The following is a 115,343-nucleotide window of genomic DNA, read 5'->3' as shown; positions in this document are numbered from 1 at the left end:
CTGAAGACTGAAACGAAGGCGGAACCGAAGGCTGAACCGAAGGCGGAACTGGAGGCGGCGCCGGCGCACGGGCCGGCGCTCGCCCCGGCCGAGGAGGAGACTCGATGATCGAGGTCCTGGTCGTGGACGACGACACCCGCGTCGCCCGGGTCAACGCGGCCTACGTCGAGAAGGTGCCCGGCTTCCATGTGGCCGGCGCGGCGCACAACGCGGCCGAGGCCCTGCACCGGCTGGAGACCCTGCCCCGCCTCGACCTCGTCCTCATGGACCACTACCTGCCCGACGACACGGGGCTCGCGGTGGTCCAGGAGATGCGGCGGCGCGGCCACCAGACCGACGTGATCATGGTGACGGCGGCCCGGGACGTGTCGACCGTCCAGGCGGCCATGCGCCAGGGCGCCCTGCAGTACCTGGTCAAGCCGTTCGCGTTCGCGGGACTGCGCGCCAAGCTGGAGGCCTACGCGCAACTTCGGCGCACCCTGGACGGCGGCGGCGAGGCCGAACAGGCCGAGGTGGACCGCATCTTCGGCGCCCTGTCCGCGCCGTCCGAACCGGGGCTGCCCAAAGGGCACTCCCCCACCACCGCCGAGCTGGTGCGCCAGTCCCTGATGAGCGCCGAAGGCCCGCTGTCGGCCCAGGAGATCGCCGAGCGGACGGGGGTGAGCCGGCAGACCGCCCAGCGCTATCTGAAGCTGCTGGAACGCACCGGACGGGCCCGGCTGACCCTCAAGTACGGCGACGCGGGCCGCCCCGAACACCGTTACGTGTGGGCGACCCGCGGCTGAGACGTGCTGCTTGGCCGCTACTTGGCCGCCTCGACGAACTCCGTGGTGTACGTCTTGCTGAGGTCGACATCGGCGTTCTGGATGTTCGTGTTGAACGCCTTGAGCACCTTCTCCACGGTCTCCGGCCCGTTCTCGGGCATCACGCCGTCGTCGGTGAACATCGGCAGCGTGCTCTCGATGGACTGCGTGTAGAGGGCCTTGTCGCCCTGGGCGTAGTCGGCGGGCATCTTGGCCGCGATCTCGGCGGCGCTGTGCGTGGACATCCACTTGAGCGTCTTGACGAATGCATTGACCAGCTTCTGGACGGTGTCCTTGTGGCCGTTGACCCAGTCCGTCTGCATGTACAGGCTCGACGACGGGTACGGGCCGCCGAGCGCCTTCTGGGAGCCCTCGGGCGTCCGCATGTCCACCAGGACCTTGCCCGCCTTCTTGTCCAGGATCGTCGCGACGGTCGGGTCGGTCGTCATGCCGCCGTCGATGGAGCCCTGCTGGAGCGCCGCGATGAAGGTCGCGCCCGCGCCGACGGCGACCGGTGAGAAGTCGCTGACCTTCACCCCGTTCTTCACGGCGAGGTACTTGGTGAGGAAGTCGGTCGACGACCCGAGGCTGGTGATGCCGAGCTTCTTGCCCTTGAAGTCCTTGGGCGAGGTGATGTCACCCGCCGCCTTGGTGGAGACGACCTCCACCTCGCCGGGAGCGCGCGAGAACTGCACGACGGACTCCACCGCCTTGCCCTTGGTCTGCAGGTCCAGCGTGTGGTCGTAGAAGCCGACCGTCCCCTGGACCTGCCCCGCGACGAGCGCCGTCTCGGCCTGCACACCGGCCGGCTCGGTCAGCAGTTCCACGTTCAGGCCCTCGGCGTCGAAGTAGCCGAGCCGCTGGGTGAGCATCGCGGGCAGGTAGATGACCTTGTCCAGGCCACCGACCATGATCTTGACCTTCGTGCCCTTGCCGGAGCCGGTGGAGGCCGTGCTCGCGGCGTCGTTGGCACAGGCGGTGAGGGAGGAGACGGCGAGCAGGCCGGCGGCGGCCAGGGTGCTGTATCTGACGGACTTGCGCATGCGGTTCACGTCCTTGTGAGAAGGCGGTGCGGTGAGAGCTGTGCGATGAGGGAAGAGGAGGTGGGCAGGCTCAGCTGTCGGAACCCGACGGCTTCCACCGGAAGATGCGGCTCTCGACGAAGGTGAGGAGCCCTTCGGCGGCGAGCGCGACGACGGCGAGGATGGTCATCGAGGCGTACACACCGGCCGCGTTGAAGGTGCCCTGCGACTGCGCGACGAGCAGGCCGATGCCCTTGGTGGCACCGATGTACTCGCCGACGATGGCGCCGATGAGTGCGAAGCCGAAGCTGACGTGGAGGCTGGTGAAGATCCACGAGGTGGCCGACGGGATGACGACCTGGAGGGTCACCCTGCGGTCGCTCGCGCCGAGGATCCGGGCGTTGGCGACCAGGTTGCGGTCGACCTCGCGGGCGCCCTGGAAGGCGTTGAAGAACACCGGGAAGAACACCAGCACGACGGCCGAGGCGACCTTGGAGGAGGCGCCGAGCCCGAACCAGATCACGAAGATCGGGGCGAGCACGATCCTGGGGATCGAGTTGAGCACCTTGATGTAGGGGCCGAGGACGTCGGCGAGGAAGGCGACCCGCCCGAGGGCGATGCCGAAGACCACACCGGCGATGACACCGATGAGCCAGCCGAGCAGGGCCTCGTAGAGCGTGTACCAGATCTGCTCGCCCAGGGGACCGAGGGCGGTGCCGTGGGTCACCCAGGTCCAGATCTGGTCCCAGATCTTCGACGGCATCGAGAAGTTGAACGGATCGATGACCTTGGTCCTGGACAGGACCTCCCACAGGCCGAGGACGGCCACCAGGAGCAGCACGCGCACGGCGAACACGACCGCCTTGCGTCTGCGGGCGGCCTGGGCCCGCGACTGCGCGCGGTCCGTGGTCTTGGCCGTCTCGACGACCGGTGTGCTGAGGGTGTCAGGCGACATGAGCGGCACCCCTCTCGCGGGTGATGCGGACCTCTTCGCCGAGGGACTCCCAGATCTCGCGGTAGATCTCGATGAACCGCGGCTCCAGACGCACCGACTCGACCTTGCGGGGACGGGGCAGGTCGATCTCGAAGACCTGCTTCACGGTCGCGGGCCCGGCGGTCATGACGACGACCTTGTCGGCCAGCGCGATGGACTCCTCCAGGTCGTGGGTGACGAAGACGACCGAGGCGCCCGTGCCCTCCCACAGTTCGAGGAGTTCGTCCGACATCAGGGCCCGGGTCTGCACGTCGAGCGCGGAGAACGGCTCGTCCATGAGCAGGATCTGGGGGTCGTTGACGAAGGTCGCGGCGAGCGCCACGCGCTTGCGCTGGCCGCCGGAGAGCTGGTGCGGATAGCGGTCCTCGAACGCGGCGAGCCCGACCTTGGCCAGCCAGGCGCGGGCCTTCTCCCTGGCCTCCGCCTTGGGCACGCCCCGGAAGCGGGGCCCGGCCATCACGTTGGACAGCACCGTCCGCCAGGGGAAGGTGGCGTCCTGCTGGAAGACGAAGCCGACCTTGTCGCCGACGCCGGCGACCGGCTCACCGGCCACCAGCACCTCGCCCTCACTGGGCTCCTCCAGGCCGCTGACCAGGGTCAGCGTGGTGGACTTGCCGCAACCCGTCGGCCCCACGACGGCCACGAACTCACCGCGCCCGACGGTGAGGTCGAGGTCGCGGACGGCCGTGTGCAGACCCCCCGACGGGGTCTTGAAAATCTTGCTCGCGCCCCGCAGCTCGATGGCGGGGCTGGTGTCTGCGCTCATGGGCCGGGACGGTAGGTGTGACCCGGACCACGGCAGCAGTCTTCTGGGCGCAAGCCGTTCTTTTGCTCGCAAGCATCTGTTGTGCTCTTTTTGCTCGCGCTACAACTGCGCAGACGAAACACGGGCTTAACGCTCGCCGGCCTTGAAGGAGAGGCCTGATGATTGACGTCCTGGTGGTCGACGACGACTTCCGCGTCGCTGAGATAAACGCCAAGTACGTGGGGAAGGTTCCCGGCTTCCGGGTGGCCGCCCGCGCGCACAGCGCCGCCCAGGCGCTGGCCGCCGTGGGCCGCGGCACCATCGACCTGGTCCTGCTGGACCACTACCTGCCGGACCGGACCGGCCTCGAACTCGTCCACCAGATGCGGGAGCAGGGCTACGGCACCGACGTGATCATGATCACGGCGGCCAGCGATGTGACGACCGTCCAGAAGGCGATGCGCCTGGGTGCCCTGCACTACCTGGTCAAGCCGTTCACCTTCGCCGCGCTGCGCTCCCGCCTGGACTCCTACGCGGCCCTGCGCCGTACCGTCGACCGGGTCGGCGGCCGGGGCCTGACGGGCCAGGAGCAGGTCGACCGGATCTTCGGCGCCCTGCGTACCTCACCGGCGCCGTCCGCGCCCGGCCTGCCCAGCGGCCACTCCGAGCCGACCACGGACCTCATCTGCGGCGTCCTGCACCGCGCCGACCATCCGCTCTCCGCCCACGAGGTCGCCGCAGAGACCGGCCTCAGCCGCTCCACCGCCCAGCGCTACCTCCGCCACCTGGAACAGGCCGGCCGCCTCCGGCTCTCCCTGAAGTACGGCGACACGGGCCGCCCGGAACACCGCTACGCCTGGGTGGCGCCGTAGCCGTCCCGGAGCGCTCTAGACGGCCCCCGCCCCCGTCAGCGACCGCACCTCGGTCTCGGCGTGCCTGGCCTCGTCCGGGGCCTCGTCCGAGGTGACCGTGCCGAGCCAGCCGGCCAGGAAGCCGAGCGGGACGGAGACGATCCCCGGGTTCTGCAACGGGAAGTACTGGAAGTCCACCCCCGGGAACAGCGCGCCCGGGCTCCCGGACACCACCGGCGACAGCACGACCAGCACCAGCGCGGGGACGAGCCCGCCGTATACGGCCCAGACCGCGCCGCGGGTCGTGAAGTTCCGCCAGAACAGCGAGTACAGCAGCACCGGCAGGTTCGCCGAGGCCGCCACCGCGAACGCGAGCCCCACGAGGAAGGCGACGTTCATGTCACGGGCCAGCAGGCCGAGGGCGATCGCCACGACACCGATGCCGACCGCCGCCACGCGCGCCACGGCGACCTCGCTGCGGTGCTTGGCGTGCGGCCTTCGCAGGGTGGCGTAGAGGTCGTGGGCGACGGACGCCGAGGAGGCGAGGGTGATCCCGGCGACCACGGCGAGGATCGTCGCGAAGGCGACGGCGGCGACGACCGCGAACAGGACCGTGCCACCGGTGGAGCCCGCGCCACCGCCCAGGTCGAGTGCCAGCAGCGGCACCGCCGTGTTCCCCGCCTCGTTCGACGCACGCACCGCGTCCGGCCCGACCACGGCCGCCGCCCCGAAGCCGAGCACGAACGTCATCAGGTAGAAGCTCCCGATCAGCCCGATCGACCACACCACCGAACGCCGTGCGGCCCGCGCGGTCGGCACCGTGTAGAAGCGGGACAGGATGTGCGGCAGACCCGCCGTGCCCAGTACCAGTGCCAGCCCCAGGCTGATGAAGTCCAGCCGCGCGCTCCAGCTCCCGCCGTACTTGAGTCCCGGCGCAAGGAACGACCTCCCGTGCCCGCTGCGCTCGGCGGCCGTGAGCAGCAGCCGGTCGATGTCGCCGTGGAAGCGCAGCAGCACCAGCACGGTCAGCGCCACCGTCCCGCTCAGCAGCAGGACCGCCTTCACGATCTGGATCCAGGTGGTCGCCCGCATCCCGCCCAGCGACACGTAGACCACCATCAGCGCGCCGACCCCGATGACCGTCCACGCCTGCGCCGCCTCGCTGGTCCGCCCGAGGAGCAGCGCGACCAGGCTGCCCGCTCCCACCATTTGCGCCACCAAATAGAGAACGGACACGGTGACCGACGACGCGCCCACCGCGATCCGCACCGGCCGCTCGCTCATCCGCGCCGCGATCACGTCGGCCAGCGTGAACCGTCCGCAGTTGCGCACCAGTTCGGCCACCAGGAACAGCACGACCAGCCATGCCACCAGGAAGCCGACCGCGTACAGCAGCCCGTCGTAGCCGAACAGCGCGATGAGTCCGGTCACACCGAGGAAGGAGGCCGCGGACATGTAGTCGCCCGCGATGGCAAAACCATTCTCCATCGGGGAGAAGAGCCGCCCGCCGGCATAGAACTCCTCCGCCGAACCATGTCGCTTCCGGCTCACCCAGGTCGTGATCCCGAGCGTCACGGCGACGAACGCGCTGAACAGCACCAACGCCAGGGTCTGGTGATGGACCGTCATGACGCACCACCCCGGGCACCCCGGGTCAGCTCCTGGGTGTCCCAGCGCAGCTCCAGCGCGGCACGGTCCCTGCGCAACCGCGCGTGCCGGGCGTAGGCCCAGGTGAGCGCGAACGTGGTGAGGAACTGTCCGAGCCCCGCGACCATCCCCACGTTGACCGCTCCGGCGACGGGCCGCGCCATCAGCCCGGGCGCCGTCGTCGCGGTCACCACGTACCCCACGTACCAGATGAGGAAGGCGGCGACCCCCGGCACCACGAATCTCCGGTAGCGGCTGCGTACCTCCTGAAAGGCCGCGCTGCGCTGCACCTCCAGATAGATGTCACGGGCGCGAACAGCCGCCCCGTCCACCTCCGTTCGCGCGCCGGGCACGGCGGGCGCCGGCTCACCGGTGCCTTCCAGCTCGCCCCAGCCCGAGGCCAGCGCGTCGTACCAGGGGTCCTCGTACCTGACTTCCCGGGAGGCCGCGCCGTACTCGCCCTGGTCCTCGTGCCGCCCGGCCGAACTCTCGGAGCCGTCCCCGCCGTCGCGGTGACGCCCGTTGCTTGACTGCATGCCCAAGGATGGACAGATCGGGAAGATCCCCGACTCTTCTTCCCCCGCCTCTTCACCCCATCAGGTGACTCAATCCGCTGGTGGCCGCACCAATCCCTTTCCGTAGGCGTAACGCACCGCCTGAGCCCGGTCCTTGAGACCCGTCTTGGCGAACAGGTTGTTGATGTGCGTCTTCACGGTGGCGGTGGACACATGCAGCTTCCGGGCGATCTCCTGGTTGCTGAACCCCTCCGCGATCAGCACCAGGACCTCGGTCTCCCGCGCGGTCAGCCCGTCGGGCGCCTCGGCGGCCACGGGCGCCGGTTCGGGCTGTGAGAGCCGCTCCAGCAGCCTCCGCTGGATGCTCGGCGACAGTCCCGCGTCTCCCGACAGCACGCTCTCCACGGCTCGCACGATCTCGTCGCCGCCCGCGTCCTTGGTCAGGTAGCCACGGGCGCCGGCCCGCAGCGCCGGGAACAGCGACTCGTCGTCGGCGAACGTCGTCAGCACCACCACCTGGGTCCCCGGGTACCGAGACCGGATCCGCCGGGTCGCCTCCACGCCGTCGCAGCGCGGCATCCTCAGGTCCATCAGCACCACGTCCGGGGAGAGCTCGGCGACCAGCCGGACCGCCTCCTCCCCGTCGCCCGCCGCTCCGACGACCTCCACGCCCGGCAGCAGGCCGAGGAGCATCACGATCCCCTCCCTGACCACCGTCTGGTCGTCCGCGACCACGACCCGTGCGGGCTTCTTCTCCCCCTCCGTCTCCGTCATACGGGCACCCTCAACCTCACCTCGAACCCCTCGTCGTCAGGCCCTGCATCCAGCGACCCGCCCAGCAGCTCGGCCCGCTCCCGCATACCCAGCAGACCGTACCCGCCGCCCGCGCCGCTGAGTTCGCCGGAACGGCCACCCGAGTCCCGTACGTCCAGCGCCACTTCGTGCTCGCCGTAGTCCAGCCGCACATGGACCTTGGCGCCATGGGCGTGCTTGCGGACATTCGTCAACGCCTCCTGGGCGACACGCCGTACGGTCTGCGACGCCTCCGCGGGCAGAGGTCTGCGTTCACCCGTCACGGTGACCTCGGCACCGTCGGTCGAGCCGACGAGCTCGGACAGGAAGTCCTCCAGCGGGGTGAACTCCCCGCGCAGCGCGGACAGGGCCTGCCGGGTCTCGGCGAGTCCGTCGCGGGCCATTCCCCGGGCGGCCACCACCCGTTCGAGGATCTGCTCCCGGTCGGCTCCGCGCTCGATCAGCAGCCGTGCCGCCTCCAGGTGCACCATCTGGGCGGAGAGGCTGTGGGCCAGCACGTCGTGGATCTCCCGTGCGATCCTGGCGCGCTCCGCCAGCGCCGCCGACTCGGCCTCGGCCGCTCTCGCCGCTCGCTCCTGGGCGAGCAGCCGCTGGGCACCTCCCCGGGCCTCGGCGTCGAGTCGCAGGACGTAGCCGGCGAGAGCCATTCCCACGACGGTGGCCGCGGTGGTCAGCCATACGTCGTTGTTGAACGCGGAGTACGAGGCCAGGGCCACGGACGTGACGGGCAGAGCGATCGCGATCGGCAGCCGCTCCAGGGCGGAGATGCCGCAGCCGCACCAGATCACGAGGGCCGGTCCCTGGAAGCCGGTGGTCTCCGCCAGGACCGCGATCCCCAGGAGGACGACCATGAGCGCCAGGGAGGGCACGAGCCGGTGGGCATAGGTGGTCCGGAAGAACCCCCAGGAGACCACGGCGGTCACGACAACCCCCGCCACCGCCGCGGCCATGCCCCAGCCGTGGACGTGCGACTGGTTGAAGGCACTCCACAGCAGCAGGGCGAGGACGAGCAGTCTCACACCCCAGGCGAGGGCGCGCCGGGGCCGCGTGACCCCTGCGCGGCTCAGCGCTTCTCGTGAGGGCCAGCGTGTCCAGGCGTTCTCCGTCACACGCCTTCCTTCCTGGTGACCTGGGCCATGTCGTCACGGTACGCCCGGGTGGATCCGCTCACCGGCGCAGCGGAGGGGAGCGACTGGGCGCGCCAGACGAGGATGCCGGCGCGGACCAGCAGGGTGACCGCAAGGCCGAGCATGAGGGCCGCGCTGTCCTGATGGACGCCGACGGCGGCGCCGAGGGCGTAGAGGCCGACACGCACGGCTATACCGCCGAACCAGACGAATGCGCTGGCCCTGGTGCTCTTGGTCCACACGACGCCGTCGGCTTCCGTCCACACCCGGGTGGTCCAGGCCCAGGCGGCGCCCATCACCAGTCCCACCAGCAATTCCGTGCCGAGCAGCGCGGCGGAAGCGGTGCGGTGGTGGGCGTCGAGTATGCCGGGTTCGCGCAGCGCGACGACCGCAAGGATCACGGGCACCAGCCACCAGCGCCTGCCTGTGTCGACCGGGCGGGCGCGGAACTGGCGCACGATCACCACGACGACGACGGCCACGATCAGCAACGCGTTGACGAGCCCGGACATCAGAGCCTCCGTGAGCGGGAAGGGGCGGTGCCGGGAGCGGGAGCTGCCGACGCCTTCGACGCTACGGAAATGCGCAGGTCAGCAGATCGGAGCGGGGGTGGATCACGGGTGGATTCCGGCGAGCGGAATCTCTCCACCCCCAGGTGGAGAACCACGTGGGGACGTGGGAGGTGGGGAGGTGGGGAGGTGCATCGTCGGACGACGGGCCTCGGGAGCGCTGAGGCCCCTCGCACGAACCGGCGGCCTCCGGACGAACCGACGGGCTGGAGACAGCCCGACGGGCCGCGGTCAGCCTGACCACGCGAATCCCGCAGAACGGCCGAGCGGGCAGAACGGCCGAGCGGAGTGAAATCGCCCAGGAAAGCGGCAGGCGCCTCACCGCACAGCCTGCGGGCACTTCCTGAAAGGGGCAGGTCGGCACCCTCAGGACAACAGGCTGGCGCTCCGCAGCACACCCGACGGGCACCTCGCGAAGCGGTCGGCCGACACCCCGTGGCAGCCGACGGGCGCCCCGCAGCACTCAGCCCGGCAGGACGCCTCAATACCGGCGGGGCGCCTCAAGAGGCGGCCTGCCGATCCTCCACCGGGCGGATAGGCAGGCACCCCGCGGAAACGACCGGCCGGCCCCCGACCGGGGCAGCCGACGGTGTCGTCGTCGCAGGGGCCGACCGGGCGGCGCACACCTCACCACCGCCCACCGCCCACCGCCCGGCCCGTCGCGCCCCGGGCCTCCGGCCTCTCCTTCGGCCGAGGCCCAGCGCAGCGGCTACGCGTCGATCCGCGACCGGTCCAGCGTCGCCGCCGAGCCGGAGATGAACTCCTTGCGGGGAGCCACGTCATTGCCCATCAGAAGGTCGAAGACCTGTTCGGCCGCCTCCAGGTCGGAAAGGTTGATGCGGCGCAGCGTGCGATGGCGCGGGTCCATCGTCGTCTCGGCCAGCTGGTCGGCGTCCATCTCGCCGAGACCCTTGTAGCGCTGGATGGAGTCCTTGTACCGGACACCCTTGCTCTGGAACTCCATGAGCTTGTCGCGCAGCTCGCGGTCCGAGTACGTGTACACGTACTTGTCCTGGCCCTTCTTGGGCTGGACGATCTCGATGCGGTGCAGCGGCGGCACCGCGGCGAAGACCCGGCCGGCCTCGACCATGGGCCGCATATAACGCTGGAACAGCGTCAGCAGCAGGCAGCGGATGTGCGAGCCGTCGACGTCGGCGTCGGTCATCATGATGATCTTGCCGTAGCGGGCCGCGTCGATGTCGAAGGTGCGGCCCGAGCCCGCCCCTATGACCTGGATGATCGCCCCGCACTCGGCGTTCTTCAGCATGTCCGTCACCGAGGACCGCTGGACGTTGAGGATCTTGCCGCGGATCGGCAGCAGCGCCTGGAACTCGGAGTTCCGGGCGAGCTTCGCCGTACCGAGCGCGGAGTCGCCCTCCACGATGAACAGCTCGCTGCGCTCGACGTCGTCGCTGCGGCAGTCGGCGAGCTTGGCGGGCAGGGACGAGGACTCCAGGGCCGTCTTGCGGCGCTGCGCGTCCTTGTGCTGGCGGGCCGCGATGCGGGTCCGCGCGGCGGCGACCACCTTCTCCATGACCACGCGGGCCTGGGCGGCGGCGTCGCGCTTGGTGGAGGTGAGGAACGCCTTCAGTTCCTTGGAGATCACGCCGTTCACGATCCGGCGGGCCGCCGAGGTACCGAGGACCTCCTTGGTCTGGCCCTCGAACTGCGGCTCGGCGAGCCGGACGGTGACGACCGCGGTGAGGCCCTCCAGGGCGTCGTCCTTGACGATGTCGTCCTCGGCGACGCGCAGCAGCTTCTTGGCGCGCAGCGCCTCGTTGAGGGTCTCCCGGATGGCCTGCTCGAAGCCGGCCACGTGGGTGCCGCCCTTGGGCGTGGCGATGATGTTGACGAACGACCTGAGGTTCTGGTCGTAACCGGTGCCCCAGCGCAGCGCCACGTCGACGCCGAGTTCGCGGGTGACCTCGGTGGGGGTCATCTGGCCGTGCTCGTCCAGGACCGGGACGGTCTCCTTGAAGGTGCCCTGCCCGGAGAAACGGAGGACGTCGCAGACCGGCTTGTCGGTGGCCAGGTACTCGCAGAACTCGCTGATACCGCCGTCGAAGCGGAACGACTCCTCACCCTTGCTGCCACCCTCGCCGAGGCCGTACTCGTCCCGCACGACGATGGTCAGGCCGGGCACCAGGAACGCGGTCTGGCGGGCGCGCTGGTGCAGCGTGTCCAGGGAGAGCTTGGCGTCCTTGAGGAAGATCTGCCGGTCGGCCCAGTAGCGCACGCGCGTGCCGCTGCGGGTCTTGGGCACCCTCTTGGTCTTGCGCAGCCCGCTTCCGGCCTCGAACTTGCCGTCCGGGCCGGCGCCGGTGAAGGCTCCCGGCACGCCACGGCGGAAGCTGATGGCGTGCACGCTGCCGCCGCGGTCGACCTCGACGTCGAGTCGCGCGGAGAGCGCGTTGACCACGGAGGCACCGACGCCGTGCAGACCGCCGGAGGCCGCGTAGGAGCCGCCTCCGAACTTTCCGCCGGCGTGCAGCTTGGTCATGACGACCTCGACGCCGGACAGGCCGGTCTTGGGCTCGACGTCCACGGGGATGCCGCGGCCGTTGTCCCGGACCTCGACGGAGCCGTCGTCGTGGAGGATGACGTCGATGTGGTCGCAGTAGCCACCGAGGGCCTCGTCCACCGCGTTGTCGATGATCTCCCACAGACAGTGCATGAGACCGCGGCTGTCGGTCGAGCCGATGTACATGCCGGGGCGCTTGCGCACGGCTTCGAGGCCCTCAAGGACGAGCAGGTGCCGCGCGGTGTAGTTGGAGCCGTCCCGGTCTGCTCCTGCCAGCAGCGCTGTGGACGGCACGGACGTATCGGCGGTCACGCGGTTCGCTCCTCGCTGAATTTCAATGGGGCCCCTTTGGGGTAAGGGGTCGGCTTCGGTCGCCGCTCAGAGGGTACCGAGGCCTGGTAGAGCCGTTGTAACGCCACCCTCGTCATGAACTCACACTAGTCCAGGGTCGTATGGGTGTTCGATCCCTCGATGGAGTGAAGTACATATCACGTTCCCTTCGAGGCATGAACCATTTAGGCTCCGGGCACGTCCTCACAAACAACCGGCAACCCGGCCGGGAGGATGAAACCGATGAACCGCGCGAACCCGTAAGCACTTAAGACCACGCAATACGGCACATTCGCCGCCAACCGGCAGCAGACGGCCACCTCGAAAGATTTTTTTCGAGGAGAAGCCCCGAGCGGGAACGTTTTCGGGCTGGTTGGATGTTGACCCTGGTACGACAGCTCGTCGAGCTAGAGAAGAGGCGACGTGACTACTGTTCTGACCCCCGCGAGCCACCTGACGGCCGCCGATCGCTGCGACCGCTGCGGCGCCCAGGCATACCTGCGCGTCGTGCTGCTCAGCGGCGGAGAACTGCTCTTCTGCGCCCACCACGGTCGCAAGTTCGAGCCGGAACTCAAGAAGATCGCCGCTGAGATACAGGACGAGACGGAACGGCTGACCTCCGTTCCGGCCATCGCTTCCGAAGATGAGCGCTGACCTCTCGCATCCACGACGAGCCAGCTCCGGCACAGGCCGGTGAAGGGCGGCCGCTCCTCAGGGAGCGGCCGCCCTCGTCGTATCCGCACAGAGGCCCTCAGGAGCGCTTGTGAGGCCCGCTCGATCCACCGAGGGCACCGCGGGTACCCATCGCCCGTACGACCTCCGAGACGCGCGTATAGACGCCGGGACTCCCCGGTCGCCCGCAGCCGCTCCCCCAGGACACGAGTCCGATCAGCTTCCCGCCCGCGACCAGCGGCCCGCCGCTGTCGCCCTGGCAGGCGTCCGGGCCGCCCCTGGTCTCTCCCGCGCACACCATCGAGTCCGCCCGGTAGGTGCCGTCGGCGCCGCCGGGATAGGCCCGCTCGCACGTCTCGTCGGGCAGCACATGGAGCCGCGCCGCGTACAGCCGGCGCGAGTAGTCGCCACCGCCCGTGATGTCGCCCCACCCCGAGACCAGGGCACTGGTGCCGGGCTTGTAGGCGGTATCGCCCCTGGGGGCCATCGCGATGACCGCGCGGCGGGGCAGGGGCTCGGCAAGGGTGAGAACGGCGAAGTCACCGGTGTTCGTGTCGGGGTCGTAGCCGGGATTGACCCGGGCGGCGGTCACGGGGATCTCCTGGCCCTGCGTCCCGAGCAGATCCGTGCGGCCCGCGATGACCTTGAGGTCGCGGACCCGGTCGGACGGCCCGCCGACGACGTCGTCGGCCAGGCAGTGGGCGGCGGTCAGCACCGTGGTCCGGCCGATCGCCACCCCGCCGCAGAACTGACCGGCCCGCGTACCCCCGAACCGGTCACGGCTGGACAGCGCGACCGTCCACGGGGCCTGGGAGACGTCGACAGGGAAGCCACCGACCACCACGCTGTCGGCGACGGCGGGAGACGTGGCGGCCAGCGGTATGGCCGTGCTGACGGCCGCCAGGATCAGCGGCCGGATCAGGGCCGAGGCAACAGAACGGCGCATGCACGCTCCTCACTCTGGGTGGGACTTGGACACCCAGAGTCATCCAGCGCACCGCGACCCGCAGCACGAAGGCCCGGCCTCCGCGGTGGGAGGCCGGGCCTTCGACGCCGTACGACCGCGACCTAGTCAAGGTAGTCGCGCAGCACCTGGGAACGCGACGGGTGGCGCAGCTTCGACATCGTCTTGGACTCGATCTGGCGGATCCGCTCACGCGTGACGCCGTAGACCTTGCCGATCTCGTCGAGGGTCTTCGGCTGGCCGTCGGTGAGACCGAACCGCATGGAGACGACGCCGGCCTCGCGCTCGGACAGGGTGTCCAGCACCGAGTGCAGCTGCTCCTGGAGGAGGGTGAAGCTGACGGCGTCGGCGGGGACGACGGCCTCGGAGTCCTCGATGAGGTCGCCGAACTCGCTGTCGCCGTCCTCGCCCAGCGGGGTGTGCAGGGAGATGGGCTCACGGCCGTACTTCTGGACCTCGATGACCTTCTCCGGGGTCATGTCGAGTTCCTTGGCCAGCTCCTCCGGGGTGGGCTCGCGGCCCAGGTCCTGGAGCATCTGTCGCTGCACGCGCGCGAGCTTGTTGATGACCTCGACCATGTGCACCGGGATACGGATGGTGCGGGCCTGGTCGGCCATGGCGCGGGTGATCGCCTGGCGGATCCACCAGGTGGCGTACGTGGAGAACTTGTAGCCCTTGGTGTAGTCGAACTTCTCGACCGCGCGGATCAGACCGAGGTTGCCCTCCTGGATGAGGTCCAGGAAGAGCATGCCGCGGCCGGTGTAGCGCTTGGCCAGGGAGACCACCAGACGGAGGTTGGCCTCCAGGAGGTGGTTCTTGGCGCGGCGGCCGTCCTCGGCGATGATCTCCAGTTCGCGCTTGAGCTTCGGGGCCAGCTTGTCGGCGTTGGCCAGCTTGTCCTCGGCGAACAGACCGGCCTCGATGCGCTTGGCGAGCTCGACCTCCTGCTCGGCGTTGAGCAGGGGGACCTTGCCGATCTGCTTGAGGTAGTCCTTGACCGGGTCGGCGGTGGCACCGGCCGCGGCGACCTGCTGCGCCGGCGCGTCGTCCTCGTCCTCGTCGGACAGCACGAAGCCCGCGCTCTCGGTGCCCTCGGGCTCCTCGGCGCCCGCCTTGACCTCCTCAAGGACCTCGTCCTCGAGAATCTCGGCGTCGTCCTTCTTGGCGGCGGTCTTCTTGGCCACCGTCTTCTTGGCGGCGGCGGTCGCGGTCTTCTTCGCGGCCGCCTTCTTCGCGGTGGGGGCGGCCTTCTTGGCAACGGCCTTCTTCACGGACGCCGCCTCCTCGGCCGGGTCGTCGGCGACGGCGGCGGACGCCACTGTGGGGGCGGCCGTGGCGGTGGCCTTCCTCGTGGTCACCGCCTTCGCCGCGACCGTCTTGGTGGCGGTGCGCTTGGCCGGACTCTTCGCTGCGACGCTCTTACGGGTGCGCTTGGGCTCCGCGGCACTGACCATCAGCGTCACACCCTCTTCCTCAAGGATCTGGTTGAGGCTGCGCAGTACGTTCTTCCACTGAGTGGCCGGAATCTGGTCAGCTTCGAAGGCCCGACGCACATCGTCGCCGGCGATCTGCCCCTCAGCCTTTCCCCGCTCAATGAGAGCCATGACAGAGACGGACTCGGCGATCTCCGGCGGGAGCGTACGGGATGTGCTGGCCGACACGAACAACCTCTCGGAACGTTGGAAAACGGCTTCCGGCCCCGTCCGGGACGGACTGGAGCCGACCGCCGGCTTGGGGATGGGCCGACGGCGCGGGCGGGGGCCGGGAAGATGCACAGCGCCATTAATGGCGTCCGTATTCCCTCCGCGGCTGTCACCTCTTAGGTCATCGCGTTGTCCGCAAGAGCGTTACGCCCAATCTACGTGGCCCGAGTCACACCCCGTAAGCGCTCAAAAACGGTCAGACATGGGCAGAGGTTGTCGTTGATGATCTCTCCGGACCGTTTGGATCACTGCGGAGCCTGCCGCAACCTGTCGCGCGACCGGCCACCGGGCACCGCGCCGGCCCCCGCCGCACCGCCGGGCCCGGCCGGAGCCCGAGGGATCCGGCGGGGTCCGGCGGCGGCCGGCGGAAGGGGGTTCCCGGACCGACGGCACCCCGAGAACGCGGCACTGACCGAGCGCACCGCTCTCGGCGCGGGTCAGTGCTCGCGCGGGGCGGGCACCACGCGCTCCACCTCGGGGTGGACGGTCAGCAGCTGGCGCATCGCCGACTCGGCCGCGGTGCCGTCCCCGGTGCCGAGCGCGTCGACGATCCGCGCGTGCTGGGCCAGCGACGTCTCGTTCGGCCGCTCGCAGCCGGTGACCGGGCCGCCGGACACCTGGAGGGCCGCCGACACGATGCCGGAGAGGTGCTCCAGCATGCGGTTGCCCGCGATCTGGATGAGCAGCGAGTGGAACTCGGCGTCCGCGCGCGAGAACGTCAGCGCGTCGCCCTGCGCCATGGCGTGGCTCATGATCTCGACCATGTCGCACAGCCGCTGCTGGACGTCCTCGCGCCCGTGCCCGGCGGCGAGGCGGGCGGCGAGCGGCTCGATCGTCCAGCGCAGCTCGCTGAGCTCACGGCGCTGGTCGTCGCGCTGCGGCCCGAAGGCCCGCCACTCGATGATGTCCGGGTCGAGGAGGTTCCAGTCGCTGACGGGACGTACCCGCGTGCCGACGTTCGGGCGGGCACTGACCAGGCCCTTGGCCTCCAGGACCCGGAGGGACTCCCGGACTACGGTTCGGGAGACCTCGAAACGCTGGCCGATCTCCTCGGGGACCAGGGGGCGGTCCGCTCCCAGGTCGCCGGAGACGATCATCTGACCCAGTTGTTGGACGAGTTGACCGTGCAGTCCGCGGCCGCGGCTGCCCGCGGCGCGCCGGCCCACACGGCCCAGCTCCGGATCCGCACCCTCCCAGGCGGGCGTGCCGACCCGATCGACGGCGGGGACCTCCGCATACGGGTAGCGGTCGAGTTCGCCCGGGCCGACCAGACCAGAGTCTGCGGAGCGGGCGGCGGTCATCATGGTGTGCGCAAGGGTACTCACGGATCCTTTGTCGGCGCTGCCTCCAACTCCCTTGAGGTCTTTGGTGAAAAGCACACGAAAGGGTGATCGCTCACCCCGTCGCAATTGACGCCTTATCGGAAAGAAATGGCCGTTCTGCGGGGAGTTGTGCGCACTGCGGGATCGCAAGCGCCCGGTCCGCGGTCATCGGGCCCTGGTCCGCAGGGTGCTGAACAGATACGCGCAGACCAGCGCCACCAGCGACAACGCCAGTGCACCGCCCACAGGTTGGGCGAGCACCCGGGCCGCACCGACCAGATAGCGCTCTCCCCCGAAGGGCCATTTCAGCAGGAACGTCTCCCGCATCCGCATCGGGAATCCGGCGGCCACCCGTACCCCCGTCCCCTGCACCGCCCTGTGCACGACGGGCACGACGAGCACGGGTACGGCGAGCACCGCGGCGAGACCGGCCGTGGTGGACCGGAAGACACCGGCCGCCAGTACGCCCGCCCAGGCACAGCCGACGATCAGTGCGAACCAACTCGCGGTCAGTGAGATCCAGTCGGCGGGAACCTGTGCGAGTTCCCGGCCGTAGACGAGGTAGAGCACTTCGGCGTCACAGCCCACCGTGAGGAACGAGAGCATTACCGCGGTCGCCCCGGAGACCAGCAGTTTCGCGGTGAGCAGCCCCAGCCGGCGCGGCACGGTGCCGCGGTCCGACGCCAGCGCGGGATGACGGAACTCGTCTCCGAAGGCCAGCGCCCCGAGCAGTCCCGCGCCGAGCGCCGCCGGGGGCAGCGGCAGCTCCCCCGGCCAGGCCGCGAACAGCCGGGCCTGCGGGGTGTGTCCCACCCTGGCCAGCAGTACGGCGGTGAGGGCGGACACCAGCAGCACGACACCGCAGGTGAGGAAGCCGGTGCCGATCCCGGCAGCCCGGCGGAGTTCGTAGCGCAGGGGCCGGAGGGGGCCGGGAACCGAGCGGACGGAGATGGGGGGCGGAAGCGGGGAGAGGGGGTCCGGCTCGTCGGCGGCTCCGTCGCGGCGCACGGGGCCGGCCGACGCCGGGGCGGACTCACCTCCGACCGCCGACGCCTTCCAAAGTTCCGGCTGCGACTGTGGCTGCGGCTCCGGCTGCCGGGCGGGGGGTTGGACGGCGGGGGGTTCGATGGCGGGGGGTTCGATGGCGGGGGGTTCGATGGCGGGGGGTTCGGCGGCTTCCGAGCGGGTGGAGGGTCGGCTTGCGGGAGCGTCGAAGGATGCGGCGCGGATCGGCGGCTCATCGCTGACGGCCTCGACGGATACGGCGCCCGTCGAGGGCTGGGCCGCAGGAGCGTCGGCGGGTACCGCGCAGGTCGCCGGCCGGGCCGTGGCGGCTTCGGCGCGGCCGGGCGGCTGGGATGCCGGGACCTCCGCGGACACCGGGCGGCTCGGCGGCTGAGCGGAAGCGGCGGCCGGTGGCTGGGCGGGCACGGCGGGCGCTGTCCTGGTCGCCGCGGCGTGACCGGAGGGCGCGGTGGAGCCGAGGAAGGCCGACGGCTTGGCGAGCGAGGCGGCGGTCGACGGCTCGGCCGTTGCCGGAGCGGGCAACTCGCCGGGGGGAAGCATGCGGGTGGAGAGCTCCGAGTCCGGGGGCGCGGGCCGAGAGGTGGCGGCGGGGTGGTCGGCGCGGCCGTCGACGGTGGTGTGGGGCTGGGGTTCGGCCGCGTCGCCGGGTTCCGTGGCGGCCGTCGGGCGGCTCCGGCTCTGCTCCTGGTCGGTGGTGCGCGCCTGCTGCGCGAGGCCTGGGGCGGCCGCCTGCTGCGGGCCGCCCAGCTCCGTCCTCGGCTGCGGTGCGACCACCGGCGCGTCCGCGTCCCTGCGTCCTTCCTGGTGCGGTGCGTCCTGGCCGCCGGCGGCAGGAGCCTCCTCGGCCCGCTGCGGATACGCCGGCGGGGCACCGTCCGCCGCGGCCTGCTCCCCCGCGCTGTCGGCGCATTGCCGCTCGCACGCCGGCCACCCCTCGTCGGCCGCAGTCGGCTCACCGCGGTCCGGTTCCTGCCGCACCGGCTCCGGCGCCGCTCCCGCCTCCTGCCCCTCCCCCGTCGGCGGCTCCGCGTCGGCGCCCGGTCCCATGTCGCCGGTCTCGTCGGCGAGTTGGTGGACCAGGATGCCGTGGCGGAAGGCGGTCTCGCCGACCTCGGCGGTCGTACTGCCGTACACGGAGAGGCGGTTGCCGCCTTCCCGTACGACCTCCACCGAGCGGTGGGCGGAGCGGGCCTCCTTGCCGAGGGCGGCGGCGAGCCGGGCGGCGTGGGGGCTGCGGACGGCCACGCGCGGGCGGAGCCGGGTGCGGGCGAACACGTCGGCCTCCTGGTCTGCGACGAGCCTGCCTGCCTTCAGGGTGACGACCTGGTCGGCGGCGCGGGCGGCCTCCTTCGGGTCGGCGGTGGTGAACAGAACCGTGCCGCCCTGCGCCGCGTGCGCCTTGAGCATGCGGTGCAGCCAGTGGGCTTCGCGGGTGGGCAGGCCGTCCGCGGGTTCGTCCAGGACGAGGGTGTGCGGGTCGGCGAGGAGCGCACAGGCCAGGCCGAGTCGGCGGTCCACTCCGTGCGACAGCGTGCCGAGGCGCTCCTCGCGCAGGCTGACGAGCCCGACCGCTTCGAGCACTTCGTCGGCGCGCCGGGCCGGCACCCCGGTCGCCGCGCACAGCATGCGCAGATGACCGCGGACGGAACGGGACGGATGACCGGGGACATCGCCGAGAACGACACCGACCTCGCGCGAGGGGTGGGCGATGCGGTGCAGGGGGCGGCCCCTGAAGTAGGTGAGGCCGCGGCCCTGTTGGAGTTCGAGCATCAGTCTGAGCGTCGTGGTCTTGCCCGCGCCCGCCTCGCCCAGGAGTGCGGTGACGCGGCCCGCGCCCGCTTCGAAGGTCACGTCGTCGACGGCGGGCGGGTGCGCCTTGCGGGGATTGCTGGTCAGTCCGAAGGCCTGGATCACCTTAGGGAAGATAGCGCGGAATGACCGTTTTTCCGGGTATAGAAGGTTTTAACCCTGCCCGAGTCCGCGCTGTCGGACGGTCACACCTCGGGCCGGAGCATCGGCGGGTTGAGCAGCGTGGCCCCGCCGGCCCGGAAAAGCTGGGCCGGGCGACCACCCTGGCGGGTGGTCGTACCGCCGGTGGGAACGAGGAAGCCGGGGGTTCCGGTCACCTTGCGGTGGAAGTTGCGCGGGTCGAGCGCCACCCCCCACACCGCCTCGTAGACCCGGCGCAGCTCGCCGACCGTGAACTCGGGCGGGCAGAAGGCGGTGGCCAGGGACGAGTACTCGATCTTGGACCGGGCCCGCTCCACCCCGTCGGACAGAATCTGGGCATGGTCGAAGGCAAGCGGTGCGACAGGTTCGCCGTCGCGGCCGTAGCCGCCCTGCGCGAGCAGTTCCTCCACCGGCGCCCAGCGCGCGTTGCTGGCGTCACCACCCGCGCGCGGCGCGGGCAGGTCGGGGGCGAGGGCGAGGTGGGCGACGCTGACCACACGCATCCGGGGGTCGCGCTTGGGGTCCCCGTAGGTCGCCAGCTGCTCCAGATGGGCTCCGCCCTCCTGGGCGGGGGCGTCGGGGTCGTGGGCCCGCAACCCCGTCTCCTCCGCGAGTTCTCGCGCCGCCGCCTGCGAAAGGTCCTCGTCGGCCCGCACGAAGCCGCCCGGCAGCGCCCAGCGCCCCTGGAACGGCGACTCGCCTCTGCGTACCGCCAACGCACACAGGGCGTGTCGGCGCACGGTCAGCACGACCAGGTCCACGGTGACGGCGAACGGCGGAAAGGCTGACGGGTCGTAGGGCATGCGGTGATCATAGTCGTCTGCCTGACGATAAACACTCCCTTCGGTACTCACTCCGACGGCTGATCCACTTCGCTCCGGTGCGCACCCCCGGGTTCCTTCCGGCACGCGTTCTCGACTCGGTCGTCCTTTCGCCGCGGCCGCACCGCCGCCAGGGTCCGCCCTTCTTCCGGCAGAGGCTCACGCCCGCAGCTGTAGACCGTCGGCGGCCTCTTCGACCATGGCCAGGCCGAGCCGGCTGACCCGCACCGCGAAAGGCGCACCGGCCACCCGCAGCCCGGTCAGGCCGAGTTCGCCCAGGGGCGCGCTGTGGAGCGGGCGGACGGTGACGGTACCTGCCGGGGCATCGGGGCGGATGCCGGCGAGCGTGGTGAGGAGCAGGACCCCGGCAGCGGCGGCCGTGGCCGCCGGACGGCAGGCAGCGGGGTGCGGAAGGGGAGCGCTCCCCTCGCAGCGCTGCTCTCCGGCGAACATCTCCGGCAACCGGTGACCGAAGTGCTCGGCCGCCGCCAGCAGGCCGCGCAGCAGCCCGCCCGCCTCCTTCTCGTAGCCTGCGGCGGCCAGCCAGGCGACGGCGAGTGCCGTCTCGTGGACCCGGACGGCGCCGGACCGGTGTCCGAACGGGCTGTGTCCCGCCTCCTTGGCTCCCAGACCGCGCAGCCCCCACCCCGAGTCCATGGCCGGTCCGCCGAGCAGCCGGGCGAGCTGCTCGGTCTGCACCTTGTCGAGCAGGCCGACGGCCAGTTCGCCCGCACCGAGCAGACCGGTGTCGAGAAGGTGGACGGCGCTGGAGCCGAGGTGGGTCAGGGGGCGGCCGTCCGGGGTCAGGGCCGCCGCGGGACGGCCGCCGCCCCGGTCATCGACCCAGAAGTCCGCCCGGAACGCGTTCCTCAGCTCCGCAGCCCACTGCCGCAGCCCGGCAGCTCCGGGCCGGCCGCAGGCGTCGAGGAGGTCGGCGCCGAGCAGGGCGGCCCGGTGGGCATGGGCCTGGGTCTCGCCCCGTGCGGGACCGCCGGGCTGCGGGTCACAGAGGTAGGTCCGGTCGCCCACCGTGGTGCGCAGCCAGGCCAGGCAGCGCTCGGCGGCGGGCAGCAGCTCCCGCGTCTCCTGTTCCGGGAGCCCCCAGCGGCGGGCCTCCGACAGCAGGACGGGGAAGAGCAGCGTGGCCTCCGTCCCCGTGCAGCCCGGTGGCAGGTGTGCTCCGGTCTCGCGCCGCGGGCCGGGGATCATGCCGCTCCGCGGTCCCGGACCCCGGAGTTGGGTGCGGGCCAGGGTGCGCAGTGTGCCAGCGGCGAGACGGGTGCCGAGGGGCAGGGTCATCCGGGCGGCGGCGAGTGCCTCGGCCGGGGCCAGACCGCACCGCCACGGCGCCCCGGCGGCGAGATAGGAGTCGGAGGGATGCGCGGGGTCGCGGAGCAGCAACGCCTGGAGGTCGTCGATGCTCGCCCTCAGCAGGGCCGTGGCCCTCGGATCGTCGCCCGTGGCTCTGGCCGGTGCCAGCGGGCTGGTCGCGGCGCGCCCCACGGCGCGCAGGGGGCTCGCGCCGTCCGGGCGGACCCTCAGCTCCACGCTCGCCGTGCCGCCCGGCGGCAGCTCGAACTCCCAGCGCAGCAGTCCCGCCGAGGCCAGCGCGTCGGATGGCGGCGGGTCCGCCGTGACCGAGGCGTTGCCGGTGGGGGTGGTCCAGCGGAGGCCGGAGTCGTGGACGCTGGCCGGTAGTTCGGGCCCCGGGGTGCCGGAGGCGATGGCGCTCAGGTCGGCCAGATCTGTGCCGAGGGCCGCCTCCAGAGGCAGGCGCAGGAGGTGGGGCGCGCAGTTGCGCACCGTGATGCGCTCCGTGCCGTCGGCGTGCCGGATCCGCTCCACGACGACGTCCGGATCCGGTCCCGCCGCCGGGGAGGCCCGGAGCGTGCCGACGAAGCGGGCGGAGTCCGCTCCCGTCATCCGGGCCTGCACGGCGAGCGGTTCGCGGCCCGCGACACGGACCTGGCAGCGCGCGAGCAGCCGCCGGCCCGCGCGGTAGAACCCTTCCAGCCCCTGGCCGGTCAACTGACCGTGCTCCGCGGAGATGGCGAGGCCGGGCAGGGCGACGCAGATGAGGGCGGTGTGCGTGGGCGGCAGCCCGTCGACGTGCCCCGGGCCCGGGGGAACGGGTCGGGCGGGGGTGGGCCGGGGTGCGCGGCCGCGCTGCTGCCCGTGGCCCTGGCCGCCTTGCGTCGGCGACGGCCAGGGCGGGCCGTCCCGTAGGCGGCGGTTGTCGGTGGCGGTGGGGGGCGGAGTCGGCTGATGCATGGGGAGGCTTCTTCTGTGCGCTGCGCGCCTGTGATGTGCGCCTGTGATGTGCCGGGCACCGGACGGAGGGCTCCGGGGGGACGGATGGCGGCACGGCCCGTGCAGGCGTTCCGCCACTCAGGTGAACGGAGACGGACTCCTCCTGGTCACGCCCCCGCGTGCCGAAGCCGATCCGAAGCCGAGACGGTGCTGCGTCGTTCGGACCGGTCGGCCTGCGCATGTGACCGCGAAACCCCTGGTCCGGCAAGCCGATGCGGCGCCCGCCCGAGCGCCGGCGATCACGGCGTCGCCTCCCTCCGACGAGGTTCCGGGCCCGGCGGACCGCATCAGCGGCCCAGGTCCGGCCGGCTGCCGCCCGTGACCCTCCCCCGGTCATTCGTCCCCCTCGTTGCGGCCGGTCCCGGATCGCCTGCCCTCCTGCCCGGCTCGGCCGCCTGTCTCACTCGGCTCCGCCTTCTCGGCCGCACGCGTGCGCGTGCGGCCCGGCGTAGCGGCGCCGGGGCGGGTGCGCCCGGAGCGCACCTGCTCGGGCCGGGTTCCGGCCGTCCGCGGCCGTCGGTCGGCTGCGGTGTCTGCCGTGCGTGGCGGGCGGCCACGGCGGGTGCCCGAGTGGGCGACCGCCGAGTCGTCGGCATCGTGGTGAGACGGACCGGCGTCGCCGACTGCGTCGGTCCCGTCCACCGGCCGACGGCCAACGCGGTCCGTCAGCTCCATGCGTCCAGCACGTTCCCTGTTCGCCTCGCTCACCTCATTTGCATCACTTTCTCGCTCTTCTTCGCTTTTGGAACTCTCTGCGCTTTCCACGTTTTCCACCCGCAGGCAGCGGCGGATCGACTCCGGGTCCAGGCCCTCGTTGCAGGCCTGGTGGAGCAACTTGGCGAAGAGGTACTCGGGGTCGGCACCCAAGGCCATCGCGAAGGCCTCCCGTGCCTCCAGGTCGTCACCGGTCGACCAGGCGACCCAGCCCGCCAGCGTGAGGGGAGCGGCGGCGTGTTCGCCGTAGGGGCCGACGCAGCGGCGGGCAAGGGCTCGCCACAGCCGCAGGGCAGGTCCCGCCTCGTCGCCCTCCATCCAGGCGGCCGCGCGGTCGCGGGTCGTGCGGTCCTGCAGTCCGAGAATCAGCGAGGCGGCCTCGTCGTGGGAGAGCAGGGTGTCGTCACGGGCATCCGCCCCGTGGCTGCCGGACACCGGGGCGGCAGCGGCATACCGGTCGATGACCCGCCCGGCGAGGGTGAGGGTCTTCTCGGCCACGTCCGCACGGAAGGCGTCGTCGAGGATGCGGGGCACCAATGCCATGCCCGCGCTGTCCAGGGCGATCTCCTGCTCCAGCAGGGCGCCGGTCTCCCAGGGAAGCAGCCTGGCCCGCAGCTCGCGCAGGCTGCCGCGCACCTGGATCCCGGCGTAGGCGGCAGCGGCCGCGAGCACGGAGGTACCGGGCAGGCCCATGGGGGCGCCTTCGGGCGGACAGCAGTCCTCGGTCGGGCAACAGTACGACCAGAAGCGGCCGTCCGAGACGCACAGCGCCTCGATCACCGGCACGTCGAGCCGACCGCACTCGACCCGGAGCAGCTGGGTCAGCGGCGCGAGCCGGAGCATCACGTCCCGGCCCGACTCGCCGGGCGCCGGTTCCTGGCAGACATAGGCGACCATCTGCTCGGCCCGGGCTCCCCGGCGCTCGCCGCCGGCCACCAGGCCCTGCGCCAGCTGGCGTGCGGCCGACTCCCAGTCGTCCTTGTTGGCGGGGATGCCGAGCCGGGCCCGACCGCCGAAGCGGCCACGGCCGGCGCGGTCATGAAGGGCCACCAGCACCATGCTGTCCTCGGGGCGGTACCCCAGCAGATAGGGCAGCGCGTCGGCCAGCTCGGCCGGGGTACGCAGGGTGACCTGGGTGTCGTGGGCGGACGGCCCGAGAGGGAGTGCATCTCGGGCGATGTCGCCGTTTTCGGAGGGTCCGGTGGTTTCGCTGTGATTCGTCATGCGCAGACGATCTCGCGGATCTCGTGATTCCGGTTGAGCCTGTGGATAAGTCAAACCTGTGGATAAGTCGAATCAGGGGCACGACAATGCCGTCTCCGCTGTCCACAGGCCCGCCCGGCTGTCGGTCCCGTCCTGTTGTATGGGACGCATGGAACACACGAGCAACGCGGAACTGCGGGCCCGGGCGGACGCCGTCCTCGCCCGTCTCGTCGGGGACGACACGGGCGCCGCCCGGCTGCGCGAGGACCAGTGGCGGGCGATCGAGGCACTGGTCGCGGACCGGCGCCGGGCCCTGGTGGTCCAGCGCACGGGCTGGGGCAAGTCCGCGGTGTACTTCGTGGCGACCTCGCTGCTCCGCGCCTCGGGCGCCGGCCCGACGGTGATCGTCTCCCCGCTGCTCGCGCTGATGCGCAACCAGGTGGAGGCCGCGGCCCGGGCCGGCATCCACGCCCGCACCATCAACTCCTCCAACACAGAGGAGTGGGAGTCGATCCAGGCGGAGATCGCGGCCGGCGAGGTCGACGTCCTCCTCGTGTCCCCGGAGCGCCTCAACAACCCGGAATTCCGCGACCAGGTCCTGCCCAAGCTCGCCGCGGCGACCGGGCTGCTCGTGGTGGACGAGGCCCACTGCATCTCCGACTGGGGCCACGACTTCCGGCCCGACTACCGGCGGCTGCGCACCATGCTGGCCGACCTGCCGCCTGGCGTGCCGGTGCTGGCGACCACCGCCACGGCCAACGCCCGGGTGACCGCCGACGTGGCCGAGCAGCTCGGCACCGGGGGTGCCTCGGACGCTCTGGTGCTGCGCGGCCCGCTGGACCGGGAGAGCCTCAGTCTGAACGTGCTGCGGCTGCCGGACGCCGCGCACCGGATGGCCTGGCTCGCGGACCACCTGGACGACCTGCCGGGTTCCGGCATCGTCTACACGCTCACCGTGGCCGCCGCCGAGGAGGTCACCACCTTCCTTCGGCAGCGCGGGCACACGGTGGCCTCGTACACGGGGAAGACGGAGAACGCCGACCGTATGCAGGCCGAGGACGACCTGCTCGGCAACCGGGTCAAGGCGCTGATCGCCACCTCCGCGCTCGGCATGGGATTCGACAAGCCCGACCTCGGGTTCGTGGTGCACCTCGGCTCGCCCTCCTCCCCCATCGCCTACTACCAGCAGGTGGGCCGTGCGGGCCGCGGTGTCGAGCACGCCGAGGTGCTGCTGCTGCCGGGCCGGGAGGACGAGGCGATCTGGGACTACTTCGCCTCGCTCGCCTTCCCGTCGGAGGACCTGGTGCGCCGCACCCTGGACGTTCTCTCCCGGGCCGGCGGCCCCGTGTCGCTGCCCGCGCTGGAGCCGCTGGTGGAACTGCGCCGCTCCCGGCTGGAGTCCATGCTGAAGGTCCTCGACGTGGACGGCGCGGTCAGACGGGTCAAGGGCGGCTGGGTCGCGACCGGGCAGCCGTGGGCGTACGACGCCGACCGGTATGCCTGGGTGGCCAGGCAGCGCGAGGCCGAACAGCAGGCGATGCGCGAGTACGCGGCCACGCCGGACTGCCGGATGGAGTTTCTGCAGCGCCAGCTGGACGACGAGGGCGCAAAGCCCTGCGGCCGCTGCGACAACTGCGCGCGGCCCCGTTTCACGGCCGACACCACTTCGGCCGCGCTCGACGCCGCGCGGGTCGACCTGGACCGCGCGGGCGTCGAGGTGGAGCCCCGCCGGATGTGGCCGACCGGGCTGCCGGCGATCGGCATCGACCTCAAGGGGCGTATTCCGGCCGGTGAACAGGCATCGGCGGGACGGGCCTTGGGGCGGTTGTCGGACATCGGCTGGGGCAATCGGCTGCGACCGCTGCTCGCTCCCCAGACCCCGGACGCGCCTGTGCCGGACGATGTCGCCCGTGCCGTCGTGGAAGTGCTGGCCGACTGGGCGAAGGGGCCCGGCGGGTGGGCCCCGAGCGCGGCCGACGCACAGCCGCGCCCGGTGGGTGTCGTCACCGTCGCCTCGCGTTCCAGGCCCCGGCTGGTCCACTCCCTGGGCACGCGTATCGCGGAGGTCGGCAGGCTGCCCCTGCTGGGTTCCGTCGAGTACGCCGGCGAGGCAGCCCGGGTCTCGCGCAGCAACAGTGCCCAGCGCCTGAAGGCCCTCGACGGTGCGCTGACCGTGCCGCCCGGCCTCGCCGCCGCCCTCACCGAGGTCCAGGGGCCGGTCCTGCTGGTCGACGATTTCACCGAGACCGGCTGGACCCTGGCGGTGGCGGCGCGCATGCTCCGCAGGTCCGGGGCGCGGGGGGTGTTGCCGCTGGTCCTCGCCGTTCAGGGCTGACCGGCCCGCCGCTGTTCGAATTCGGTGCCGGGCGCGACGCACGAACGTGCCGCGCTCGAACGTCCCAGGGGTCGCCGGACACCTCATCGGGTAGGGATATAAGCCACGCACCGCCAGATAACAGTCGGTGGCCCCATTTGCTCGTTGCCGCATCCAAGTTCGACAGCAAGAATTGAGGTCCGCTCCCCGCACGGCTCGTCCGTGATCCGGTTGGGCTTTGCTGCGGTGCGCGCGGCCCCGAATCCGATCTCGCCCGCAGTGTGGGCGCGTAGCCGAAGGGAGGAACGTGACCTTCGGATTCGCTCCGTCCTCGGCGGCATCGTTGTCGACGTCCGCGTCTACGACGTCCGCCAGTCGCCTGCTTGAGCCCGCGGAGTGGGCCGACGCCGGAATACCGCTGCTGCGCAACCCCCGCGAGGTCGTCAGTGGTCTGCACACCCGGCATCGCCCCCGTCCGGGCACCGCGGTCGTAGCCGTTCTCGATCCGGAGGAGCGGCTGTGTGCCAGCGCCTCCTTCGGCAGACGCTCGGCCCCGGCCGATGGCTGGATGTTCCGCAACGCACTGCTGGCACAGTTGCGCCGGGTCATCCCGCACGACCTGCGCCGCCGCACCCCGGTGCGGACCGCCGTACTGCTCTACTGCCGCGAGGGGGACGCGCGTTGGACGGAGGAGGACGGTGCCTGGATGTGGGGGCTGCGAGACGCCTGCACTCTGCACGGACTGCGCTGCGGGGCGTACATCACGCTGACGCACGACGGCTGGCAGGTGCTCGGTGAGGGCCGAGGCGGACGGCGTCCCAACGCCGACTCGCCTCCCGAACCCTTCGCCCTGTCCGAGGCCCCGCCCCTGTCGCCGCGTACCGGCGGCGCCGTCTCGGAGGTACTGCGCCGCGCGGCGGCCCGCTGAACCCCGGCTCCCGCACGGAGCACCGACCGGGCACGCCCTGTCGGGCACGGCGTCTCATGACGCCCTGCGGCGGGGTGCTCGGCGGGTCACGCCGCGCTCCACGCCGGAGCGGACGTCCCGCCGTCCCGTCGTCTTGTCACCCGGGGGATCGGGCCCGGCGCCCGTGCCCCGGATCCGCCGTCCGCCGAACGGCCGCCGCCGCGACGGGCAGCGGCCGGCGCCCGTCGTCCGGACATGCCGAAGACAGCACCGTGCGAGTCACCGCCGCGGCTCCTTCGGTACCTCCGGAGTCCCAGAGGTGCCGGAGGCAGCTCAGACGCCTGCGCCCAGCACCGAGTTGATGTGCTGCGGGTCGCCGCAGACGATCAGCAGGGCACCGGCCCGGGAGAGGGCCAGCGGCAGGGCGGTGGCGGCGACGGTGTCGGCTCCGCCGTTGACGGCGACGACGACCACGGATCGGGTCACGGCACGGGAGGCGACGGCGGCGTCCGCGTAGAAGACGTCGTCGCCCGCGTCGTGCTGGGCCCAGTAGGCGGCTTCGCCGAAGGACAGCTCGTGGTCGGCCCACGGATGCTGCGCGCCGGTGGTGATCACCAGCACGTCACCGGGGGCACGACCCGATTCGAGGAGCAGGTCCACTGCTTCCTCGGCCGCGTCGAGAGCGCTCTCGACCGAGGCCGGGATCAGCTGGATCTGCGGGGCCGCCGCTGCCGCGGCGGGGACGGCCGGGCCGGACTGGCCTGGCTTGGCCACGTCACGCGGCGTGCGCTGCACCGGCGGCGTGGGCCGCAGAGGGCCGGGACGACCGGGACGCGACGGAGCCGCGGGGCGGGGGCCGGGTACGGGACGAGGGGTCGGCGCGGTACGGCCACTGGCCGGAGTGGCGCGGGGACCCTGGGCACTCTCGTGAATCTGAGGCTCCTCGGGAATGAGAGGCATGAGCTGATATTTATCAAACGTTGGTGCAGGTCACGTGAACCGGGTGGCACAACTGTGCGACCGGAACGTCAGAAATCGAAGCCGAGCTGACCCTCGATCTCCGGAACGCTTCCCTCCGCCCAGCTGCGGACCTTCTTGAGGTGCCGCCACTGGGGCAGCGCATCAAGATACGCCCACGACAACCGGTGGTACGGGGTGGGGCCCCGCTCCTCCAGTGCGGCCTTGTGCACGGGCGACGGGTACCCGGCATTGTCCGCAAATCCGAAGTCTGCATGGTCGATACCCAGTTCGGCCATCATTTTGTCGCGCTGAACTTTGGCGATCACCGAGGCAGCGGCCACAGCCACACACGATCGGTCACCCTTGATGACCGTGCGCACCCGCCACGGAGTTCCGAGGTAGTCGTGCTTCCCGTCGAGGATGACCGCGTCGGGACGCACCGGCAAGGTCTCCAGGGCACGGACCGCCGCAAGTCGCAGTGCGGCGGTCATCCCGAGGTCGTCGATCTCCTCCGGTGAGGCATGCCCCAGGGCGTAGGCCGTCACCCACTCCCGCAGCACCTCGGCAAGTTCCGTACGCCGCCTGACGGTCAGCAGCTTGGAGTCGGTGAGGCCCTCGGGCGGTCGGCGAAGACCGGTGACCGCGGCACAGACGGTGACGGGCCCGGCCCAGGCGCCGCGCCCCACCTCGTCGACACCGGCAATGACCTTGGCTCCGGTCGTGGCGCGAAGGGAGCGCTCGACGGTGTGAGTAGGCGGTTCGTACGGCATGGCGCCCCTAGGGTACGCCGCCCTGATCCCCGAGCGACACCCCGGCCTCCCGGGCCGCGCCGGGGGCCGTCGGAGCCGCGGCTCACGCCCCGCGCGAGAGCAGCAGCGGGAGCATGAACCGGTCGATCATCTCCTCGACCTCCTGGTCGTTCCATTCGCTTCCAGAAATCTTGTTGCGGTACATCATCATCGCCGGAATGGCGTCCAGGACATATCCGTTGGCCGCATCGGCGCGCACCTCTCCCCGCTCAATGCCGCGGTCGATGACGGCACCGATCAGCTGGATCGTCGGCCCCACCACTCCGTCGAAGATCACGCCGTGGAACCGCTCGACCTGCAGGGGATCGCATTCGTGAATCACGGACCGCAGCGCGAAGCCGGGGCGCGAGAACATCGCGTCCCGGGCCTGCCGACACAGGGCCAACAGGTCTTCACGCACACTTCCGAGGTCGGGAGCCTCCTCCAGACGCGGCAGGCCGGCCTGCAGCGCGTCGGCGACCAGTTCCTCCTTGGAGGGCCAGCGGCGGTAGACCGCCGCCTTCCCGGTCTGGGCGCCGGCGGCGACGCCCTCCATGGTGAGGCCGTTCCAGCCGACCGTGCTGAGTTGCTCCAGGGCGGCGTCCAGGATCGCGCGTTCGAGGACCGCACCGCGCCGACGAGGGGAGGCCGCCTGGGAGGCAGCGGCAGTCCAGCGCGAGGTAACCATCTGATGTTTCTCCAGCGAGCGAGGGGAAGCGGGAATTCCGGAGCGGTGACGCGGCGCGCGGCAGCAAGGGGGGACGCGGCACACCACGCGCAATTAAGTGAACGCTTGCGTTCTCTACCGAGAACTCACTACCGTTGACGCGACAGTGAACGCTGGCGTTCACTAACACCTTCGTGGGGGATCCATAGTGACAACCTCTCAGCTGATACCGGACCAGAAACCAGGCGCGGCCCGCCGGCAGGGGCGCCCCGGCATCGCGCTCACCGTGATTGCCGCCTGCCAGCTCATGGTGGTACTTGACGCGACGATTGTGAACATCGCGCTCCCGCACATTCAAGAGGCGCTCAAGTTCAGCACCACGGACCTCACGTGGGTGGTCAGCGCCTACACACTCACTTTCGGCGGCCTGCTGCTCCTCGGTGCGCGGGCCGGTGACATCCTGGGCCGCCGCCGGGTGTTCATGACCGGCATCCTGCTGTTCACCTTCGCCTCGCTCCTCGGCGGTCTCGCCCAGGAACCCTGGCAGCTGCTCGCCGCCCGCGCCCTCCAGGGTGTCGGAGGCGCGATCGCGTCGCCGACCTCGCTGGCGCTGATCACCACCACCTTCCCCGAAGGTCCGGAGCGGAACCGGGCGTTCGGAGTGTTCGCCGCCGTCTCCGCGGGAGGCGGGGCCATCGGCCTGCTGGCCGGCGGCATGCTCACCGACTGGCTCGACTGGCGTTGGGTGCTCTTCGTCAACGTACCGATCGGACTGCTGATCGCCGCCCTCACCCCGCAGTACATCAACGAGTCCGAACGGCACCCCGGGCGATTCGACATCGCGGGAGCGCTGACCTCCACCCTGGGCATGGCCGCCCTGGTCTACGGCTTCATCCGGGCTTCGGAGGAGGGCTGGCGCGACGCCCTGACACTCGGGTCGTTCGCCGCCGCGGTGGTCCTGCTGTTCGCCTTCGTCTTCATCGAAACCCGGGCGAAGGAGCCCATCACCCCGCTGCGGATGTTCGCCGACCGCAACCGCTCCGGCACCTACGTGATCATGCTCAGCCTGGCGGCCGCGATGTTCGGGATGTTCTTCTACATCGTGCTGTTCGTGCAGAACGTGCTGGGCTACAGCCCGATCAGGGCCGGTCTGGCCTTCCTGCCCGTGACGGCGGCCATCGCCGTCGGCGCCGGGCTCTCGCAGCGGTTCCTGCCCGTCCTGGGCCCGAAGCCGTTCATGATGACCGGCTCGGCGCTCGTGGTCGTCGGACTCACCTGGCAGACCTTCATCAAGCCCGACAGCTCCTATCTCGGCGGAATCCTCGGGCCCATGCTGATCTTCGGCTTCGGCATGGGGCTGAACTTCGTGACGGCGACCGTCACCGCGGTCTCCGGCGTCGCCCAGCACGAAGCCGGGGCGGCATCCGGACTGCTCAACGCCATGCAGCAGGTCGGCGGTTCGCTGGGTCTGTCCATCCTGACCACGGTGTTCGGTTCGGCCAGCAAGGACGAGGCGAAGAAGCAGCTGCCGAAGTTCCTCGCCGACGGTTCGCCGGAGCAGAAAGCCGCGTTCGCCAAGACCCACCAGCTGCCGCCGCCCTGGGGGCACGAGGTGCTCGCGCACGGCATCTCGACCGCGTTCATCCCCGCCGCCGCCATGGCCGGGCTCGGGCTGCTCACCGCCTGGCTGGTGATCAAGGTCCGCAAGAGCGACCTCGAAGCGCTCGCCGGTACGGCCGGCCCCGGGATGGGCTGACCCCACCGGGTCCGTGCAGAGCCGCGGATGACCGGACCTCCGCCAGGGGACAGACGGCAGAGGCCGAGGCCCGGCCATCCGCACCACAGCCACAGGCATCACGGCCACAAGCACGACAGCCACGAGCACGACAGCCACAAGTGCCACGGCCACGAGCCCCTCGGCCACTGGCACCACGACCACCGACAACAAGGCCATTGACGCCACGGCCGCGAACACTGCCGCCGCAACCACCACGGCCACCGGCGCCGAGGCCGTCAGCGCCGCCGACACCCTCGCGAGAGCCCACCCGATCCCCATCGCCCACGCACCCCCCAACGATTCCGCTGCCTGCTCCGTGCTCCGTCCGCACTTGGACGGAGCACGTCGCGGTTGCCGGGAAAACGCCCGCCGGTCACGCAGAGTTCCCATCAGGCACGGAGAGTTTCGAAGCGTCCCGGTGGATCGCGTCTTCAGCGCGGGTGCAGCACCGTGTTTCCAGGCCACAGACCCGCGCGATGCGGACGAAGCGGGGACCCGGACAGAGCCGGGGCACACCCGGCCGGGACCGGGGCGCGTCGGCCGACGTCACCCGCCGACTGCGGACCCCGTCCCCGTCGGCGCCCAGTCCGGCAGCGCCTCTGTCCGCTCCGCCCAGGCGGCCGGCGGCGCTCCCGCCCTGCCGCCCGCGAGCACGCCGCCCACGATGGCGCAGGTGGTGTCCACGTCGCCGCCCGCCTGGGCGGTCGTCCAGAACGCCGTCTCGTAGTCACCGAGGGCGCGTGCGGCCGACCAGAGCGCGAAGGGGACGGTGTCATGAGCGGTCGTACGGCGCCCGCAGCCCAGGACGGCAGCGACGGTGCCCGCGTCGGCGTAGTCGAGCATGTCGCGGGCGCGCCGCAGGCCCTGGCCGACGGCGCTCCTGGGGACGAGGGCGACGACCCCGTCCAGGAGCGCCTCGGGACCCGGCGGGCCGCCGGGCGCGGCTGCCAGCGCTGCGGCGGCCGCCACGGCCATGGCACCGGCCACGGCCTCCCGGTGCTGGTGCGTGGGGTAGGCGGAGATCTCGGCCTGGTGCGTGGCCTGCTCCGGATCGTCCGCGTACCAGGCGCCCAGGGGTGCGATCCGCATCGCCGCGCCGTTGCCCCATGATCCCCGCCCGTCGAAGAGCCCGGCGGCCAGCTCGCGCCAGTCGCCGCCTTCCCGGACGAGGCGCAGCAGGCGGTTGACGGCGGGTCCGTAGCCCCGGTCGAAGTCGTGGTGCGCGGCGAAGGAGTGGGCCAGCGCGTCCTGGTCGACGCGGTGGTGGGCGGCCAGGACGGCGACGACGGAACAGGCCATCTCGGTGTCGTCGGTCCACTGCCAGGGGGCCGGAGGCAGCTCCCGTCGCTTCAGCAGCGGGTAGTTCACCGGCACGAAGAACTGCGAGCCCAGCGCGTCGCCGACCGCGAGTCCGCGCAGGCTGGCCAGGGCGCGCTCCAGGCGCCCCGGGGTCGAGGTGTCGAAGGAGGAGGTCATCGCGGCCAGCCTAGCCGCTCATCCAGTGCGGCTCCGGGTCCCGCCAGCGGTCGAAGGGCTGGTTGAGCGTGTACTTGCCGTCGTCCCCGAGAACGAGCATCCGCATCTCGGCGTTCCCGGGGTTGGAGAGCGACTCGAACTCCGCGACCGTCCAGTGGAACCAGCGCATGCAGAACAGCCGCATCGCCAGGCCGTGGGTCACCAGGAGCACGTTGGGCGGGTGGTCCGGCGCCTCGAAGCTGCGGAACAGGCTCTCCAGGAAGCCGCCGACGCGGTCGTACACGTCGGCCCCGGACTCACCCTGCGGGAAGCGGAAGAAGAAGTGTCCGTAGGCGTCCCGGTACGTCTTCTGCAGTCGCACGTCGTCACGGTCCTGCCAGTTTCCCCAGTCCTGCTCACGCAGCCGGGGCTCCTCGCGCACGCGTATGAGATCCGGGTCGAGGTGGAAGGCGCGGAGGGTCTCGTGCGTACGGCGGTATGGGGAGACGTACACGCTGACGCGCTCCTGGCCGAAGATCTCCCGGACCCGTTTTCCGGTCTCTTCGGCCTGCCGCCAGCCCCGGTCCGTCAGGGCCAGTGCGTGGTCGGGTTCCCGCTCATACACGGAGTCGTCGACATTGCCGGTTGACTCGCCGTGCCGGACAAGGACGATGCGCCGTGGTCGTGCCATGCCAAAACCCTAGATCGAGTGACGAAAAATCGAGCACTCGGATGGGCTCCATACAGCGCAGGTCACATAAATCGAAGGTTGGATATTCAAACGATCCAGCTCGGTTCGAGCTCCACGATGTCACCCGTGAGGGCCGCGATGTCGGCCTCCGTCTGGGCGCGCAGCGCCAGCCGCTCCACCCGTTCGGTGCGGTACTTGCCGTGCTCGGCGGCCGCCCGCCACATGGAAAGGATCATGAACTCGTTCTCCGGCGCCTCCGCGAACATGCCGCGGATCATGCCGGGCGAGCCGGCCATCGCCGGGTTCCAGACCTTCTCCTGCATCAGCGTGAAGTGTTCGACGCGCTCCTCGTGCACCCGGCAGAGGGCCACCCGGACCAGGTCGCTGTCCGTGAACCGCGGTTCGAAGCCGGTCTTCACGTCGAACCGGTACTCGAACAGCTTGACCTGCTGGTCCTTGTACGTGCCGGACTGGGACGCGGCCAGGCGGTCATGCGAACGCGCCATGAAGGAGTCGTAGAAGGCACGGCTCTCCCAGAAGGCGAATATGTGCGCCACTCCAGGTCGCTGCCGACTCCAGCCCCCGCCCTGTCCCCGAAATCCCGGCTCCCCCGGAAGCCCCGCCCATTTCCGCTGCCCCCGCTCGAAGCCCCGGCGGTCAACCACGGTGCAGCGAATCCACTTGACCAGCACCGCGCCATCGTAAGGCCATGGGGCGTGGCATCGGTCACGCTCCGGCGGAGATCACCCGCGCATACGCCCCCGCGTGCGTGGCACGATGGACAAAGAGCCTTGGCAAACCATCAGTTGGGGCAGTGGCCTCTAGGGGGAAGGGGACGCGTGGTGAGCGGTTTCAGCAAGGCGATCCGCAAGGTCGAGGTCGCGGTGAAGTGGGATCCCAGCCCTTCCGGGCAGCCGCCCACCGATCTCGACGTCGTCGCCGGGACGTTCACGGCGGCTGACCCGTACGGAACTCCGGCCTATCTGGTGCACTTCGACAGCCGTTCGCCCGACGGCACGATTTTCCTCAACCGGGACAGCCAGGACGGCAAGGGCTTCGGCTGGGACGAGGTGATGACGCTCGAACTGGACCGGCTCGACAGCCGGTACACGCGCGTGGTCGTCGGAGTCGTCATCCAGCAGCGGGCCACGCACCGGACGTTCGTGAATGTCCTGAACCCGGCCGTCCGCGTCCGGGAGGGCTACAACGTGCTGGCCGAGGACGACTTCGGCTCGGTCCTCGGTGCGACCGCGGCCACCGTCGCGGAGTTCGTGCGCGACGGGTCCGGCGACTGGGGCTTCCGGCCCGGACTGCACGGGTTCGAGGACGACCCGGTGGTCTTCAGCCGGGAGATGGGCGGACTCGGCCGCCCCTGACGGCGGACGACCGCCCGCGACAGGCGAACGGTAAGGGGCGTCGGCCATGGCCGACGCCCCTTACTTCACGTCACATCGACTCGTCAGCTGCAGCCGCTGGTCGAGCCGCATCCCTCGCAGATGTAGCAGGAACCGGCCCGCTGCATCTTCGTACCGCAGGAGAAGCAGAGCGGGGCGTCGGCCTGGATGCCCAGCTGCATCTCCACCAGCTCGGCACTGGTGTGCGCCTGCTTCGGGGCGGGCTTGGCCACCTCCACCTCGGCCTTCGGGGCGGCGACGGCCTTCAGCTCCTGGGCACGCGGCGCCGACTGGGCCAGGCCCTCGACGTCGACCTCGTCATCGTCGAGGGACGGCTCGTAGGAACCGGTCTCCAGGTGCCGCTGACGCTCCTCGGCGGAGTGGATGCCGAGCGCGGAACGCGTCTCGAACGGCAGGAAGTCCAGCGCCAGGCGGCGGAAGATGTAGTCGACGATCGACTGCGCCATCCGCACGTCCGGGTCGTCCGTCATGCCGGCCGGCTCGAAGCGCATGTTGGTGAACTTCGAGACGTAGGTCTCCAGCGGCACGCCGTACTGGAGGCCGACGGAGACCGCGATGGAGAAGGCGTCCATCATGCCCGCGAGGGTCGAGCCCTGCTTGGACATCTTCAGGAAGACCTCGCCCAGGCCGTCGTCCGGGTAGGAGTTCGCCGTCATGTAGCCCTCGGCGCCGCCGACGGTGAAGGACGTGGTGATGCCGGGACGACCCTTCGGGAGGCGCTTGCGGACCGGGCGGTACTCGATGACCTTCTCGACCGTCTCGCGGATGGTCGCCTCGGTCTTCGCCGTGACCTGCTCCTTCTCCTTCTCCTTGGTCTTGGCGGAGAGCGGCTGGCCGACCTTGCAGTTGTCCCGGTAGATCGCGAGCGCCTTGACGCCGAGCTTCCAGGCCTCGAAGTAGATCTCCTCGACCTCCTCGACGGTCGCCGTCTCCGGCATGTTGACCGTCTTGGAGATGGCACCGGAGATCCACGGCTGGATCGCGGCCATCATGCGGACGTGGCCCATCGGGGAGATGGCACGCTCGCCCATGGCGCAGTCGAAGACCTCGTAGTGCTCGTGCTTGAGGCCGGGGGCGTCGATCACGTTGCCGTTGTCGGCGATGTGGGCGACGATCGCCTCGATCTGCTCCTCCTGGTAGCCCAGGCGGCGCAGGGCCTGCGGGACCGTGCCGTTGACGATCTGCATCGAGCCGCCGCCGACCAGCTTCTTGAACTTGACCAGGGCCAGGTCGGGCTCGACGCCGGTGGTGTCGCAGGACATCGCGAGACCGATGGTGCCGGTGGGGGCGAGGACGGACGCCTGGGAGTTACGGAAACCGTTCTTCTCGCCGAGGCGCACCACGTCCTGCCAGGCCTCCGTGGCGGCGGCCCAGACCGGGGTGTCCAGGTCGTCCATGCGGACGGCCACGGTGTTGGCGTCGGCGTGCTGCTTCATGACGCGGTTGTGGGCGTCGGCGTTGCGGGCGTAGCCGTCGTAGGGGCCGACGACCGCGGCGAGATCGGCGGAGCGCTTGTAGGCGGTGCCGGTCATCAGGGAGGTGATGGCACCGGCGAGGGCGCGGCCGCCGTCGGAGTCGTAGGCGTGGCCGGTCGCCATCAGCAGGGCGCCGAGGTTGGCGTAGCCGATGCCGAGCTGACGGAACGCGCGGGTGTTCTCGCCGATCTTCTGGGTCGGGAAGTCCGCGAAGCAGATGGAGATGTCCATCGCGGTGATGACGAGCTCGACGACCTTCGCGAAGCGCTCGACGTCGAAGGACTGGCTGCCCTTGCCGTCGTCCTTCAGGAACTTCATCAGGTTCAGCGAGGCGAGGTTGCAGGACGTGTTGTCCAGGTGCATGTACTCGCTGCAGGGGTTCGAGCCGTTGATCCGGCCGGACTCCGGGCAGGTGTGCCAGTGGTTGATGGTGTCGTCGTACTGGATGCCCGGGTCGGCGCAGGCCCAGGCGGCCTCGGCCATCTTGCGGAAGAGGGACTTGGCCCCGACCTCCTCGATGACCTCGCCGGTCATCCGGGCGCGCAGACCGAACTGCCCGCCCTGCTCGACCGCCTTCATGAACTCGTCGTTCACGCGGACCGAGTTGTTGGCGTTCTGGTACTGGACGGACGTGATGTCGTCGCCGCCCAGGTCCATGTCGAAGCCCGCGTCACGCAGGGCGCGGATCTTCTCCTCCTCCTTGACCTTGGTCTCGATGAAGTCCTCGATGTCGGGGTGGTCGACGTCGAGGATGACCATCTTGGCGGCACGGCGGGTGGCACCGCCGGACTTGATGGTGCCCGCGGAGGCGTCGGCGCCGCGCATGAAGGAGACCGGTCCGGAGGCGTTGCCGCCGGAGGAGAGCAGCTCCTTGGAGGAGCGGATACGGGACAGGTTCAGGCCGGCGCCGGAGCCGCCCTTGAAGATCATGCCCTCTTCCTTGTACCAGTCGAGGATCGACTCCATGGAGTCGTCGACGGACAGGATGAAGCAGGCGGAGACCTGCTGGGGCTGCGGGGTGCCCACGTTGAACCACACGGGGCTGTTGAAGCTGAAGATCTGGTGCAGGAGGGCGTACGCCAGCTCGTGCTCGAAGATCTCGGCGTCGGCGGGCGAGGCGAAGTACTTGTACTCCTCGCCGGCCTTCCGGTACGTCTTCACGATGCGGTCGATCAGCTGCTTGAGGCCGGTCTCACGCTGCGGGGTGCCGACGGCACCGCGGAAGTACTTGCTGGTGACGATGTTGACCGCGTTCACCGACCAGAAGTCGGGGAACTCGACGCCACGCTGCTCGAAGTTGACCGAGCCGTCGCGCCAGTTGGTCATGACGACGTCACGGCGCTCCCAGCTCACCTCGTCGTACGGGTGCACGCCGGGGGTGGTGTGGATGCGCTCGATACGCAGTCCCTTGGTGGCCTTGGTTCCCTTCGCGCGGGAACTCCGTGCCGGACCGCTCGCCGTCTCTGTCATGCCGCCTCCCTGTACGGGCTAAAACGCCCTGAAATGCCACGATGTTCCCGTGACACACTGTTCTGTTTTCACGTCGCGGGCGCCCTCAGCTGCCACCCGCGACAAGTCCTGGATCGCCGTCCGACAACCGGATCCGGGCCCTCCGCCCTGTTCCGGTCCTCCCGTCAGCCGGCGACGTGAACGGGTGCGGGTACCTGTGCGCCCCCGCCTGGCCCGTGACCGTCTTCCTGGCCCCCCGCTCCCGCGTCTTCGTCGTCCGCGACGGGGTCCTGGGCCGCCTGCCTTAGCTCCGCGATCGCGGCCTCGAAGTCCTCAAGCGAGTCGAACGCCCGGTAGACGGAGGCGAATCGCAGGTAGGCGACCAGGTCGAGTTCCTGCAACGGGCCGAGTATGGCCAGCCCCACGTCGTGGGTGGTCAGCTCGGCGCTTCCGGTGGCCCGCACCGCCTCCTCGACCCGCTGGCCGAGCTGGGCGAGTGCGTCCTCGGTGACAGGCCGCCCCTGGCATGCCTTGCGCACGCCGTTGATGACCTTGGTACGACTGAACGGCTCGGTGACTCCGGACCGCTTGACCACCATGAGCGAGCACGTCTCCACGGTCGTGAAACGACGGGAGCAGTCCGGACACTGGCGGCGCCTGCGGATCGACGTGCCGTCGTCGGTCGTACGACTGTCGACCACGCGGCTGTCGGGGTGCCTGCAGAAGGGGCAGTGCATGATCTCCAACCCTCCTCACAGCAGACTCAATAGCCTCGCTGGGCCACATGGGCCCCTCGAAGCAGCCCCAAGCATAGGCGATCTCAGAGAGACCGGAGACCCGGGGGACCACAACTTGTGGGCTGCCGTAGCAATCCAACCACTAGATGTGGTGATTGGCAGATACATCACCAGGTTGCGCGTGTCGCACACGTACCGCTACGGCGGATACGGAGATACCGTGGGCGCCGCACGGAGGTCACGTGCGACTCCGGCGCAGATGGGGAGGGACATCCCGGTCCGCGGCGGTCCGGATGGCAGACTGGGCACACCCACGAGGCCGTCCCCCGGCGGTGAAGAGTACAACAATGGGCCCTTTTGCCCGCCGGGCACCGCATGAGCCATACACCCAGACATGCGATCACGTACGGTGAACCGCGTTTTTTCACTCGAACGTGTGTTTGGCGCAACCTTTCGAAAGCAACTACCGTTGTCCAGCAGGGAGACCATCGAGAGGGGCCGACGTGACCACGACCGCAGACAGTGCCACCATCACCGCCCAGGACCGCTCCCAGGGCCGACTCGACCCGGTGCATGCCATGAACGAAGCCGTGAATCCCGAGGGACACAAGCGTTCCCTGCCGGGCCGACCTCCAGGCATCCGGGCGGACAGCTCGGGCCTCACCGACCGGCAGCGCCGGGTGATCGAGGTGATCCGGGACTCGGTGCAGCGGAGGGGCTACCCGCCGTCGATGCGGGAGATCGGCCAGGCCGTCGGCCTGTCCAGCACGTCCTCAGTGGCGCACCAGCTGATGGCGCTGGAGCGCAAGGGCTTCCTGCGCCGCGACCCGCACCGCCCGCGGGCGTACGAGGTGCGCGGCTCCGACCAGGCCGTGACCGTGCAGCCCACGGACACCGCCGGCAAGCCCGCCGCGTCGTACGTCCCGCTGGTCGGCCGGATCGCCGCCGGTGGGCCGATCCTCGCCGAGGAGTCGGTCGAGGACGTCTTCCCCCTGCCCCGGCAGCTGGTCGGTGACGGCGAGCTGTTCGTGCTCAAGGTCGTCGGCGACTCCATGATCGAGGCCGCGATCTGCGATGGCGACTGGGTCACCGTCCGCCGCCAGCCGGTGGCCGAGAACGGCGACATCGTCGCCGCCATGCTCGACGGCGAGGCCACCGTCAAGCGCTTCAAGCGCGAGGACGGCCATGTCTGGCTCCTCCCCCACAACGCGGCCTACGAGCCCATCCCCGGCGACGACGCGACCATCCTGGGCAAGGTCGTCGCGGTACTGCGGCGCGTGTGACGCCTGCGGCGGGCGGTCATCCCGCCCGCCCTCCGATCGGCCCCGGGACCCCTGCGCCGGTTCCGGGGTCCAGCACTGTCCGGACCCCGGTCACTGCAGGCCCGGGATCGCGGGTTAGCCTGGGCGGCGCCGCCCAGGCTAACCCGCGATCATTCCGCTTCCGCCTGCCGCGCCACCGCGTCGATCGCCGCCAGCGACCTGCGGACCTGGTTACGGTCCGTGGTGTACCAGAAGTCGGGCAGTGAGGACTTGAGATACCCGCCGTACCGCGCGGTGGCCAGCCGCTGGTCGAGTACGGCGACCACGCCGCGGTCCCCCGAGGCACGTACGAGCCGGCCGGCGCCCTGCGCCATCAGAAGCGCGGCGTGGGTGGCGGCGACCGCCATGAAGCCGTTGCCGCCGGCGTCCTCGACGGCCTTCTGCCGGGCGCTCATGAGCGGGTCGTCCGGGCGCGGGAACGGGATCTTGTCCATGACGACCAGCTGGCAGCTGGGGCCGGGGACATCGACGCCCTGCCAGAGCGACAGCGTGCCGAAGAGGCAGGTTCTGGGATCGGCGGCGAAGTTCTTGATCAGTTCGCCGAGGGTCTCCTCGCCCTGCAGCAGTATCGGGAACTCGGGCATCCGGACGCGCAGTTCCTCGGCCGCCTGCTGGGCGGCCCGCATCGAGGAGAAGAGGCCGAGCGTACGGCCGCCGGCGGCCTGGATCAGCTCGGTCAGTTCGTCGAGCATGTCGGCCCGGTCGCCGTCCCGTGCGGGGCGCGACAGATGCTTGGCGACGTAGAGGATGCCCTGTTTCGGATAGTCGAAGGGCGAGCCGACGTCGACGCCCTTCCACTGCGGGAGGTCGTCCCCCTCCGTGCCCTCCGGGGCGAGGCCGAGGGACGCGCCGACACCGTTGAAGTCGCCGCCGAGCTTGAGCGTCGCCGAGGTGAGGACGACCGAGCGGTCCGCGAAGAGCTTCTCCCTGAGCAGGCCCGACACGGACATCGGGGCGACCCGCAGGGAGGCACCGAAACGGTCGTGGCGTTCGTACCAGACGACGTCCCACTCGGCGCCGTTGACGATCCGCTCCGACACGTCGTGCACGGTCTCCACGGAGGCCAGTGCCTGCTTGCGGACCGCGTCCTCGTCCTGGACCGACTTGTCGCGGGTCGTGCCGAGCGCGGAGATCACGGTGCGGGCGGCGTCTCTGAGCGCCGCCAGGGCGTAACCGAGATCCTCCGGGATCTCCTCCAGCCGGCCCGGCAGCGCCAGCTCCATCAGCCGCTCGAAGCCCTCGGCGGCGGTCTGGAGCTGGTCGGCGGCCTTCTCGTCGACCAGTTTGGCGGCGCGCCGCACCGCGCGGTTGACCTGGCCCGGGGTGAGCTCGCCGGTGGCCACACCGGTGACCCGGGAGACCAGTTCGTGCGCCTCGTCCACGATCAGCACCTCGTGCGGCGGGAGCACCGGGGCGCCCTCGATGGCGTCGATCGCGAGCAGGGCGTGATTGGTGACGACCACCTCGGCGAGCTTCGCTCGCTCACGGGCCATCTCGGCGAAGCACTCGGCGCCGTAGGCGCACTTGGACGCGCCGAGGCACTCCCGGGAGGAGACCGAGACCTGCGCCCAGGCCTTGTCGGAGACACCCGGTGTGAGGTCGTCGCGGTCGCCGTTCTCGGTCTCGTCGGCCCAGTCGCGCAGGCGCAGCAGGTCCTGTCCGAGCTTGCTGGTGGGCGCGGCCGCCTCGAACTGGTCGAAGAGGCCCTCCTCCTCGTCCTGCGGCATGCCCTCGTGCAACCGGTGCAGGCACAGGTAGTTCGACCTGCCCTTGAGCATGGCGAACTCCGGCCGCCGGCGCAGCAACGGGTGCAGGGCGTCGACGGTGCGCGGCAGATCCCGCTCGACGAGCTGTCTCTGCAGGGCGAGGGTCGCCGTCGCGACGACCACCCGCTCTCCGTGAGCGAGCGCGGGCACCAGGTAGCCGAGGGACTTTCCGGTGCCGGTGCCGGCCTGGACCAGCAGATGGGATCCGTCGTCGATCGCCTCGGCGACCGATTCGGCCATGGTCACCTGGCCGGGGCGCTCCGTACCGCCGACAGCTGTGACCGCGGCATGCAGGAGTTCAGGGAGTGAGGGCTTCGTCATAGCGCGACCACCCTACGACCCGGCACTGACAACCGGGCGATCAAGGCGGGGACGAGGGGTGGGATCACGCCGGAAGCTCCTGGACAGGCGGGCCAAGGGGCATGGGCGGGCCGGGAGTCGGGTCGCTCGGAATTTCTTTCCGACGGCCGGGAACTCGATCGGTCGCCGCTTCGTACTACATGTGTACACGCAATCACTCAGCGCTACATCAGATGACGTAGGGACCGGTCCCGGATCATGAGGGCGGCCCGTTTGGCAGGCAGGTCGACCTCGGAGCCGTAGCGGAAGCCCGCGTTGAGGAAGGCGGCCACGGAGGGGGTGTTGTGAAGGTCTGGTTCGGCGACGACACGTGCACAGGCGGGGCGATGGTCGAGTACGAGATCGGCCACGGCTCTGAGCAGGGCGGACCCCAGTCCGCGTCCCCGGTCGGCGACATCGCCGACGAGGAGATGGACGCCCGTGTCGTGCGGGCGGGCCGGATAGTGGCGGGCGAGTGGGTCCAGGTCGGCTCGATAGATCTCCCAATAGCTCATCGGGGTGCCGTCGAGCATGCCCAGACACGGCACGCTGCGTCCGTCTCCCGCGAGTTGGGCCCGCAGATGGTCCTCCGTCTGCGCCCGTGAGCCGGCCAGCTGCCAGAACGCGGCCACGCCGGGGTCGTTCATCCAGCCGCTGATGACCGGCAGGTCGCGTTCGACGTGGACCGGCACCAGGTGGAAGAGGCCGACGGGCGTCTTGGTGGGGCCCCAGGCGCCCACCTGGTCGAGCAGGTCGAGCGGGCCGAGCGCGCCCGGGGGGCTGAACGGGCCCGGCGGGTCGAGCGGACCGAGGGGGCCGGGTCGGTCGTGAGCGAGCCCGGGGCCTTGCGCGTCGGCCTCGTCGGCGCCGGGCACCGTCCCGGCGATGAGGGCGAGCAGTTCGCCGGGCAGACGAAGGTCCAGGGTGTCCTCGCAGTCCCTGATGTCCTCGGTGGGTCCGGAACGGCCGGGGTGGCCGGCGGGCCCGGAACATCCGGGATGGACCGGGACGGCGCCGGTGTCGGCGCTCGCGTCGGTGGGAGGCATGGTGCGGTCCTCTCAGGAGACGGGGTGGGGCATGTTCCTCGGTCGCTGGATGAAGGCGGTGGATGACAGGCGGTGGATGGCGGGCGATGGATGGCGGCAGCGGATGAAAGGCGACGGATGAAGCGCGATGGACGAGAGCGGGTGACGAGGTCGGTGGGGTCAGCAGGGTGAGGGTGAGGAGTGGAGGGGGTTGGTGATGGTGACGTAGACGGACTGGATGTCGACCGGGCCCACGAGTTCGTCGAGGCCGTGCAGCCGGGTCAGCAGGTTGGCCTTGCAGCGCAGGACGGGTGAGTCGAGCAGGTGGCCGGGCAGGGAGCTGCGCAGCCGGGCGGGTCCGGCGGCCGCGTCGGCGAGGAACCGGCGGAAGGCCGCGAGCAGCAGCCGCTCGTCGGCCAGCCGCTGGGAGCCGAACGCGCCGATCAGGCCGAGCACGTTGTTGATGCCGAGGTAGTAGGCGAAGCGTTCGTCGGTGACCTCGTCGGAGACGAAGGTGTCGCTGTGCTCTCCGATGCCGGGCAGCCGCGCGTCGAGGTCGTCCCGTCGGGACTCGCGGAAGTAGTAGCCCTGGTTGTCGCGGTAGCGCCCGCCGGCCGGCCAGCCGTCGGCGTCCAGCAGGAGGAGGGTGTTCTGCTGGTGCGCCTCCAGGGCGATGCCCGCCTCGCTGTCGAGCCAGAGCACCGGGCGGACGACCTGCTCCAGGTAGCGCAGGAACCACTCGGCGCTGACGGCGCCCACGGGCCGACCGGTGCGTTCGGCGAGCCGGGAGACCACCCGGGCCAGTCGGGAGCGGTACGGGCGGGTCCTGCCGTTCGCCGCCGGGACGTCGAGAGGCCGGGGCGTGACCAGCCCGGCGACGCAGGACACGTCGTCGGTGGGGGTGAACGGGTTGTGCCGGATCACCACGTCGAGTCCGGGTACGGGCCGGCCGTCCTGGCCGTCGACGGCCAGCCAGGCGGGGTCGCGCACGATGTCGAAGGCGGGGTGGGCGGCCTGCCACTGCTTGGCGAGGCCGGTGCGCAGCAGGCGGTGCACCTCGACGCCGCGGTGGAGTTCCTTGCGGAGGTTCTCCCGGCGGGAGTTGGTGATGCGCAGGCCGAGCGACAGCTTGAGCATGGCGGGGGCACCGGTGCGGTGCACGGTTCGTACGGAGGAGGTGGGGTACCAGGGGGCGCCGAGCGGGCCCAGGTCGCGCAGGAGCCCGGCGTCGAGGAGAGCGGCGGTCTCCTCGCGGTGACCGATCTCGCGGGCCTGCCAGGGGTGCAGCGGCAGGGCGGCGGCGCAGCCGTCGGGCAGGGGCAGGGCCGTGCCGGCCAGACGTTCCATGAGGTGCGCCGCCGGGACGGGACGGCCTCGTTCGGTCCAGGCCGAGTCGGTGGCGAGCAGGGAGGAGGCGACCGCGATCCAGTGCAGGGGAAAGGAGCCGCGCAACTCCGGTGAGTAGAGCCGGGCTTCGGACTCGGTCAGACCCTCGCGGCTCTTCGGGGTCGGGTGCAGCGGGTGCCCGAGGAGGAGTGCCTGCTCGGCGGCGAGGAAGCGGTCGGGGCCGTCGGCGGGGTGGGCGCGCCGGTCCGCGATGAAGGTGGCCGTGCGGCGCAGGGAGTCGGCGACCCGGGCCACGAGGTCGGCGCTCGCGGGGATGGCCCGGGCACTGCCGAAAGCTCCGTCGGCCGTGTGACCGACCGGGCCCCCGGTGTGGACGGCCAGGAGCGCGGCATGGCCGGTGCCGGCTTCGGCGTGGCCGGTGCTGCCCTCGGCGCGGTCGGCGGTGCCTGCCGGTCCCGTGGTCGTCTCGCGGGTGAGCAGGGCGGCGAGGGTGACCGCGTCGACGGGCGGGGCGGTGTCGGGGGCGCCGGCCAGGCGGGGCGGTCCGAAGCGGTGCCAGCCGGTCGGGGACCAGTGGCGGATCGGGGTGATCAGCGCCGTTCCGCTGGCGGGGAGCGGAACACGGAGGGTGCCGGCGTCGGGCGTGGGCAGGTTCGTCTCTCGCGCCCAGCAGCGGAGCAGGTTCTCCACCGCGGCGGCCTGGGCGGCGATGTACGGGTCGGGGTGTTCGAGGAGGTCTCCCGTGTCGTCGCGTGGCCGCTCGGGCGGAGAGGTACGGCCTCGTTGCTGGGGGACCGACTCGGCGAGCGGAACGGGGCGCCCCTGTGGGCCTTGGTCTCCGTTGTCGTCGGGCGCGGGGGTGGCGTTCAAGGAGGCTTCCTCGGGGCTCGGGCGGTGCGGGGTTCGGCGTCGGGCCGGCGAACCGTGCCGGTCGGGTGGCGAGTCGAGTGCTGAGTGTCCTGATGAGAGGGGTGCGGATGATGTGGAGCGGTTCGTTTCGTGGGGCGGTCGGTTCGCTCCGGGGCCGTCGGCCGGCCGGTTCGTCCGAGGTGCGCCCGCCGGCCGGGCTGCTGTCGGCGGTTCGGCGGGCCGGCCCCGCCCGGGTGATCCGAATGATTCGAGCGATCGGGATGACCCGGATGATCCGGGTTAGCCGAATTAACCGGATCGACCGGACGAACAAGACGACCCGGGCGGCCCGAACGACCCAGACTGCCCAAACGGCCCGAGCGGTCCGGACAACCCTGGCGGCCCCGCCAGCCCCGCCAGCCCTGCCGGTCCGAGTGCTCCCGGTGGCGGGCTCCCCTCGGACGGCTCGGTCGGCGGGTGCTCGTGGGAGGTGGGGGCCGGCCGGGGTTTTCCCGGTGCGCCGCTCAGTCGTCCGGCTCCTTGCGGCCCTCGGGGCGTCGGGGCCTGGCACCGTGGGCGGCCGGGTCGCGGGCCACGGCTGCCACGGCGTCGGCGAGGCGGTCCAGTACGGCGGCCGCCTGTTCGTCGGTGATGGTCAGTGGCGGCAGCAGTCGTACGACTCCGGCGTGGCGGCCCCCGAGTTCGACGATCAGGCCCCGCTCCAGGCAGGCGCGCTGCACGGCCGCGGCCAGTTCGGGAGCGGCGGGGCGCGGCCCCGGCCGGGCTTCCTCCTCCCGGCCGCTCACCGCGGCGCCCCGCGCCACCGCGGCCGGATCACCGCTCCCCTGGACCCTCGCCTCCCCCGCGCGCTCCTCCGCCTCCCCGGTGGGCCCCTCCTGCTCCGGGTCCACCAGTTCCATCCCGATCATCAGCCCCCGCCCCCGCACGTCTCCCACGCACGTGAAGTCGTCCTGGAGTCGGCGCAGTTGGGCGAGCATCCGGGCACCGAGCAGGCCCGCTCGTTCGGCGAGGGCGTTCTCGCGGACGTGGGCGAGGGTGGCGGTGCCGGCGGCCATGGCGAGCTGGTTGCCGCGGAAGGTTCCGGCGTGGGCTCCGGGTTCCCAGACGTCGAGCCCGTCGCGGTAGACGACGACGGCGAGGGGGAGGCTGCCGCCGATGGCCTTGGACAGGACCATCACGTCGGGGGTGACGCCGCTGTGCTCGACGGCCCAGAAGGCGCCGGTCCGGCCCACCCCGGTCTGGATCTCGTCCGCGATCAGGGGGATGGAGCGGTCGGCGGTGAGCCGGCGCATCCGGCGGAGCCAGTCGTCCGGCGCGGGGATCACCCCGCCCTCGCCCTGCACGGGTTCGAGGATCATCCCGGCGGGAAGGGGGACACCGGACTTGGGGTCGTCGAGGACGGTCTCGGTCCAGCGGGCGGACAGTTCCGCGCCGCGGGGGCCACCGACGCCGAACGGGCAGCGGTAGTCCTGGGGGAAGGGCAGCCGGGCGACGCGGACGTCGCCGGCTCCGCCGGAAGCGGCCAGGGCGCCGGTGGTCATCCCGTGGTAGGCACCGGTGAAGGCGAGGATGCCGGTGCGGCCGGTCGCGGCCCGGACGAGTTTGAAGGCAGCCTCCACGGCGTCCGTGCCGGCGGGCCCGCAGAACTGGACGCGGGCGCGGTCGGCGAGGCCGGGCGGCAGGGTCCGGAACAGTTCGGTGATGAAGGCGTCCTTGACGGGGGTCGCCAGGTCGAGGACGGAGAGCGGCGCGCCGGAGTCGAGGACCTTGCGGATCGCTTCCAGCACGACGGGGTGGTTGTGGCCGAGGGCGAGGGTGCCCGCGCCGGAGAGACAGTCCAGGTAGCGGCGTCCGTCGGCGCCTTCGATGGTCAGGCCGCGGGCCCGCACCGGCACGATGGGCAGGGCGCGCGCGTAGGTACGTGCCCGCGACTCACGCGCCGACTGGCGCCTCAGGATCCCCTCGTGCGCCGCGGGCGCTCCCTCGAACGTCCCCCTGGACGTCTCCTCGGTCACCGACTCCGTCACGGCCACGGCTCGCTGTCCTCCCCGCTGTCCAGAGGCGAGTTGATCGGCGGGCACCGGGCACAGACAGCCGGACCCCCACCGCTACCAACAGCGGACCGGCCGGGTGGTTACGGGTCGTCTCAAGATCCTTGCCGGGAGCTTGCCATGGGATGCCCGCCCGACGGCCGCCCCGCAGGGAAGGGGGTCGTGTCCACCGGTCCACGACTCGGCGCCATCGGTCCACGACTCGGCGCCGAACGCGATCACCATGCGCCCCACCGTCTGCACCGTCCGCACCGACCGCACCGACCGCACCGACCGCACCGACCGCACCGACCGCACCGACCGCACCTGGAGTCTCACATACGCGCTCGGGACGACACCGGCCGCGGGCGACGCGTCGCTCTCACCTGCGCACTGTGGTTGCTCCGCAGGTGAACCCCGTAGCAGAACCGTTGCCCATCCACCGGGAGCGCCGCACAGCGAGCGCATAGTGTGTGGCGCTGAAGTTCCTTACCAACAGGGGGAGTCACCACCATGCGATCCATCCGGCCGTCGTTCGCCCTCCGAGGTGGCAGGGGCGCGCCCCGTGCGCTGGCGGCCGTCGCCCTCGCCTCGGCGCTGGCGCTGACCGCCACCGCCTGCGGCAGCTCCGGCGACGACAACGCGGGCGGCCCGGCTTCCGCGTCCGCCACGGCCGACACCGGTGACGGCAAGATCAAGATCCCGGACGACATCAAGAACAAGCTCAAAGAGCACGGGATCGACATCGACAAGTGGAAGAACGGCGCCTGGAAGAACTGGGACAAGGACGACTGGCTGCGCGAGGCCAACGACTTCATCAACCCGATCATCAAGGGTCTGTGGGACCCCAACCGGATGCGGGACGCCAACGACCCCGACAAGGGCAAGGGCGTCGACGACAACGACCTCTCCGGTGACCAGGGGGTGACCGACCCGACGCCGCAGCCCGTTCAGGCGAAGGCGGTGCGGCCGGCGTACCACGCGAGTGCGGCCACGGCCGGGAAGGTCTTCTTCGACTCCCCCGAGGGCACGATGGTCTGTTCGGCGACGGTCGTCGAGGACCCGGCGCACCCGGGCAAGTCCAACCTGGTGTGGACGGCGGGGCACTGTGTGCACGCCGGCAAGAACGGCGGCTGGTACCGGAACATCGCGTTCGTGCCGTCGTACAACGACAAGGGGCTGACCGGTTCGGCGCTGGCGGCGGCGACCCGTGCGGAGGTCGCGCCGTACGGCGTGTGGTGGGGCGACGGGGCGCAGACCTCGCAGCAGTGGATCGACCAGGGCGGTGAGACGGGCGGCGACGGTGCGTCGTACGACTACGCGGTGATCCATGTGACGCCCGAGCAGGGCAGTGGCGGCAAGTCCCTTGAGGAGACGGTCGGTTCGGCGCTGCCGGTGAACTTCGACGCGCCCGCGGTGCCGAAGGTGTCGAGCATCACCGCCACGGGGTATCCGGCGGCGAAGCCGTACGACGGGTCGCTGCTGTACCAGTGCGCGGACCGGCCCGGGCGGCTGTCGGTGGATGCGGCGGCGCCCACGATGTACCGGATCGGGTGCACGATGACCGGTGGGGCGTCGGGTGGCGGCTGGGTGGAGACGGGCACCGACGGCAAGCCGGCGCTGGTGTCCAACACGTCGATCGGGCCGGTGAGTTCGGGGTGGCTGGCCGGGCCTCGGTTCGGTGATGTGGCCAAGGGGGTTTACGAGGGGGTCAGTAAGGAGTTCGCCGATCAGTGAGGTAGGCGAACGGGCCGCCTCCTGAAAAGGAGACGGCCCGTTCGGTTGCGAACTGCTACGCGGCCGGAGCCGGCACGTAGGGCGCGAGATCCGCCGCCAGTTCCTCGTGGACCCGGACCTTGAGGAGGGTGCCCTCGGCGGTGTGCTCCTCCGAGAGGACCTCGCCCTCGTTGTGGGCGCGGGCCACGAGCTTGCCGTGGGTGTACGGGACCAGGGCCTCGATCTCGACCGACGGGCGGGGCAGGTCGTTGTCGATCAGGGCCAGGAGTTCGTCGATGCCCAGGCCGGAGCGGGCCGAGACCGCGATCGAGCGCTTCTCGTTGCGCAGCAGGCGCTGGAGGACCAGGGGGTCCGCCGCGTCCGCCTTGTTGATCACGACGATCTCGGGTACGTCGGTGGCGCCGACGTCCCTGATCACCTCGCGTACCGCGGCCAGCTGCTCCTCCGGGACCGGGTGCGAGCCGTCGACCACGTGGAGGATCAGGTCGGCGTCGCCGACCTCCTCCATGGTGGAGCGGAACGCCTCGACCAGGTGGTGGGGCAGGTGGCGGACGAAGCCGACGGTGTCGGCCAGGGTGTACACGCGGCCGCTCGGGGTCTCCGCGCGGCGGACGGTCGGGTCCAGGGTCGCGAACAGCGCGTTCTCGACCAGGACGCCGGCGCCGGTGAGGCGGTTGAGCAGGGAGGACTTGCCGGCGTTGGTGTAGCCCGCGATGGCGACGGACGGCACCTTGTTGCGGCGGCGCTCCTGGCGCTTGATCTCGCGGCCGGTCTTCATCTCCGCGATCTCCCGGCGCATCTTCGCCATCTTCTCGCGGATCCGCCGCCGGTCCGTCTCGATCTTGGTCTCACCGGGACCACGGGTGGCGAGGCCGCCGCCCTTGCCGCCGCCCATCTGGCGGGACAGCGACTGACCCCAGCCTCGCAGCCGCGGCAGCATGTACTGCATCTGCGCGAGCGAGACCTGCGCCTTGCCCTCGCGGGACTTGGCGTGCTGGGCGAAGATGTCCAGGATGAGGGCGGTCCGGTCGATGACCTTGACCTTGACGACGTCCTCCAGCTGGATCAGCTGGCCCGGGCTCAGCTCACCGTCGCAGATGACGGTGTCGGCGCCGGTCTCGAGGACGATGTCACGCAGCTCCAGGGCCTTGCCGGAGCCGATGTAGGTGGCCGCGTCGGGCTTGTCGCGGCGCTGGATGACGCCGTCGAGGACGAGCGCGCCCGCGGTCTCGGCGAGGGCGGCCAGCTCCGCGAGGGAGTTGTCCGCGTCCTGCACGGTGCCCGAGGTCCACACCCCGACCAGTACGACCCGCTCCAGGCGGAGCTGTCGGTACTCGACCTCGGTGACGTCCTCAAGCTCGGTGGAGAGGCCCACGACGCGGCGCAGGGCCGCGCGCTCGGAGCGGTCGAACTGGTCGCCGTCCCGCTCTCCGTCGATCTCGTGGCTCCAGGCGACGTCCTCTTCCATCAGGGCATCGGCCCGAAGACCGTCGGGGTAGTCCTGCGCGAGGCGCCTGGTGTCCTGGGAAGGGGAAGAAGAGGAGGTCATTGGGTCCTTACGTCGATGGGAGTGCCGAAGCCGGCCTTCGACTTCTCAACGTACGAGTACCCCGGGAGATTCCCCGCGACCCGTACCGTGCCGACCTGGGCCGGCCTGGGCCGACCCGCGGCCGGCTGTGCCGGCTCCACGATGGTCGCACGGTACGCCTCGTCCCGGCACCGTGTTATTCCGGGGGCCGCCCCGCCGTCACTTCTTGGTCTGCTTCTTCGGGGCCGGGACCTGCTTCCAGTCCGGGTGGCCGGGCATCGGCGGGGTCTTCGTGCCGTACAGCCAGGCGTCGAAGAAACCGGTGAGGTCACGGTTGGCGACCGCGGAGGCCAGGTGGACGAAGTCGGCGGTGGTCGCGGTGCCGTCCTTGTGCCGCTCGACCCAGATCCGCTCCAGGCGCTCGAAGGCGGGCTTGCCGATCTCCTGGCGCAGGGCGTAGAGGGCGAGGGCCGCGCCGTCGTAGATGTTGGGGCGGAAGATGCTGATCTTCTGGCCGGGGTCGGGGGCCTTGGGCAGGGCGGGCGGTCCGCCGGCGGCGCGCCAGCGGTCGGAGGCGCCGTACGCGGCCTTCATGCGGTTGATCATGGGCTGCTTGCCCTTCTCCTCCGCGTACAGCTCCTCGTACCAGGTGGCGTGCCCCTCGTTCAGCCAGACGTCGGACCAGACGCGCGGGCTGACGCTGTCGCCGAACCACTGGTGGGACAGCTCGTGCACCATGACCGACTCGATGTACCACTTGGGGTACGCGGGCTCGGTGAACAGGTTCTTCTCGAAGAGGGAGAGAGTCTGGGTCTCCAGCTCGAAGCCGGTGGACGCCTGGGCCATGAGCACGCCGTACGTCTCGAACGGGTACCTGCCGACCTTGCTCTCCAGCCAGGCGATCTGGTCCGGGGTCTTGGCCAGCCAGGGTTCGAGCTTCTTGGCGTCGGCGCTCGGGACGACGTCCCGGACGGGCAGTCCGTGCGGTCCGGCGCGGTGCAGTACGGCGGAGCGGCCGATGGAGACCTGGGCCAGTTCGGTGGCCATGGGGTGCTCGGTGCGGTAGGTCCAGGTGGTCTGGCCGCCGACCCGGACGGAGTCGGTGGGGATGCCGTTGGCGACGACGGTGTAGCCGTTCGGGGCGGTCACGTGGAAGGTGAACATCGCCTTGTCGGACGGGTGGTCGTTGCACGGGAAGACCAGGTGGGCCGCGTCGGCCTGGTTGGCCATGGCGAGCCCGTCGGTGGTGCGCACCCAGCCGCCGTCCTGGCCCTTGGCGGACACCGGGTCGCTGGTGTGCCTGACCGTGATCCGCGTCCAGTCGCCCTGCCGCAGCGGCTTGTCCGGGGTGACGACCAGGTCCTCGCCGGCGCCGGCGAAGGCGGCGGGCCGGCCGTCGACCTCGACGGACTCGACCTTGCCGTGCGCGAAGTCGAGGTTGAGGCGGTCCAGGTCGGTGGTGGTCCAGGCGTCGATGGTGGTCACGGCCTGCAGCGGCTTGTCGTTGCTGCCGGGATAGGTGAAGGAGAGGTCGTACGACGCGACGTCGTACCCCGGGTTGCCGAGGTACGGGAAGAGCCGGTCGCCGACGCCGAGCGGGACCGGCGGGGCGCTCGCGCCGAGGAGGGCGACGGAGACGGCGGAGGCGAGGAGGGCGGCGGCCCGCCGGTGCCGGAGCGGTCGGGCGGCACGCTGTGCAGGGCGGCGGGTGCGGAGGGTGAGCGGCATGGACCACCGCTACCAGCACACCCCCCGCTCACGGGTACGACGCGCGACCAATCCACCCGAACGAGTAGTTCATTGGTGTTGCGCTCGGCCGACGTCGTACACACCGGGCACGTTGCGCATCGCGCGCATCAGGGCGGGCAGGTGGGCCGCGTCGGGGAGGTCGACGGTGTACGTGTGCCGGACGCGCTGCTGGCTGGGTGGTTCCACGGTCGCCGAGACGATCTCGGCGCCCTCCTGGGCCATCGCCTCGGTGAGGTCGGCGAGCAGATGGGGCCGGCCGAACGATTCGGCGACCAGGGTGACCCGGCAGGCGGTGCTGTCGTCCCAGCTCACGGCCACCTCGGGGCGCCCGGTGCTCTTCATGTGCGCCACCGAGGCGCACTCCACGCGGTGCACGGTGACCACTCCGCCGCGTACCGCGAAGCCGGTGACCTCGTCCAGCGGTACGGGGGTGCAGCAGCCGGCGAGCCGTACGGTCGCGCCCGGGCGGTCGGCGACCACGGCGCTGGCGGTCCGGGGGGCGCCGGCAGCGGCGCCCGGGGCCGGGAACTCGGGTACGGGGCGGCTGGGCGCGGGGGCCGGCGGCTCCTCGGCGCTGTCCGGGTGGGCGGCCAGCCAGCGCTGGATGGCGATCCGGGCCGCCGGGGTGTGGGCGTGCTCCAGCCACTCCCGGGAGGGCTCGGAGGCCGGGTCCTGGCCCATCAGGAGCTGGACGGTGTCGCCGTCCGTGAGGACCGTGCTGAGGGTGGCGAGGCGGCCGTTGACGCGGGCGCCGATGCAGGCGTGGGCGTCCTCGCCGTACTGGGCGTACGCGGCGTCGACGCAGGTGGCGCCCTCGGGGAGGCCGAGGGTGCCGCCGTCGGGGCGGAACACGGTGATCTCGCGGTCCTGGGCGAGGTCCTCGCGCAGGGTGGACCAGAAGGTGTCGGTGTCCGGGGCGGCCTTCTGCCAGTCGAGGAGGCGGGAGAGCCAGCCGGGGCGGGTGGGGTCGGCGCGCTCGCCGTCGGCCGCGGTGTCGGCGGCCTCCGCCGCGGGGGCGTCGGCGGCCGGGGCGTAGGGGTTGCCGAGGGCGACGACGCCGGCCTCGGCGACCTTGTGCATCTGGTGGGTGCGGATGAGGACTTCGGCGACCTGTCCGTCGGCGCGGGCGACCGCCGTGTGCAGCGACTGGTACAGGTTGAACTTCGGTACCGCGATGAAGTCCTTGAACTCCGAGACCACCGGGGTCAGGCAGGTGTGCAGTTCACCGAGGACGGCGTAACAGTCCGCGTCCTCGTTGACCAGCACGAGGAGCCGGCCGAAGTCGGCGCCGCGCAGTTCGCCGCGTTTGCGGCTGACGCGGTGGACGGAGACGAAGTGCCGGGGCCGGATGAGGACTTCGGCCGGGATGTCGGCCTCGCGCAGCACTCCGCGCACCTCGTCGGCGATCGCCGCGAGGGGGTCGTCGGCGCGGGCCGCGTTCGCGGCGATCAGTTCCCGGGTGTGCTCGTACTCCTCGGGGTGCAGGATGGCGAAGACCAGGTCCTCCAGCTCGGTCTTCAGCGCCTGCACGCCGAGCCGCTCGGCGAGCGGGATGAGGACGTCACGGGTGACCTTGGCGATGCGTTCCTGTTTCTCACGGCGCATCACGCCGAGGGTGCGCATGTTGTGCAGGCGGTCGGCGAGCTTGATGGACATCACGCGGACGTCGCTGCCGGTGGCGACGAGCATCTTGCGGAACGTCTCGGGTTCGGCGGCGGCCCCGTAGTCGACCTTCTCGAGTTTCGTCACCCCGTCGACCAGGTAACGGACCTCCTCGCCGAACTGTTCCCGCACCTGGTCGAGCGTCACATCGGTGTCCTCGACGGTGTCGTGGAGCAGGGACGCCGTCAGGGTCGTGGTCTCCGCACCGAGTTCGGCGAGGATCAGGGTGACCGCGAGCGGGTGGGTGATGTACGGCTCGCCGCTCTTGCGCATCTGGCCGCGGTGCGAGGACTCGGCCAGCACGTAGGCGCGGCGCAGGGGTTCGAGATCGGCGTCGGGGTAGTGGGCGCGGTGCGCCTCGGCGACGTGGCCGATGGCGTCGGGGAGCTTGCCGCGGGCGGCGTTGCCGAGCAGCGCGGCCCGGCCGAGGCGGCGCAGGTCGATCCGGGGGCGGGCCTTCCTGCGGACCGCCGCCGCAGGCGCTGCGGGACCGGGCGTCGCAGGGTTCGTGGCCTCCGCACTCATGGGCACCTCCGGCTCGTGGACCGGCGGACGGGGCCCCAGGGCATACGAGGCTCAGGGATTGGCGACGTTCCCCCGTCCGTGCCGGTGCTTGATGCTACCGAGCCCATCGGGCCCGATTGACCGGCTCCCGCCGAGCGTGAAACGGATCACCCAATCGAGCGACGAATTCGAGGTTTACGATTTTGCGCCACCTGTTCGGGGGGTGGCCGACGTTTCTCGCCACACGTGGCAACGCGGGCCGTGGATCCGGGTGTTGGAGCACCGCCCGGACCACGGATTACGACGCGCAGTCAGCTCAACGGACGGCGTTTTCCAGCCACTCCGTACTGATCTCGCCCGTGGCGACAATCACTGCGGGGCCGGTCATCTCGATCTCGCCGTCGGGCCGCTCGGTGATGACGAGCCGTCCGCCGGGCACGTCCACGGTGTACGTCGCCGGGGCACCGGTGACCGAGGGGTCGGCGCCGTCGCGGCGGGCGGCGGCCACAGCGACCGCGCAGGCGCCGGTGCCGCAGGAGCGGGTCTCGCCGGAGCCGCGCTCGTGCACGCGCATCGCGACGTGGCGGGGGCCGCGGTCGACGACGAACTCGACGTTGACCCCTTCGGGGTAGGCCGACGGGGGGCTGAAGGGGGGTGGGGTGTAGAGGTCGCCGGCGTCGGCGAGGTCCGCGACGAAGGCGACGGCGTGCGGGTTGCCCATGTTCACGTTCCGCGCGGGCCAGGTGCGGTCGCCGACGCTGACGGTCACGTCGCCCTCGGGGAGGCGGGCGCTGCCCATGCCGACGGTGACGTCACCGTCCTTGGCGATGTGCACGGTCCTGACGCCGGCGCGGGTGGCGACGGCGAGGTCGCCCTCCGTGGCGTGGCCGGCGTGCTGGAGGTAGCGGGCGAAGACGCGGACGCCGTTGCCGCACATCTCGGCGATCGAGCCGTCGCCGTTGCGGTAGTCCATGAACCACTCGGCGTCGGCGGCCATCCCCTTGGCCTCGGGGTGCGCGGCGGACCGTACGACGTGCAGCACGCCGTCGGCGCCGATGCCTGACCGGCGGTCGCAGAGGGCGGCTACGGCGGCCGGGGTGAGGTCCAGGGCGTTGTCGGGGTCCGGGACGATCACGAAGTCGTTCTCGGTGCCGTGGCCCTTGAGGAAGGGGATGCTCATTCTTCGAGGGTAAGGGAGGGGTGGGGGGTGGTTCGGATGGTGGTCCGGGTGCGGGCCGGTGGGGGTTGATCGCGCAGTTCCTCCCCCAGCCTTCGGCCGGGGGGACCCCCAGCGCCCCTCTCGGGGCGTTCCAGTCCGGGGCGCCTTCAGCGCAGGCGCGCTACCCGCCATACCGCCAGGACGGCGACGATCGCCACCAGGAGCATGTAACCGATCACCACGCGCCAGTCGGGCCTGCGGCCCGAACCCCTTGCCGGGAGGCCGGGCCACGTGTAGCCGACCTTCCTGGCCGCCATCATTCCCCAGCCCGCCGCGCAGGAGCAGATCAGCAGGCCCAGCATCGCGATCACCGCGCCGCTGTCGCCGAAGTCGAAGGCCAGCGGGAAGGCGAACATCAGGGAGCCGACCGCGGCCAGGCCAACGATGGGGGCGAGCTGCCACAGGCGCAGGCGGCGCTGCGGGCGGAGTTCGACCTCGACCTCGGGGCCGCTCGCGAACATCTCCTCCGGCTCGGGGCCGTCGGCGGTGACGCCGCCCACCGTGTCGTCCGGACCGTCGGAGCTCAGCCGGTCCTCGGCCTCCACTGCCTCACTGGCCCCGACTGCGACGTGCTCGGTGTCTTGTGCGGTGTCGCGAGGGCCGGCCTCCATCGCCACGCGCCCTCCCAACCTAGGACTCCACTTGCGATCGAAGCTCGATGATGGCACGGCGCCGGAGGCCTCGATGACCGGTGGCGCATCCCGATGCCATGACGTGATCAGGCTGTGACCGGTCGTTCGACCAACGCCAGGGCCAGCTGCGGAAGTTCCTCACGGTCCGCCGCGGCCCCACTCAACCAGTGCACCCGGGGGTCGCGCCTGAACCATGAATCCTGGCGGCGCGCGAAGCGCTTGGTGGCACGGACGGTCTCGGCCCGTGCTTCCGCTTCCGTGCACTCGCCGGCGAGCGCCGCCAGCACCTGCTGGTAGCCGAGGGCGCGCGACGCCGTGCGTCCCTCGCGCAGCCCGTGCGCCTCCAGTGCGCGCACCTCGGCCACGAGTCCGGCCTCCCACATCCGGTCGACGCGCAGCGCGATGCGCTCGTCGAGCTCGGGGCGAGCCACGTCGACACCGATCTGGACGGTGTCGTAGACCGAGTCGTGGCCGGGCAGGTTGGCGGTGAAGGGGCGCCCGGTGATCTCGATCACCTCCAGCGCGCGGACGATACGGCGGCCGTTGCTGGGCAGGATCGCGCGCCCCGCGTCGGGGTCGGCGGCGGACAGCCTGGCGTGCAGGGCGCCGGAACCGCGCAGGGCCAGCTCGTCCTCCAGGCGGGCCCTGACCTCCGGGTCGGTGCCGGGGAACTCCAGGTTGTCGACGGCACCGCGGACGTACAGCCCGCTGCCGCCGACCAGGATCGGCCAGCGGCCCTCGGCGAGCAGGGCGTCGATGCGGGCGCGGGCGAGCCGCTGGTACTCGGCGACGGAGGCGGTGACGGTCACGTCCCAGATGTCGAGCAGGTGGTGCGGGACGTCGGCACGCTCCTCGGGCGTCAGTTTGGCGGTGCCGATGTCCATCCCCCGGTACAGCTGCATGGAGTCGGCGTTGACGACCTCGCCGCCGAGCCGTTGGGCCAGGAAGACGCCGAGGTCGGACTTTCCGGCCGCGGTGGGGCCGACGACGGCGATGACACGGGGGGCGGGGGGTGCGCTGCTCACCGCACCAGTCTCGCAAACCTCGGAGGCAGGTCTCGAACGAGTTACGTGACGGAGCGTGTCCGGCTTCGTTGCCCGTTGCGAGGTTCCCGCCACCGCCGCCGAGAGGCCGCGACCGGTCCGGCGCAATCGGACGCACCGGGGTCACGCGGGATTTCGCTCGCACGAGTAACGTATGGAGTGGATATGGGCGTTTTTGCACGGTTCCTTGGGAAGAAGCAGAAGGCGTCGGAAGAGCCGAAGACGCCGGAAGAGCCGGAGGCCAAGCTGCCGGCAGGTGCCGGGCCGGACGGGCCCGGCGCGGAGGACGCCGTGGAGGAGGCGGCCGGGGCCGGGGCGGCGGCGAAGGGTCCGGACGAGGACGACGGCCGGGACGCGGACGCGAGGACGGAGACGGAGCGCGCCGCGGCCGCCGCCGAGAGCACCGAGATCCCCAAGCAGCAGTCCGCCAAGGAGGCCGCCGACAACGAGGCCGGCGAGGGCGCCCGCACATAACGGCCCGCGAGGGAAGCCATAGGGAAGGTAACCATGGGTCTTTTGGACAATTTGAAGGCCAAGCTCGCCCCGGCCAAGGACAAGGCCTCTCACTTCGCGCAGCAGCACGAGGACAAGGTCGACAAGCTCCAGCACGGCATCGACAAGGCCGCGCGGGTCGTCGACGAGAAGACCAAGGGCAAGTACAGCGACAAGATCCAGACGGGTACGGGCCGGGCCAAGGGCGCCATGGACCGGTTCGTGCACCCGGACGCCATGGGCGGTACGACACCCGACCCCAACGCCCCGACCGGGCGGGAAGGGCCGCCGCCGGCTTCCTGAGCCGGGCGGGTCCCGGCGGAGTTCGGCGGACGGCCGAGAGTCACCCGACTCCCGGCCGTCCGCCGTTCCGGCAGCCGTTCACGACGGGGCCCGTTCGCAACGGGGCCTGTTCACGACGGGGCCCGTTCACGACGGGGGCGCGGTGCGGCCGGTGCTCAGGACCAGGTCGCCACCAGGTAGCAGACGCCGTACGGTGCGTCGTCGTAGAGGAGGGCCCCGGCGAGGTCCGCGCCCTCGGCCGCGCCGGCGAGGACCTGCCACGGGGCGCGGCCGGCGGCCTTGAGCTGGTACGCCAGGTCGGCGTCGAGGGCCTTGATCGCCTCGATGTCGGCGGCGCCGAGCGCCCGGGCGGCCTGGGCGTCGAAGGGAGCCGCCCGTTCGTCGAGGTAGCCCGGTGCCTTCAGGGTGCGGCAGGCGCTGGCGTCGCCCATCACCAGCATCGCCACCCGCGCGGCCCGGCCGGCGATCTCCCGGCCGGTCCGGACGCACCGCTCGGTCTCCAGGGGCTCGCCCACGCCGAGCCCCTCGATGGGGGCGTCGGCCCAGCCGGTGCGCTCCAGCAGCCAGCCGGCGACGGCGAGCGAGGGCGGCAGCTCCCGCTCACCGGCCGCGCCGCTGCCGAGCCGTACGTCGACCTCGGCCCCGAAACCCCGGAAGGTGCCCCGGCTGCCCTGCGGGAACACGCCGCGTCCCGGCTGTTCGGCGGGCCCCACCACCACCAGGAGGTCGGGCCGGGCCGCCGCGAGCACCCCGAGCGCGTCGGCGCAGGCGGCACGCGCGGCGTCCAGCTCCGGTGCGGCTCCTGCCGCGACCTCGGGGACGAGGACGGGCGGGCAGGGACAGACTGCGGCTGCGACAAGCATGATCGGCAGCCTACTGCTGGTACACGGGCGCGGGACCGCTGCTCCACGCCAGTTCCGCCAACCGGTAGAACACCCGGTGCGTGGACATCCAGCCGTCGATGTGGACGTAGTACACGTCCCCGTCCCCCACCCGGAACACCTCACGGCGCTGCTGGCGCAGGCCCGCGCGTGGCCGGTGGGTGCAGGCGACCTCGTAGAGCGTGGCCCGGGCCTGCTCCGGGGTGCTCTCGAAGCGGGTGACCTCCTCGACCTTGTAGAAGTCCCCGTTACCGAACTGCGCGACAACCACCCAGCGCGCCATGCTCCGCCCCCCGGCTCCCGATCGACGTGAGGAGTATGGCGGGTGATCAGTGCGCCGCACAGCCCCCGGTCGCCACCGGCAGCGGCTCCGGCACGCCGATCTTCGGCAGCCCCAGCAGCACCCCCGCCGGCTTGGCCGCCTCGGCCGCGTTCCGCTTCTCCCAGGCGTCGCCGGCGCGGGTGCGCCGTACGCCGAGCACCTGGCCCTCGGCGAGCAGGTGGTGCGGGGCGGCGTAGGTGATCTCGACCGTGACGACGTCGCCGGGGCGGACCTCCTGGTCCGGCTTGGTGAAGTGGACGAGCCGGTTGTCGGGGGCGCGGCCGGAGAGGCGGTGGGTGGCGCCGTCCTTGCGGCCCTCGCCCTCGGCGACCATCAGGTCGAGGGTGCGGCCGACCTGCTTCTTGTTCTCGTCCCAGGAGATCTCCTCCTGGAGGGCGACGAGACGCTCGTAGCGCGCCTGGACGACCTCCTTGGGGATCTGGTTCTCCATGGTCGCGGCGGGGGTGCCGGGCCGCTTGGAGTACTGGAAGGTGAAGGCCTGCGTGAAGCGGGCCTCGCGCACGGCGTGCATCGTCTGCTCGAAGTCCTCCTCGGTCTCGCCGGGGAAGCCCACGATGATGTCGGTGGTGATCGCCGCGTGCGGGATCGCGGCCCGCACCTTCTCGATGATCCCGAGGTAGCGCTCCTGCCGGTACGAGCGGCGCATCGCCTTCAGGACGGTGTCCGAGCCGGACTGCATGGGCATGTGCAGCTGCGGCATCACGTTCGGGGTCTCGGCCATGGCCGCGATCACGTCGTCCGTGAAGTCACGGGGGTGCGGGGAGGTGAACCGGACCCGCTCCAGGCCCTCGATGGTCCCGCAGGCCCGCAGCAGCTTGCTGAAGGCCTCGCGGTCGCCGATGTCGGAGCCGTAGGCGTTGACGTTCTGGCCGAGCAGCGTGATCTCGGAGACGCCCTCGGCGACCAGGGCCTCGATCTCGGCGAGGATGTCGCCGGTGCGGCGGTCCTTCTCCTTGCCGCGCAGGGCCGGGACGATGCAGAAGGTGCAGGTGTTGTTGCAGCCGACGGAGATCGAGACCCAGGCCGCGTAGGCGCTCTCGCGCCGGGTCGGCAGGGTGGAGGGGAAGGCCTCCAGCGACTCGGCGATCTCGACCTGCGCCTCTTCCTGGACCCTGGCGCGCTCCAGCAGGACCGGCAGCTTGCCGATGTTGTGCGTGCCGAAGACGACGTCGACCCAGGGGGCCTTGCGGACGATGGTCTCGCGGTCCTTCTGCGCCAGGCAGCCGCCGACCGCGATCTGCATGCCGGGGCGGGACGCCTTCCGCGGCGCGAGCCGGCCGAGGTTGCCGTAGAGCCGGTTGTCGGCGTTCTCACGGACCGCGCAGGTGTTGAACACGACCACGTCGGCGTCGCCGTCCGCCCCCTCGGGAGCGCGTACGTACCCGGCCTCCTCCAGCAGCCCGGACAATCGCTCGGAGTCGTGGACGTTCATCTGGCACCCGTAGGTACGGATTTCATAGGTTTTGGATGAACGAGCGTCCACTGCCGGGCTCCGGTCACTGCTGATGGTCATGCCTAAAGGGTAGGCGGTTCACGGAGACCCGAGGCATGCCCTCCGGTCCGTGGGCGCCCGGCGGCGCGTTCCCGGAGCGTGGCGGCGGCCGTCGCCGTCCCGGGCTCCGTCGGGGGGACGGTGTCCGTGGTCCTGGCGCGCGGTCAGGCGAAGGCGAGCGAGCGGAACGCGTCGCGGACGTGGCCGAGGGGCGCGGGGTCCCCGGAGTAGTAGAACTCGTTGGTCAGCAGGACTGCCCAGCGGCCCTGCTTCGGAGCGAGCCAGGCGCCTGTTCCGGTGGGGCCGTGGGGCACCCAGATGTCGTCGGTCCCGGGGTCGGTTCCCGGGGCCGGGTGCCAGAACAGCCCGCCGGCGGGTGCGAGGTCGCCGGTCCCGGTCCCGGTCCGCAGGGATTCCTGGATCCAGGCGGGGCCGAAGCCCGGCTGCCCGCCGTCCTGTCCCGGCTGGAGCAGGTGGCGGAGGAAGGCCGCGAGGTCGGGGAGGACGGAGAACGCCCCGGAGATGCCGCAGACCCCGCCGAGCAGGCGCGCCGACGGGCACCGGGCGGTGCCCTTCAGGCGGGCCCCCGTGCTGTCGTCGAGTCCGGTCGGCGCGCAGCGGGCGGCCGCTTCGTCGGGCAGGGGGCCGTAGCAGGTGCGGGTCATGCCCAGGGGCTGCCACACGCCGGTGGCCGCGAGGACGTCGAGGCTCTGTCCGGAGAGCTCCTCGGCGAGGTAGCCGAGGACGAGGGCGGCCCGGTCGGTGTACTCCACGGCCTCCCCGGGCGGACGGCGTACGGCTTCGTGGAGGACGCCGTCGCGGATGTCCCGGGGGTGGGTGCCGTACAGGTCCCCGAGGTCGGTGCGGAGCGGCAGGCCGGCGGTGTGGGTGAGCAGGTGGCGTGTGGTCGCCCGGCCCAGGGGGTGTCCGCGCACCTCGGACCAGAACTCACCCAGCTGCTCGTCGAGGTGCAGCCTGCCGGCCTCGACGAGGCATCCGATGGACGACCACACGGCGAGGACCGCCGTGAGGCCGGCGACGTCGAAGACGGTGTCGTGCCGCATCGGTTCGTCGGGCCGGTCGGGATCCGGGACGCCCGGGGTGCCGATGGCCATGTTCGCGCGGTCGCCGACGGCCCAGACGGCGCCTGGGTAGACCTTGTCGCGGACACCTTCGCCGACGAGCTCGCGGATGCGGTCGATGTCTAGGTCGAGGGCCATGGTCTCCCGATCTGTCCTGGGCCGTGTGGTCCCCCCGTCGCTCAGCGTAGTGAGGCACGTGACGAGCTTCTGGCTGCGCCACCGCCGACCGGCTGAGGTCGCGCCGCCAACTGGCGGGTTCTCCGTGCCGGCCGCCGGAGGACGGCTGCCACGGGGTACGCATCGGCAGGGCACGCGACGAGCGGAGCGCACGTGATCCGGGTACTGGTGGTCGATGACGAAGCCCTGATCCGCACGGGCTTCATGCACATTCTCGAAACGGCGGACGACATCGAGGTCGTCGCGGCGGTACCGGGTGGCCAGGCCGTGCGCACGGTGCAGGAGCTGCGGCCCGACGTCGTCCTGCTCGACATCCGGATGCCGGACGTGGACGGGCTCACGATTCTGGCCGACCTGCGCCGGATGCCGCAGGCTCCGGTGGTCGCCATGCTCACCACGTTCGACACCGACGAATACGTGGCGACCGCGCTGCGTTCGGGCGCCGCCGGATTCCTGCTCAAGGACACCGACCCCGAGCAGCTCCCCCATCTGGTGCGCACCCTGGCCGAGGGAGGGACCGTACTGTCGTCCAAGGTCACGCGGCTGGTGGTGGGCGGCTACCTCGACAACAGCGTCCGGGAGCCCGCCGCCGTCCGGCTCACCGCCCGGCTCACCGAGCGTGAACGCGCCGTGCTCGTCCTCATGGCCGAAGGACTCGCCAACAACGAGATCGGCGAACGGCTGCACCTGAGCACCGGCACCATCAAGGGCCATGTCACCAACGTCCTCGGCAAACTGCGGGTGGGCAGCCGTGTCCAAGCGGCGCTCATCGCCGAGCGCGCGGGCCTGCTCACTCCCGCGCCCGCGCAGGACGAGGGCGCCCGGTGAGCTCCCGGCAGCCGTCGGCCGTGCTCCTCGACATCGGCTTCGTCGGGTTCGCGCTGGCGGACGCCTGGGCGCACGTCGGAGCCGAGGACCAGCCGGCCGCCGCCTTCGCGTTGCTCGGCGCCCTCGCCCTGATGCTGCGGCACCGGCTGCCCCTGACGACCTTCGTCCTCACGCTCCCCACCGCCCTGGTCACCGACGCGGTGGTCGCTCCCATGGCCGCGCTGTACACGCTCTCCTCCGTCAACCGCCACCGTCTCCTGCTGGCCGGCTGCGCGCTGGCCTACGCGATCATCGACTTCCTGCCCTGGCCGTGGTCGTCCCTGGACGCCACCGAGCTGTCCCAGACGAACAACCTGTTCCACCTCAGCTACACCCTGGCCACCGCCGCCGCTCCGGTCTTCCTCGGCCAGCTCGTCCAGGCCCGGCGCGAGCTGTCCCTGCGGCTCGCCGACATCTCCGAGGCCCGCGAGCAGGAACGGCTGCTGACCGCCCAGAGCGTGCTGGCGAAGGAGCGCGCCCAGCTCGCCCGCGAGATGCACGACGTGGTCTCCCACCAGGTCAGTCTCATCGCCGTACAGGCCGGAGCGCTCCAGGTGAGCGGCCGGGACGCCGAGACCAGGCAGGCCGCGGCCACGATCCGCCGGCTGAGCGTGCAGACCCTGGAGGAACTGCGCCACATGGTCAGCGTGCTGCGGGCCTCCGGCAGCAGGCCCACGGAGCTCACCCCGCAGCCTTCGCTCGCCGACCTGGAGCACCTGGTCGAGGCCAGCGGCATCGAGGCGAAGCTGGAGACCGACCTGCCCGAGGAGCTTCCGCCCACGGTGCAGCGCGCCGTCTACCGCACCGTCCAGGAAGCGCTGACCAACGTCCGCAAACACGCCCCCGGCGCCGCCGCGACCGTCCGCGTCCGGCACACGGACGGCGTCCTGCGCGCCACCGTCACCAACACCGCCCCCACCCGGCCCGCGGTGCCCCTGCCGAGCGCCCAGAACGGCCTGGTCGGCCTGGCCCAGCGCGCGGAGCTCCTGGGCGGCACCGTCACGTCCGGCCCCACGTCCCAGGGGGGCTACCAGCTCCGCCTGGAACTGCCCGTCGACCGGAACCGGTGAACGCCGCTCCCGGCACGGCGGCGCCCCACGACGCGGCACGACGCGGCGCGGCACAGCGCGCACAGCGCGGCACGGGAGCAATCGGACCACGGTCCGGTTGCGTGTCCCGTCGGGTGGCGCGCGGCGGTGTCCGACGCCGGTTCCCCGGCCGGTCGCGGGGGCGGGCCGGCCAGTCGGCGGGGTGCGTCCGGACACCTGGCGGATGGTGCGGCCGGGGGATCTGCGGCGACCGTGGAGGACGTGAGGCACCCCGTGGCGCCGGCCCGACCGATCAGGCGGCCGTCACCCCGGGCCTCGCACCGTCCGAAGCCGTGCCGGGTCAAGAGGGGCCAAGAACGGCCAAGAAGGAGGTCGGTCCCATGTCCATCCACCTGACGCTTCTGTGCGCGCCCGGCGGTGACGCCACGCTGGACCCGCTCCTCGGCGACGTTCCCCTGAGTGAGCGCGACCTGCGTCTGGCAGGCACCGCGAGAGCAGTGCTCTCTCCCCACGAGCCGGCCGTCCGGGCACCCTCGGTCCGTTGCTCGCAGACCGCCGAGGCCATCGGCCTGGCGGCCGCGCCCGAGCCCATGCTGCGCGATCTCGACGTGGGTGGTTGGTGCGGTCGCACCGTCGGCGAAGTCGCCGCGGCCGACCCCGAAAGGTACAGCGCCTGGCTCACGGATCCGGATGCCGCGCCCCACGGAGGGGAGTCCGTACGCCGGCTCTGCCGCCGGTCGGCGGACTGGCTGGACAGCGTCGCACCCGACGCGGGCCACACCGTGGCCATCACCGAAGCGGCCGTCGTCCGAGCCGCGCTCATCCGGGCCCTGGCCCTGCCGGCACGAGCTTTCTGGCATCTCACCGTGCCGCCCCTGAGCACGGCCTTCCTCACCTGGCGAGGCGGCTACTGGGACGTCCAGTTCGGCCGCGTCTCCCCCCAGGAGTCCCGGCGCCGGCTGCTCTCGCGGCCGCCGGCACCCGCGGGCGCCGGCGGCGGCGACCGGCAGGCGGCGGGCCATCCGGACGAAGACGACGACAACGGCAACAGCGACGGCAACAGCAACGGCAACAGCAACGGCTCAAGTCGCTTGCCGGAATCGATCCTCACCAGGTGCGGCTGAGCGCGCCTCCGCCGGAAGTGCCGCGATACGCCGTCGTTCGGCTGCGGCACCGCCGTGACTGGTCGCGCGGTTCCGCCCCCGGCCTCGGGCCGGGGGCGGCCGTGCGACCGGCCCGGTCACGGCCGATCGCCTGCGGCACAAGGGGAGTCGAGCCTCGCCGGACCGAGTCCGGATCCCGGGGCGGGGATTGACGGGACGGGATTTACTTAGAGTAGCCTTGCCTAAGTTGACCGTCTCCGGAGGGTGGCCGGTGGGATCAGGGGAACTGTCGGGGCGGGATGTCCTGGCGAGGTCGGTCGGAGGGCAGGGGCGGCGAGTCGCTCTCGGCGCCGCGCTCGGAAGCGTGCACCAGTTCGGGGAGGCCCTGGTCCCCGTACTCGTCGGTGTCGTCGTCGACCAGGCCGTGGCCGGCCGGGACGCCGGGCGTCTGGTGCTGTGGCTGGCCGTGCTGGCCGTCCTGTACGTGTGCCTGTCGTGGAGTTTCCGGCTGGGCGCGCGGGCCGGGGAGCGCGGGGCCGAGGAGGCCGCCCACGAGTTGCGGCTGGCCGTCGTGCGCCGGGTGCTCGACCCGCGGGGCGGAGCCGAGGCGGACCGGCTCTCCGGTGAGCTGGCCAATGTCGCCACGGAGGACGCCAAGCGCGTCGGCGCGGTCAACATGGCTCTGATGAGCGGGATTTCGGCGGTCGCCGGCATCACCGTCAGCGCCGTTGCGCTGCTGCTGACGTCCGTACCGCTCGGTCTGATCGTGCTGCTGGGCACGCCTGTGCTGCTGTGGCTCGGGCATCTGCTCAGCAAGCCCCTGGAACGGCGCAGCGAGGCCGAGCAGGACCGGGCCGCCGGGGCCGCCGGGGTCGCGGCCGATCTGGTGGCCGGGCTACGGGTGTTGAAGGGGCTCGGCGCGCAGCGGGCCGCGGTCGAGCGCTACCGCCGGACCAGCCAGGTCTCCCTCGCCGCCACCCTGCGCGCGGCCCGGGCCGAGTCGTGGCAGACCGGGCTCGTGCTGGCCCTGACCGGCGGGTTCATCGCGCTGATCGCCTGGGTGGGCGGCCGGCTGGCCCTCGACGGCTCCCTCACGCTCGGCCAGTTGGTCTCGGCGGTGGGCCTCGCGCTGTTCCTCCTTGGGCCGTTGGAGACGTTCGCCTGGGTCAACGCCGAACTGGCCCAGGGCCGTGCCTCCGCCGCCCGCATCGCCGAGGTGCTCTCGGCGGGGCCCGCCGTCACGGGCGGGGAGGAACCGGTGCCGGACGCGGTGCGTGGGGAGTTGCGGCTGCGCGGGGTGCGGCTCGGCGGCCTGGACGGCGTGGACCTCGACGTGCCCGCCGGACGGCTGACCGGGATCGCGGTGACCGATCCGGCCTGTGCCGAGGCCCTGTTGAGCTGCCTGGGCCGGGAGAGCGACCCGGAGTCGGGCACGGTGGAACTGGACGGGGTGCCGCTGACCCGGCTGGACCCGGCCCGGCTGCGGGCCGCGGTGCTGGTCGCCGCACACGACGCCGCGCTGTTCGAGGGATCCCTCGCCGACAACGTGGTCCCGGCGGACGCGGCCCATGTGTCGGATGCGGCCCTCGCATCGGGCCCGGCGGACGCATCGGGTCCGGCGGACGCATCGGGCCCGGCGGACGGCGAGGCCGATCCGCTGACGGCACGCGCCATGGCCGCCGCCGACGCCGACGAGGTGGTCCGCTCGCTGCCGCACGGCGCGGCCACCGGGGTGGGCGAGGGCGGGCGTTCGCTGTCCGGCGGGCAGCGGCAGCGCGTCCTGCTGGCTCGGGCCCTGCGGGCCGGGGCCCCGGTCCTGGTCGTGCACGATCCGACGACCGCGGTGGACGCGGTCACCGAGGCCCGGATCGCCGAGGGACTCCGGGAGTTCCGGCGGGGCCGTACGACGGTCGTGGTGACCAACAGCCCCGCGCTGCTCGCCGTGACCGACCGGGTGGTGCTGCTGGACGGCGGCCGGGTCGGCGCCGAGGGCACCCACGCGGAACTGGCCCGGACCCACGAGACCTACCGGACGGCGGTACTGGCATGACGGACGTCACCGCGGGGCCGGACGCCATCGCACAGCCCGGCACCACCGCCGAACGCGACCTGCTGCCCACCGCCACGCCCGCCCGCACCCGCGCGGCCGTCCGCGAACTCCTGCGCCCCGACCGGAAGCTGGCGGTGGCCGGATTCGGCACGATGGTGATCGCCACGGCCGTCGGGCTGCTCACCCAGCCGCTGCTCGGGCACATCGTGGACGTGGTCACCGAGCACCGCTCCCCCGACGCGCTCACCTGGCCGGCCGTCGCGCTCGCCGGGGTCGCCGTGGTGCAGGGCATCAGCACCGCGCTCGGCATGTCCCTGGTGTCCCGGCTCGGCGAGACCGCGCTCGCCCGGCTGCGTGAACTCTTCGTGGAACGCGCCCTGTCGCTGCCGCTGGAGCGGCTGGAGCGGGCGGGCTCCGGCGACCTCAACGCGCGGGTCACCCGGGACGTCTCCCGGGTCGCCGACGCCGTGCGCACCGCGCTGCCCGAACTCGCCCGCTCCGGGCTGTCCATCGTGCTGACCCTGGCCGCCCTCGCCGTGCTGGACTGGCGGTTCCTGCTGGCCGCGCTGCTCGCGGTGCCCGTGCAGGCGCACACCGCCCGCTGGTACGTGCGCAACGCCGTGCCCCTGTACGCGAAGGAGCGGATCGCCACCGGGGCCCAGCAGCAGCAGTTGCTGGACACCATCGGCGGGGCCCGGACGGTTCGGGCGTACCGGCGCCAGGACGACCACACCCGCCGGGTCACCGAACGGTCACGCGCGGCCGTGGAGTTGACGATGCGCGGGGTGCGGCTGGTGCTGCGCTTCTACAGCAGGCTGCACATCGCCGAGTACGTGGGGCTGGCCGCCGTGCTGGTCACCGGTTTCCTGCTGGTGCGGTCCGGTGCCGCCTCGGTCGGTACGGCGACCGCCGCCGCGCTGTACTTCCACAGCCTCTTCGGGCCGGTCAACACCGCGCTGGTGCTCCTGGACGACGCCCAGTCGGCGACGGCGGGACTGGCCCGGCTGGTCGGGGTCGTCGACGAGCCGGCACCCGCGGCCGCCGAGCACACGGACGGCCGTACGACCGCCGGGACGGGCGATCCGGCCGTGACGGGCGATCCGGCCGTGACGCTGACCGGGGTCTCGCACGCGTACGTACCCGGCCGTCCGGTGCTGCACGGTGTCGACCTGGAGGTGCGGCCCAAGGAACGGGTCGCGCTGGTCGGCACCACGGGCGCGGGCAAGACGACCCTGGCCCGGCTGGTGGCGGGACTGCACCGTCCGGAGGCCGGGCGGGTCGACGTCGGCGGCACCGAACCGGACGGCTCCGGCCGCCTGGTGGGGCTCGTCACCCAGGAGGTGCACGTGTTCGCCGGGCCGCTCGCCGACGACCTGCGCCTGGCCCGCCCGGACGCGGGCGACGAGGAACTGCGGGACGCGCTGGCCGCGGTGGGCGCCCTCGCTTGGGCCGAGGCCCTGCCGGAGGCGCTGGACACGGTCGTCGGCGACGGCGGGCACCGGCTCACCGCCGACCAGGCCCAGCAACTCGCCCTGGCCCGGCTGCTGCTGGCCGATCCGCCGGTCGTCGTGCTCGACGAAGCGACCGCCGAGGCGGGCAGCTCCGGCGCCCGGCTGCTCGACGAGGCCGCCGAGCAGGCGCTGCAGGGCCGTACCGCACTGGTCGTGGCACACCGCCTCAGCCAGGCCGCCGCGGCCGACCGGGTGGTCGTGCTGAGCGAAGGCCGGGTGGCGGAGGAGGGCACCCACGACGAACTCCTCGCCGCCCGGGGCCGGTACGCCGCCCTGTGGCAGGCCTGGTCGGACCACCGCTCCCCCGCAGCCCCCCACTAGATCTGGATCCCCAGAAGACCGAGCCGCCCCCCGCCGGACCCATCGCCAAGAACAGAAGGATCAGCCGATGCCCCGCGTCACCAGAGTGTCCAGGCTCACCGGCCTGCTCGCCTCCGTCATCCTGCTCACGGCGACGGCGGTCGCCTGCGGCTCCTCCGACTCCGGCTCCGACAGCGGCTCCGGCTCGTCGTCGTCCGCGGCGAAGGACTCGTCCGCCGGCGCGTTCCCCGTGACGATCGCCCACAAGTTCGGCAGTACGACCATCAAGTCGGAGCCCAAGCGGATCGTGACCGTCGGCCTCACCGACCAGGACGCCGTCCTCGCCCTCGGCAAGGTCCCGGTCGGCACGACCGAGTGGCTGGGCGGCTACAAGGGCGCGATCGGCCCCTGGGCCCAGGACAAGCTGGGCAGCACGGCCGCGCCGACCGTCCTCAAGGACACCGGCACCGGCCCCCAGGTGGAGAAGATCGCCGCGCTCAAGCCGGACCTGATCCTCGCGGTGTACTCGGGGCTCACCAAGGCCCAGTACGAGAGCCTGTCGAAGTTCGCGCCGGTCGTGGCCCAGCCGAAGCAGTACAACGACTACGGCGTGCCGTGGCAGCAGCAGACCGAGGAGATCGGGCAGGCGCTCGGCAAGCCGGACGAGGCCAAGACGCTGGTGTCGGGCGTGGAGGCCAAGTTCACGGCGGCCGAGAAGGCCAACCCCGCGTTCGCCAAGGCCACGGCGGTCATGGCGACGCCGTACCAGGGCGTGTTCGTCTACGGCAGCCAGGACCCGCGCTCCCGGCTCCTGTCCGACCTCGGCTTCACGCTGCCCAAGGACCTCGACAAGGTGATCGGGGACCAGTTCGGGGCCCAGATCAGCAAGGAACGCTACGACCTGCTCGACCAGGACGTGGCCGTGTGGATCGCGCCGGACACCACCACGTCGGTCACCAAGCTGCACAGTGACCCGGTCTACGGCGACCTGAACGTGGTGAAGCAGGGCCGTGAGGTCTACATCAAGGAGACCAGCGACTACGGCAACGCGGTGTCCCTGTCGACCGTGCTGAGCATCCCCTACGTCCTGGACCGCCTGGTGCCGCAGCTGGCGGCGGCGGTGGACGGCAAGACGGCGACGAAGGTGGAGCAGCCGGCGTCGTGAGCGTATGAAAGAGAGCGTATGAAAAAAAAGGGGGGCGGTCCGGTTCCAGACCGGACCGCCCCCCCCTTTCGTCTGCCGTCAGGAGCCGTCGACCAGGCTCTTGGGCCGCATGTCCGTCCAGTGCGTCTCGATGTGGTCCAGGCACTCCTGCCGGGCGGCCGGGCCGTGCGCGACCGTCCAGCCGGCGGGTACGGCCACGAAGTCGGGCCACAGGCTGTACTGGCCCTCGTCGTTGACGAGGACGGAGTAGACACCGTCGGGGTTCTCGAACGGGTTGCTCATGTCAGCGGGTCCTTGCCTTTCGGTCTGTTCGGTCTGTTCGGTCTGCTCGGTCTGCTCGGTCTGCTCGGTCTGCTCGGCCGGGGCGGCCGGGCAGTTCAGTTCAGTTCGGCCGCGCGTGCCACCAGCGCCGTCAGCGCCCGGAACCAGGTCCCGGCCAGCTCCCGTACCGCGTCCTCGGTGAGGAGTCCGGCCGCGTACGCCCAGTGGGCGGTGAGTTCCGGTCCTTCGGGGCGGTCCTCGGTGAGGGCGTTGAGGGTGAGCGCGTGCGACATCGGCATGCCGGCGTCGGCGTCGAGGTCGGCGGCGTCCTCCTCGGCGGCGTAGGACCAGTCGGCGGCCGCGGGGCGGTCGAAGCGGCCCATGTAGTTGAACTCGATCTGCGGTTCGGCGAGTTCGGCGAGGAGCGGGCCGGTCGCGGGGTTGAGCCGGCGCAGCAGGCCGTGGCCGATGCCGGCCGCCGGGAGGGCGGTGAGGTGGTCGCGGATCCGGGCCACGGCCGCGTCGAGGGCGGGTCCGCCGCCGAGGGCCTCCGCGCCGGACGCACCGGGGTCGAGCCGTACCGGGACGACACTGGTGAACCAGCCGACCGTGCGGGACAGGTCGGCGTCGCCCGCGAGTTCCTCCTCGCGGCCGTGGCCTTCCAGGTCGACCAGGACCGGACCGCCGGCTTGCTCGGCGCCCAGGGTCCGGGCCCGCCAGTCGCCGACGGCCAGGGCGAACGCGGTGAGCAGGACGTCGTTGACGCTCGCCCCGAAGGCGGCCGGGACCCGGCTGAGCAGGGGGCCGGTGACGGCGGCGGGCAGGGAGAGGGACAGGTAGCGGGTCGTGGCGACGGTGTCCCGGGCCGGGTCGAGCGGGCGGGGCAGCGGCAGCTCGGCGCCCTCGGCGAGGACGGAGGTCCACCAGGGCAGCTCGTCCTCGGCGGCCGGTTCGCAGGCCCGGGCGCCCAGCAGTCGTGACCAGCGGGCGAACGACAGCTCCACCGGCGCCAGTTCGAGGGTACGGCCGCCGCGGACGGCCGCCCAGGCGGTGGCCAGGTCGGGCAGCAGTACGCGCCAGGAGACGCCGTCGACCACCAGGTGGTGGACGAGGAGCAGCAGCCGCCCGGGGTGGTCCGGTCCGGCGTCGAACCAGACCGCCCGCACCATCGCCCCGGCCTCGGGGTCGAGCTCCGCCAGGGCCGTCGGCGCGTGGCGGGCGACGGCGTCCCGCAGCGCGCTCTCGTCCGCGGCGGCCTCCCGTATGTCGACCCGGGTGAGCCAGGTCCGTACGTCGGTGTCGGCCGCAGCGGGCACCGAGAGCGCGGCCTCCGGGGTGCGGACCAGCCGGGCCCGGAGCATGTCGTGCCGGGCGGCGAGCGCCCCTAGCACGGTCAGCAGGCCGGGTTCGGTGAGGTCCGACGGGGTGCGCAGCAGGGCCGCCTGGTGGTAGGCGGCGACGGGGCCGCCGCGGTCGAGCAGGGCGCGCATGATCGGGGTGAGCGGGACGGTGCCGGTGCCGTCGTCGTGCGCGGCCCGCCGGTCGCCCGCGCCCAGCGGGACGGCGACGGCGGCCAGGGCGGCGACCGTGCGGTGCTGGAGGATCTGGCGCGGGGTGACCCGCAGGCCGCCCGAGCGGGCGCGGGCGACGAGTTGCATGGCGACGATGCTGTCCCCGCCGAAGGCGAAGAAGTCGTCGTCCGTGCCGATCGCCTCGGCGGGCAGCCCGAGGGCGTCCGCGAACAGGTCGCGCAGGGCGCGCTCGGTGTCGTTCTCCGGGGCCCGCCCGCCGCCCGCGGCGGTGAAGTCCGGGGCGGGCAGGGCGGCCCGGTCGAGCTTGCCGTTGGAGAGCAGCGGCAGCCGCTCCAGGACGACCACGGCGGCCGGGACCATGTACTCGGGCAGGCGGGCGGCGGCGTGGGCGCGCAACTCCCCTCCGCCGACCTGGTCCGAGACCGCGTAGGCGATCAACTGCCGTACTCCGGGCCGGTGTTCGCGGGTCACGACGACGCTCTGCGCGACCGCCGGGTGGGTGTCCAACGCGGCCTCGATCTCCGCGAGTTCGACCCGGTAACCGCGGATCTTCACCTGGTCGTCGGTGCGGCCGGCGAATTCGAGCAGTCCGTCCTCGGTCCAGCGGGCCAGGTCGCCGGTGCGGTACATCCGCTCCCCCGGCAGTCCGAAGGGGTCGGCGACGAAGCGTTCGGCGGTGAGGCCGGGCCGGCCGAGGTAGCCGCGGGCCAGGCCCGGTCCGGACAGGTACAGCTCGCCGGTGACGCCGGGCGGGACCGGGCGCAGGGCGGTGTCCAGGACGTAGGCGCGGGAGTGGTGGACGGGGCGGCCGACGACCGGGCGGGCGCTGTCGCGTACCCGGCCGACGAGGGCGTCGACGGTGGCCTCGGTGGGGCCGTACAGGTTGACCGCCTCGGTGTCGGGGAGCGCGGCGAGCCGCTGCCACAGCGACTCGGGCACGGCTTCGCCGCCGAAGCCGACCATCGCGAGCGGGCAGTCGCCGCCGGGCCCGATCAGGCCGCTGTCGGCCATCCGGGCGAGCAGGGACGGGGTGACCTCGATGAAGTCGATGCCCCGGTCGCGGATGAACGCGGCGAGGAGTTCGGGGTCGCGGCGGGTGTCGTCGTCGGCGATGTGCAGGGCGTGTCCGTCGAGGAGCCAGAGCTGCGGCTGCCAGGAGGCGTCGAAGGAGAACGACCAGGCGTGCCCGACCCGCAGCCGGCGCCGCCCGGTGCGGGCCTTGGCGAGGTCGTGCAGGTCGTGGCGGTGGCTGTGGAAGAGGTTGGCGACGCCGCGCTGGGTGACGACGACGCCCTTGGGGCGGCCGGTGGAGCCGGAGGTGTAGATGACGTAGGCGGGGTGGTCGGGGCCGGGGGCGGTGGGATCGGCCTGCGGGAGGTCGTCCGGCGGGCCGTCCTTCGGGGCGTCCTTCGGGGCGTCGAGGAGCAGGACGGGGGTCTCGGTGGCGGGCAGGCTCGCGGCGGTCCCGGTGGTGGCCAGGACGAGCACCGGGCGGGCGTCGGCGAGCATGGCGGTGAGGCGGGCCTCTGGCAGGTCGGGGTCGAGGGGCAGATAGGCGGCGCCCGCCTTCATCACGGCGAGGATCGCGGCGATGTGGTCGGCGGTGCGGGGCAGGGCGAGGGCCACGATCCGCTCGGGCCCGGCGCCGTGCCCGGCCAGGACGCGGGCCAACTCAGCGCTCCGGGCTTCGAGTTCGGCGAAGGTCCAGGTGGTGCGGCCGTCGGTGACGGCGACCGCGTCCGGGGTGGCGGCGGCCTGGGCGGCGAACAGCGCCGGTACCGTGCCGAGGCGTTCGGCGGCCGGGAGGGCGGTGTCGTTCCAGGTCTCCAGGACGGTGTACCGGTCGGCGGAGCCGAGCAGGTCGAGGCGGCCGACGGGGCGGCCCGGGTCGGCGGCCATGCCGGTCAGCAGGCCGGTCAGGGCGTCCGTGATCCGCCGCACGGTGGCCGCCTCGAACAGGTCGGGGCGGAACTCGGCGGTCACCCGCAGCCGTTCGGCGGGCTCGACCGCCCAGGCGAGGGGGTAGTGGGTGGAGTCCGCGTGCGCGCGGACCGTGGCGCGCGGCGCGTCACCCGTGTCCTCGTCGGGCTCAGCGACCGGGTACGACTCGAACACCACGAGGGTGTCGAAGAGTTCGCCGAGTCCGGCGGTGCGCTGGATGTCGGCGAGGCCGAGGTGCTGGTGGGCGATGAGCCGGGACTGCTCGTCCTGGACCCGTTCCAGGAGGGCGGCCGTGCTCTCGTCGGGGCGGATCCGCACCCGGACCGGGATCGTGTTGATGAAGAGGCCGATCATCGCCTCGGCGCCGGTGAGTTCGGGCGAGCGGCCCGCGACGGTGGCGCCGAACACCACGTCGTCACGTCCGGTGAGGCGGCCGAGGAGCACGCCCCAGGCCGCCTGCACGAGGGTGTTGACGGTGACGCCCGCGCGCCGGGCGAACGCCTCCAGCTCCGCGGTGCGGTCGGCGTCCAGTTCCACGGTGTGGGTGTGCGGGACGGCGGCGGCCCGGTCGGGGTCGGCGGGCGCGAGCCGGGTGGGTTCGGCGAGGCCGGTGAGCGCCTCGGTCCAGGCGGCGGCGGAGACGGCCGGGTCCTGGGCGGCCAGCAGCCGCAGGTGCTCCCGGTAGGGGGCCGGCGGGGCCGGGGTGCGGCCCTCGTAGCGTGCCCACAGCTCGGCGGTGAGCAGCGGCAGCGACCAGCCGTCGAGGAGCAGGTGCTGGTGCGAGAGGACCAGGCGGTGCCGGTCCGGGCCGGTGCGGGCCAGCAACAGGCGCAGCAGCGGCGGGTGTTCGGGGTCGAAGCGCCGCCGCTCCTGCCCGAGCAGCCGGGTCCAGGCCGCCTCGTCGCCATCAGCGGCGTCGAGCTGCCGCCAGGGCAGCACGGCGGTGCGCGGTACGACGGCCACCGGGCGTCCGGAGGACAGGTAGCGGAAGCCGCTGCGCAGGTTCTCGTGGGCGTCGAGCAGGTCCTGTGCGGCGGCGCGCAGCCGGTCGGCGTCGACGGGGCCTTCGAGGTCGTAGGTGATCTGGACGGTGTAGACGTCCGGGCCGTCGTCTCCGGAGTCCAGGGCCGCGTGGAAGAGGAGTCCGGCCTGGAGCGGGGAGAGGGGCAGCACGTCGGTGCCGGCGGGCAGGGCGGCGACCTCGGCGCGTTCGGCGTCGGTGAGGTCGAGGAGGGCGGTTTCCCTGGCCCGGTCCCCGGACGTGGCGGTGGTCGCGACCGCGGCCAGCCCCGCCACCGACTTGTGCCGGAACACGTCGCGCGGGCTGAACGCCAGCCCGGCGGCGCGGGCCCGGGCGACCAGCTGCATGGCGACGATGCTGTCCCCGCCGAGGGCGAAGAAGTCGTCGTCCACACCCACCCGTTCGAGGCCGAGGATCTCGGCGACCAGGGCGCCCAGGGTCTCCTCCAGCGGGGTGCGCGGCCGGGTGTCGGTCACCTCGGCGGCGAAGTCCGGGGCGGGCAGGGCCCGGCGGTCCAGCTTGCCGTTCGGGGTGAGCGGGAGGGCGTCGAGGGTGATGACGGCGGCCGGGACCATGTGGTCGGGCAGCGAGCGAGCGGCGTGGGCGCGCAGTTCGGCGGAGTCCGCGCCGGGGCCGGTGGGCACCGCGTACGCGACGAGCCGTTCGTCCCGCATCACCACGGTGGCATGCGCGACGGCCGGGTGGGCGGCGAGCACGGTCTCGATCTCGCCGAGTTCGATGCGGAAACCGCGCAGCTTGACCTGGTCGTCGGTGCGGCCGAGGTACTCCAGCTCCCCGTCGGCCGTCCAGCGGGCCAGGTCGCCGGTGCGGTACATGCGGGCCCCCGCCGGACCGAACGGGTCGGCCACGAACCGTTCGGCGGTCAGCCCGGGGCGGCCGAGATAGCCGCGCGCGAGCTGCACGCCCGCGAGATACAGCTCCCCCGCGACGCCGGGCGGCACCGGGCGCAGACCGGCGTCGAGGACATAGGTGCGGGTGTTCCACACCGGGCGGCCGATGGGAACACTCGTCGCACCCGGGACGGTCTCGGTCGCGGTCACGTCGACGGACGCCTCGGTCGGGCCGTAGAGGTTGTGCAGGCGGACGTCCGGCAGGACGTGGTGGAACCGGGCGGCCAGCGGTGCGGGCAGCGCCTCGCCGCTGCACATCACCTGGCGGAGGCCGGCGCAGTCTGCGGCGGCGGGCTCGTCGAGGAAGGCGCGCAGCATGGACGGCACGAAGTGGGCCGTGGTGACGCGCTCGCGCCGGACGAGGTCGGCCAGGTAGGCCGGGTCCTGGTGGCCCTCGGGCCGGGCGACCACCAGTCCCGCGCCGGTGACCAGCGGCCAGAAGAACTCCCACACCGACACGTCGAAGCCGGCCGGCGTCTTCTGCAGCACCCGGTCGGCCGCGCCCAGGCGGTAGGTGTCCTGCATCCACAGCAGCCGGTTGACGATGCCCGCGTGCGGGACGGTGACGCCCTTGGGGCGGCCGGTGGAGCCGGAGGTGTAGATGACGTAGGCGGGGTGGCGGGGGTCGTAGGAGGTGGGCAGCGGGGCGTCGGCGGGGTGGTCCGGGGTGCCGTCGGCGGCCACCGTGAGGCGGGGCGTGCCGGTGTCAGGAACGGCGATGCCCTCCCCCGTGACCAGGCAGGCCGGGCGGGCGTCGGTGAGCGTGTACGCCAGTCGGTCGGCGGGATAGCCGGTGTCGAGGGGCAGGTAGGCGGCGCCCGCGCGGTGCACGGCGAGCAGGGTCACCACGAGGGCGGCGGAGCGCGGCAGGGCGACGGCGACGGTCGTCTCGGCGCGGGCGCCGTGCGCGGCGAGGGTGTGGGCGAGCCGCTCGACGCGCTGGTCGAGTTCGGCGTAGGTGAGCGCGGTGCCCTCGAAGACGAGGGCCGTGGCGGCGGGAGTCCGGGCGACCTGGGCGCGGAACAGTTCGGGGAGGGTGAGGTCCGGAACGGGCCGGGCGGTGTCGTTCCAGCCGGTGAGGACGAGGGCGCGTTCGTCGTCGCGCAGCACGTCGAGGGTGCCGACGCGGCGGCCGGGGTCGGCGGCGACCTGGGCCAGCAGGGACTCCAGGCGGCGGGCGAGGAGTCCGGCGGTCCGCGCGTCGAAGAGGTCGGCGCTGTACTCGATCCAGCCGTCGATGTGCTCGCCCCGCTCGACGAAGTCGAAGCTGAGGTCGAACTTGGCGCTGTCCTGCCCGACGGTCTCGCGGCGGGCGGTCAGGCCGGGCAGCACGGGGCTCTCGCCCGGTCCCGCGAGGTGGACGACCATCACCTGGAACAACGGATGCCGGGCCAGGGAGCGTTCGGGGTTGAGGGTCTCCACCAGCCGCTCGAAGGGCAGGTCCTGGTGCTCGTAGGCGGCCAGGTCGGTGTCCCGGACCCGGGCGAGCAGCTCGCCGAAGGTGGGGTCGCCGGTCAGGTCGGTGCGCAAGACCAGGGAGTTGACGAAGAACCCGACCAGGTCTTCGAGTGCCTCGTCGGACCGCCCGGACACCGGGGCGCCGAGCGGGATGTCGTCCCCGGCGCCGAGCCGGTGCAGCAGCGCGGCCACCGCCGCCTGGGCCACCATGAACATGCTGACGCCGTGGCTGCGGGCCAGGCCGCGCAGGGCGCCGGCCAGGGCGGGCGGGACGGTGAAGCCGGTGGTGCCGCCGCGCCCGGTGGGCTCGGCGGGGCGCGGCCGGTCGGTGGGCAGGTTCAGCTCGGCGGGCAGTCCGCGCAGCGTCTCGGTCCAGTGGGCGAGCAGCTCCGGCTCGGCCGCGGCCAGCAGTTCGCGCTGCCAGAGCGTGTAGTCGGCGTAACTCGCTGGCAGTGGGCTCCAGTCGGGGGCCCGACCCGCAGTCCGGGCCGCGTAGGCGGTGGCGAGGTCGGCGAGCAGCGGGCGGTCGGACCACTCGTCGGTGGCGATGTGGTGGAGGAGCAGCAGCAGGACGTGCTCGCCGGGGCCGGTCTCGAACAGGGTCGCGCGGAACGGGAGTTCGCGTTCCAGGTCGAAGACGTGCGCCGCCCGGTCGGCGAGTTCCGCGAACGGGGCCGTCTCCAGCGGGACTTGCGCATCCGCCAGGATCCGCTGGTACGGGACTCCGTCGACCGCCGGGAAGACGGTCCGCAGCGGGGTGTGCCGGGCGGCCACGTCGTCCAGGGCGGCCTGGAGGGCGTCCCGGTCGAGGGGGCCGGTCAGCCGCCAGGCCGAGGGCAGGTTGTACGCCGTGCTCGCGCCGTCCACCTGGGCGAGCAGCCACAGCCGGCGCTGCGCCGAGGACAGCGGCAGCAGTTCGGGGCGCGGGCGCGGGACGGCGAGCGCCGGACGTGTCCCGGTGGCAGACGTGTCGGTGCGGGCGGCGAGCAGGGCCACCGTCGGTGCCTCGAAGACGTCGCGGACCGTCAGTTCCGCGCCGAGTGCGGTGCGGGCGCGGCCGGCCAGGCGCATGGCGAGCAGCGAGTGGCCGCCCAGTGTGAAGAAGTCGTCGTCCGGGCCGACCCGTTCGCGGCCCAGGACGTCGGCGAACAGGGCGGCGAGGATCTCCTCGCGCGGGGCGCGCGGGGCGCGCGGCGCGGCCCCGTCGCCCGTGCCGACGGTGAACTCGGGGGCGGGCAGGGCCTTGCGGTCGAGCTTGCCGTTCGGGGTGAGCGGCAGCGCGTCGAGGGTGACGTAGGCGGCCGGGACCATGTGGGCGGGGAGTGCGGCGGCCGCGTGCGCGCGCAGGGCCGTCGCGTCCACCACCGGGCCCGTGGCGGGGACGACGTAGGCGACGAGCGTCTGGCCGTGCACGGCGACCGTGGCCTGTGCGATGGCCGGGTGGGCGGCGAGTACGGCCTCGATCTCGCCGGGCTCGACGCGGAAACCGCGCACCTTCACCTGGTCGTCGGTGCGGCCGAGGTACTCGACCGTGCCGTCCGCCGTCCAGCGGGCCAGGTCTCCGGTGCGGTACATGCGGGTCCCCGCCGGACCGTACGGGTCGGCCACGAACCGCTCGGCGGTCAGCCCGGGCCGCTCCAGATAGCCGCGCGCCAGCTGCACGCCCGCCAGGTACAGCTCCCCCGGAACCCCGGGCGGCACCGGGCGCAGACCGGCGTCGAGGACGTACAGGCGGGTGTTCCAGACCGGGCGCCCGACGGGCACGCTCGTCGCGCCGGGTCCGATCTCGATCGCCGTGACGTCGACGGACGCCTCGGTGGGGCCGTAGAGGTTGTGCAGTCCGGCGTCCAGCACCTCGTGGCAGCGGCGGGTGAGGGCGGCCGGGAGCGCCTCGCCGCTGCACAGCACGCGGCGCAGGCCCGTGCAGTCGGCGGCCGTCGGCTCCTCCAGGAAGAGCTGGAGCATCGAGGGGACGAAGTGGACGGTGGTGACGGCCTGTTCGCGGATCAGCGCGGCCAGGTAGGCGGGGTCGCGGTGGCCCTCGGGTCGGGCGACGACCAGCGTGGCGCCGGTGATCAGCGGCCAGAAGAACTCCCACACCGACACGTCGAAGCCGGCCGGCGTCTTCTGCAGGACGCGGTCGTCGGCGCCGAGACGGTAGGTGTCCTGCATCCACAGCAGCCGGTTGGCGATGCCCGCGTGCGAGACGACCACGCCCTTGGGGCGGCCGGTGGAGCCCGAGGTGTAGATGACGTACGCCGGGTGCCGGGGGTCGTACGACGCCGGGAGCGCCGCCTCCAGGCCGGTGGGCAGGGCGTCGCGGACGACGCACACCGGGCGGGCGTCCTCGACCATGAGGGCGAGCCGGTCCGCCGGGTAGTCCGGGTCCAGCGGCAGGTAGGCGGCACCGGCGCGGTGGGTGGCGAGGAGGGCGACGACGAGGTCGACCGAGCGCGGCAGGGCGACGGCGACGGTCCGTTCCGGGCCCGCGCCGAGCCCGGCCAGGACCCGGGCGGTGTGCTCGACCCGGGCGTCCAGCTCGGCGTAGGTGAGCCGCTGCTCCTCGAAGACGAGGGCGGTGGCGTCGGGGGTACGGGCCGCCTGGGCGCGGAACAGCTCGGGGAGCGTCAGAGCCGGGACGGGCCGGGCGGTGTCGTTCCAGCCGGTGAGGACGCGGGCCCGCTCGTCCTCGTCGAGGAGGTCCAGGTCCCCGAGCAGGGCGTCCGGTTCGGCGGCGGCGTGCGCGAGGAGCCGGGCCGCGCGGTCGGCCAGGGCCTCGGCGGTGCCGTGGTCGAAGAGGTCGGTGGCGTACTCCAGGAGCAGGACCACGCGGTCGGCCTCGTCGACGTACGTGAAGTGCAGGTCGAACTTGGCCCTGCCGGTGTCCATGTCGAACCACTCGGTGGCCAGGCCCAGCACGTCGGGGTCGCCGTCGGGCCGGTGGTGGTAGCCGAGCATGACCTGGAAGAGCGGGTTGCGGCCGGCCACCCGGGGCGGGTTGAGGGCCTCCACCACCCGGTCGAAGGGCAGGTCCTGGTACTCGAAGGCGGACAGCGACGACTCCCGTACCCGGCGCAGGAGTTCACGGAACGTCAGCCCGTCCTCCGACAGGTCGGTGCGCAGCACCAGGGTGTTGACGAAGAAGCCCACCAGCTCGGCGAGCGCCTCGTCCGTCCGGCCCGCGATGGGCGCGCCGAGGGGGATGTCGTCGCCCGCGCCAAGCCGCTGCAGCAGGGCGGCGGTGGCGGCCTGGAACAGCATGAACATGCTGGTGCCGGTGGCCGTGGTGAGATCGCGCATGGCGAGGGCGGTGGCGGCCGGCAGCTCCAGGCGGACCTTGCCGCCGCGTCCGGTCGGTTCGGCGGGGCGGGGCCGGTCGGCGGGCAGGGCCAGCTCGTCGGGCAGGCCGCGCAAGGCGTCCCGCCAGTGGGCGAGTTGGGTCTCGCCGCTGGTCGCGAGCAGGTCGCGCTGCCACAGGGTGTAGTCGGCGTACTGCACGGGCAGCGGCGCCCACTCCGGGGCCGTACCCGCGCGGCGGGCCGCGTAGGCGGTGCCGAGGTCGGCGAGGAACGGCCGGTCGGACCACTCGTCGGTGGTGATGTGGTGCAGGACGACGGCCACCAGGTGGTCGTCGTCGGCCACTCGGAACACTTCGCAGCGCAGCGGGAGTTCGGTCGTGAGGTCGAAGGGACGGCGCTGGGCCGCCTCGATCAGCGCGGGCAGCGCCGCCTCGGTGGCCTCGGCGACGGTGAGGGCCGGGTGAGCCTCCTCGGCGGGGACGATCCGCTGGTACGGCTCGCCGTCGTGGGCCGGGAACACGGTGCGCAGCGCCTCGTGGCGGGCGGCCACGTCCCGCAGGGCGGCGCGCAGGGCCTCGGTGTCGAGGTCGCCGCGCAGCCGGAAGACCAGCGGGAAGTTGTAGGCGACACCGCTGCCGGTGATCTGTTCGACGAGCAGCAGCCGGCGCTGGGCCGGGGACAGCGGGATCCGGGCGGGTCGGCCGGTCACCGGGGTGACGGGCGGCCGGGCGGGGCTCGCCGCGCCGACGCGGGCGGCGAGCCTGGCCGGGGTGGGGGCCTCGAAGAGGTCGCGGATGGCGAGTTCGGCGCCCAGTTCGGTGCGGGCGCGGCTGACCAGCCGGGTGGCGAGCAGCGAATGGCCGCCCAGGTCGAAGAAGTTGTCCTCCGCACCGGCCTCGGGGAGCCCGAGCACCTCCGCGAACAGGCGGCAGAGCACCTCCTCCTGCGGGGTGCGGGGGCCGCGGCCGCCGCCGAGGGCGACGGCGGGCTCGGCCTCGGGCAGGGCGCGGACGTCCAGCTTGCCGTTGGCGTTCATGGGCAGGCCGTCGACGGTGACGAAGGCGGCCGGGACCATGTACTCGGGCAGCTCCCGGCCGAGGTCCTCGCGCAGCCGCCGGACCAGGGCACTGGTCTCGCGGGCGGCGGTGGGGTCGTTGGCGTAGGGGGCGGTGCCGCCGCCGGGGCGGAACAGGCCGCCGGTGAGCCGGTGTCCGGCGGTCCCTTCGGTGAGGAAGACGGCGTCGTAGGTGCCGGTCCGCTCCGCCCAGGTGGTCAGGACGCGGTGCCCGGCCTCCGCGCCGAGCGCGTGGAGGGTCTCCGGGTCGACGCCGTCCTCGCGGGTGCGGCCGTCCGGAATGCCGGTCACGCGCAGGGCGGCGGGCCGCTCGACGCGCGGGCGGTCATCGACCCGCCCGGTCAGCAGGGCGCGCGAGTCGAGCAGTTGGCCGACGGCCGCGGAGGACCAGCCGCCGCGGGCGAGTTCGCCCACGGTGTGGGCGGTGCTCCACTCGACCGTCGGCGCGTCGTCGAGACGGATGTCCGGCTCACCGGCGTACAGGACGACGTCGTAGCGGTGCCGGGTCAGCTCGTTGTGGTGGCGGCCGCGCTTGGTGCGCAGGTCGGCGCCGTAGCCCAGGGTGGTGAAGTAGTCGGGGTCGACCAGGAGTTCCTTCTCCAGGCGCAGCCCGCGCTCCACCGCCCGCTCCAGGTCGGCCTCCGCCGTGCCCCGGGCGCGCTGGATCTCGGTGTGGAAGGTGCGGGCCAGCCGCAGGTTGCGGACGTCGCCGACGAACAGGGCCCCGCCGGGCGCGAGCAGCTCCATGGCGCCGTCGATGACGGCGGTGAGGTACTCGATGCTCGGGAAGTACTGGATGACGGAGTTGATGACGATCGTGTCGAAGTGGCCGGCGGGCAGGCCGCTGAGATCGTCGGCGGGTCGGCAGCGCAGCTCGACGCGGGCGGCCAGCTCCGGGTCCCGGGCGCGCAGTTCGGCGCCGATCTTGCGGATGACGGGGGCGGCGAAGTCGGTCGCCCAGTACTCCTCCGCGTCCGGGGCGAGCCGGGACAGCAACAGGCCCGACCCCACGCCGATTTCGAGGATGCGGTGCGGGTTCAGCGCGCGGATGCGGTCGACGGTGGCCTCGCGCCACTCGTGCATCTGCTCGAAGGGGATGGGCCGGCCGTCGTAGGAGCTGTCCCAGCCGTTGTACTGCTCGGTGAAGACGGCGGTGCCGATCTCCTCGTACTCGTCGGAGTAGATCTCCTGCCACTCCCCCACCTGCGCCGCCTCGGCGGCGAGGCGGTCGGCGGTGCGGTCGGCGGGGTCGGCGCCGGAGGGCACGACGTAGCCGACGAGGCGTTCGTCGCGGACCACGACGGCGGCCTGGGAGACCAGCGGGTGGCGGCTGAGGGCGGTCTCGATCTCACCGGGTTCGATGCGGTAGCCGCGGATCTTGACCTGGTCGTCGGTGCGGCCGAGGAAGTCGAGGTTGCCGTCGGGAGCACGGCGCACCAGGTCGCCGGTGCGGTACATGCGCTCGCCGGGCTCCCCGAACGGGTCGGCGACGAACCGCTCGGCGGTCAGGCCGGGCCGGTCGAGGTAGCCGCGGGCCAGGCCGATGCCGGCGATGTACAGCTCGCCGGGGACTCCGTCGGGGACCGGGCGCAGCCAGGCGTCGAGGAGGTGGGCGCGGGTGCCGCGGATGGGCTTGCCGACGGTGGGGGTGTCGGAGTCGAGGGTGCCGCCGCCGAGGGTGTTGATGGTGTACTCGGTCGGCCCGTACAGGTTGTAGCCGTAGGTGCCCTCGGTGTCGCGCAGGGCCGCCCACACCGTCTCCGGGACCGCCTCGCCGCCGAGCAGGACGAGCGGCGGGACGTGGCCGGTCAGCAGGCCCTGCTCGATCAGCAGCCGGGCGTACGTGGGCGTGACGTTGACGACGTCGATCCGGTGCTGCTCGCAGTAGGCGACCAGTGCCTCCGCGTCGCGCCGCAACTCCTCGTCACAGACGTGCACTTCGTGGCCCTCGACCAGCCAGAGCAGCTCCTCCCACGACATGTCGAAGGCGAAGGACACGGTGTGCGCGATCCGCAGCCGCCGGCCGCCCGCCGCGGCGATCGCGGGTTCGAAGATCTCCTTCTGGTGGTTGAGCTGCATGTTGGTCAGGCCCCGGTAGGGGGTGACGACGCCCTTGGGGCGGCCGGTGGAGCCGGAGGTGTAGATGACGTAGGCGGGGTGTTCGAGGCTGAAGCGGCGGCGGACGGGGGTGTCGGGCAGGGCGGCCAGTTCGTCCCGGACCGCCGGGTCGTCGAGCAGGACGCGGGGCAGGTCGTCGCCGTCGAGGGTCGCGGAGACGGCGGCGGTGGAGAGCAGGAGCAGCGGGCGGGCGTCGGCCAGCATCAGGGAGAGCCGGTCGGCCGGGTGGTCCAGTTCCAGGGGCAGGTAGGCGGCGCCGGTGCGCAGGACGGCGAAGAGCGCGACCACCATGTCGAGGGAGCGGCCCAGGCCCAGCGCGACGACCCGCTCGGGATCGGCGCCGCGCTCGATGAGCAGCCGGGCCGTCCGGTTGACGGCCGCGTCGAGTTCGGCGTAGGTCAGCGCGCGCTCGCCGAGGACGAGGGCCCTGGCCTCCGGGGTGCGGGCGGCCTGGGCGGCGAGGAGGTCGGCGATGGTCTCCTCGGGGACCTCGACCCGGCCGGCCGCCCGCTCCTCGCGCAGCGCCGCGTGTTCGGCGGGCAGCAGCGGGTCGAGGGAGCCCACGGGTGCCGTGAGGTCGGCGGTGAGGCGCTCGACCAGGAGGGTGAAGCGGTCGAGCAGGGCGCGGGCCCGGTCGGCCGGGACCAGGTCGGGCCGGTGGGTGAGGGTGACCGTGATCCGCTGTCCGGGGGTGACGACGAGGTTGGCCGGGTAGTGGGTGGCGTCGACGTTGGCGACGGCGGTGGCGCCGTGCCGGGTGCGCAGCTCCGCCAGCCGGTCCTCGGTGTCGTTGTTGCGCAGCACGAACAGCGTGTCGAACAGCTTGCGGTGCCCGGTCTCGGCCTGGAGCACGCCGAGGCTGAGGTGCTCGTACGGCATCAGGTCGAGGCGTTCGCCCTGGATGCGGCGGAGCAGGCCGAGGACCGGCTCGGCGGGGTCGAAGGCGATCCGGGTGGGGACGGTGTTGAGGAACAGGCCGATGATGTTCTCGACGTCGGGGACCTCGCTGGGCCGGCCGGCGACGGTGGTGCCGAACACGACGTCGGTGCGGCCGGTGGCGGACGCGAGGGTGAGGCCCCAGGCCGCGTTGAGCAGGGTGTTCAGGGTGAGGCCGTGGACGCGGCCGGTCTCCCGGAGCCGGTCGCCGAGTTCGGCGGTGAGGCGTACGTCGAGCTGGTCGGGGATGACCGGTTCGAGGCCGTCGGCGGCGGTCGGGGCCAGCAGGGTGGGCTCCTCCAGGCCGGTCAGCGCGGTGCGCCAGACGGCGGTGGCGGAGGTGTCGTCCTGATGTTCGAGCCAGCTCAGGTAGTCCCGGTAGTTGCCGGGGGCGGGCAGCGCGGAGGCGTCGCCGCCGGTCTCGTACAGGGCGAACAGTTCGTCGAGGAAGAGCCAGGCCGACCAGCCGTCCCAGAGGATCAGGTGCCGGCCGATGACGAGGCGGTCGCCGCGCCCGGCGCCGAGGCGCAGCAGGAGCAGCCGGAACAGCGGGGGCGCGGACAGGTCGAAGCGGCGGTTGCGTTCGGCTTCGGTCAACTCCCGCACCCGGACCTCCTGTTCGGCGGCCGGGAGGTGGGAGAGGTCGACCTCGTCGAGCGGGATCTCCGGTGTCTCCGGGGTCTCGACGATGAACTGCACGGGCTGGTCGAGGCCTTCGCTGGTGAAACCGGCCCGCAGCCCCGGGTTGCGGTCCAGGAGCGTGCGGGCGGCGGCGCGCAGCCGGGCCGGGTCCAGGCCGGTGGCGAAGTCGAAGGTCTCGTGGACGGTGTAGACGTCCAACGCGCCCTGGTCGTAGGCCGAGTGGAAGAACAGGCCCTCCTGGAGGGGGGCGAGCGGCCAGACGTCGGCGACGGCGGCCGGGGCGGCGAGGGCGCGGATCCGGGCGTGTTCGGCGTCGGTGAGGGTGAAGGCGACAGCGGAGGGCGCGGCTTCTGTTGCCGTACCGGCGGTGGCCGCGAGGGCGGCGGGCGTGCGGTGGGTGAAGACGTCCCGCGGGCTGAGGTCCAGGCCGGCCGCGCGGGCCCGGCTGGCGACGCCGATGGAGCTGATGCTGTCGCCGCCGAGCCGGAAGAAGTCGTCGTCCGGGCCGATGCCGGCGATGCCGAGGACGGCCGCGAAGATCTCGGTGAGCTGCTGCTCCAGCGGCCCGGCGGGCTCGCGGCGGGCGGCGCGTTCGGCCTCGGGGGCGGGCAGTGCGGCCTGGTCGAGCTTGCCGCTGGGGGTGAGCGGGAGGTCGGCGAGGACGACGTACGCCTCGGGAACCAGCGGTGCGGGCAGCGCCTCGGCGAGGGCGGCGCGCAGTTCGGCGGGGTCGGCGACGGCACCGGTGGCCGGGACCGCGTAGGCGACCAGGCGCTGGTCGCGGACGACCACGGCACCGCGCGCGACCGCCGGGTGACGGGTCAACGCGGCCTCGATCTCACCGAGTTCGATGCGGTTGCCACGCAGCTTGACCTGCCGGTCGGTGCGGCCCAGGTAGTCGACGGTACCGTCGGGGCGGCGGCGCACCAGGTCGCCGGTGCGGTACATGCGGGCGCCGGGGGCGGTCGCATACGGGTCCGCCACGAAGCGGTCGGCGGTGAGCGCGGGCCGCCGGTGGTAGCCGCGGGCCAGCTGGACGCCGGTCAGGTAGAGCTCGCCGGGCACCCCGTCGGGCACCGGGCGCAGGCAGGTGTCCAGGACGCGCAGGCCGGTGTTCCACACGGGCCGGCCGATGGGCACGGTGGTGCCGGGCGCCCCGTCGTAGGCGTGGTACGTGACGTCGACGGCCGCCTCGGTCGGGCCGTACAGGTTGTGCAGCGGTACGCCGGTCAGGTCGCGCCAGCGCCGGGCCGCCGCACCGGACAGGGCCTCGCCGCTGCTGAAGACGCGGCGCAGGCTGCCCGCCCACGCCGGATCGGCGGTGACCTCCTCGGCGGCGAGGAACGCGTCCAGCATCGACGGCACGAAGTGCATCGTCGTCACGCCCTCGGCCGCGATCAGCCGGGCCAGGTAGGCGGGGTCGCGGTGCCCGTCGGGCGCGGCGAGCACGACCGCGGCGCCCTCGTGCAGCGCCCAGAAGACCTCCCAGACACTGACGTCGAAACTGGACGGGGTCTTCTGCAGCACCCGGTCGTCCGCGGCGAGTCCGTACGCGCCCTGCATCCAGGCCAGCCGGTTGCCGATGGCGCGGTGACTGACGACGACGCCCTTGGGGCGGCCGGTGGAACCGGAGGTGTAGATGAGGTAGGCCGGGTGGTCGGGGGTGAGGGGCGGCATGGACCGCGGGACGTGCTGAGGCTCCTTGTCCTCCTCGCCATCCTCGGCCTCCTCGACCCGCTCGGCCTCCTCTCCCCCCTCGACCTGCTCGACCTGCTCGTCTTCTTCGACGTACAGGATCTCCAGCCCGGCCGTGTCCGGCAGGCGTACGGCGTCCCGTGCCGTGGTGACGACGGTCCGGGCACCGGAGTCGGTGAGCATGTACGCGATGCGGTCGGCCGGGTAGTCGAGGTCGACCGGCAGGTAGGCGGCGCCGGACTTCAGCACGCCGAGGAGGGCGACCATCAGCTCGGCCGAGCGGGGCACGGCGACGGCGACGAACCGCTCGGGCCCGGCGCCCCGGGCGCGCAGGCGACGGGCCAACGCCTCCGCTCGGGCGTCGAGTTCGGCGTAGGTGAGGGTGATGCCCTCGTACACGACGGCGGTGGCGTCCGGGGTGCGGGCGGTCCGCGCGGCGATGACGGCGGGCAGGGTGGTCGCGGGTACGGTGCGCTGCTCGCCCGCCAGGTGTACGTGCTCGCCCTCGACGAGCAGGTCGAGAGCGGCCACCGGGCGGGCGGTGTCCTCGGCGAGGGCGTCCAGGACCTTGGTGAGCCGGTCGGCGAGCAGCCGCACGGCCTCGCCGGAGAACCGGTTCGCGTGGTGCTTCAGGCGCAGGTCGAGCCGGCGGCCGGGCTTGACGATGAGCGCCAGCGGATAGTGCACGGCGTCGTGGAAGGCATGCCCGGCCAGCCGGACCGTGCCGGTGGGGTCGGTGAGGTGCGGTTCGGCGGGGTAGTTCTCGAACACCACCAGGGTGTCGAAGAGTTCGCCGTCGCCCGCGTGCCCGGCGGCCCGCTGGATCTCGGCGAGGCCGAGGTGCTGGTGGTCCAGGAGGGCGCTCTGCTCGTGCTGGAGGCGTTCCAGGACCGCGCCGAGGGTGTCGGCGGGGGCCCAGCTCAGGCGGGTGGGCAGGGTGTTGATGAAGAGGCCGACCATGGACTCGATGCCGGGCACGGCGGCGTCGCGGCCGGAGACGGTGGTGCCGAAGACCACGTCCTGGCGGCCGGTCAGCCCGGCCACCAGCAGGCCCCAGGCGGTCTGGACGACCGTGCCGAGGGTGACGCCGTGCTCACGGGCGCGGGCGGCGAGCCGGGCGGTGGTGCGCTCGGGCAGTTCGACGCGGAGCTGGGCGGGCTCGATCGGCCCGGCGGCGGCCGGGGCCCCGACCAGGCGGGTCGGCTCGTCGATCCCGGCGAGGGCGGTGCGCCAGGCGTCCCGGGCGGCCTGCCGGTCGGCGCACGCGACGCGGGCCAGGAAGCCGCGGTACGGGGCTGCTTCGGGAAGCGGGGCGGACTGATCGCCGTAAAGGGCGAGGAGTTCGCGGTGCAGGACGGGCAGTGACCAGCCGTCGGCCACGATGTGATGGAAGGTCAGGACGAGACGGCTGCGGTCGGGGTCGAGACGGACCAGGGCGCAGCGCAGCAGCGGCGGCCGGGCGAGGTCGAAGCGGCGGGCGCGTTCGTCGGCGGCGACGGCCGCGGCAAGGCCCGCGCGGACCGCGGGGTCCTGGGCGGAGAGGTCGACCTCGCGCCAGGGCACGTCGAGGCCGGTGGCGACGAGCTGGGCCGGGCGGCCGTCAGGGAGCTGCCGGAAGCAGGCCCGCAGCGGGGCGTGCCGGTCGAGGAGCCGCTGGGCGGCCTGCCGGAGGAGGCCGCCGTCGACGGGTCCGGTGAGTTCGAGCACCTGCTGGACGACGTAGGCGTCGTGCTCGGCGCCGTCCACGAGGGCGTGGAAGAAGAAGCCCTCCTGGAGCGGGCCGAGCGGCAGGACCTCGGCGACCGTGAGCGGGTCGTCGCCCTGGAGCGCGGTGAGTTCCTCGGCGGTCGGCGGGTCCCAGGGGGCGTCGGCCTGGTCCGCGGCGCCGTCGGTGGTGCGGGCGACGTCGGCGAGCTGGGCGACCGTGCGGTGCCGGAAGACGTCCCGCGGGGTCAGCTCCAGACCGGCCGCGCGGGCCAGGACGAGCAGCTGGATGGCGACGATGCTGTCCCCGCCGAGCGCGAAGAAGTCGTCGTCGACGGTGACCGAGGGCACCCGCAGGGCGCGGGCATACAGGTCGCACAGCAGGCGCTCGCGTTCGGTGCGCGGGGCCCGGCCCGAGCTGAGCAGGCCGTAGTCCGGGACCGGCAGGGCGGCGGAGTCGAGCTTGCCGCTGGGGGTGACGGGGAGCCGGTCCAGCGGGACGAGGGCGGCCGGGACCATGTACTCGGGCAGGAACTCGGCGGCGTGCGCGCGCAGCCCGGCCATCAGCGCGGTGACGTTACGGAAGGGCGCGGGACGGTTGGCGTGGCGGCGGGCCTGGACCTGGCCGCGGACGTACAGCGGGCCGAGCGGGGTGTCGGCGCCGCGCGCGAACACCGCGTCGAGGCTGCCGTCCTCCGCGTCCGCGGTCCAGGTGACGGCGGCCCGGTAGCCGTGCCGGGCGGCGGTCTCGTACAGGGCTTCCGGGTCGACGCCGGCGCTGCCGGTACGGCTGCTGTCGTCGAGGGCGCCGAGCGCGGCCAGGTCGGCGGCGAGGCGGGCGTTGGGGATGCCGGTGACGCGGAGGCGGGCCGGGCGGTCCGGGGCGGCGAGCCGCTCGGCGAGGGCGTCGGAAGTACCGAGCGCGGACCAGGGCAGCGAGGCCGGGGCGTCCAGGACCGAGGCATCCAGGACCGAGCCCTCCGGAACCGAGGCATCCGGAACCGAGGCATCCGGGACCGAGCCCTCCGGAACCGAGGCATCCGGAGCCGGTTCGGTGCCGGGTCGCAGGACGACGTCGTACCGGTACCGGGTCAGCTCGTTGTGGTGGACGCCCCGCTTGATCCGCACGTCCGCCGTGAAGCCGTCCAGGGTCGCGAAGTAGTCCGGGTCGAGGAGGAGTTCGCCCTCCCAGGCCACGGCCCGGTCGACGGCGGCGCGCAGGGCTTCCTTGTCGTCGGCGGACCCGGTGCGGGCCCGGCCCGACTCGACGGCGGCGGCCAGCGTCCGCAGCAGCCGCAGATTCCGTACGTCTCCGATGAACAACGACCCGCCGGGCGCCAGCAGTTGCGCGGCCGAACGCAGGACGCCGGTGAGGTAGTCGGCGCCCGGGAAGTACTGGACCACGGAGTTGACGACGATCGTGTCGAAGTGGCCCTCGGGGAGGCCGGTCAGCTCGTGTGCGGGGCGGGCGTGCAGGGTGACCCGGCCGGAGAGTTCGGGGACGGCGTCGACCTGGGCGCGCAGTGCGCGTACGGCCTCCTCGGAGAGGTCGGTGCCGACGTACTCGGCGCAGTCGGGGGCGATCCGGGACAGCAGCAGGCCGCTGCCGACGCCGATCTCCAGGACCCGGCGGGGCCGCAGTTCGCGGATCCGGGCGACGGTCGCGTCCCGCCACTCGCGCAGGTCGGCGAGCGGGATGGGCAGGCCGTCGTACATGCTGTTCCAGCCCGCGAAGTTCTCCTCGAAGCCGTCGGATCCGGCGGCGGAGTAGAGGAGTTCGTGCAGGTCCTTCCAGTCGGACACGGCCTCGTCGGCCTCGGTGACGGTGTCCAGGGAGGGCACGACGTAGGCGGCGAGGCGGCGGTCGCCGGGGCGGTCCTCGCGGACCACAACGGCGGCCTGGTCGACGGCCGGGTGGGCGCGCAGCACCGACTCGATCTCGCCGGGCTCGACACGGAAGCCACGGATCTTGATCTGGCTGTCGGCGCGGCCGTGGAACTCAAGGCGCCCGTCGGACCTCCAGCGGACCAGGTCGCCGGTGCGGTAGAGCCGTTCGCCGGGCGCGCCGAACGGGTCGGCGACGAACCGCTCGGCGGTCAGCGCGGGCCGGCCGAGGTAGCCGCGGGCGAGTCCGGCGCCGCCGAGGTACAACTCCCCCACCACACCCGCGGGTACCGGCCGCAGCCGGTCGTCGAGGACGTAGGCGCGGGTGCCGGGGTCGGGGACGCCGATGGGCACGATCGTCCCGGCCGGGGTGTCCGGGTCGCACAGGCCGAGCGTGGAGTTGGTGGTGGCCTCGGTGGGGCCGTAGGCGTTGAACATCTTCCGGCCGCGCGCGTAGCGGCCGACCAGCTCCGGCGAGACGCGCTCGGTGCCGGCCAGCAGGGTGGCGGCGGGCGGGAGTTGCACGTCGTCGGGCATGGCCGCGAGCAGGGCGGGCGGCAGGATCATGAAGGTGATGCCGTGCTCGTTCGCGTAGTCGGCGAGCGGCGCGCCGGGCACCCGGCGGTCGGCGGGTACGACGACCAGCCGGCCGCCGGAGAGCAGGCCGAGGCACAGGTCCCAGAAGGCCACGTCGAAGCTGGGCGAGGCGAACTGCAGGACCCGGCTGTGCGGGCCGATCCCGAACCGCTCGCGCTGGGTGGCGACCAGCTTGGCGACGCCGGCGTGCGAGAGCACCACGCCCTTGGGGCGGCCGGTGGAGCCGGAGGTGTAGATGACGTACGCGGCGTGCCCGACCGTCAACTCGTCGGCGGCGGCGGGATCGTGGGCCGGGTGGGCGGCCAGCTCGGCGACGGTCTCCGGGGCGTCGAGGACCAGCGTCGCCGGGCCCGGCGGCAGGTCGGGGACCATGTCGGCGGTGGTGACGAGGCAGACCGGGCGGGCGTCGTCGAGCATGTAGGCGATGCGGTCGGCCGGGTAGTCGGTGTCGACGGGGAGGTAGGCGGCGCCCGTCTTCAGGACGGCGACCTCCGCGACGATCATGTCGGCGGAGCGGGGTACGGCGAGCGCCACGACCTGCTCGGGACCGGCGCCCCTGGCGGCCAGGGCGTGTGCCAACCGGGCGGCGCGGGCGTCGAGTTCGGCGTAGGTGAGGCGGACGTCCCCGTGGATGAGGGCGACTTCGTCGGGGCGGGCGGCGACCTGGTCGGCGAACATGCGCGGCCAGGTGAGCGCGGGCACGTCGTGCGCGGTGTCGTTCCAGTCGGCCAGGATCAGCCGCCGCTCGTCGGCGCCGAGGAGTTCGAGGTCGGCGAGCGGGGTGCCGGGACGGTCGAGGGCGTCGGCGAGGAGCGTGGCGTAGTGGCCGAGGATGCGGTCGGCGGTGCCGGGTTCGAAGAGGTCGGCGGCGTAGTCCGCGCGCAGCTGCCCGTCGGTGGCGGAGAGCGCGAGGTCCAGGGGGCCGCCCCCGTCCCAGGGTGCGGTGCCGAAGCCGACGGCGCACAACAGGGCGCCGCCGCGGCCGGGTTCGGGAGCGAGCAGCCGTAGCAGTTCGGCGGTCGGCAGCCGGTGGGCCGTGGCCTGGGCGCGGGCGGCCGTGACGTGGTCGCGCAGCTCGGCGAACGGCATGGCGCCGTTCACCACCAGCTTCAGCGGCAGGCCTTCGTGAGCGATCGTCAGTTCCTGGGCCGTGCCGCCGCCGTAGCGGTGCAGCAGGGCGGCGAAGGCGGCCAGCAGGGTGGGCTCGTCGGCGGGTCCGGCGTGCGCGACCGTGCGGACGGAACGCGGCCGAGGCTCCCGCGGGCGCACCGGATGCGGGTGGTCGAACGGCAGTGAGGTCTCGGGTGCCGGTGTGGCGAACCGTTCCCGCCAGTAGTCCTCCGCGGGGCCCGTCCGCGCCGTCGACGCAGAGGTCGAGGCGGCGGAAGAAGGTGCAGAAGAAGGTGCGGAAGAACGCTTGTTGCCCGACACAGCTGCCCGTGCCTCCCCATAGGTGTGGAACGGCTCAGCGGAGCCGCGACCGCTCGCATAGTAAGGTAAGGATTGCCTAACTCAACAGGGTCAATCCGACTTCAGCGGTCCAAGTCACAGCAGCTGAGGTTATGCTCACCTAACCTGCTATCAGGACTGTTCACGGACTACCGGACGACGGCATGGAGACCGGCAAGTGGCTTCAGGCAGAAGGCTTCGCACCACGTTGCTGGTGACAGTGATCGTCGCCCTCCTGGTCCTTCTGTCCCTGCTCTCCGTGGCGCTGGGCGCGTTGAGCATCCCGCTCGACCAGGTGGTGCGCTCGGTCCTCGGGCATCCGCCGAGCCGGCTGGTCGACAACGTGATCTGGTCGGTGCGCGTCCCCCGGACCCTGCTCGGCCTGACCACGGGCGCCGCGCTCGGCATGTCGGGCGCGCTGATGCAGGCCCTGACCCGCAACCCCCTCGCCGACCCCGGCATCCTCGGGGTGAGCGCCGGCGCGTCCTTCGCGATCGTCGTGTCGGTGGCGGTGTTCGGGGTCGGATCGCTGTACGGCTACGTGTGGTTCGCGTTCGCCGGAGCGCTCGCCGCGAGCGTCCTGGTCTTCCTCCTCGGACGACTCGGCCGCTCCGGGGCGACCCCGGTGAAGCTGGCGCTCGCCGGGGTGGCCGTCACCTCGCTGCTGTCGTCGCTGACCAGCGCCGTGGTGCTCACCGACCAGGACGCGCTGGACCGTTACCGCTACTGGTCCGCCGGCACCCTCGCCGACCAGGACTCCGGCGACCTGGTGCGCATCCTGCCGTTCCTCGCGGTCGGCGCGGTCCTCGCCCTGTCCTGCGCCCCGGCCCTGAACAGCCTGGCGCTCGGCGACGACGTGGCCGCCTCGCTGGGACGGCGGCTCGGTCTGGTCCGGCTCCAGGGGGTGACCGCGATCGTGCTGCTCACCGGCGCGTCGGTCGCGGTCATCGGCCCGGTGGTCTTCCTGGGCCTGGTCGTCCCGCACATCGCCCGGCTGCTCGCCCAGTTCGCCGGCATCGGCCCCGACCACCGCTGGCTGCTGCCGCTGTCCGCCGCGCTGGCGCCCGTGCTGCTGCTGTCCGCCGACATCGTGGGCCGGATGGTGGCCCGGCCCACCGAGATCCAGGCCGGTGTCCTCGTCGCCTTCCTCGGCGGCCCGTTCTTCATCGCCCTGGTCCGCCGCCGGAAACTCGCGGAGGTGTGAGCGTGCCCGCACAGTCGTCCCCCGTCGCTCCGGCCCGGCCCGGCCGGAGTGCGAGGCCCACCCGGAGCGCGCTGCGCGACCGGCCGTTCCGGCTGACCGTGCCCCCGGTCTCCGGGATGCTACGGCCGCGCCTGGTGCTGACCGGAGTGCTCGTCGGCGTGGGCGCGTTCGCGCTGTTCTGCTGGGGCCTGGCCCTCGGCGACTACCCGGTGAGCCTGCCCGACGTCGTCAAGGCCCTGTTCGGCGTGGGCGACCCCGGGACCCTCGTCGTCGTACGGGACCTGCGGCTGCCCCGCGCCCTCACCGGCCTCCTGGTCGGCGTCGCCTTCGGGGTCTCCGGAGCGGTGTTCCAGACGATGACCCGCAACCCGCTGGCCAGCCCCGACATGATCGGGCTGACCGAGGGCGCCGGCACGGCGGTGGTGGCCGCGGTGGTCCTCGGCTGGGCCGGCGGGCTCGGACTGTCCACCGTCGGACTGCTCGGCGCCCTGGCGACCGCGCTGCTCGTGTACGCGCTGGCCTGGAAGGGCGGGGCCACCGGCTACCGCATCATCCTCGTCGGCATCGGCGTCTCCTGGATCTGCACCAGCGCCACCGACTTCCTGGTGGCGCGGGGCAACCGGTTCCAGGCCGAGGAGGCGCTGGGCTGGCTGGTCGGCAACCTCAACGGCCGCACCTGGGGCCAGGTGGACTCCCTCGCGATCGCCCTGGCCGTGCTGCTGCCCGTCACTCTGGGCCTCGGCCGCTGGATGCGCACGCTCCAGCTCGGCGACGACGTGGCCGCCGGGCTCGGCACCCCCGTCCAGCCGGTCCGGCTGGCGCTGCTGCTCACCGGGGTGGGCCTGGTCGCCTTCGGTACGGCGGCGGCCGGACCGGTCGCCTTCGTGGCCCTGGCCTGCCCGCAGATCGCGCTGCGGCTGGCCGGCACCCCGGCACCGCCCCCGCTCGTCTCCGGTCTCACCGGCGCGTTCGTCGTCCTCGGCTCCGACCTGCTGGCCCGCGAGGCGGTCCCCGGGACGGAACTGCCGGTCGGGATCGTCACCGGCGCCCTCGGCGCGCCGGTCCTGCTGTGGCTGCTCGTCCGCGCCAACCGCGCGGGATCTGGAGGCTGATCCCATGTCGACCACCGCCCCGCGCACCCCGGGCTCCCCCGAACGGCACTTCGCCGGACCCGAGTTGCGGGCCCGCGGCCTCCATCTCGCCTACGACGGGCGGCCGGTGGTGACGGACCTCGACCTCACCGTGCCCACCGGCCGGATCACGGCCATCGTCGGCGCCAACGCCTGCGGCAAGTCGACCCTGTTGCGCGCCCTCGCCCGGCTGCTGGCCCCGCGCCAGGGCGTCGTCGAGCTGGACGGCACCGCCCTGCGCTCCATACCCACCCGCGAACTGGCCCGCACCCTCGGCATCCTGCCGCAGACACCGGTGGCACCGGAGGGGCTGACCGTCGCCGACCTGGTCAACCGCGGGCGCTCCCCGCACCAGACCTGGTGGCGGCAGTGGTCGGCGGCGGACGAGGAGGCCGTGCGGGCCGCGCTGGCGGCGACCGGCCTGACCGAGCTGGCGGACCGGCCGGTGGACGAGCTCTCCGGTGGCCAGCGGCAGCGCGCCTGGATCGCCATGGCCGTCGCCCAGGGCACCCCGGTGCTCCTCCTGGACGAGCCAACGACCTATCTCGACCTCGCCCACCAGATCGACGTGCTCGACCTGGTCACCGACCTCAACCGGCGCGAGGGCCGCACGGTGGTGATGGTGCTGCACGACCTCAACCAGGCCTGCCGGTACGCCGATCACGTCATCGCCATGAAGGCGGGCCGCATCGTCGCGCAGGGCGCACCGGCCGAGGTGGTCACCGAGGCGACCGTCGAGGACGTCTTCGACCTGCGCTGCCGGATCACCCCCGACCCGGTCAGCGGCACGCCGATGGTCATCCCGCTCGGCCGCCACCACCACGACGGCGGCGACGACGCCCGCGACGGCGGCTCCCGCGAGGCCGAGGGAGCGGTACCGGCCGCCGTCGACTGAACCAGCGGCCGGGGGCAGGACCGCGCTCAGGGACGCGACGTCAGATACCCGCCCATGGTGCGGAAGTAGTCCGCGGCCGCGTACTCCGTGCCGTCGTCCGTCCGCACCCGCCGGACCAGCAGCCCCCGTTCGCGCCCGGTGTGGGCGTCGGCGCCCGCCACGACGACCACGCCGTCGCCCTCACGGATGAAGATCCGGCCCGGGGTGCCGCCGTAACGGCCCTCGGAGACGGCGGCGGAGACGATCCTGAGCCGCTCGCCGCGGTGGAACGCGTAGGCGTTCGGGTACGGGTCCGACTGGGCCCGCACCAGGCGCTCCAGGCGTTCCGCGGGCCAGGTCCAGTCGATGCGGCTGTCCTCAAGGGACCTCTTGTGGAAGAAGCTGGCGCGGCTGCGGTCCTGCGGCACCCACTGGCCGGCGTCCCGGCCGGCGGCGATCAGGTCGAGCGACTCGCGCACGATGGGCGCGATCAGGTCGACGGTACGGCGGAAGAGGTCGGTGGCCGTGTCGGTGGGCCCGACCGGCACCGAGCGCTGCACCAGGACGTCCCCGGCGTCGAGTTCGGCGTTCATGCGGTGCGCGGTCACCCCGACCCGCTCCTCGCCGTTGATCAGCGCCCAGATGATCGGCGAGAACCCGGCGTAGGACGGCAGCAGGGAGTCGTGGATGTTGAGGGTGCCGTGCGGGGGCAGGTCGAAGAGCTCCGGGGGCAGCCAGGTCCGCCAGTTGTTGGCGACGATGATGTCCGGCCTGGACTCCTTTACGGCGGCGAGGAGTTCGGCGTCGTCGGGGCGGTTGCGCAGGAGCACCGGGACGCCGTGCTTCTCGGCCAGCTCGGCGACGTTGTCGTCCCAGATCTTCTCGTAGGCGTGCTCGCTCCTCGGATGGGTGACGACGAGGACCACCTCGTGATCGGAGTCCAGCAGCGCCTGCAGCGTGCGGTGACCCCAGGTCTGGTAACCGAGCATGACGACCCGCATGACGGACCTTCCCTTCAGAGACTCCATTGCTAGGTAAGCCTTACCTTATCTAGCATGGGTCTGCCTGAGGGAGGCGATGCAAAGGTGAAATCACCGGTCATGGGTTCCGACGTCGTGCACGACATCATCGGAATCGGTTTCGGCCCGTCAAATCTCGCTCTCTCCATAGCGGTTGAGGAGAACAACACGGGTCTCGCGGCGAACAGCCGTCTCAACGCCCTGTTCCTGGAACGGCAGCCGCGGTTCGGCTGGCACCGGGGCATGCTGATCGACGACGCCACGATGCAGGTCTCCTTCCTCAAGGACCTCGTCACCCTGCGCAACCCGACCAGCGACTACAGCTTCCTCTGCTTCCTGCGCGAACAGGGCAGACTGATCGACTTCCTGAACCAGAAGACGCTCTTCCCGCTGCGGATGGAGTTCCACGAGTACTTCGAGTGGGCGGCGGCCCGGGTGGCGCACCTGGTGTCGTACGGCAGCGAGGTGGTCGCGGTGGACCCGGTCCGCGACGACGACGGCCGGGTGACGTTCTTCGACGTCACCTGCCGTGACACGGCACGCCCGGGGAGGACCGTGACCCACCGCACGCGCAACATCAGCGTGGCGATGGGCCTGGAGCCGCATGTGCCGCCGGGTCTCGAACTCGCCGAACGGGTCTGGCACAACAGCGAGTTGATACCTAGGGCCGAGCAACTGGCCGCGAGCGGCGCTCCGGTGGAGCGGGCAGTGGTGCTCGGCGCCGGGCAGAGCGCCGCCGAGACGGTGGACTACCTGCACCGCACCTTCCCGGACGCCGAGGTCTGCTCGGTCTTCGCCAAGTACGGCTACACGCCCGCGGACGACAGCCCGTTCGCCAACCGGATCTTCGATCCGGAGGCGGTCGACGTCTACTTCTCCGCGCCGTCCGCGGTCAAGCAGTCCCTGCTGGACTACCACCGCTCCACCAACTACTCGGTCGTCGACATGGATCTGATCGAGTCGCTGTACGCCACCACGTACCGGGAGAAGGTGGCGGGGCGGGAACGGCTGCGCTTCCTCAACGTCTCCCGCGTCCGCGAGGTCGCGCCCGGCACAGCGGGCGCGGACGGCACGGCCGGCGGTCTCGACGTTACCGTCGAGTTCCTGCCCACCGGCGAACAGCAGACGCTGCCCGCCGACGTCCTGGTGCTCGCCACCGGCTACCGGCCCCGGGACCTGACCGCGCTCATGGGCGACGCGGCCAAGCTGTGCCTCAAGGACGACGGCGACGCCATCCGGGTCGGCCGGGACCACCGCGTGGAGACGGTGCCGGAGGTCGCGGCCGGCATCTACCTCCAGGGCGGGACCGAGCACACCCACGGCCTCACCAGCACCCTGCTGTCGACCGTGGCGGTCCGGGCGCAGGAGATCCACCGGTCCCTGCTGGCCGACCGGGCGACGGCGGCCTGACCCGCGCCACCCCCACCCCGCCACTCCACCCCACGGCCACCCCGCACTCCCGTGGCCCGGACGGTACGGTCCCGTCCGGGCCACGGGGTCTGTCCAAGCCCCCCCCCGCAGGCGGGTGGTGTCAGTACGGCCCGTGGGTCCAGCGGCCGGCCGTCATCGTGGCGTGCACCGGCATCACGCGCAGGGCGTCCGGGTCCGCCGTCAGCGGATCCGCGTCCACGACCACCAGGTCCGCGGGGTCCCCGACCCTGACGAGCCGGCGCCCGCGGGCCGCCGCGGCCAGCGCGTCCCGCACCGGCAGGCGCTGTTCCGGGTGCCATGCGGGGCGGTCGTCGTCGGTGCGGGCGACGGCCGACGCGACGGCGAGCCAGGGGTCCAGCGGCGAGACGGGGGCGTCCGAGCCGAACTCCAGCCGTGCCCCGGCGGCCAGCAGGTCGGCGTAGGCGAAGGCGCGTGCGGTGCGTCCGGCCCAGTACCGGTCCGCGACGTCCCGGTCGTCCGTCGCGTGCCGCGGCTGCACCCCTGCCGTGACGTCCAACTCCGCGAAGCGCGGCAGGTCTTCGGGGCTCAGCAGCTGGGCGTGCTCGATCCGGCCGCGGCAGCGCACGGCCGCGAAGGCGTCCAGGGCCACGGTGTTGGCCCGGTCGCCGATGGCGTGCACCGCCGGTTCGATGCCGTGGGCGGCGGCCCGGCGCATCAGCCGTACCAGCTCGTCCGGTGCCGTCTGCTCGATGCCGTGCGAGCCGTCCGTGTGCTCAAGGCCCGGGTAGGGGTCACGGCACAGCGCGGTACGGGTGTTGAGCGAGCCGTCGGTGAAGAGCTTGAGCGGGCCGACCCGCACCAGGCCGTCGGGCGCGCCGATTCCGGAGCCGGTGCGCAGCCCGCGCGCCACGGCCGCGTCCAGGTGGCTCGGGTAGACGGCGGCGGACACCCGTACGGCGGGCGGCGCCTGGGCCGAGCGCCGCTCCCAGGCGCCCACGGTGTCGCCGTACTGGAAGTCGATGACCCCGGTGACCCCGCGCGCGGCGGCGGCCCGGCAGGCGTCGGCGACCCAGTCGTCCAGCGTCCCGGCGGGCACCTCGGGCAGGGCCGAGAGCACCTCGTGCCCCTCCGCCTCCCGGACCAGTCCGGTCGGGTGGTCGCCGCGGCCGGCCAGCGCCAGGCAGGCGGAGTTCAGCCATACGGCGTGCAGATCGGCGCTGACCAGGGCGACCGGACGGTCCGGCAGGGCCGCGTCGAGGAGTCGCTTGTCCGGGGCGTCGGGCCAGAGCCCGTCCCGGAAGCCGTATCCGAACAGGACCGTTCCCGTGCCGGCTGCCGTACGGCCGTGGGCGCGCACCCGGTCGGCGACCTCCCGCGCGGACGCGGTTCCGGAGAGGTCGAGCCGGCGGCGCGCGCTCGCCCATTCGGCGAGGTGGACGTGGGCGTCCCACAGTCCGGGCAACAGGACGCGCCCGTCCAGATCGACGACCCGCTCACCCGTGGCAGGTCCGGCGGGCCGCACGGCCCCCTGTTCCGGGACGACATGCGTGATTCTGCCGTCCGCCACCCGCACGCCGGCGAGCGGCCCGCCCGCCCCCAGCCGCACCCGGGCCAGCGTCACCGCGACCGGCCGGCGCGGGTTGGTCGCCGAGTCCGTCATCGAGCCTCCCTCTGTGGCGGAGCGCCCGCCCTCGACAGCGACAAGAAGATAAACTTAGGCTTACCTTACTCAACCGGGACCCGCTCCGGCCTCGAACCCCCGCCGGGCCCGCCTCCCGATCCGGGCCGGCGGCAGGCCAGGCCGACACGGCGTACGCGGCCACGCGCCGCGGTTCCGCCGCCGTCGCCCCGCCCCGCCCCGCCCCGCCCCGCCCCGCACCGCACCGCACCTGCTGCGACATGCCCTGCACGACCACCGCGAAGGAGACGGCGACGCCACCGGCGGTTCCGGGCTCCGACCGGCGGTCGGCCGGTCCGGGCCGCGCACCCCCGCGTCCCGAGTTCTTACAGAGGTCTTTCGCCGCCCCCTGGCGAGGAAAGGACCCCCGCTCCGACGACGCAGATCCGGTGTGGGACCGAACCGGTCCCACGTCACCGCCGGCGGCTCCTGCCGCCGCGTCGACAGGAGTACAGCAGACATGACGATGGGCAAGACGATGCGCAAGGCGACGGACACGACGACGGGCAAGAAGTCGAAGGCCGCCGTGACGGCCGCCGTGGCCGTGGCCGCCGCGGCGGCCGCCGCACTGAGCGCCGGCCCCGCCGCCGCGTACCCCGGCGGTGCCCGCGCCGCCGTGTTCGTCCAGACCGACGGGGTGGACGGCAACGCCGTGGTGGCCTACAGCCGTACCGCGGACGGCGAGCTGCACCAGAGCGGCGTGTACCGGACCGGTGGGCTGGGCGGTGTCCTCGACGGCTCGGCGGTCGACCACCTCGCCTCGCAGGGGTCGCTGACCTACGACAGGGCGCACGGCCTGCTCTACGCCGTGAACGCCGGCAGCGACACGGTCACGGTGTTCTCGGTGCGCGGCGACAAGCTGGTCCGTCGTCAGATCGTCCCGTCGGGAGGCGACTTCCCGGTCGGCGTGGCCGTCCACGGCGACCTGGTGTACGTGCTCGACGCGCTCGGCGGCGGTTCGGTACAGGGCTTCCGGAACGTGCACGGCTCACTGGTGAAGGTGCCCGCCTGGCACCGCTCCCTCGGCCTGGACCCGGCCGCCACGCCCCAGTTCACGCACACCCCCGGACAGCTCGCCTTCACCCCGGACGGCCGCGCGCTGGTGGTGACCACGAAGGCGGGCGCCAACACCATAGACGTGTTCCCGGTGGGCCGGTCCGGCATCGCGGCCCGGCCCGTGGTCACCGCCACGCCGGGCGCGGTGCCCTTCGGCTTCACCTTCGACGCCCGCGGGCGGCTGGTGGTGACCGAGGCCGGAACCAACTCGGTGGCCACCTTCCGGGTCGGTGCGGACCTGCGGCTGACCAAGGTCTCCGAGGTGGCGACCGGTCAGGCGGCGACCTGCTGGATCGTCCGCGACGGCGCGCACGTCTACGCCTCCAACGCGGGCAGCGGCACCCTGTCCGGCCTGCGGGTCGGCGCGGACGGCGCGCTCCGGGCGGTCGGCACCACCGCGACCGGCGCCGGGACGGTGGACGCCGACGTCTCCTCCGACGGCCGCTTCCTGTACGCGCAGACCGGCAAGGAGGGCGGCGTCGACGAGTTCCGCGTCAACCCCGACGGCTCCCTGACCCGGGTGGGTTCGGTCGTCGTCCCCGACGCCGTCGGCGGCGAGGGCATCGCCGCCTCCTGACCGCAGGCCGCTCGCCGGCGTTCCCGGGGCTCAGGTCTCCAGGACGGCGGCGAGCAGCCCCCGGTAGTCCTCGTCGCAGGGGCCGCACGCGCGCAGGTGCGCGGCGACCCCCGGCCAGTGGAGCCCGGGATCCTCTCCGGCGGCCTTCAGGTCCGCGTACACGTGGAGCAGGCGCAGGGCCTCGTCGCATCCCACGTCCCCGGGGTCCGTGGTCAGAAACCGCTCCAGGGACTCCCGCACGGAGAGCGGCCGGTCCGGGTTCGTCATGACCGCCTCCCGGGGATCACGTCCAGGTAGCCGTGGGCCACGAGATGGTCGCGCAGTCTGCGCCGGGCGTCGAACATCGTCTTGTAGACGGCGTTCCTGCTGCTCCCCAGCTCCAGCACCAGCGCGTCCAGCGGTACGGCGTCCAGGACCAGCGACACGAAGACCCTGCGCTGATGGCGGGTCAGCACCTCGTCCGCCGCCGTGCGCACGGCGGCGGCCAGGGCGCGCGCCTCGGACGACTCCGCGGGGCCGGCGCCGAGCCGGTCGGGCAGCCGGTCCCAGTCCTCGCCGTCGAGTTCCACCCGCTGCGTGCTCCCTGTGCTCCAGAAGTGACGGCCGATCTTCGCCGACACCTCCAGGACGACGAACCGATAGGCCCAGGTGGTGAAACGGCTCTCCCCGCGGAAGTCACCGATCTTCCGGGTGATGGCGAGAAGGGCGTCCGCGGCGGCCTGGTGGGCGAGGTCGTCGGCCTCCGGGCCGTCGAAGCCGAACCGGGAACGCCGCCTGGCCAGTTCGCGCTTCGCGATCCGCAGCAGATCGGCGTGCAGCCGGGCGCACGCCGTCTCGTAGGCCACGCCCGCCGACGACAGTTCCCGCACCCAGGACGCCGAGACGGGATCGAGGTCACGCGCACCGTCGGCAGGCGTCGCGGCCGCGGTCCGCGCGGGCTCGCCCTGTTCCTGTCCGACCACAGACGCCATGCGCCCCATCGTAGACGCGCCGGTTCCGGCCCCCGGCCGGGACCCGAGTGCCCCCGGCTCGGGGCCTCAGGGTCGTCCCTGTCCCGCCACGGTGACGGCCGACGCCACGTCGTCCTCGGCGTGGCCGGCCGACATCGCCTCGTCCCAGCGCTTCAGCAGTGCCTCGGTGAGCGGCAGTTCCAGCTCCCGGTGGTCGGCGGCCGACAGGGCGAGGGCCGCGTCCTTGCCCGCGTGGCGCAGGGGGAAGCCCGGGGCGAAGTCACGCTCGATCATGGCCCGGCCCTTGGCCGTCGCGTAGGCGGAGCCCAGCGGGCTCTCGGCGAGGGTGTCGAGGACCAGGGCGGGGTCGAGCCGGAGGGCGTCGGCCAGACACACGGTCTCGGCCATGCCCTCGACCAGGACCGCGAGCCAGTTGTTCAGCACGATCTTGAAGCGGCTACCGTCCCCGACGCGGCCGAACCAGAGCGTGCGGCGGCCCAGCACGTCGAACAACGGCTGTACGCGGGGCCGCAGTCCGGGATCGCCGGAGGCGAGGACGAGCAGCTCACCGCGGTCCGCGGGCCCGGAGCTCCCGCAGACGGGGGCGTCGACGAAGGCGGCACCCCCGTCCGCGAGTTCCGCCAGGCACCGGGTCGCGGCGACGCCGACCGTGCTCATCTGGATCCAGACCGCGTCCGGGGCGAGCGCGGCCAGGGCGCCGTCCGCGCCGGTCATCGCGCTCTCCACGGCGGCGCCGTCGGTGAGCATGGTGATCAGGTACTCCGCCGTGGCGGCCGCCCCGGCCGGAGACCCGGCGACCTTCGCCCCCTGGCCGGTCAGCGCCTCGGCCTTCCGCCGGGTCCGGTTCCAGACCGTCACGTCGAACCCGGCGCGCAGCAGGTTGCGGGCGACGGGGGCGCCCATGACACCCGTACCGAGGACCGCGACCCGCGTCCTTCCCGTCCGCGCCCGCCCCGACACCGCCCTGGTCCGCACAGTCATCACATGCCCTCCGGGGTCGGGCCGGCGACCGGGGTGGCCGCCGTCGTGATCGTGTCGATGCCCTTGAGGTCGGTCTCGTCCAGCGAGAGGTCCGCCGCGGCGAGGCTCTCCTCGACGTGGTGGGGGCGCCGCGTCCCGACGATCGCCACGTCCACGCCCGGCCGGGCCAGCGTCCACGCGATGGCGAGCTGGCCGACCGTCATGTCGCGGAAGGCGGCGAACTCCTGCAGCTCGCGGACCACCGCCAGGTTGCGCCGGTAGGTCTCGCCGCGGAAGACCCCGCTGTTCGCCCGCCAGTCACCGGCGGGGAAGACGGTCTCCACGCCGAGGGCGCCGGTCAGCAGGCCGTGCGCGAGCGGGCCGTAGACCAGGACGCCGATGCCGTGATCACGGGTGTACGGCAGGACGGTGTCCTCGATCTCCCGGCGGAAGAGGTGGTACGGCGGCTGCAGTGTCTCCACCGGCAGGACGCGGGAGAACTCGGCCATCTGCTCGGCGGAGTAGTTGGAGACGCCCACGTGCCGGATCTTCCCGGCCTCGGCCAGTTCCCGCAGCGCCCCGGCGGTCTCGGCGAGCGGCACCTTCGGGTCGGGCCAGTGGACCTGGTAGAGGTCGATGTGGTCGACGCCGAGCGCGGTCAGGCTGGCGTCGACGCCCGCGCGCAGGGCGGCGGGGCTCGCGTCCCGGGCGACTCCGGTGCCGGTGTCGCGCAGGCCGCCCTTGGTGGCGATCACCAGTTCGTCGCGGTGCTCGCGCAGCTCCGTCCGCAGGGCGTCGCCCAGCAGCCGTTCCGAGGCGCCGAAGCCGTACCCCTGGGCGGTGTCGAAGAAGTTCACCCCCAGCTCGCGGGCCCGCCGGACGGCCTTCCTGGCGTCGTCCTCGGCGAAGGCACCCCAGTCCCCGCCGAGTTGCCAGGTACCGAAGGCGATGCGGGAGACCCGCAGACCGGTCGAACCCAGTGTGGTGTGACGCATGACGTTCCTCCGTGCGTGGTGCAGGTGTGCTGTCGGCTGCTTTCGGTGGCCGGGGTCAGGTGACCCTGGCGCCGATCACATGTCCGATCCCGTAGACGGCTGCTGCTGCGGCGGCGCCCACGAAGAGCTGGCGGGCCCCGGAGACCAGCGGCGACCGGCCGTTGAGCAGGCCGATGACACCGCCGACGGCGAACAGGGCGCTGCCGGCCAGGGCGACGGCGAGCAGCAGGGCGGCCGTTCCCGACAGGAAGAGGTAGGGCAGGACGGCCGTCAGCGCGCCGCCGGCGAACGAGGCGAGGCTGGACAGCGCCGCCGACCACGGCGAACCCAACTGGTCCGGGTCCAGCCCGAGTTCCTCGCGGACCATGGTGTTCAGGGCGGTGTCGTGGTCCCGCATGATGGTCGTCGCGACATGCCGGGCGTCGGCCGCGTCCAGCCCCTTGTCCCGGTAGACCCGGGCCAGCTCCGCCTCCTCCGCGCCCGGGTCGGCGCGCAGCTGGCCGGCGGCGACGGCGATCTCCCGCTCGTAGGCCTCGCGCTGGCTGCGCATAGAGATGTACTCGCCGGCCGCCATCGAGAACGCTCCGGCGAGCAGTCCCGCGACCCCGGCGAACAGGACGGCCGTACCCGGGAGACCGGACCCGGCGAAGCCCATCACCAGGGCCGTGTTGGAGACCAGGCCGTCGTTGACGCCGAACACGGCGGCGCGCAGCGCGCCGGAGCGGTCGCCGGGGCGCGACCGCTCGGTGCGGTCGGCCCCGCGCCCGCCGGCGTCCTCGACGGACTTCCTGGTCTTCGCGTTCACCGTACCCGCGGGTGCGGGGTACGACAGTTCGCCCGATGTCAGCGACATGGCCGGCTCCGATCCTCGATGACGGTTATCGCGAACGCCGAATACCTCGTCTTCGGTTATTCGCCGTCACACATACCAACGCCCCGGAGGCCGGGCGATATCCCATGTGGGATAGATAGTGATAGATGAGTGTTATCTCGTGCGGAGATGGCCCGCGGTCGCGCCGCCCGCGCCCGGCGTGACTCCGGTCCGCGGCCGTGATGGCATGTCGGCATGGAGTTGCGGGAGTTGCGGGCGTTCGTGGCGGTGGTGGAGGAGGGCGGGCTGTCGGCCGCCGCCCGGCGGCTGCATGTGAGCCAGCCCGCGCTGTCCCAGACCGTCAGCGGGCTGGAGCGGCAGCTCGGGGTGCGGCTGCTGGTGCGCGGGAGCAGCGGGGCGCGGGCCACCGAGGCCGGGACCGCCCTGCTGGGCGAGGCACGGGCGGTGCTCGCCCGGCACGACCAGGCACTGCGGGTGATGGCCGGGTACGCCGGTCCGGGCGGCGGGGCGCTGCGCATCGGGATCCCTCTGGAGCTGCCGTCCGGACTGCTCGACCCGGCGCTGGCCGAACTCGCCGAGGCCCATCCGGGGACCCGGGTGCAGGCCCGGCACCTGTCCACGGCGGAGCAGCTGGCCGCGCTGCGGGCCGGCGAGCTCGACGCCGGCCTCCTGCGGGAACGGCCGTCCGGGCCGGAGTTCGACGCGCTGCTCGTCGTACGGGAGAAGCTCGGCGTGCTGGTCGCCACCGAGCAGGCCGCCGAGCTCGCCGGACCGGACGGCATCCCGCTCGACGCGCTCGGGGCCCTGCAGTGGGTCGGGTTCCCGCGCGCCGGCAGTCCCGCCTGGTACGACGAGCTGACCGCGGTCCTGCGCGGTCACGGCCTGGATCTCGGCCCCGAGGCCCCCGAGGGGCAGACGCTGATCGCCGACGTGAAACTGGCCGCGGTCGCCTCCGGGCGGGCCTTCGCACTGGCCCCGCCGGGCTGGCAGCAGCCGCTCCCCGACCACGTGACCTGGTCACCGCTGGTCGGACACCCCCTGGTGCGGCGCACCTGGGCGGCGTGGCCGGCCGACTCGCGCCGCCGGGACCTGGGCCGGTTCATCGCCGCGCTGGACCGGTCGGCGCGGGACCAGCAGGGGTAGCAGGGGCCGCCCGGAACACGGGCGCCGGGCCGGCGCGGGGTGCGAGCGCCGGCCGGCGGGCGCTTCCGGTGTCCGTCAGACGGCGGTACGGCCGCCGTCGACCGGCAGGATCGCGCCCTGCACGAAGCTCGCCGCGTCGCTCACCAGGTAGGCGATCGCCTCGGCGATCTCGCGCGCCTCACCGGGCCGGCCGGCGGGTGCCTGCGCGGCCAGGGCGTCCAGGTCGTCCCCCATGACGGCCGTGCCCTCGGTACGGGTCGGGCCCGGCTCCACGGCATTGACCCGCACCCCCTGCGGGCCGAACTCGGCGGCCCAGGACTTGGTCAGCAGGTTGATCGCGGCCTTGCTCGACGCGTACAGCGCCATCCCCGCGACGCCATACTCGGCGACCATCGTGCTGACGTTGACGATGGCGCCCTGCCCGCGCTCGGCCATGGCCGGGGCGAGCTCGCCCACCAGGTAGAACGGCGCCTTCACGTTCAGGTCGTAGACGGTGTCCACCTGGTCTGCGGGCGTCTGCGCCGTAGGTCCGAACGGGAAGATGCCGGCGTTGTTGACGAGGATGTCGACGCGGCCGCCGCCCAGCGCGGTGGCCTCGCGGGCCAGGCGCCGCGCCGAGTCGGCGTCCCGCAGGTCGGCCGCCAGGAAGTCCGCCTTGCCGCCGTGCTCCCGGACGGCGCCGACCACCCGCTCGCCGCGGTCCGCGTCGCGCCCCGCGACCAGGACGTGCGCGCCGCGCTCGGCGAGCAGCGTCGCGGTCGCGGCGCCGATACCGCTGGTCGCGCCGGTCAGCAGGGCCACGCGTCCGGTCAGGTCAGCAGAACTCATGAGGTGTCCTTAAAGTGTGGAAAGTGGGGCGAATCCATCGTCCCGCCGCCTCGTCCATGAGGCGACGGGAGTCCACAGCGGCAGCGGCGCTCCCGGGATTCCGCTCTCCTCATCAGCGGATCCGATGGCCCCCATAAGCGCCCCGTCCGGAGTCCGGTCCGGAGCACCGCGGGCCCGGCAGCGCACCCGTGCGCCGGTCATGGCGGGGAGGCGGCCATAGGCGGTGCTTATGGCGGCTCTTCGCCGGGCGCATGGCCGGGCCGCGATCAACTGCACACGTCCCGCGGTTACATGACCCGTACGGCTCGGGCCCCGGCGGCCCGGAACAGTGCGGAGCGGCACCGATCGTCATGCGAGGCAGCTATGAGCGAACCGAACACAGAACCGCACGCCACACCGGACGCGACCGGGGAAGGCGGCACGGGGGAGAGCAGTACGTACGACGTGATCGTCCTGGGCGCGGGACCGGTCGGGCAGAACGTCGCCGACCGGGCCCGGCACGCCGGGCTCTCCGTGGCCGTCGTGGAGCGGGAACTCGTCGGCGGCGAGTGCTCCTACTGGGCCTGCGTCCCCAGCAAGGCGCTGCTGCGGCCGGTCCTCGCGGTCGCCGACGCGCGCCGCGTGGACGGCGCCCGGCAGGCCGTCACCGGACGGCTCGACGACGCCGCGGTCTTCGCCCGCCGCAACCGTTACGTCACCGACTGGGACGACAGCGGGCAGGCACTGTGGGTCAAGTCCATCGGCGCCGACCTGTTCCGCGGCCAGGGCCGGCTGGACGGGCCGCGCCGGGTCACCGTCGGCCGGGACGACGGCGCTCGGCAGAGCCTAGTCGCCCGGCACGCGGTGGCCCTCGCCACCGGCAGCCGGCCCGCGCTGCCCCGGATCCCGGGGATCGAGGAGGCCCGGCCCTGGACGAACCGGCACGGCACCGACTCCAGCACCGTGCCCGGCCGGCTCGTGGTGGTCGGCGGCGGCGGGGTCGGCGTGGAGATGGCGACGCTGTGGCAGGGGCTCGGGTCGCAGGTCACCCTGCTGGTCCGGCGCCGGCTGCTCCCCCGTATGGAGGCCTTCGCCGGGGAGCTGGTCGCCCAGGGGCTGACCGCGGCCGGCGCGGACGTGCGGACCGGCGTCCAGGTGACCGCGCTGCGCCGCCCGGACCCGGACGGACCGGTGACGCTCACGCTCGACGACGGGAGCGAACTGGAGGCCGACGAGGTCCTGTTCGCCACCGGACGCACCCCCAACACCGACGACATCGGCCTGGAGACCGTGGGCCTGTCCCCCGGTTCCTGGCTGGACGTGGACACGACCTGCCTGGTCGACGGGGTCGAGGGGGCGTGGCTGTACGGCCTCGGGGACGTCAACCACCGCGCGCTCCTCACCCACCAGGGCAAGTACCAGGGGCGGACGGCCGGGGACGCCATCGGCGCCCGCGCCGCCGGGCGGCCGCTGGACGACGGGGACTGGGGCGACCACGCCACGACCGCCGACGGGCATGCCGTGGCCCAGGTCTTCTTCACCGATCCGGAGGCGGGCGCGGTGGGCCTGTCCGCCGAGCAGGCGGTCGCCGCCGGCCACCGCGTCGAGACGGTCGACCTCGACCTCAACGCCGCCCAGGGTGCCAACCTCTACGCCGACGGCTACACCGGCCACGCCCGGCTCGTCGTCGACGTCGACCGGGACGTGCTGCTCGGGGTGACCATGGTCGGGTCCGGGGTCAGCGAGCTGCTGCACGCGGCCACCATCGCGGTGGCCGGCGAGGTCCCGCTGAAACGCCTCCGGCACGCCGTCGCGCCGTTCCCCACGGTCAGCGAGATCTGGGTGTTCCTCGTCGCCGCATACCGACGACAGCGGGAGCAGGCGAACACCGGCTGACACCCCACCGACCGGAGCGAGCGCCGAACCGGCACCCGAACCGAGGACCGGACCTGCATCCGTACCGAGGACCGGACCGGCGCCCACCCGGAGCCCGAACCGCCGACCGGACCGGCATCCGTACCGAGGACCGGACCGACGCCCGCCCAGAGCCCGAACCGCCGACCGGACCGGCGCCCACCCGGAGCCCGAACCGACGCCCGCCCGGGACCCACCCGGGGCCCGCCGCCGGAGCAGGCGCTCGCCTACTGCGGACGCCCGGAGCCGACCACCGCCCTGACCGCGGTGCCGACCTGGTCGGCGACCGTCTCCGGGCCGGACGCGTCGAGCTTGCCGTCGAGGTGCAGGAACGCCAGGCCGTGGACCAGCGCCCACACCGCCGTCGCCAGTCCCTCCCGGGTCCCGCCGGGAAAGGCGTTCCGCACCAGGGTGTCGACGTAGGCGGAGAGCACGGCGGCCGCCTCGACCCGTTCGGCGCTGCCGGGGTCGCAGGGCTCCGCGAACATCGCCCGGAACAGCGCCGGGTGGTCGAGGGCGAACCGGACGTAGGCCACGGCGACGGCGACCAGGTCGTCGGTGGTCGAGGGCGCGGGATGGGCGGCCGCGAGACTTGCGGCGAGTTCGCGGTAGCCCTCCGCGGCGACGGCGGAGACCAGTGCGTCGCGGTCCGCGTAGTGGCGGTAGGGGGCGGTGGGCGAGACCCCGGCCCGCCGGGCCACCGCCCGGAGGGACAGCGCCCCGCTGCCGTCCTCCTCCAGCAGCTCCCGGGCCGCGCGCAGGCACGCGGCCCGGAGGTCGCCGTGATGGTACGTGTCGCTCGGTGGCGGCATGGGTCACCCTCCGGGATGTCTGTGGCGCCGGCCTCGTACGTCTGATGTGAGCGCCATATACATTGTTGGCGCCGTGCACATTCTACGGCGGCGGAGCCGGAACCCCGGATGGCAAGCCCCTGTTCGAGCCCCTGCGGCCGCGGTCCGGACCGGCCCCTCCCAACCGGCACCTCCCAACCGGTTCGTCCAACCGGTTCGTCAGCTGCGGAAGAGCTCGTTCAGGTCCGTCTGCGAGATCTGGTTGTCGGCGTAGGAGAAGGTGCCCCGCTCCGCCAGCTCCCGGGCCGCGGCGAGCAGCTGCGCGTACATCGCCCGCGCGATGCTGCCGCCCACCGTGACCCGGCGTACGCCCAGTTCGCGGAGGTCGGCCAGGGACAGCGCGGCGCCCGTCAGGCCCATCACCACGTTCAGGGGGCCGTCGATCTCCCGCACCAGCCTGCCGATCGTCCCGGCGTCGGCCGCGCCCGGCACGAACGCGCAGTCGGCGCCCGCCGCCAGGTACGCGTTGGCCCGCCGGACCGCCTCGTCGAGCGGGCCGCCGGTGAGCAGCACGTCGGTCCGGCCGACCAGGACGAACGGCTCGCCGGCCGCGTCGATCACCTCGCGCGCGGCACGGATCCGGTCGGCCGCGAGCTCCCGGCCGTACAGCGGCTGTGCGCGGTCGCCCGTGAAGTCCTCGATGTTGCCGCCCGCGGCTCCGGCACCGAGCGCCAGCGAGATCGTCTCGGCCACGGTCTCCGGGGCCTCCCCGAACCCGTCCTCCAGGTCCGCGCTCACCGGGATCCGCACCTCGGCGGCGATCTCCCGGATCCGGCCCACCATCGTCGCGCGGTCGACCCGGCCGCCGCCGTAGTCGTGGTCCGCGCGGCCCAAGGAGAAGGCGATGCCCGCGCTGGTGGTGGCCACGGCCGGGAAACCGGCCGACGCCAGGACGCGGGCGCTTCCCGCGTCCCAGGCGTTGGGGAGCAGGAAGCAGCCTTCCCGGTGCAGTTCGACGAAGCGTGCGGCCAGTTCGCGGCGTTGGGTGTCCACGTCGCCGAGTGTGTCAGCCGGCACTGACAATCAGGCGTCAGCTGCTCCCGGCGAGGTCCAGGGCGATGTCCGTGATCATGTCCTCCTGGCCGCCGACCAGCTTGCGGCGGCCCACCTCGACCAGGATCGCGCGGGTGTCGAGGCCATGGCGCCGGGCGGCGGCCTCCGCGTGCCGCAGGAAGCTGGAGTACACGCCCGCGTAGCCGAGGGTGAGGGTCTCGCGGTCCACCCGCACCTCGCGGTCCTGCAGCGGTCGTACGACGTCGTCCGCGGCGTCCATCAGCGGGAACAGGTCGCAGCCGTGCTCCCAGCCCATCAGGTCGGCGACCGCGACGAAGGCCTCCAGCGGGCAGTTGCCGGCTCCGGCGCCCTGCCCGGCGAGGGAGGCGTCGACGCGGGTGACGCCGTTCTCGACGGCGACCACCGAGTTGGCGACGCCCAGGCCGAGGTTGTGGTGGGCGTGGATGCCCAGTCCGGTGGCCGGGTCGAGGACGTCCCGGTAGGCGCGGACCCGGTCGCGGACGCCGTCCATGGTCAGCCGGCCGCCGGAGTCGGTGACGTACACGCAGTGCGCGCCGTAGGACTCCATCAGCTTGGCCTGGCGGGCGAGTTCGGCGGGTTCGGCGAGGTGGGACATCATCAGGAACCCGGCCACGTCCATGCCCAGTTCCCGCGCGGCCGCGATGTGCTGGGCGGAGATGTCGGCCTCGGTGCAGTGGGTGGCGACGCGGACCGAGCGGATGCCCAGGGAGTGGGCCTGCTTCAGGTCGTGGAGCGTGCCGATGCCCGGGAGGAGGAGGGTGGTGGGGATCGCCTGGTGGACGGCGCCCACGACCGCCTCGATCCACTCCCAGTCGGTGTGCGCGCCGACGCCGTAGGTGACGCTGGAGCCGGACAGGCCGTCGCCGTGGGCGACCTCGACGGCGCGGACCCCGGCGGCGTCGAGGGCGGCGGCGATGGTGCGGGCCTGGTCGACGGTGTAGCGGTGGCGGACGGCGTGCATGCCGTCCCGCAGGGTGACGTCCTGGACGTACAGGCGGGGACCGGTCATCGGGACGCCACCTCCGAGGTGGTGCGGTGGGCGGCCATGCGCTCCGCGGTGCGCAGCGCGGCCGAGGTCATGATGTCGAGGTTGCCGGCGTAGGCGGGCAGGTAGTGGGCGGCGCCCTCCACTTCGAGGAAGACGGAGACCTTCACGGCGTCGCCGGGGGCCAGGGTGCGCAGCGGGTCGTCGGCGGCCACCCGCTCGAACTGCACCTGCTGCTTGAGGCGGTAGCCGGGGACGTACGTCTGCACGCGCGCGACCATCTCCTCGACCGAGGCCGTCACCGCCGCGTCGTCGCAGTCGCCGACCAGGCAGTGCACGGTGTCCCGCATGATGAGCGGCGGTTCGGCGGGGTTGAGCACGATGATCGCCTTGCCGCGGGCCGCACCGCCGACCTTCTCGATGGCGGACGCCGTGGTCTCGGTGAACTCGTCGATGTTGGCGCGGGTGCCGGGCCCGGCGGAGCGGGAGGAGATCGAGGCGACGATCTCGCCGTAGTGGACCGGTGTCACGGCGTTCACCGCGGCGACCACGGGGATCGTGGCCTGGCCGCCGCAGGTGACCATGTTGACGTTCGGGGCGTCCAGGTGGGCGTCGCCGTTGACGGGCGGGACGACGTAGGGGCCGAGCGCGGCCGGGGTGAGGTCGACGACCGTGCGGCCGAGGGCCCGCAGCACCTCGTCGTGGCGGCGGTGGGCGCCGGCGGAGGTGGCGTCGAAGACGATCGACACGTCCTCGAACCCGTCCAGGCCGACCAGTCCGTCGACGCCCTCGTGGGTGGTGGCCACCTTCAGGCGGCGGGCGCGGGCCAGGCCGTCCGAGTCCGGGTCGATGCCGGCCAGCGCGGCGATCTCCAGGCTCTCCGACAGCCGCAGGATCTTGATCATCAGGTCGGTGCCGATGTTCCCGGACCCGATGACGGCGACCTTCGTGGTCATGCGGGGTTTCCTTCCTTGGCGAAGGCGACCCCGACCGTGCCGAGGCCGTCGATGCGGGCGGTGAACTCGTCGCCCTCGGCGGCGACCGCCATCGGGCCGAGGGCGCCGGTCAGGACGATGTCGCCGGCCCGCAGCGGGTCGCCGAGCCCGGCCAGGGTGGCGGCGAGCCAGCGGGCGGCGGTGAGCGGGCTGCCCAGGCAGTCGGCGCCGGTGCCCTGCGAGACGGTCTCGCCGTTCCTGGCCAGGGTCATCCGGACCCCGCGCAGGTCGACCCGGTCCAGCGGGACCGGCGTGCCGCCGAGGACGAACAGGCCGCTGGAGGCGTTGTCCGCGACGGTGTCGACGATGGTGATGTCCCAGTCGGCGATCCGGCTGTCCACGATCTCCAGCGCGGGCAGCGCGAAGGCGGTGGCCCGCAGCAGGTCGGCGACGGTCGGGTCGCGGTGCGGCAGGTCGGCGGCGAGGACCAGGGCAACCTCGGCCTCGACCTTGGGCTGGAGCAGCCGGCCGGCCGCGACCGGCTCGCCCTCGGCGACCGCCATGTCCGCGAAGAGGGCCCCGAAGTCGGGCTGCCCGACCCCGAGCTGGCGCTGCACGGCGGGCGAGGTCAGCCCGATCTTGCGGCCCACGAGCCGGCGGCCGGCGGCCATCCCCCGCTCGACGTGCAGCCGCTGCACCGCGTACGCGGTCTCGATGTCGCCCTCGGGGAGGAGGGCGCGGACGGGCGCGCACGGGGTGCCGGTGCGGGTGGCTTCGTCGAGGACGTCGGCCACCTTGGTGACGAGGTCAGGGCTCATGCCGACAGGTATAGGCGGGCGCCGGGAAACCCGGCAAAATATGTTCCGTGGCACGGAACAGCGATCAGGGGAACATGCTCGACAAGGCGGTGGCGGTCCTGGACTGCTTCCGTCCGGGAGGCGGCGCGTTCCGCCTCACGGAACTCACCGAACGCTCGAAGCTGCCCAAGACCACCGTGTTCCGGCTCTGCGCCGACCTGGTCAGGCTCGGCCTGCTGGAACGGGACGCGGACACCTACCGGCTGGGCGGCGCCCTCTTCGAGCTGGGGTCGCTGGTGCCGCGCCGGCAGGATCTGCGGGAGGCCGCGCTGCCGTTCCTCCAGGACCTGTTCGAGGCCACCCACGAGACCGTGCACCTCGGGGTGCGCGAGGGCCACGAGGTGGTCTACGTGGAGCGCATCCACGGCCACGACGCGCTGCGGCTGCCGTCCCGGATCGGCGGCCGGCTCCCGCTGACCTGCACCGGGGTCGGCAAGGCCCTGCTGGCGTTCTCGGGCGCCGACCTGGTCGAGGAGGTGCTGGCCGCACCGCTCCCCCGCCTCACCCCGCACTCGGTCACGGACCCCGGCCGGCTGCGTACGGCCGTCGAACAGGCCCAGGTCGCGGGCCTCGCCTACGAGGAGGAAGAGGCCGCGCCGGGGGTCAGCTGCATCGCGGCCCCCGTCTTCGCCGGGCCCACGGCGGTCGCGGCGCTCTCGGTGGCCGTACCGTGCGGCCGCTTCCGCCCGGCACAGCTGGCCCCGGCGGTACGGACGGCGGCCCTGGGCCTCTCCCGGGCGCTGCGCGGGGCCGGCAGACC

General features: G+C 72.7%; 79 protein-coding genes (2 of these 79 cut by a window edge). 26 read left to right on the top strand and 53 right to left on the bottom strand.

The annotated features are described in order from the left end of the window. A protein-coding gene (locus tag ACFZB3_RS36080; protein ID WP_391383310.1) for an ATP-binding protein crosses the window boundary here: on the top strand, positions 1–108 show its end. The gene continues 1,638 nt to the left of window position 1, outside the view; the window shows 108 of its 1,746 coding nt (coding positions 1,639–1,746); its start codon lies beyond the left edge, outside the window; it ends in the stop codon at positions 106–108. Then, positions 105–785 carry a response regulator gene (locus ACFZB3_RS36075; RefSeq protein ID WP_391383307.1) on the top strand — a complete coding sequence of 227 codons (681 nt, stop codon included), beginning with the start codon at positions 105–107 and terminating at the stop codon, positions 783–785. Before ACFZB3_RS36080 ends, ACFZB3_RS36075 begins: the two co-directional genes overlap by 4 nt. A 17-nt stretch (positions 786–802) precedes the next feature. On the opposite strand, the gene ACFZB3_RS36070 is transcribed toward ACFZB3_RS36075, so the two are convergent. The 3 genes from ACFZB3_RS36070 to ACFZB3_RS36060 form a co-directional block, all read right to left on the bottom strand. Beyond that, entirely contained in the window at positions 803–1,846 is a 1,044-nt protein-coding gene (locus tag ACFZB3_RS36070; RefSeq protein ID WP_391383304.1) for an ABC transporter substrate-binding protein, read from the bottom strand. 70 nt (positions 1,847–1,916) lie between these two features. Beyond that, positions 1,917–2,780 (bottom strand): ABC transporter permease subunit, encoded by an 864-nt coding sequence (locus tag ACFZB3_RS36065; protein ID WP_391383301.1) that lies wholly within the window; start codon positions 2,778–2,780, stop codon positions 1,917–1,919. Then, positions 2,770–3,585 carry an ATP-binding cassette domain-containing protein gene (locus tag ACFZB3_RS36060; RefSeq protein WP_391383298.1) on the bottom strand — a complete coding sequence of 272 codons (816 nt, stop codon included), beginning with the start codon at positions 3,583–3,585 and terminating at the stop codon, positions 2,770–2,772. The genes ACFZB3_RS36065 and ACFZB3_RS36060 overlap by 11 nt, the downstream gene beginning before the upstream one ends. A 158-nt stretch (positions 3,586–3,743) precedes the next feature. Between ACFZB3_RS36060 and ACFZB3_RS36055 the strand changes: the two genes are divergently transcribed. Beyond that, positions 3,744–4,436: a response regulator gene (locus tag ACFZB3_RS36055; RefSeq protein WP_391383295.1), complete on the top strand. Its 693-nt coding sequence runs from the start codon at positions 3,744–3,746 to the stop codon at positions 4,434–4,436. A gap of 15 nt (positions 4,437–4,451) precedes the next feature. On the opposite strand, the gene ACFZB3_RS36050 is transcribed toward ACFZB3_RS36055, so the two are convergent. The 6 genes from ACFZB3_RS36050 to ACFZB3_RS36025 form a co-directional block, all read right to left on the bottom strand. Further along, positions 4,452–6,044 (bottom strand): cation acetate symporter, encoded by a 1,593-nt coding sequence (locus tag ACFZB3_RS36050; protein WP_391383292.1) that lies wholly within the window; start codon positions 6,042–6,044, stop codon positions 4,452–4,454. Then, positions 6,041–6,598 carry a DUF485 domain-containing protein gene (locus ACFZB3_RS36045; RefSeq protein WP_391383289.1) on the bottom strand — a complete coding sequence of 186 codons (558 nt, stop codon included), beginning with the start codon at positions 6,596–6,598 and terminating at the stop codon, positions 6,041–6,043. Before ACFZB3_RS36045 ends, ACFZB3_RS36050 begins: the two co-directional genes overlap by 4 nt. Positions 6,599–6,667: 69 nt before the next feature. Next, entirely contained in the window at positions 6,668–7,351 is a 684-nt protein-coding gene (locus ACFZB3_RS36040; protein WP_391383285.1) for a response regulator, read from the bottom strand. Beyond that, the gene (locus tag ACFZB3_RS36035; protein WP_391383282.1) at positions 7,348–8,499 is read right to left on the bottom strand and encodes a histidine kinase; all 1,152 of its coding nucleotides are present in this window, start codon (positions 8,497–8,499) and stop codon (positions 7,348–7,350) included. The genes ACFZB3_RS36040 and ACFZB3_RS36035 overlap by 4 nt, the downstream gene beginning before the upstream one ends. Further along, entirely contained in the window at positions 8,496–9,029 is a 534-nt protein-coding gene (locus tag ACFZB3_RS36030) for a DUF1453 domain-containing protein (RefSeq protein WP_391383279.1), read from the bottom strand. The genes ACFZB3_RS36035 and ACFZB3_RS36030 overlap by 4 nt, the downstream gene beginning before the upstream one ends. A 766-nt stretch (positions 9,030–9,795) precedes the next feature. After that, positions 9,796–11,919, bottom strand: coding sequence for a DNA gyrase subunit B (locus ACFZB3_RS36025; RefSeq protein ID WP_391383276.1), 2,124 nt, complete (start codon positions 11,917–11,919; stop codon positions 9,796–9,798). Positions 11,920–12,360: 441 nt separating this feature from the next. Here ACFZB3_RS36025 and ACFZB3_RS36020 point away from each other — a divergent pair, with 441 nt between their 5' ends. After that, entirely contained in the window at positions 12,361–12,591 is a 231-nt protein-coding gene (locus ACFZB3_RS36020) for a hypothetical protein (RefSeq protein WP_361303670.1), read from the top strand. Positions 12,592–12,688: 97 nt separating this feature from the next. On the opposite strand, the gene ACFZB3_RS36015 is transcribed toward ACFZB3_RS36020, so the two are convergent. From ACFZB3_RS36015 to ACFZB3_RS35985, 7 genes are all read right to left on the bottom strand, one after another. Continuing rightward, positions 12,689–13,555, bottom strand: a complete 867-nt coding sequence (locus tag ACFZB3_RS36015; protein WP_391383273.1) for a trypsin-like serine protease — start codon at positions 13,553–13,555, stop codon at positions 12,689–12,691. 122 nt (positions 13,556–13,677) lie between these two features. After that, the gene (locus ACFZB3_RS36010; protein ID WP_391383270.1) at positions 13,678–15,234 is read right to left on the bottom strand and encodes an RNA polymerase sigma factor; all 1,557 of its coding nucleotides are present in this window, start codon (positions 15,232–15,234) and stop codon (positions 13,678–13,680) included. 479 nt (positions 15,235–15,713) lie between these two features. Further along, entirely contained in the window at positions 15,714–16,601 is an 888-nt protein-coding gene (locus ACFZB3_RS36005) for an FCD domain-containing protein (RefSeq protein ID WP_391383266.1), read from the bottom strand. Between the two features lie 162 nt (positions 16,602–16,763). Next, complete coding sequence (locus ACFZB3_RS36000; RefSeq protein WP_391383263.1) at positions 16,764–19,538, bottom strand: ATP-binding cassette domain-containing protein; 2,775 nt, start codon at positions 19,536–19,538, stop codon at positions 16,764–16,766. Between the two features lie 80 nt (positions 19,539–19,618). After that, the gene (locus ACFZB3_RS35995; protein ID WP_093498678.1) at positions 19,619–20,377 is read right to left on the bottom strand and encodes an NUDIX domain-containing protein; all 759 of its coding nucleotides are present in this window, start codon (positions 20,375–20,377) and stop codon (positions 19,619–19,621) included. 177 nt (positions 20,378–20,554) lie between these two features. Then, a complete protein-coding gene (locus ACFZB3_RS35990) occupies positions 20,555–22,666 on the bottom strand; it encodes a glycogen debranching N-terminal domain-containing protein (protein ID WP_391383260.1) in 2,112 nt (703 codons plus the stop codon). A 372-nt stretch (positions 22,667–23,038) separates the two neighbouring features. Beyond that, entirely contained in the window at positions 23,039–24,643 is a 1,605-nt protein-coding gene (locus ACFZB3_RS35985; RefSeq protein ID WP_391383257.1) for a DUF4192 family protein, read from the bottom strand. Positions 24,644–24,791: 148 nt separating this feature from the next. Between ACFZB3_RS35985 and ACFZB3_RS35980 the strand changes: the two genes are divergently transcribed. Both ACFZB3_RS35980 and ACFZB3_RS35975 read left to right on the top strand, forming a co-directional pair. Next, entirely contained in the window at positions 24,792–26,957 is a 2,166-nt protein-coding gene (locus tag ACFZB3_RS35980) for a RecQ family ATP-dependent DNA helicase (RefSeq protein ID WP_391383254.1), read from the top strand. Between the two features lie 286 nt (positions 26,958–27,243). Next, positions 27,244–27,864 carry a hypothetical protein gene (locus ACFZB3_RS35975; RefSeq protein WP_391383252.1) on the top strand — a complete coding sequence of 207 codons (621 nt, stop codon included), beginning with the start codon at positions 27,244–27,246 and terminating at the stop codon, positions 27,862–27,864. A gap of 312 nt (positions 27,865–28,176) precedes the next feature. Here the strand turns inward: ACFZB3_RS35975 and ACFZB3_RS35970 are convergent, their stop codons facing one another. The 3 genes from ACFZB3_RS35970 to ACFZB3_RS35960 all read right to left on the bottom strand — a co-directional run bounded on the left by ACFZB3_RS35970 (position 28,177) and on the right by ACFZB3_RS35960 (position 30,279). Beyond that, on the bottom strand, positions 28,177–28,803 hold the full coding sequence (locus tag ACFZB3_RS35970) for a hypothetical protein (RefSeq protein ID WP_391383249.1): 627 nt from the start codon (positions 28,801–28,803) through the stop codon (positions 28,177–28,179). Positions 28,804–28,871: 68 nt separating this feature from the next. Then, positions 28,872–29,573 (bottom strand): ribonuclease HII, encoded by a 702-nt coding sequence (locus tag ACFZB3_RS35965; RefSeq protein WP_391383246.1) that lies wholly within the window; start codon positions 29,571–29,573, stop codon positions 28,872–28,874. A gap of 82 nt (positions 29,574–29,655) precedes the next feature. Further along, complete coding sequence (locus ACFZB3_RS35960) at positions 29,656–30,279, bottom strand: TetR/AcrR family transcriptional regulator C-terminal ligand-binding domain-containing protein (protein WP_391383243.1); 624 nt, start codon at positions 30,277–30,279, stop codon at positions 29,656–29,658. 187 nt (positions 30,280–30,466) lie between these two features. On the opposite strand from ACFZB3_RS35960, the gene ACFZB3_RS35955 reads away from it, so the two are divergent. Continuing rightward, a complete protein-coding gene (locus ACFZB3_RS35955) occupies positions 30,467–32,014 on the top strand; it encodes a DHA2 family efflux MFS transporter permease subunit (RefSeq protein WP_391383240.1) in 1,548 nt (515 codons plus the stop codon). A 567-nt stretch (positions 32,015–32,581) separates the two neighbouring features. Here the strand turns inward: ACFZB3_RS35955 and ACFZB3_RS35950 are convergent. From ACFZB3_RS35950 to ACFZB3_RS35940, 3 genes are all read right to left on the bottom strand, one after another. After that, positions 32,582–33,511: an ADP-ribosylglycohydrolase family protein gene (locus ACFZB3_RS35950; protein WP_391383237.1), complete on the bottom strand. Its 930-nt coding sequence runs from the start codon at positions 33,509–33,511 to the stop codon at positions 32,582–32,584. Positions 33,512–33,521: 10 nt separating this feature from the next. Further along, positions 33,522–34,181: a histidine phosphatase family protein gene (locus tag ACFZB3_RS35945; protein WP_391383234.1), complete on the bottom strand. Its 660-nt coding sequence runs from the start codon at positions 34,179–34,181 to the stop codon at positions 33,522–33,524. An 86-nt stretch (positions 34,182–34,267) separates the two neighbouring features. Further along, positions 34,268–34,873, bottom strand: coding sequence for a DUF4937 domain-containing protein (locus ACFZB3_RS35940; protein WP_391383231.1), 606 nt, complete (start codon positions 34,871–34,873; stop codon positions 34,268–34,270). Positions 34,874–35,023: 150 nt separating this feature from the next. On the opposite strand from ACFZB3_RS35940, the gene ACFZB3_RS35935 reads away from it, so the two are divergent. Then, on the top strand, positions 35,024–35,557 hold the full coding sequence (locus ACFZB3_RS35935) for a TerD family protein (protein ID WP_391383228.1): 534 nt from the start codon (positions 35,024–35,026) through the stop codon (positions 35,555–35,557). An 83-nt stretch (positions 35,558–35,640) separates the two neighbouring features. On the opposite strand, the gene ACFZB3_RS35930 is transcribed toward ACFZB3_RS35935, so the two are convergent. Together ACFZB3_RS35930 and nrdR are read right to left on the bottom strand one after the other, a co-directional pair. Continuing rightward, complete coding sequence (locus ACFZB3_RS35930; RefSeq protein ID WP_391383226.1) at positions 35,641–38,541, bottom strand: vitamin B12-dependent ribonucleotide reductase; 2,901 nt, start codon at positions 38,539–38,541, stop codon at positions 35,641–35,643. 164 nt (positions 38,542–38,705) lie between these two features. Then, a complete protein-coding gene (gene nrdR / locus ACFZB3_RS35925; protein WP_391383223.1) occupies positions 38,706–39,257 on the bottom strand; it encodes a transcriptional regulator NrdR in 552 nt (183 codons plus the stop codon). 503 nt (positions 39,258–39,760) lie between these two features. On the opposite strand from nrdR, the gene lexA reads away from it, so the two are divergent. After that, the gene (gene lexA, locus ACFZB3_RS35920; RefSeq protein WP_133028126.1) at positions 39,761–40,540 is read left to right on the top strand and encodes a transcriptional repressor LexA; all 780 of its coding nucleotides are present in this window, start codon (positions 39,761–39,763) and stop codon (positions 40,538–40,540) included. A 149-nt stretch (positions 40,541–40,689) separates the two neighbouring features. Here lexA and ACFZB3_RS35915 read toward each other — a convergent pair whose 3' ends face one another. The 4 genes from ACFZB3_RS35915 to ACFZB3_RS35900 form a co-directional block, all read right to left on the bottom strand. Then, entirely contained in the window at positions 40,690–42,666 is a 1,977-nt protein-coding gene (locus tag ACFZB3_RS35915; RefSeq protein WP_391383219.1) for a helicase C-terminal domain-containing protein, read from the bottom strand. A gap of 203 nt (positions 42,667–42,869) precedes the next feature. Beyond that, on the bottom strand, positions 42,870–43,730 hold the full coding sequence (locus ACFZB3_RS35910) for a GNAT family N-acetyltransferase (RefSeq protein ID WP_391383216.1): 861 nt from the start codon (positions 43,728–43,730) through the stop codon (positions 42,870–42,872). 159 nt (positions 43,731–43,889) lie between these two features. Next, the gene (locus ACFZB3_RS35905; protein WP_391383213.1) at positions 43,890–45,926 is read right to left on the bottom strand and encodes an IucA/IucC family protein; all 2,037 of its coding nucleotides are present in this window, start codon (positions 45,924–45,926) and stop codon (positions 43,890–43,892) included. A 503-nt stretch (positions 45,927–46,429) separates the two neighbouring features. After that, positions 46,430–47,959, bottom strand: coding sequence for a diaminobutyrate--2-oxoglutarate transaminase family protein (locus ACFZB3_RS35900; protein WP_391383210.1), 1,530 nt, complete (start codon positions 47,957–47,959; stop codon positions 46,430–46,432). 510 nt (positions 47,960–48,469) lie between these two features. Between ACFZB3_RS35900 and ACFZB3_RS35895 the strand changes: the two genes are divergently transcribed. Beyond that, positions 48,470–49,693, top strand: a complete 1,224-nt coding sequence (locus ACFZB3_RS35895) for a trypsin-like serine peptidase (protein WP_391383207.1) — start codon at positions 48,470–48,472, stop codon at positions 49,691–49,693. Positions 49,694–49,748: 55 nt separating this feature from the next. Here ACFZB3_RS35895 and hflX read toward each other — a convergent pair whose 3' ends face one another. The 6 genes from hflX to miaA all read right to left on the bottom strand — a co-directional run bounded on the left by hflX (position 49,749) and on the right by miaA (position 58,012). Beyond that, positions 49,749–51,242 carry a GTPase HflX gene (gene hflX, locus ACFZB3_RS35890; protein ID WP_391383204.1) on the bottom strand — a complete coding sequence of 498 codons (1,494 nt, stop codon included), beginning with the start codon at positions 51,240–51,242 and terminating at the stop codon, positions 49,749–49,751. 198 nt (positions 51,243–51,440) lie between these two features. Beyond that, positions 51,441–52,949, bottom strand: a complete 1,509-nt coding sequence (locus ACFZB3_RS35885; protein ID WP_391383199.1) for a M1 family aminopeptidase — start codon at positions 52,947–52,949, stop codon at positions 51,441–51,443. A gap of 69 nt (positions 52,950–53,018) precedes the next feature. Continuing rightward, positions 53,019–55,157: an HD domain-containing protein gene (locus tag ACFZB3_RS35880; RefSeq protein WP_391383194.1), complete on the bottom strand. Its 2,139-nt coding sequence runs from the start codon at positions 55,155–55,157 to the stop codon at positions 53,019–53,021. 295 nt (positions 55,158–55,452) lie between these two features. Then, the gene (gene dapF, locus ACFZB3_RS35875) at positions 55,453–56,316 is read right to left on the bottom strand and encodes a diaminopimelate epimerase (protein ID WP_391383190.1); all 864 of its coding nucleotides are present in this window, start codon (positions 56,314–56,316) and stop codon (positions 55,453–55,455) included. 146 nt (positions 56,317–56,462) lie between these two features. Then, positions 56,463–56,966: a hypothetical protein gene (locus ACFZB3_RS35870; protein ID WP_391383751.1), complete on the bottom strand. Its 504-nt coding sequence runs from the start codon at positions 56,964–56,966 to the stop codon at positions 56,463–56,465. 107 nt (positions 56,967–57,073) lie between these two features. Beyond that, entirely contained in the window at positions 57,074–58,012 is a 939-nt protein-coding gene (gene miaA, locus ACFZB3_RS35865) for a tRNA (adenosine(37)-N6)-dimethylallyltransferase MiaA (protein ID WP_391383186.1), read from the bottom strand. A gap of 183 nt (positions 58,013–58,195) precedes the next feature. On the opposite strand from miaA, the gene ACFZB3_RS35860 reads away from it, so the two are divergent. Continuing rightward, a complete protein-coding gene (locus tag ACFZB3_RS35860; RefSeq protein ID WP_391383183.1) occupies positions 58,196–58,504 on the top strand; it encodes a hypothetical protein in 309 nt (102 codons plus the stop codon). Between the two features lie 33 nt (positions 58,505–58,537). Further along, the gene (locus tag ACFZB3_RS35855; RefSeq protein WP_391383179.1) at positions 58,538–58,825 is read left to right on the top strand and encodes an Rv0909 family putative TA system antitoxin; all 288 of its coding nucleotides are present in this window, start codon (positions 58,538–58,540) and stop codon (positions 58,823–58,825) included. Positions 58,826–58,980: 155 nt separating this feature from the next. Here the strand turns inward: ACFZB3_RS35855 and ACFZB3_RS35850 are convergent, their stop codons facing one another. From ACFZB3_RS35850 to ACFZB3_RS35835, 4 genes are all read right to left on the bottom strand, one after another. Beyond that, positions 58,981–59,688, bottom strand: coding sequence for a class III extradiol dioxygenase subunit B-like domain-containing protein (locus ACFZB3_RS35850; RefSeq protein ID WP_391383177.1), 708 nt, complete (start codon positions 59,686–59,688; stop codon positions 58,981–58,983). A 10-nt stretch (positions 59,689–59,698) separates the two neighbouring features. Continuing rightward, on the bottom strand, positions 59,699–59,989 hold the full coding sequence (locus ACFZB3_RS35845; RefSeq protein ID WP_391383174.1) for a hypothetical protein: 291 nt from the start codon (positions 59,987–59,989) through the stop codon (positions 59,699–59,701). A 46-nt stretch (positions 59,990–60,035) separates the two neighbouring features. Then, positions 60,036–61,562: a tRNA (N6-isopentenyl adenosine(37)-C2)-methylthiotransferase MiaB gene (gene miaB, locus ACFZB3_RS35840; protein ID WP_391383171.1), complete on the bottom strand. Its 1,527-nt coding sequence runs from the start codon at positions 61,560–61,562 to the stop codon at positions 60,036–60,038. A gap of 143 nt (positions 61,563–61,705) precedes the next feature. Then, on the bottom strand, positions 61,706–62,761 hold the full coding sequence (locus tag ACFZB3_RS35835; protein WP_391383168.1) for a serine hydrolase: 1,056 nt from the start codon (positions 62,759–62,761) through the stop codon (positions 61,706–61,708). Positions 62,762–62,953: 192 nt separating this feature from the next. On the opposite strand from ACFZB3_RS35835, the gene ACFZB3_RS35830 reads away from it, so the two are divergent. The 6 genes from ACFZB3_RS35830 to ACFZB3_RS35805 all read left to right on the top strand — a co-directional run bounded on the left by ACFZB3_RS35830 (position 62,954) and on the right by ACFZB3_RS35805 (position 70,845). Next, a complete protein-coding gene (locus ACFZB3_RS35830) occupies positions 62,954–63,628 on the top strand; it encodes a response regulator (protein ID WP_391383165.1) in 675 nt (224 codons plus the stop codon). Beyond that, positions 63,625–64,737, top strand: a complete 1,113-nt coding sequence (locus tag ACFZB3_RS35825; protein WP_391383162.1) for a histidine kinase — start codon at positions 63,625–63,627, stop codon at positions 64,735–64,737. Before ACFZB3_RS35830 ends, ACFZB3_RS35825 begins: the two co-directional genes overlap by 4 nt. Before the next feature lie 359 nt (positions 64,738–65,096). Then, positions 65,097–65,840 carry a histidine phosphatase family protein gene (locus ACFZB3_RS35820; RefSeq protein WP_391383158.1) on the top strand — a complete coding sequence of 248 codons (744 nt, stop codon included), beginning with the start codon at positions 65,097–65,099 and terminating at the stop codon, positions 65,838–65,840. A 265-nt stretch (positions 65,841–66,105) separates the two neighbouring features. Then, positions 66,106–67,869 carry an ABC transporter transmembrane domain-containing protein gene (locus ACFZB3_RS35815; protein ID WP_391383748.1) on the top strand — a complete coding sequence of 588 codons (1,764 nt, stop codon included), beginning with the start codon at positions 66,106–66,108 and terminating at the stop codon, positions 67,867–67,869. Continuing rightward, a complete protein-coding gene (locus ACFZB3_RS35810) occupies positions 67,866–69,701 on the top strand; it encodes an ABC transporter transmembrane domain-containing protein (protein ID WP_391383155.1) in 1,836 nt (611 codons plus the stop codon). Before ACFZB3_RS35815 ends, ACFZB3_RS35810 begins: the two co-directional genes overlap by 4 nt. A 67-nt stretch (positions 69,702–69,768) precedes the next feature. Beyond that, the gene (locus tag ACFZB3_RS35805; RefSeq protein WP_391383151.1) at positions 69,769–70,845 is read left to right on the top strand and encodes an ABC transporter substrate-binding protein; all 1,077 of its coding nucleotides are present in this window, start codon (positions 69,769–69,771) and stop codon (positions 70,843–70,845) included. Positions 70,846–70,923: 78 nt separating this feature from the next. On the opposite strand, the gene ACFZB3_RS35800 is transcribed toward ACFZB3_RS35805, so the two are convergent. Both ACFZB3_RS35800 and ACFZB3_RS35795 read right to left on the bottom strand, forming a co-directional pair. Beyond that, on the bottom strand, positions 70,924–71,127 hold the full coding sequence (locus ACFZB3_RS35800; protein ID WP_391383149.1) for an MbtH family NRPS accessory protein: 204 nt from the start codon (positions 71,125–71,127) through the stop codon (positions 70,924–70,926). 95 nt (positions 71,128–71,222) lie between these two features. Continuing rightward, on the bottom strand, positions 71,223–93,350 hold the full coding sequence (locus ACFZB3_RS35795; protein ID WP_391383146.1) for a non-ribosomal peptide synthase/polyketide synthase: 22,128 nt from the start codon (positions 93,348–93,350) through the stop codon (positions 71,223–71,225). 196 nt (positions 93,351–93,546) lie between these two features. Between ACFZB3_RS35795 and ACFZB3_RS35790 the strand changes: the two genes are divergently transcribed. From ACFZB3_RS35790 to ACFZB3_RS35780, 3 genes are read left to right on the top strand one after another with little or no spacing between them, the layout of a single operon-like run. Continuing rightward, complete coding sequence (locus ACFZB3_RS35790; RefSeq protein WP_391383142.1) at positions 93,547–94,572, top strand: iron chelate uptake ABC transporter family permease subunit; 1,026 nt, start codon at positions 93,547–93,549, stop codon at positions 94,570–94,572. Next, on the top strand, positions 94,569–95,684 hold the full coding sequence (locus ACFZB3_RS35785; RefSeq protein ID WP_391383139.1) for an iron chelate uptake ABC transporter family permease subunit: 1,116 nt from the start codon (positions 94,569–94,571) through the stop codon (positions 95,682–95,684). Before ACFZB3_RS35790 ends, ACFZB3_RS35785 begins: the two co-directional genes overlap by 4 nt. A gap of 4 nt (positions 95,685–95,688) precedes the next feature. Continuing rightward, on the top strand, positions 95,689–96,597 hold the full coding sequence (locus tag ACFZB3_RS35780) for an ATP-binding cassette domain-containing protein (RefSeq protein WP_391383136.1): 909 nt from the start codon (positions 95,689–95,691) through the stop codon (positions 96,595–96,597). Positions 96,598–96,623: 26 nt separating this feature from the next. Here the strand turns inward: ACFZB3_RS35780 and ACFZB3_RS35775 are convergent, their stop codons facing one another. Continuing rightward, complete coding sequence (locus ACFZB3_RS35775; RefSeq protein WP_391383133.1) at positions 96,624–97,577, bottom strand: formyltransferase family protein; 954 nt, start codon at positions 97,575–97,577, stop codon at positions 96,624–96,626. An 84-nt stretch (positions 97,578–97,661) separates the two neighbouring features. Between ACFZB3_RS35775 and ACFZB3_RS35770 the strand changes: the two genes are divergently transcribed. Beyond that, a complete protein-coding gene (locus tag ACFZB3_RS35770; protein WP_391383130.1) occupies positions 97,662–99,005 on the top strand; it encodes a SidA/IucD/PvdA family monooxygenase in 1,344 nt (447 codons plus the stop codon). Positions 99,006–99,126: 121 nt separating this feature from the next. On the opposite strand, the gene ACFZB3_RS35765 is transcribed toward ACFZB3_RS35770, so the two are convergent. Then, a complete protein-coding gene (locus ACFZB3_RS35765; RefSeq protein ID WP_391383127.1) occupies positions 99,127–100,647 on the bottom strand; it encodes an amidohydrolase family protein in 1,521 nt (506 codons plus the stop codon). A 478-nt stretch (positions 100,648–101,125) separates the two neighbouring features. Between ACFZB3_RS35765 and ACFZB3_RS35760 the strand changes: the two genes are divergently transcribed. Continuing rightward, positions 101,126–102,298 (top strand): beta-propeller fold lactonase family protein, encoded by a 1,173-nt coding sequence (locus tag ACFZB3_RS35760; RefSeq protein ID WP_391383124.1) that lies wholly within the window; start codon positions 101,126–101,128, stop codon positions 102,296–102,298. 30 nt (positions 102,299–102,328) lie between these two features. Here ACFZB3_RS35760 and ACFZB3_RS35755 read toward each other — a convergent pair whose 3' ends face one another. From ACFZB3_RS35755 to ACFZB3_RS35735, 5 genes are all read right to left on the bottom strand, one after another. Next, the gene (locus tag ACFZB3_RS35755; RefSeq protein ID WP_391383122.1) at positions 102,329–102,565 is read right to left on the bottom strand and encodes a hypothetical protein; all 237 of its coding nucleotides are present in this window, start codon (positions 102,563–102,565) and stop codon (positions 102,329–102,331) included. Continuing rightward, on the bottom strand, positions 102,562–103,269 hold the full coding sequence (locus tag ACFZB3_RS35750; RefSeq protein ID WP_391383119.1) for an RNA polymerase sigma factor: 708 nt from the start codon (positions 103,267–103,269) through the stop codon (positions 102,562–102,564). Before ACFZB3_RS35750 ends, ACFZB3_RS35755 begins: the two co-directional genes overlap by 4 nt. Before the next feature lie 66 nt (positions 103,270–103,335). After that, positions 103,336–104,250, bottom strand: coding sequence for an NAD(P)-binding domain-containing protein (locus tag ACFZB3_RS35745; RefSeq protein ID WP_391383117.1), 915 nt, complete (start codon positions 104,248–104,250; stop codon positions 103,336–103,338). After that, entirely contained in the window at positions 104,250–105,224 is a 975-nt protein-coding gene (locus ACFZB3_RS35740; protein ID WP_391383114.1) for an aldo/keto reductase, read from the bottom strand. The genes ACFZB3_RS35745 and ACFZB3_RS35740 overlap by 1 nt, the downstream gene beginning before the upstream one ends. 55 nt (positions 105,225–105,279) lie before the next feature. Beyond that, positions 105,280–106,077: a VIT1/CCC1 transporter family protein gene (locus tag ACFZB3_RS35735; RefSeq protein WP_391383111.1), complete on the bottom strand. Its 798-nt coding sequence runs from the start codon at positions 106,075–106,077 to the stop codon at positions 105,280–105,282. 213 nt (positions 106,078–106,290) lie between these two features. On the opposite strand from ACFZB3_RS35735, the gene ACFZB3_RS35730 reads away from it, so the two are divergent. Beyond that, positions 106,291–107,199 (top strand): LysR substrate-binding domain-containing protein, encoded by a 909-nt coding sequence (locus tag ACFZB3_RS35730; protein ID WP_391383108.1) that lies wholly within the window; start codon positions 106,291–106,293, stop codon positions 107,197–107,199. 75 nt (positions 107,200–107,274) lie between these two features. Here the strand turns inward: ACFZB3_RS35730 and ACFZB3_RS35725 are convergent, their stop codons facing one another. Continuing rightward, positions 107,275–108,027: a glucose 1-dehydrogenase gene (locus ACFZB3_RS35725; protein ID WP_391383105.1), complete on the bottom strand. Its 753-nt coding sequence runs from the start codon at positions 108,025–108,027 to the stop codon at positions 107,275–107,277. Between the two features lie 363 nt (positions 108,028–108,390). On the opposite strand from ACFZB3_RS35725, the gene ACFZB3_RS35720 reads away from it, so the two are divergent. Further along, positions 108,391–109,902, top strand: a complete 1,512-nt coding sequence (locus tag ACFZB3_RS35720) for an FAD-dependent oxidoreductase (protein WP_391383101.1) — start codon at positions 108,391–108,393, stop codon at positions 109,900–109,902. Between the two features lie 245 nt (positions 109,903–110,147). Here the strand turns inward: ACFZB3_RS35720 and ACFZB3_RS35715 are convergent, their stop codons facing one another. From ACFZB3_RS35715 to ACFZB3_RS35695, 5 genes are all read right to left on the bottom strand, one after another. Further along, entirely contained in the window at positions 110,148–110,732 is a 585-nt protein-coding gene (locus ACFZB3_RS35715) for a WHG domain-containing protein (protein ID WP_391383098.1), read from the bottom strand. Positions 110,733–110,930: 198 nt separating this feature from the next. Then, entirely contained in the window at positions 110,931–111,764 is an 834-nt protein-coding gene (locus tag ACFZB3_RS35710) for an isocitrate lyase/phosphoenolpyruvate mutase family protein (RefSeq protein ID WP_391383095.1), read from the bottom strand. A 37-nt stretch (positions 111,765–111,801) separates the two neighbouring features. Then, positions 111,802–112,815: a 4-hydroxy-2-oxovalerate aldolase gene (gene dmpG / locus ACFZB3_RS35705; protein ID WP_391383091.1), complete on the bottom strand. Its 1,014-nt coding sequence runs from the start codon at positions 112,813–112,815 to the stop codon at positions 111,802–111,804. Next, positions 112,812–113,747 carry an acetaldehyde dehydrogenase (acetylating) gene (locus tag ACFZB3_RS35700; RefSeq protein WP_391383087.1) on the bottom strand — a complete coding sequence of 312 codons (936 nt, stop codon included), beginning with the start codon at positions 113,745–113,747 and terminating at the stop codon, positions 112,812–112,814. Before ACFZB3_RS35700 ends, dmpG begins: the two co-directional genes overlap by 4 nt. After that, positions 113,744–114,544, bottom strand: coding sequence for a fumarylacetoacetate hydrolase family protein (locus tag ACFZB3_RS35695; protein ID WP_391383084.1), 801 nt, complete (start codon positions 114,542–114,544; stop codon positions 113,744–113,746). The genes ACFZB3_RS35700 and ACFZB3_RS35695 overlap by 4 nt, the downstream gene beginning before the upstream one ends. Before the next feature lie 74 nt (positions 114,545–114,618). Here ACFZB3_RS35695 and ACFZB3_RS35690 point away from each other — a divergent pair, with 74 nt between their 5' ends. Beyond that, on the top strand, positions 114,619–115,343 hold the 5' portion of the coding sequence (locus tag ACFZB3_RS35690) for an IclR family transcriptional regulator C-terminal domain-containing protein (RefSeq protein ID WP_391383746.1). Its footprint extends 4 nt past the window's final position; the window shows 725 of its 729 coding nt (coding positions 1–725); the start codon lies at positions 114,619–114,621; the stop codon falls past the right edge of the window.

The sequence above is a fragment of the Streptomyces sp. NPDC008092 genome (assembly GCF_042957285.1).
Lineage (GTDB): Bacteria > Actinomycetota > Actinomycetes > Streptomycetales > Streptomycetaceae > Streptomyces.
Note: the sequence above shows the minus strand (reverse complement) of the source record. Positions and strands in the feature narration are given on the sequence as shown.

What these genes read in the sequence shown, in the direction of transcription:
- ACFZB3_RS35915 (WP_391383219.1), bottom strand. Translation starts at nt 42,666, where the DNA reads ATGACGAAGCCCTCACTCCCTGAACTCCTGCATGCCGCGGTCACAGCT.
- hflX (WP_391383204.1), bottom strand. Translation starts at nt 51,242, where the DNA reads ATGACCTCCTCTTCTTCCCCTTCCCAGGACACCAGGCGCCTCGCGCAG.
- ACFZB3_RS35765 (WP_391383127.1), bottom strand. Translation starts at nt 100,647, where the DNA reads ATGACGGACTCGGCGACCAACCCGCGCCGGCCGGTCGCGGTGACGCTG.
- ACFZB3_RS35800 (WP_391383149.1), bottom strand. Translation starts at nt 71,127, where the DNA reads ATGAGCAACCCGTTCGAGAACCCCGACGGTGTCTACTCCGTCCTCGTC.
- ACFZB3_RS35895 (WP_391383207.1), top strand. Translation starts at nt 48,470, where the DNA reads ATGCGATCCATCCGGCCGTCGTTCGCCCTCCGAGGTGGCAGGGGCGCG.
- ACFZB3_RS35910 (WP_391383216.1), bottom strand. Translation starts at nt 43,730, where the DNA reads ATGCCTCCCACCGACGCGAGCGCCGACACCGGCGCCGTCCCGGTCCAT.
- ACFZB3_RS35980 (WP_391383254.1), top strand. Translation starts at nt 24,792, where the DNA reads ATGGAACACACGAGCAACGCGGAACTGCGGGCCCGGGCGGACGCCGTC.
- ACFZB3_RS35780 (WP_391383136.1), top strand. Translation starts at nt 95,689, where the DNA reads ATGTCGACCACCGCCCCGCGCACCCCGGGCTCCCCCGAACGGCACTTC.
- ACFZB3_RS35850 (WP_391383177.1), bottom strand. Translation starts at nt 59,688, where the DNA reads ATGCTTGTCGCAGCCGCAGTCTGTCCCTGCCCGCCCGTCCTCGTCCCC.
- ACFZB3_RS35745 (WP_391383117.1), bottom strand. Translation starts at nt 104,250, where the DNA reads ATGACTGTGCGGACCAGGGCGGTGTCGGGGCGGGCGCGGACGGGAAGG.
- ACFZB3_RS35700 (WP_391383087.1), bottom strand. Translation starts at nt 113,747, where the DNA reads ATGACCACGAAGGTCGCCGTCATCGGGTCCGGGAACATCGGCACCGAC.
- ACFZB3_RS35760 (WP_391383124.1), top strand. Translation starts at nt 101,126, where the DNA reads ATGACGATGGGCAAGACGATGCGCAAGGCGACGGACACGACGACGGGC.
- ACFZB3_RS36075 (WP_391383307.1), top strand. Translation starts at nt 105, where the DNA reads ATGATCGAGGTCCTGGTCGTGGACGACGACACCCGCGTCGCCCGGGTC.
- ACFZB3_RS35860 (WP_391383183.1), top strand. Translation starts at nt 58,196, where the DNA reads ATGGGCGTTTTTGCACGGTTCCTTGGGAAGAAGCAGAAGGCGTCGGAA.
- ACFZB3_RS35750 (WP_391383119.1), bottom strand. Translation starts at nt 103,269, where the DNA reads ATGGCGTCTGTGGTCGGACAGGAACAGGGCGAGCCCGCGCGGACCGCG.
- ACFZB3_RS36070 (WP_391383304.1), bottom strand. Translation starts at nt 1,846, where the DNA reads ATGCGCAAGTCCGTCAGATACAGCACCCTGGCCGCCGCCGGCCTGCTC.
- ACFZB3_RS35725 (WP_391383105.1), bottom strand. Translation starts at nt 108,027, where the DNA reads ATGAGTTCTGCTGACCTGACCGGACGCGTGGCCCTGCTGACCGGCGCG.
- ACFZB3_RS35730 (WP_391383108.1), top strand. Translation starts at nt 106,291, where the DNA reads ATGGAGTTGCGGGAGTTGCGGGCGTTCGTGGCGGTGGTGGAGGAGGGC.
- ACFZB3_RS35715 (WP_391383098.1), bottom strand. Translation starts at nt 110,732, where the DNA reads ATGCCGCCACCGAGCGACACGTACCATCACGGCGACCTCCGGGCCGCG.
- ACFZB3_RS36045 (WP_391383289.1), bottom strand. Translation starts at nt 6,598, where the DNA reads ATGCAGTCAAGCAACGGGCGTCACCGCGACGGCGGGGACGGCTCCGAG.
- ACFZB3_RS35740 (WP_391383114.1), bottom strand. Translation starts at nt 105,224, where the DNA reads ATGCGTCACACCACACTGGGTTCGACCGGTCTGCGGGTCTCCCGCATC.
- ACFZB3_RS35960 (WP_391383243.1), bottom strand. Translation starts at nt 30,279, where the DNA reads ATGGTTACCTCGCGCTGGACTGCCGCTGCCTCCCAGGCGGCCTCCCCT.
- ACFZB3_RS35755 (WP_391383122.1), bottom strand. Translation starts at nt 102,565, where the DNA reads ATGACGAACCCGGACCGGCCGCTCTCCGTGCGGGAGTCCCTGGAGCGG.
- ACFZB3_RS35995 (WP_093498678.1), bottom strand. Translation starts at nt 20,377, where the DNA reads ATGCCCTACGACCCGTCAGCCTTTCCGCCGTTCGCCGTCACCGTGGAC.
- ACFZB3_RS35835 (WP_391383168.1), bottom strand. Translation starts at nt 62,761, where the DNA reads ATGGCCCTCGACCTAGACATCGACCGCATCCGCGAGCTCGTCGGCGAA.
- ACFZB3_RS36030 (WP_391383279.1), bottom strand. Translation starts at nt 9,029, where the DNA reads ATGTCCGGGCTCGTCAACGCGTTGCTGATCGTGGCCGTCGTCGTCGTG.
- ACFZB3_RS35970 (WP_391383249.1), bottom strand. Translation starts at nt 28,803, where the DNA reads ATGCCTCTCATTCCCGAGGAGCCTCAGATTCACGAGAGTGCCCAGGGT.
- ACFZB3_RS35855 (WP_391383179.1), top strand. Translation starts at nt 58,538, where the DNA reads ATGGGTCTTTTGGACAATTTGAAGGCCAAGCTCGCCCCGGCCAAGGAC.
- ACFZB3_RS36060 (WP_391383298.1), bottom strand. Translation starts at nt 3,585, where the DNA reads ATGAGCGCAGACACCAGCCCCGCCATCGAGCTGCGGGGCGCGAGCAAG.
- ACFZB3_RS35985 (WP_391383257.1), bottom strand. Translation starts at nt 24,643, where the DNA reads ATGACGAATCACAGCGAAACCACCGGACCCTCCGAAAACGGCGACATC.
- ACFZB3_RS35695 (WP_391383084.1), bottom strand. Translation starts at nt 114,544, where the DNA reads ATGAGCCCTGACCTCGTCACCAAGGTGGCCGACGTCCTCGACGAAGCC.
- ACFZB3_RS35990 (WP_391383260.1), bottom strand. Translation starts at nt 22,666, where the DNA reads ATGCATCAGCCGACTCCGCCCCCCACCGCCACCGACAACCGCCGCCTA.
- ACFZB3_RS36050 (WP_391383292.1), bottom strand. Translation starts at nt 6,044, where the DNA reads ATGACGGTCCATCACCAGACCCTGGCGTTGGTGCTGTTCAGCGCGTTC.
- ACFZB3_RS35945 (WP_391383234.1), bottom strand. Translation starts at nt 34,181, where the DNA reads ATGGCACGACCACGGCGCATCGTCCTTGTCCGGCACGGCGAGTCAACC.
- ACFZB3_RS35845 (WP_391383174.1), bottom strand. Translation starts at nt 59,989, where the DNA reads ATGGCGCGCTGGGTGGTTGTCGCGCAGTTCGGTAACGGGGACTTCTAC.
- ACFZB3_RS36055 (WP_391383295.1), top strand. Translation starts at nt 3,744, where the DNA reads ATGATTGACGTCCTGGTGGTCGACGACGACTTCCGCGTCGCTGAGATA.
- ACFZB3_RS35805 (WP_391383151.1), top strand. Translation starts at nt 69,769, where the DNA reads ATGCCCCGCGTCACCAGAGTGTCCAGGCTCACCGGCCTGCTCGCCTCC.
- ACFZB3_RS35930 (WP_391383226.1), bottom strand. Translation starts at nt 38,541, where the DNA reads ATGACAGAGACGGCGAGCGGTCCGGCACGGAGTTCCCGCGCGAAGGGA.
- ACFZB3_RS35950 (WP_391383237.1), bottom strand. Translation starts at nt 33,511, where the DNA reads ATGACCTCCTCCTTCGACACCTCGACCCCGGGGCGCCTGGAGCGCGCC.
- ACFZB3_RS35775 (WP_391383133.1), bottom strand. Translation starts at nt 97,577, where the DNA reads ATGCGGGTCGTCATGCTCGGTTACCAGACCTGGGGTCACCGCACGCTG.
- ACFZB3_RS36015 (WP_391383273.1), bottom strand. Translation starts at nt 13,555, where the DNA reads ATGCGCCGTTCTGTTGCCTCGGCCCTGATCCGGCCGCTGATCCTGGCG.
- ACFZB3_RS35880 (WP_391383194.1), bottom strand. Translation starts at nt 55,157, where the DNA reads ATGAGTGCGGAGGCCACGAACCCTGCGACGCCCGGTCCCGCAGCGCCT.
- ACFZB3_RS35965 (WP_391383246.1), bottom strand. Translation starts at nt 29,573, where the DNA reads ATGCCGTACGAACCGCCTACTCACACCGTCGAGCGCTCCCTTCGCGCC.
- ACFZB3_RS36040 (WP_391383285.1), bottom strand. Translation starts at nt 7,351, where the DNA reads ATGACGGAGACGGAGGGGGAGAAGAAGCCCGCACGGGTCGTGGTCGCG.
- ACFZB3_RS35735 (WP_391383111.1), bottom strand. Translation starts at nt 106,077, where the DNA reads ATGTCGCTGACATCGGGCGAACTGTCGTACCCCGCACCCGCGGGTACG.
- ACFZB3_RS35810 (WP_391383155.1), top strand. Translation starts at nt 67,866, where the DNA reads ATGACGGACGTCACCGCGGGGCCGGACGCCATCGCACAGCCCGGCACC.
- dapF (WP_391383190.1), bottom strand. Translation starts at nt 56,316, where the DNA reads ATGAGCATCCCCTTCCTCAAGGGCCACGGCACCGAGAACGACTTCGTG.
- dmpG (WP_391383091.1), bottom strand. Translation starts at nt 112,815, where the DNA reads ATGACCGGTCCCCGCCTGTACGTCCAGGACGTCACCCTGCGGGACGGC.
- miaB (WP_391383171.1), bottom strand. Translation starts at nt 61,562, where the DNA reads ATGACCATCAGCAGTGACCGGAGCCCGGCAGTGGACGCTCGTTCATCC.
- nrdR (WP_391383223.1), bottom strand. Translation starts at nt 39,257, where the DNA reads ATGCACTGCCCCTTCTGCAGGCACCCCGACAGCCGCGTGGTCGACAGT.
- ACFZB3_RS35820 (WP_391383158.1), top strand. Translation starts at nt 65,097, where the DNA reads ATGTCCATCCACCTGACGCTTCTGTGCGCGCCCGGCGGTGACGCCACG.
- ACFZB3_RS35870 (WP_391383751.1), bottom strand. Translation starts at nt 56,966, where the DNA reads ATGGAGGCCGGCCCTCGCGACACCGCACAAGACACCGAGCACGTCGCA.
- ACFZB3_RS35720 (WP_391383101.1), top strand. Translation starts at nt 108,391, where the DNA reads ATGAGCGAACCGAACACAGAACCGCACGCCACACCGGACGCGACCGGG.
- ACFZB3_RS35885 (WP_391383199.1), bottom strand. Translation starts at nt 52,949, where the DNA reads ATGCCGCTCACCCTCCGCACCCGCCGCCCTGCACAGCGTGCCGCCCGA.
- ACFZB3_RS36065 (WP_391383301.1), bottom strand. Translation starts at nt 2,780, where the DNA reads ATGTCGCCTGACACCCTCAGCACACCGGTCGTCGAGACGGCCAAGACC.